The 115,343-nt window shown below is 69.5% G+C and carries 101 protein-coding genes, 2 tRNA genes, 1 pseudogene and 1 riboswitch (2 of these 105 only partly in view); of the genes and pseudogenes, 39 read left to right on the top strand and 65 right to left on the bottom strand.

Going from position 1 to position 115,343, the window contains the following annotated elements; all coding sequences use genetic code 11:
* From ffh to ftsY, 6 genes are all read right to left on the bottom strand, one after another.
* Nucleotides 1–829 carry the 5' portion of a signal recognition particle protein gene (gene ffh / locus FB390_RS15040; protein WP_141809506.1) on the bottom strand. The gene continues 740 nt to the left of window position 1, outside the view, so the window shows 829 of its 1,569 coding nt (coding positions 1–829); it begins with the start codon at nt 827–829; the stop codon falls past the left edge of the window.
* A 102-nt stretch (nt 830–931) separates the two neighbouring features.
* On the bottom strand, nt 932–1,219 hold the full coding sequence (locus tag FB390_RS15035; RefSeq protein WP_372508152.1) for a hypothetical protein: 288 nt from the start codon (nt 1,217–1,219) through the stop codon (nt 932–934).
* A gap of 159 nt (nt 1,220–1,378) precedes the next feature.
* On the bottom strand, nt 1,379–3,829 hold the full coding sequence (locus FB390_RS15030; RefSeq protein ID WP_246124031.1) for a [protein-PII] uridylyltransferase: 2,451 nt from the start codon (nt 3,827–3,829) through the stop codon (nt 1,379–1,381).
* 86 nt (nt 3,830–3,915) lie between these two features.
* Nucleotides 3,916–4,254, bottom strand: coding sequence for a P-II family nitrogen regulator (locus tag FB390_RS15025; protein WP_040868325.1), 339 nt, complete (start codon nt 4,252–4,254; stop codon nt 3,916–3,918).
* Nucleotides 4,255–4,258: 4 nt separating this feature from the next.
* Nucleotides 4,259–5,557, bottom strand: coding sequence for an ammonium transporter (locus tag FB390_RS15020; RefSeq protein ID WP_185757244.1), 1,299 nt, complete (start codon nt 5,555–5,557; stop codon nt 4,259–4,261).
* 439 nt (nt 5,558–5,996) lie between these two features.
* Nucleotides 5,997–7,595, bottom strand: coding sequence for a signal recognition particle-docking protein FtsY (gene ftsY, locus FB390_RS15015; RefSeq protein WP_141809504.1), 1,599 nt, complete (start codon nt 7,593–7,595; stop codon nt 5,997–5,999).
* A 316-nt stretch (nt 7,596–7,911) separates the two neighbouring features.
* Between ftsY and FB390_RS15010 the strand changes: the two genes are divergently transcribed.
* Nucleotides 7,912–8,301, top strand: a complete 390-nt coding sequence (locus tag FB390_RS15010; RefSeq protein WP_019048221.1) for a DUF2237 family protein — start codon at nt 7,912–7,914, stop codon at nt 8,299–8,301.
* Nucleotides 8,302–8,494: 193 nt separating this feature from the next.
* Here FB390_RS15010 and FB390_RS15005 read toward each other — a convergent pair whose 3' ends face one another.
* A complete protein-coding gene (locus FB390_RS15005) occupies nt 8,495–9,277 on the bottom strand; it encodes a TetR/AcrR family transcriptional regulator (RefSeq protein WP_246124030.1) in 783 nt (260 codons plus the stop codon).
* 109 nt (nt 9,278–9,386) lie between these two features.
* Here FB390_RS15005 and FB390_RS15000 point away from each other — a divergent pair, with 109 nt between their 5' ends.
* The 3 genes from FB390_RS15000 (at nt 9,387) to FB390_RS14990 (ending at nt 12,594) form a co-directional block, all read left to right on the top strand.
* Complete coding sequence (locus tag FB390_RS15000; RefSeq protein WP_141809502.1) at nt 9,387–10,304, top strand: NmrA/HSCARG family protein; 918 nt, start codon at nt 9,387–9,389, stop codon at nt 10,302–10,304.
* A gap of 305 nt (nt 10,305–10,609) precedes the next feature.
* On the top strand, nt 10,610–11,485 hold the full coding sequence (locus FB390_RS14995; RefSeq protein ID WP_185757036.1) for an MBL fold metallo-hydrolase: 876 nt from the start codon (nt 10,610–10,612) through the stop codon (nt 11,483–11,485).
* 128 nt (nt 11,486–11,613) lie between these two features.
* Nucleotides 11,614–12,594 carry an Acg family FMN-binding oxidoreductase gene (locus tag FB390_RS14990; protein ID WP_141809501.1) on the top strand — a complete coding sequence of 327 codons (981 nt, stop codon included), beginning with the start codon at nt 11,614–11,616 and terminating at the stop codon, nt 12,592–12,594.
* Between the two features lie 25 nt (nt 12,595–12,619).
* Here the strand turns inward: FB390_RS14990 and smc are convergent, their stop codons facing one another.
* Entirely contained in the window at nt 12,620–16,234 is a 3,615-nt protein-coding gene (smc, locus tag FB390_RS14985) for a chromosome segregation protein SMC (RefSeq protein ID WP_141809500.1), read from the bottom strand.
* A 464-nt stretch (nt 16,235–16,698) separates the two neighbouring features.
* On the opposite strand from smc, the gene FB390_RS14980 reads away from it, so the two are divergent.
* Complete coding sequence (locus FB390_RS14980) at nt 16,699–18,081, top strand: hypothetical protein (RefSeq protein WP_141809499.1); 1,383 nt, start codon at nt 16,699–16,701, stop codon at nt 18,079–18,081.
* A gap of 11 nt (nt 18,082–18,092) precedes the next feature.
* Here the strand turns inward: FB390_RS14980 and FB390_RS14975 are convergent, their stop codons facing one another.
* The 3 genes from FB390_RS14975 to FB390_RS14965 form a co-directional block, all read right to left on the bottom strand.
* Nucleotides 18,093–22,463 (bottom strand): nSTAND1 domain-containing NTPase, encoded by a 4,371-nt coding sequence (locus tag FB390_RS14975; RefSeq protein WP_141809498.1) that lies wholly within the window; start codon nt 22,461–22,463, stop codon nt 18,093–18,095.
* A gap of 119 nt (nt 22,464–22,582) precedes the next feature.
* A complete protein-coding gene (locus tag FB390_RS14970) occupies nt 22,583–23,530 on the bottom strand; it encodes a DUF4231 domain-containing protein (RefSeq protein WP_141809497.1) in 948 nt (315 codons plus the stop codon).
* Nucleotides 23,531–23,659: 129 nt separating this feature from the next.
* Entirely contained in the window at nt 23,660–24,085 is a 426-nt protein-coding gene (locus FB390_RS14965; RefSeq protein WP_141809496.1) for a DUF1707 SHOCT-like domain-containing protein, read from the bottom strand.
* A 171-nt stretch (nt 24,086–24,256) separates the two neighbouring features.
* Between FB390_RS14965 and FB390_RS14960 the strand changes: the two genes are divergently transcribed.
* Nucleotides 24,257–25,342, top strand: a complete 1,086-nt coding sequence (locus tag FB390_RS14960; RefSeq protein WP_141809495.1) for an S-(hydroxymethyl)mycothiol dehydrogenase — start codon at nt 24,257–24,259, stop codon at nt 25,340–25,342.
* Nucleotides 25,339–25,965 carry an MBL fold metallo-hydrolase gene (locus tag FB390_RS14955; RefSeq protein WP_141809494.1) on the top strand — a complete coding sequence of 209 codons (627 nt, stop codon included), beginning with the start codon at nt 25,339–25,341 and terminating at the stop codon, nt 25,963–25,965. The genes FB390_RS14960 and FB390_RS14955 overlap by 4 nt, the downstream gene beginning before the upstream one ends.
* Before the next feature lie 124 nt (nt 25,966–26,089).
* Here FB390_RS14955 and FB390_RS14950 read toward each other — a convergent pair whose 3' ends face one another.
* From FB390_RS14950 to FB390_RS33520, 8 genes and pseudogenes are all read right to left on the bottom strand, one after another.
* Nucleotides 26,090–26,539 (bottom strand): DUF350 domain-containing protein, encoded by a 450-nt coding sequence (locus FB390_RS14950; protein ID WP_067782094.1) that lies wholly within the window; start codon nt 26,537–26,539, stop codon nt 26,090–26,092.
* Between the two features lie 39 nt (nt 26,540–26,578).
* Nucleotides 26,579–27,745 (bottom strand): glutathionylspermidine synthase family protein, encoded by a 1,167-nt coding sequence (locus FB390_RS14945; RefSeq protein WP_141809493.1) that lies wholly within the window; start codon nt 27,743–27,745, stop codon nt 26,579–26,581.
* Complete coding sequence (locus tag FB390_RS14940; RefSeq protein ID WP_141809492.1) at nt 27,745–28,446, bottom strand: hypothetical protein; 702 nt, start codon at nt 28,444–28,446, stop codon at nt 27,745–27,747. Before FB390_RS14940 ends, FB390_RS14945 begins: the two co-directional genes overlap by 1 nt.
* A gap of 31 nt (nt 28,447–28,477) precedes the next feature.
* Entirely contained in the window at nt 28,478–28,786 is a 309-nt protein-coding gene (locus FB390_RS14935) for an acylphosphatase (protein WP_141809491.1), read from the bottom strand.
* 150 nt (nt 28,787–28,936) lie between these two features.
* Complete coding sequence (locus tag FB390_RS14930; RefSeq protein ID WP_141809490.1) at nt 28,937–29,404, bottom strand: OsmC family protein; 468 nt, start codon at nt 29,402–29,404, stop codon at nt 28,937–28,939.
* Nucleotides 29,405–29,555: 151 nt separating this feature from the next.
* Nucleotides 29,556–30,278 carry a response regulator gene (locus tag FB390_RS14925; RefSeq protein ID WP_281292308.1) on the bottom strand — a complete coding sequence of 241 codons (723 nt, stop codon included), beginning with the start codon at nt 30,276–30,278 and terminating at the stop codon, nt 29,556–29,558.
* 469 nt (nt 30,279–30,747) lie between these two features.
* Nucleotides 30,748–33,231 (bottom strand): annotated as a pseudogene (locus FB390_RS14920) (DUF4118 domain-containing protein); the annotation flags it as partial.
* A gap of 71 nt (nt 33,232–33,302) precedes the next feature.
* Nucleotides 33,303–33,455 carry a hypothetical protein gene (locus tag FB390_RS33520; RefSeq protein ID WP_185757035.1) on the bottom strand — a complete coding sequence of 51 codons (153 nt, stop codon included), beginning with the start codon at nt 33,453–33,455 and terminating at the stop codon, nt 33,303–33,305.
* A 358-nt stretch (nt 33,456–33,813) separates the two neighbouring features.
* On the opposite strand from FB390_RS33520, the gene FB390_RS34860 reads away from it, so the two are divergent.
* Genes FB390_RS34860 through FB390_RS14895 form a run of 4 tightly spaced genes read left to right on the top strand, consistent with a single transcriptional unit; the run spans nt 33,814 to nt 38,729 of the window.
* A complete protein-coding gene (locus tag FB390_RS34860) occupies nt 33,814–34,020 on the top strand; it encodes a potassium-transporting ATPase subunit F (RefSeq protein ID WP_425465866.1) in 207 nt (68 codons plus the stop codon).
* Nucleotides 34,021–35,691, top strand: a complete 1,671-nt coding sequence (gene kdpA / locus FB390_RS14905; RefSeq protein WP_141809489.1) for a potassium-transporting ATPase subunit KdpA — start codon at nt 34,021–34,023, stop codon at nt 35,689–35,691.
* 1 nt (nt 35,692) lies between these two features.
* The gene (gene kdpB / locus FB390_RS14900) at nt 35,693–37,843 is read left to right on the top strand and encodes a potassium-transporting ATPase subunit KdpB (RefSeq protein ID WP_141809488.1); all 2,151 of its coding nucleotides are present in this window, start codon (nt 35,693–35,695) and stop codon (nt 37,841–37,843) included.
* A gap of 1 nt (nt 37,844) precedes the next feature.
* Nucleotides 37,845–38,729 carry a potassium-transporting ATPase subunit C gene (locus tag FB390_RS14895; RefSeq protein ID WP_141809487.1) on the top strand — a complete coding sequence of 295 codons (885 nt, stop codon included), beginning with the start codon at nt 37,845–37,847 and terminating at the stop codon, nt 38,727–38,729.
* A 76-nt stretch (nt 38,730–38,805) separates the two neighbouring features.
* Here FB390_RS14895 and FB390_RS14890 read toward each other — a convergent pair whose 3' ends face one another.
* Nucleotides 38,806–39,327 carry a hypothetical protein gene (locus FB390_RS14890; protein WP_141809486.1) on the bottom strand — a complete coding sequence of 174 codons (522 nt, stop codon included), beginning with the start codon at nt 39,325–39,327 and terminating at the stop codon, nt 38,806–38,808.
* A gap of 246 nt (nt 39,328–39,573) precedes the next feature.
* On the opposite strand from FB390_RS14890, the gene FB390_RS14885 reads away from it, so the two are divergent.
* From FB390_RS14885 to FB390_RS14840, 10 genes are all read left to right on the top strand, one after another.
* Complete coding sequence (locus tag FB390_RS14885; protein WP_141809485.1) at nt 39,574–40,416, top strand: ABC transporter permease; 843 nt, start codon at nt 39,574–39,576, stop codon at nt 40,414–40,416.
* A gap of 2 nt (nt 40,417–40,418) precedes the next feature.
* Nucleotides 40,419–41,150: an ABC transporter ATP-binding protein gene (locus FB390_RS14880; RefSeq protein WP_141809484.1), complete on the top strand. Its 732-nt coding sequence runs from the start codon at nt 40,419–40,421 to the stop codon at nt 41,148–41,150.
* Complete coding sequence (locus FB390_RS14875) at nt 41,147–42,742, top strand: FAD-dependent oxidoreductase (protein WP_141809483.1); 1,596 nt, start codon at nt 41,147–41,149, stop codon at nt 42,740–42,742. The genes FB390_RS14880 and FB390_RS14875 overlap by 4 nt, the downstream gene beginning before the upstream one ends.
* The gene (locus tag FB390_RS14870; protein WP_141809482.1) at nt 42,739–43,080 is read left to right on the top strand and encodes a 4Fe-4S dicluster domain-containing protein; all 342 of its coding nucleotides are present in this window, start codon (nt 42,739–42,741) and stop codon (nt 43,078–43,080) included. Before FB390_RS14875 ends, FB390_RS14870 begins: the two co-directional genes overlap by 4 nt.
* A gap of 20 nt (nt 43,081–43,100) precedes the next feature.
* Nucleotides 43,101–44,102 carry an ABC transporter substrate-binding protein gene (locus FB390_RS14865; protein WP_141809481.1) on the top strand — a complete coding sequence of 334 codons (1,002 nt, stop codon included), beginning with the start codon at nt 43,101–43,103 and terminating at the stop codon, nt 44,100–44,102.
* A gap of 130 nt (nt 44,103–44,232) precedes the next feature.
* Nucleotides 44,233–44,673, top strand: coding sequence for a carboxymuconolactone decarboxylase family protein (locus FB390_RS14860; protein WP_246124029.1), 441 nt, complete (start codon nt 44,233–44,235; stop codon nt 44,671–44,673).
* A 60-nt stretch (nt 44,674–44,733) separates the two neighbouring features.
* Nucleotides 44,734–45,822: a winged helix DNA-binding domain-containing protein gene (locus FB390_RS14855; RefSeq protein WP_141809480.1), complete on the top strand. Its 1,089-nt coding sequence runs from the start codon at nt 44,734–44,736 to the stop codon at nt 45,820–45,822.
* A gap of 382 nt (nt 45,823–46,204) precedes the next feature.
* Entirely contained in the window at nt 46,205–47,299 is a 1,095-nt protein-coding gene (locus FB390_RS14850) for a glycosyltransferase family 4 protein (protein ID WP_141811780.1), read from the top strand.
* Nucleotides 47,296–49,431, top strand: a complete 2,136-nt coding sequence (locus tag FB390_RS14845; RefSeq protein WP_141809479.1) for an amylo-alpha-1,6-glucosidase — start codon at nt 47,296–47,298, stop codon at nt 49,429–49,431. The genes FB390_RS14850 and FB390_RS14845 overlap by 4 nt, the downstream gene beginning before the upstream one ends.
* Nucleotides 49,432–49,504: 73 nt before the next feature.
* Nucleotides 49,505–49,690 carry a hypothetical protein gene (locus FB390_RS14840; protein ID WP_141809478.1) on the top strand — a complete coding sequence of 62 codons (186 nt, stop codon included), beginning with the start codon at nt 49,505–49,507 and terminating at the stop codon, nt 49,688–49,690.
* A gap of 22 nt (nt 49,691–49,712) precedes the next feature.
* Here the strand turns inward: FB390_RS14840 and FB390_RS14835 are convergent, their stop codons facing one another.
* From FB390_RS14835 to FB390_RS14800, 8 genes are all read right to left on the bottom strand, one after another.
* Nucleotides 49,713–51,275, bottom strand: a complete 1,563-nt coding sequence (locus tag FB390_RS14835) for a substrate-binding domain-containing protein (protein ID WP_246124028.1) — start codon at nt 51,273–51,275, stop codon at nt 49,713–49,715.
* Between the two features lie 104 nt (nt 51,276–51,379).
* Nucleotides 51,380–52,438, bottom strand: a complete 1,059-nt coding sequence (locus FB390_RS14830) for a PHP domain-containing protein (RefSeq protein ID WP_246124027.1) — start codon at nt 52,436–52,438, stop codon at nt 51,380–51,382.
* 4 nt (nt 52,439–52,442) lie between these two features.
* Nucleotides 52,443–53,024 carry a dihydrofolate reductase family protein gene (locus FB390_RS14825; RefSeq protein WP_141809477.1) on the bottom strand — a complete coding sequence of 194 codons (582 nt, stop codon included), beginning with the start codon at nt 53,022–53,024 and terminating at the stop codon, nt 52,443–52,445.
* A 66-nt stretch (nt 53,025–53,090) separates the two neighbouring features.
* The gene (gene mutM, locus FB390_RS14820; protein ID WP_141809476.1) at nt 53,091–53,951 is read right to left on the bottom strand and encodes a bifunctional DNA-formamidopyrimidine glycosylase/DNA-(apurinic or apyrimidinic site) lyase; all 861 of its coding nucleotides are present in this window, start codon (nt 53,949–53,951) and stop codon (nt 53,091–53,093) included.
* A gap of 1 nt (nt 53,952) precedes the next feature.
* Nucleotides 53,953–54,675 carry a ribonuclease III gene (rnc, locus tag FB390_RS14815; protein WP_141809475.1) on the bottom strand — a complete coding sequence of 241 codons (723 nt, stop codon included), beginning with the start codon at nt 54,673–54,675 and terminating at the stop codon, nt 53,953–53,955.
* A 22-nt stretch (nt 54,676–54,697) separates the two neighbouring features.
* Nucleotides 54,698–54,880: a 50S ribosomal protein L32 gene (gene rpmF / locus FB390_RS14810; protein ID WP_014987105.1), complete on the bottom strand. Its 183-nt coding sequence runs from the start codon at nt 54,878–54,880 to the stop codon at nt 54,698–54,700.
* Between the two features lie 54 nt (nt 54,881–54,934).
* A complete protein-coding gene (locus tag FB390_RS14805) occupies nt 54,935–55,561 on the bottom strand; it encodes a YceD family protein (protein WP_141811777.1) in 627 nt (208 codons plus the stop codon).
* 151 nt (nt 55,562–55,712) lie between these two features.
* Nucleotides 55,713–56,459, bottom strand: coding sequence for a DivIVA domain-containing protein (locus FB390_RS14800; RefSeq protein WP_141811776.1), 747 nt, complete (start codon nt 56,457–56,459; stop codon nt 55,713–55,715).
* Between the two features lie 303 nt (nt 56,460–56,762).
* On the opposite strand from FB390_RS14800, the gene FB390_RS14795 reads away from it, so the two are divergent.
* Entirely contained in the window at nt 56,763–57,275 is a 513-nt protein-coding gene (locus tag FB390_RS14795) for a GtrA family protein (protein WP_141809474.1), read from the top strand.
* A gap of 70 nt (nt 57,276–57,345) precedes the next feature.
* Here FB390_RS14795 and coaD read toward each other — a convergent pair whose 3' ends face one another.
* Genes coaD through FB390_RS14780 form a run of 3 tightly spaced genes read right to left on the bottom strand, consistent with a single transcriptional unit; the run spans nt 57,346 to nt 61,810 of the window.
* Complete coding sequence (coaD, locus tag FB390_RS14790) at nt 57,346–57,831, bottom strand: pantetheine-phosphate adenylyltransferase (protein ID WP_141809473.1); 486 nt, start codon at nt 57,829–57,831, stop codon at nt 57,346–57,348.
* A 20-nt stretch (nt 57,832–57,851) separates the two neighbouring features.
* The gene (gene rsmD, locus FB390_RS14785) at nt 57,852–58,409 is read right to left on the bottom strand and encodes a 16S rRNA (guanine(966)-N(2))-methyltransferase RsmD (protein ID WP_141809472.1); all 558 of its coding nucleotides are present in this window, start codon (nt 58,407–58,409) and stop codon (nt 57,852–57,854) included.
* The gene (locus FB390_RS14780) at nt 58,406–61,810 is read right to left on the bottom strand and encodes a pyruvate carboxylase (protein ID WP_141809471.1); all 3,405 of its coding nucleotides are present in this window, start codon (nt 61,808–61,810) and stop codon (nt 58,406–58,408) included. The genes rsmD and FB390_RS14780 overlap by 4 nt, the downstream gene beginning before the upstream one ends.
* Before the next feature lie 248 nt (nt 61,811–62,058).
* A riboswitch (cobalamin riboswitch) is annotated at nt 62,059–62,266 on the top strand.
* Nucleotides 62,267–62,420: 154 nt separating this feature from the next.
* On the opposite strand from FB390_RS14780, the gene metE reads away from it, so the two are divergent.
* Nucleotides 62,421–64,688, top strand: a complete 2,268-nt coding sequence (metE, locus tag FB390_RS14775; protein WP_141809470.1) for a 5-methyltetrahydropteroyltriglutamate--homocysteine S-methyltransferase — start codon at nt 62,421–62,423, stop codon at nt 64,686–64,688.
* 367 nt (nt 64,689–65,055) lie between these two features.
* Here the strand turns inward: metE and FB390_RS14770 are convergent, their stop codons facing one another.
* Both FB390_RS14770 and FB390_RS14765 read right to left on the bottom strand, forming a co-directional pair.
* On the bottom strand, nt 65,056–65,433 hold the full coding sequence (locus FB390_RS14770; RefSeq protein ID WP_141809469.1) for a nuclear transport factor 2 family protein: 378 nt from the start codon (nt 65,431–65,433) through the stop codon (nt 65,056–65,058).
* Between the two features lie 73 nt (nt 65,434–65,506).
* Nucleotides 65,507–66,082, bottom strand: a complete 576-nt coding sequence (locus FB390_RS14765) for a hypothetical protein (protein WP_141809468.1) — start codon at nt 66,080–66,082, stop codon at nt 65,507–65,509.
* Nucleotides 66,083–66,448: 366 nt separating this feature from the next.
* On the opposite strand from FB390_RS14765, the gene FB390_RS14760 reads away from it, so the two are divergent.
* A complete protein-coding gene (locus FB390_RS14760; protein ID WP_141809467.1) occupies nt 66,449–67,150 on the top strand; it encodes a TetR/AcrR family transcriptional regulator in 702 nt (233 codons plus the stop codon).
* Here FB390_RS14760 and FB390_RS14755 read toward each other — a convergent pair.
* From FB390_RS14755 to prpD, 3 genes are read right to left on the bottom strand one after another with little or no spacing between them, the layout of a single operon-like run.
* The gene (locus FB390_RS14755) at nt 67,147–68,286 is read right to left on the bottom strand and encodes a bifunctional 2-methylcitrate synthase/citrate synthase (RefSeq protein ID WP_141809466.1); all 1,140 of its coding nucleotides are present in this window, start codon (nt 68,284–68,286) and stop codon (nt 67,147–67,149) included. The two genes, FB390_RS14760 and FB390_RS14755, sit on opposite strands and share 4 nt — an antisense overlap.
* A 3-nt stretch (nt 68,287–68,289) precedes the next feature.
* Nucleotides 68,290–69,213 (bottom strand): methylisocitrate lyase, encoded by a 924-nt coding sequence (gene prpB, locus FB390_RS14750; protein WP_141809465.1) that lies wholly within the window; start codon nt 69,211–69,213, stop codon nt 68,290–68,292.
* Nucleotides 69,213–70,736 carry a 2-methylcitrate dehydratase PrpD gene (gene prpD / locus FB390_RS14745; protein WP_141809464.1) on the bottom strand — a complete coding sequence of 508 codons (1,524 nt, stop codon included), beginning with the start codon at nt 70,734–70,736 and terminating at the stop codon, nt 69,213–69,215. The genes prpB and prpD overlap by 1 nt, the downstream gene beginning before the upstream one ends.
* Nucleotides 70,737–70,894: 158 nt before the next feature.
* Between prpD and FB390_RS14740 the strand changes: the two genes are divergently transcribed.
* A complete protein-coding gene (locus tag FB390_RS14740) occupies nt 70,895–72,316 on the top strand; it encodes a short-chain fatty acyl-CoA regulator family protein (protein ID WP_185757034.1) in 1,422 nt (473 codons plus the stop codon).
* Nucleotides 72,317–72,319: 3 nt separating this feature from the next.
* On the opposite strand, the gene sigJ is transcribed toward FB390_RS14740, so the two are convergent.
* Nucleotides 72,320–73,234, bottom strand: coding sequence for an RNA polymerase sigma factor SigJ (gene sigJ, locus FB390_RS14735; protein WP_141809463.1), 915 nt, complete (start codon nt 73,232–73,234; stop codon nt 72,320–72,322).
* 182 nt (nt 73,235–73,416) lie between these two features.
* Here sigJ and FB390_RS14730 point away from each other — a divergent pair, with 182 nt between their 5' ends.
* A complete protein-coding gene (locus FB390_RS14730; protein ID WP_141809462.1) occupies nt 73,417–74,886 on the top strand; it encodes an MFS transporter in 1,470 nt (489 codons plus the stop codon).
* A gap of 48 nt (nt 74,887–74,934) precedes the next feature.
* Here FB390_RS14730 and recG read toward each other — a convergent pair whose 3' ends face one another.
* Nucleotides 74,935–77,211 (bottom strand): ATP-dependent DNA helicase RecG, encoded by a 2,277-nt coding sequence (recG, locus tag FB390_RS14725; protein ID WP_141809461.1) that lies wholly within the window; start codon nt 77,209–77,211, stop codon nt 74,935–74,937.
* A gap of 25 nt (nt 77,212–77,236) precedes the next feature.
* On the bottom strand, nt 77,237–79,084 hold the full coding sequence (locus FB390_RS14720; RefSeq protein ID WP_141809460.1) for a DAK2 domain-containing protein: 1,848 nt from the start codon (nt 79,082–79,084) through the stop codon (nt 77,237–77,239).
* A 277-nt stretch (nt 79,085–79,361) separates the two neighbouring features.
* On the opposite strand from FB390_RS14720, the gene rpmB reads away from it, so the two are divergent.
* From rpmB to FB390_RS14705, 3 genes are all read left to right on the top strand, one after another.
* Nucleotides 79,362–79,553, top strand: coding sequence for a 50S ribosomal protein L28 (gene rpmB, locus FB390_RS14715; protein ID WP_011210730.1), 192 nt, complete (start codon nt 79,362–79,364; stop codon nt 79,551–79,553).
* 109 nt (nt 79,554–79,662) lie between these two features.
* A complete protein-coding gene (locus tag FB390_RS14710; RefSeq protein ID WP_246124026.1) occupies nt 79,663–80,187 on the top strand; it encodes a GNAT family N-acetyltransferase in 525 nt (174 codons plus the stop codon).
* Nucleotides 80,188–80,236: 49 nt separating this feature from the next.
* Complete coding sequence (locus FB390_RS14705; protein WP_141809459.1) at nt 80,237–81,025, top strand: enoyl-CoA hydratase/isomerase family protein; 789 nt, start codon at nt 80,237–80,239, stop codon at nt 81,023–81,025.
* Between the two features lies 1 nt (nt 81,026).
* Here FB390_RS14705 and FB390_RS14700 read toward each other — a convergent pair whose 3' ends face one another.
* The 4 genes from FB390_RS14700 to FB390_RS14685 all read right to left on the bottom strand — a co-directional run bounded on the left by FB390_RS14700 (nt 81,027) and on the right by FB390_RS14685 (nt 84,057).
* A complete protein-coding gene (locus FB390_RS14700) occupies nt 81,027–81,866 on the bottom strand; it encodes an alpha/beta fold hydrolase (RefSeq protein WP_425465865.1) in 840 nt (279 codons plus the stop codon).
* 169 nt (nt 81,867–82,035) lie between these two features.
* Nucleotides 82,036–82,305 (bottom strand): hypothetical protein, encoded by a 270-nt coding sequence (locus tag FB390_RS14695; protein WP_246124025.1) that lies wholly within the window; start codon nt 82,303–82,305, stop codon nt 82,036–82,038.
* A 61-nt stretch (nt 82,306–82,366) separates the two neighbouring features.
* Nucleotides 82,367–83,050 carry a uracil-DNA glycosylase gene (locus FB390_RS14690; protein WP_141809458.1) on the bottom strand — a complete coding sequence of 228 codons (684 nt, stop codon included), beginning with the start codon at nt 83,048–83,050 and terminating at the stop codon, nt 82,367–82,369.
* An 11-nt stretch (nt 83,051–83,061) separates the two neighbouring features.
* Nucleotides 83,062–84,057, bottom strand: coding sequence for a thiamine-phosphate kinase (locus tag FB390_RS14685; protein WP_281292419.1), 996 nt, complete (start codon nt 84,055–84,057; stop codon nt 83,062–83,064).
* 150 nt (nt 84,058–84,207) lie between these two features.
* Between FB390_RS14685 and FB390_RS14680 the strand changes: the two genes are divergently transcribed.
* Nucleotides 84,208–85,128 carry a DUF3515 domain-containing protein gene (locus FB390_RS14680; RefSeq protein WP_141809457.1) on the top strand — a complete coding sequence of 307 codons (921 nt, stop codon included), beginning with the start codon at nt 84,208–84,210 and terminating at the stop codon, nt 85,126–85,128.
* A gap of 190 nt (nt 85,129–85,318) precedes the next feature.
* On the opposite strand, the gene FB390_RS14675 is transcribed toward FB390_RS14680, so the two are convergent.
* A complete protein-coding gene (locus FB390_RS14675) occupies nt 85,319–86,410 on the bottom strand; it encodes a D-alanine--D-alanine ligase family protein (protein WP_141809456.1) in 1,092 nt (363 codons plus the stop codon).
* Between the two features lie 87 nt (nt 86,411–86,497).
* Nucleotides 86,498–87,508 (bottom strand): NAD(P)H-dependent glycerol-3-phosphate dehydrogenase, encoded by a 1,011-nt coding sequence (locus tag FB390_RS14670; protein ID WP_141809455.1) that lies wholly within the window; start codon nt 87,506–87,508, stop codon nt 86,498–86,500.
* A gap of 31 nt (nt 87,509–87,539) precedes the next feature.
* On the opposite strand from FB390_RS14670, the gene cofC reads away from it, so the two are divergent.
* From cofC to FB390_RS14655, 3 genes are all read left to right on the top strand, one after another.
* On the top strand, nt 87,540–88,223 hold the full coding sequence (gene cofC, locus FB390_RS14665; RefSeq protein WP_141809454.1) for a 2-phospho-L-lactate guanylyltransferase: 684 nt from the start codon (nt 87,540–87,542) through the stop codon (nt 88,221–88,223).
* A 71-nt stretch (nt 88,224–88,294) separates the two neighbouring features.
* Nucleotides 88,295–90,469 (top strand): RNA degradosome polyphosphate kinase, encoded by a 2,175-nt coding sequence (locus FB390_RS14660; protein ID WP_141809453.1) that lies wholly within the window; start codon nt 88,295–88,297, stop codon nt 90,467–90,469.
* A gap of 20 nt (nt 90,470–90,489) precedes the next feature.
* Nucleotides 90,490–91,434: an NUDIX hydrolase gene (locus tag FB390_RS14655; protein WP_141811771.1), complete on the top strand. Its 945-nt coding sequence runs from the start codon at nt 90,490–90,492 to the stop codon at nt 91,432–91,434.
* A gap of 120 nt (nt 91,435–91,554) precedes the next feature.
* On the opposite strand, the gene FB390_RS14650 is transcribed toward FB390_RS14655, so the two are convergent.
* From FB390_RS14650 to leuC, 3 genes are all read right to left on the bottom strand, one after another.
* Complete coding sequence (locus FB390_RS14650; protein ID WP_141809452.1) at nt 91,555–92,205, bottom strand: HU family DNA-binding protein; 651 nt, start codon at nt 92,203–92,205, stop codon at nt 91,555–91,557.
* Nucleotides 92,206–92,362: 157 nt separating this feature from the next.
* Nucleotides 92,363–92,971, bottom strand: coding sequence for a 3-isopropylmalate dehydratase small subunit (gene leuD, locus FB390_RS14645; RefSeq protein WP_141809451.1), 609 nt, complete (start codon nt 92,969–92,971; stop codon nt 92,363–92,365).
* A gap of 37 nt (nt 92,972–93,008) precedes the next feature.
* A complete protein-coding gene (gene leuC, locus FB390_RS14640; RefSeq protein WP_141809450.1) occupies nt 93,009–94,433 on the bottom strand; it encodes a 3-isopropylmalate dehydratase large subunit in 1,425 nt (474 codons plus the stop codon).
* 190 nt (nt 94,434–94,623) lie between these two features.
* On the opposite strand from leuC, the gene FB390_RS14635 reads away from it, so the two are divergent.
* The 4 genes from FB390_RS14635 to FB390_RS14620 all read left to right on the top strand — a co-directional run bounded on the left by FB390_RS14635 (nt 94,624) and on the right by FB390_RS14620 (nt 96,986).
* On the top strand, nt 94,624–95,325 hold the full coding sequence (locus tag FB390_RS14635) for an IclR family transcriptional regulator (RefSeq protein WP_067781941.1): 702 nt from the start codon (nt 94,624–94,626) through the stop codon (nt 95,323–95,325).
* 33 nt (nt 95,326–95,358) lie between these two features.
* The gene (locus FB390_RS14630) at nt 95,359–95,859 is read left to right on the top strand and encodes a pyridoxamine 5'-phosphate oxidase family protein (protein ID WP_141809449.1); all 501 of its coding nucleotides are present in this window, start codon (nt 95,359–95,361) and stop codon (nt 95,857–95,859) included.
* A gap of 191 nt (nt 95,860–96,050) precedes the next feature.
* Nucleotides 96,051–96,233 (top strand): DUF5302 domain-containing protein, encoded by a 183-nt coding sequence (locus FB390_RS14625; RefSeq protein ID WP_141809448.1) that lies wholly within the window; start codon nt 96,051–96,053, stop codon nt 96,231–96,233.
* 183 nt (nt 96,234–96,416) lie between these two features.
* On the top strand, nt 96,417–96,986 hold the full coding sequence (locus FB390_RS14620; protein WP_141809447.1) for a maleylpyruvate isomerase family mycothiol-dependent enzyme: 570 nt from the start codon (nt 96,417–96,419) through the stop codon (nt 96,984–96,986).
* Nucleotides 96,987–97,662: 676 nt separating this feature from the next.
* Here FB390_RS14620 and FB390_RS14615 read toward each other — a convergent pair.
* The 4 genes from FB390_RS14615 to FB390_RS14600 form a co-directional block, all read right to left on the bottom strand.
* A tRNA-Glu gene (locus FB390_RS14615) sits at nt 97,663–97,735 on the bottom strand.
* Nucleotides 97,736–97,884: 149 nt separating this feature from the next.
* Nucleotides 97,885–97,956 (bottom strand) — tRNA-Gln (locus FB390_RS14610).
* Nucleotides 97,957–98,209: 253 nt separating this feature from the next.
* Complete coding sequence (gene gltX / locus FB390_RS14605; RefSeq protein WP_141809446.1) at nt 98,210–99,685, bottom strand: glutamate--tRNA ligase; 1,476 nt, start codon at nt 99,683–99,685, stop codon at nt 98,210–98,212.
* 13 nt (nt 99,686–99,698) lie between these two features.
* Nucleotides 99,699–100,472 (bottom strand): fumarylacetoacetate hydrolase family protein, encoded by a 774-nt coding sequence (locus FB390_RS14600; protein WP_141809445.1) that lies wholly within the window; start codon nt 100,470–100,472, stop codon nt 99,699–99,701.
* A 185-nt stretch (nt 100,473–100,657) separates the two neighbouring features.
* Here FB390_RS14600 and FB390_RS14595 point away from each other — a divergent pair, with 185 nt between their 5' ends.
* Nucleotides 100,658–101,839, top strand: coding sequence for an MFS transporter (locus tag FB390_RS14595; RefSeq protein WP_141809444.1), 1,182 nt, complete (start codon nt 100,658–100,660; stop codon nt 101,837–101,839).
* 27 nt (nt 101,840–101,866) lie between these two features.
* On the opposite strand, the gene FB390_RS14590 is transcribed toward FB390_RS14595, so the two are convergent.
* From FB390_RS14590 to serA, 3 genes are all read right to left on the bottom strand, one after another.
* Nucleotides 101,867–102,460, bottom strand: coding sequence for a Uma2 family endonuclease (locus tag FB390_RS14590; RefSeq protein ID WP_141809443.1), 594 nt, complete (start codon nt 102,458–102,460; stop codon nt 101,867–101,869).
* Between the two features lie 97 nt (nt 102,461–102,557).
* Nucleotides 102,558–103,565: a 3-isopropylmalate dehydrogenase gene (locus FB390_RS14585; RefSeq protein ID WP_141809442.1), complete on the bottom strand. Its 1,008-nt coding sequence runs from the start codon at nt 103,563–103,565 to the stop codon at nt 102,558–102,560.
* 199 nt (nt 103,566–103,764) lie between these two features.
* Complete coding sequence (gene serA, locus FB390_RS14580) at nt 103,765–105,363, bottom strand: phosphoglycerate dehydrogenase (protein ID WP_141809441.1); 1,599 nt, start codon at nt 105,361–105,363, stop codon at nt 103,765–103,767.
* 1,022 nt (nt 105,364–106,385) lie between these two features.
* Here serA and FB390_RS14575 point away from each other — a divergent pair.
* Nucleotides 106,386–106,727 (top strand): hypothetical protein, encoded by a 342-nt coding sequence (locus FB390_RS14575; RefSeq protein ID WP_246124024.1) that lies wholly within the window; start codon nt 106,386–106,388, stop codon nt 106,725–106,727.
* Between the two features lie 77 nt (nt 106,728–106,804).
* On the opposite strand, the gene FB390_RS14570 is transcribed toward FB390_RS14575, so the two are convergent.
* The 10 genes from FB390_RS14570 to FB390_RS14525 form a co-directional block, all read right to left on the bottom strand.
* Nucleotides 106,805–107,011 carry a cold-shock protein gene (locus FB390_RS14570; protein WP_141809440.1) on the bottom strand — a complete coding sequence of 69 codons (207 nt, stop codon included), beginning with the start codon at nt 107,009–107,011 and terminating at the stop codon, nt 106,805–106,807.
* A gap of 155 nt (nt 107,012–107,166) precedes the next feature.
* Nucleotides 107,167–107,373, bottom strand: coding sequence for a cold-shock protein (locus FB390_RS14565; protein WP_011210759.1), 207 nt, complete (start codon nt 107,371–107,373; stop codon nt 107,167–107,169).
* A gap of 223 nt (nt 107,374–107,596) precedes the next feature.
* Nucleotides 107,597–109,441: a 3D-(3,5/4)-trihydroxycyclohexane-1,2-dione acylhydrolase (decyclizing) gene (gene iolD / locus FB390_RS14560; protein WP_141809439.1), complete on the bottom strand. Its 1,845-nt coding sequence runs from the start codon at nt 109,439–109,441 to the stop codon at nt 107,597–107,599.
* Entirely contained in the window at nt 109,432–110,319 is an 888-nt protein-coding gene (gene iolB / locus FB390_RS14555; RefSeq protein WP_141809438.1) for a 5-deoxy-glucuronate isomerase, read from the bottom strand. Before iolB ends, iolD begins: the two co-directional genes overlap by 10 nt.
* 13 nt (nt 110,320–110,332) lie before the next feature.
* The gene (locus FB390_RS14550; RefSeq protein WP_141809437.1) at nt 110,333–111,238 is read right to left on the bottom strand and encodes a Cgl0159 family (beta/alpha)8-fold protein; all 906 of its coding nucleotides are present in this window, start codon (nt 111,236–111,238) and stop codon (nt 110,333–110,335) included.
* Nucleotides 111,235–112,191 carry a 5-dehydro-2-deoxygluconokinase gene (gene iolC / locus FB390_RS14545; protein ID WP_141809436.1) on the bottom strand — a complete coding sequence of 319 codons (957 nt, stop codon included), beginning with the start codon at nt 112,189–112,191 and terminating at the stop codon, nt 111,235–111,237. Before iolC ends, FB390_RS14550 begins: the two co-directional genes overlap by 4 nt.
* Nucleotides 112,188–112,973, bottom strand: a complete 786-nt coding sequence (locus tag FB390_RS14540) for an ATP-binding cassette domain-containing protein (RefSeq protein ID WP_141809435.1) — start codon at nt 112,971–112,973, stop codon at nt 112,188–112,190. Before FB390_RS14540 ends, iolC begins: the two co-directional genes overlap by 4 nt.
* Nucleotides 112,970–114,016: an ABC transporter permease gene (locus FB390_RS14535; RefSeq protein ID WP_221639265.1), complete on the bottom strand. Its 1,047-nt coding sequence runs from the start codon at nt 114,014–114,016 to the stop codon at nt 112,970–112,972. Before FB390_RS14535 ends, FB390_RS14540 begins: the two co-directional genes overlap by 4 nt.
* An 11-nt stretch (nt 114,017–114,027) precedes the next feature.
* Nucleotides 114,028–115,032, bottom strand: coding sequence for a sugar ABC transporter substrate-binding protein (locus FB390_RS14530; RefSeq protein WP_246124023.1), 1,005 nt, complete (start codon nt 115,030–115,032; stop codon nt 114,028–114,030).
* A 12-nt stretch (nt 115,033–115,044) separates the two neighbouring features.
* Nucleotides 115,045–115,343 carry the end of a TIM barrel protein gene (locus tag FB390_RS14525; RefSeq protein WP_141809434.1) on the bottom strand. Its footprint extends 604 nt past the window's final position, so the window shows 299 of its 903 coding nt (coding positions 605–903); its start codon lies off the right edge, out of view; the stop codon is at nt 115,045–115,047.

The raw sequence follows: 115,343 nt of genomic DNA, 5'->3' as shown, positions 1-115,343 counted from the left end.
TGCGGACCGAGAGGGCCGCGCCACCGCGCGCGTCGCCGTCGAGCTTGGTGAGCACGACGCCGGTGAAGCCGACGCCGTCGCGGAAGGCCTCGGCCGTGTTGACGGCGTCCTGACCGATCATGGCGTCGAGCACGAACAGCGTCTCGTCCGGCTGCACCGCGTCGCGGATGCCGGCGGCCTGGCGCATCAGTTCCTCGTCGATGCCGAGGCGACCGGCGGTGTCGACGATGACCACGTCGTACTGCTTGGCGCGCGCTTCGGCGACACCGGCGCGCGCGACCTCGATGGGGTCGGCGGCGGAGATGCCGAGCGGGTTGTCGCCACCGCCGATCGAGGTGCCGGGATGCGGGGCGAACACCGGCGCGCCCGCGCGCTCGCCGACCACCTGGAGCTGGGTGACCGCGCCGGGGCGCTGGAGGTCACAGGCCACAAGCAGCGGCTGGTGGCCCTGACCCTTCAGCCACTTGGCGAGCTTGCCCGCCAGGGTGGTCTTACCGGAGCCCTGTAGACCGGCGAGCATGATCACCGTCGGCGGGGTCTTGGCAAGGTTCAGCCGCCTGGTCTCGCCGCCGAGGATGCCGATCAGTTCCTCGTTGACGATCTTGACGACCTGCTGGGCCGGATTCAGCGCCGCGGAGACCTCCGCGCCCTTGGCGCGCTCCTTGATCCTGGCGATGAAACCGCGCACCACGGGCAGCGCGACGTCGGCCTCGAGCAGGGCCAGGCGGATCTCGCGGCACGTGGCGTCGATGTCGGCCGGTGACAGACGCCCCTTACCACGCAGATCCTTGAGGGCACCGGTAAGCCGGTCGGACAGGGATTCGAACACCGATCGCGCTCCTGATCTCGAGTGACGTCAACTTCCTCCCAGCGTAATGGGATCGCCCGCGTGTTCGCGCAGGCGGTGCGTCCTTCGAGCGGAGCGCGAGAGTTATTCGAGCGCGCGGCGGCGTGGTTTGGAAGTCTTGCGGTAATCGTGGTTCTCCAGCCGGACCATGTACGCGGCCTCCCGGCCGGTCAGTCCTAGCTCGAGCGCCAGATCGTCGAGCATCGCCCAGTCCGCGCCCTCGGGCGCGTCGGGCGTGGTGGAAACCGTCGAGGCGATCGTCATCGCGGTCACTGCCTGCTGCGCGGTCAACGTACGGCCAGGCAACCAGGAAACGACCCACCGATCTCCGCCGACACACCGCGCCATATGCGTGGTTTCGTCGCTCGTCATCATCGAAGCCGAAACAACCTCAATTGCCACCGACCTGCTCCCCTCGTGCTCGCGATAGCCAGACGCTCTGATAGTAGGGGTCACCCGTCCCCGCGGAGAGAAGTTCCAGCAAATCGCGCGCAACGCCGGGGTTCGCACCGCGGCGCGGGTCGTCCGAGCTCAGGAAACGGACGAATCGGCGTCCTCGGTGTTCTTCGGCGCGGGGCGCGGCACCACGTCGAGCACCGCCTTCTCGATGGCGTCGCGGCGCTGCGGCCCGTCCTCGGCGCCGAGCTCCAGGCAGAACGAGTCGACCACGGCCGAACCCATGGTCACCACCTTCGCCCAGCGCACGTCCGCGCCGCAGCCCGCGAACGCGGCGGCCAACCGGCTGAGCAGCCCGACACGGTCCTCGGCGCGCAGTTCGAGGATCACCTGACCGGGCGTCGAGGTAGACGACCAGATCAGCCGCGGCTGGGCCTGGGCGTAAGGACTCGGGCCCGCACCGGTCGCTTCGCGTTCGCGCTTGGCGAGCAGCGCGGGCAGATCGAGATCCCCGGCGATCGCCCTGATCAGCTCCTGGCGCAGCAGTCCGGCGTCCGGCGGGTCGCCGAACTTCGGCGAGACGACGAAGGTGTTGACGGCCGAGGAGCCCTCGCCGCCGAGCGCCGCGGAGAGCACCCGCAGCGAATGCAGCGCGAGCACGCCCGCGGCGTCCGAGAGCAGGCCTGGCGCGTCCGGCGCGATCACCGTGACCACATAGGTGTACTTGCCCTCGCCCGGCTCGAGGTCGACGTGCACGCCGCCCGCCGCGGCCTTGGCCAGCAGGTCCGGCGCGATGGGTTCGGGCGTCGGCAGTTCGTAACCCGCCATCACCGTGCGGCAACGCCGCACCAGGTCGCCGATGAGCGAGGCCTTCCAGTCGCCCCAGACGCCGGGGCCGGTGGCCAGCGAATCGGCCTCGGCCAGCGTGTGCAGCAGTTCCAGCAGCTGCGTGTCGCCGTCGAGCGCGTCGACGACGAACCGCACCGTGTCGGCGTCCGCGATGTCGCGGCGGGTCGCGGTGTCCGGGAGCAGCAGGTGGTGGCGCACCACGGCGCTCAGCGTCCGCACATCGGAGGGCCACAGCCCGAGCCTGCGGCCGATGTGGGTGGCCAGCTCGGCGCCGACGAGGCTGTGGTCGCCCGCGCGGCCCTTGCCGATGTCGTGCAGCAGCGCGCCGAGCAGGAGCAGGTCCGGGCGAGCGACGCGGGTGCTGAGCGCGCTCGCGTAGGCCACCGTCTCCATCAGATGACGGTCGACGGTCCAGGTGTGCAGGGCGTCGCGCGGCGGCAGATCCCGCACCGCGCCCCACTCCGGGAGCAGCCTGCCCCACAACCCGGTGCGATCGAGCGCCTCGATCGCGTCGATGACGCCGCGGCCGGCGCCGAGCAGCACGAGCAGATCGTTGAGCGCGTCCTTGGGCCACGGCTCCCGGAGTTCGGGCGCGTCCTCGGACAGACGGTTCAGCGTGGTGGCCGACATCGGCAGCCCGGTCTGCGCCGACGCCGCCGCCACCCGCAGGATCAGCCCGGGATCGCGCTGCGGCCGCGCGTCCCTGGCCAGCACGACCTCGCCCGCGTGTTCGACCACCCCCTCATCGAGTGGTCGTCGCACGGGCATCCGGCGCAGCCGGGCCAGACCGCGGCGCGGCAGCGCGTTGGCGGCGGTGCGCAGTCCGACGTCGACGGAGTAGCTGACCGTCCGCGCCGAATCGCTGAGTGTGCGCGCCAGATCGAACCGATCGCCGATCCGCAGCGCCGCGCCGATCTCGTCGGCATCCTGCGCGCGCAGCTGATCGCGGGACCGTCCTGCGACCCGATGCAGCTCCGTGCGAACATCCAGCAAACGCCGCTGTGCCTGTTTCACGCCGCCGCCGGGCACCTCGGGACCGAGCCCCGGCATGGCGTCGGTCAGCTGGGCGACGGCCAGCGCGTCGAGCAGCTGGATATCGCGCAGCCCGCCGCGCCCGTTCTTCAGATCGGGCTCGGCGCGGTGCGCGATCTCGCCGCTGCGCTGCCAGCGGGCGTGGGCCTGGGCGATCAAGTCGTCGAACCGGTTTCGGATACCGGTGCGCCACTCGCGGCGCACGCCGCCGATCAGCAGGTTGCTCAATTCGACGTCGCCCACGATGTGCCGCGCCTCGAGCATGCCGAGTGCCGCGATCAGATCGTCGTTGGCGACCCGCAGCGCTTGGGGAACGGTCCGCACGCTGTGGTCGAGTTTGATGTGGGCGTCCCAGAGCGGGTACCAGAGCTGGTCGGCGACCTCGGCCACCCGGGCCGGGTCCACGTCGTCGTGCAAAAGCACCAGATCGAGATCCGAGTACGGCAGCATCTCCCTGCGCCCGAGCCCGCCGACCGCCACCACCGCGAGGCCGCTGTCGGCGGTGATGCCCAGTTCGGCGCCCTTGCTGGTGAGCCACAGATCGAAGAGGTCGACCAGCGCCGACCGGAGGGACTCGGCGTCCAACCGCGGGTTGCGCGGTACGCCGCCGTCGAGCAGCTGGTCGCGCGCCGCTACCAGATCGGCGGCCCCGTTGGAGATTCGCTCGCCGTTGCCGCGCTTGCCGTTTCCGCTACTGCTACCCACAACCCACCGCCCATTCACTGCGTGCGGCCCCGCCCCGACCGGGCTCTCCGGTGGGAGCGGGGCCGCCGCTCGTTCAGCTTCGCTCTTTACAGCGCGTCGGTACCGCGTTCGCCGGTCCGCACGCGGATGATCGACTCCACCGGGGTCACCCAGACCTTGCCGTCACCGATCTTGCCGGTGCGGGAGGCCTCGACGATCACCTCGACGACCTTGTCGACCGACGCGTCGTCCACGACGACCTCGACCCGCACCTTCGGCACGAAGTCGACCGAGTACTCGGCGCCGCGGTAGACCTCGGTGTGGCCCTTCTGCCGCCCGTAACCCTGCACCTCGCTGACGGTCATGCCCAGCACGCCCGCCTGTTCCAGCCCGGACTTCACGTCCTCGAGCGTGAACGGTTTGACGATTGCGGTGATCAGTTTCATGTCGTCATGCCTCCTTGACGAGCGAGCGTGCCGTGCCACCCACAGCAGCGAAATCGTATGCGGTTTCCGCGTGCTCGGACTCGTCCAGGCCCACCGACTCGCCCTCGTCCGTAGCGCGCAGACCGATCGTGAACTTCACGATGTAAGCGATCACCGCGGTCGCGACCAGGGAGAACGCAAGCACGGTGAACGCACCGACAGCCTGCAGCTTCAACTGCTCGATCCCACCACCGTAGAACAAGCCTTCGACAGCCGCCGGAGCTTCGGGCGCGGCGACAAGGCCGACCATCAGGGTGCCGACGAGACCGCCGACCAGGTGCACGCCGACCACGTCGAGCGAGTCGTCGAAGCCGAACTTGAACTTCAGGCCGACGGCGAGGGCGCACAGCGCACCCGCGACGATGCCGATGGCCAGCGCGCCGACGACGTTCACCGAGGAACAGGCCGGGGTGATCGCGACGAGACCGGCGACGATGCCCGAGGCGGCGCCCAGCGAGGTGGGGTGGCCGTCACGGATCTTCTCCACCAGGAGCCAGGCCAGCATGGCGGCGGCGGTGGCGATGGTGGTGGTCAGGAAGGTCGCGCCCGCGATGCCGTTGGAGCCGACGGCCGAACCGGCGTTGAAGCCGTACCAGCCGAACCACAGCAGACCGGCGCCGAGCATCACGAACGGCAGGTTGTGCGGACGGAACGGCGTCTGCGGCCAGCCCTTGCGCTTGCCGAGGATCAGGGCGAGCACCAGACCGGCGGCGCCGGCGTTGATGTGGACCGCGGTGCCACCGGCGAAGTCGATGGCCTTGAGGTTGTTGGCGATCCAGCCGCCCTCTTCACCGGTGTAGCCGTCGAAGGCGAAGACCCAGTGCGCGACCGGGAAGTACACCACGGTGACCCAGATACCGGCGAACAGCAGCCAGGAGCCGAACTTGAGGCGGTCGGCGACCGCGCCCGAGATGAGTGCGACGGTGATGATCGCGAACATCAGCTGGAACGCGACGAACACCGACAGCGGGATGGTTCCGTTCAACGGAATCGCGGCCGGGGCCGCCGGATCGGTGGAGGCAAGGTAGCTACCGCCGAAAACGCTCTTCAGACCGAAATACTGCCCCGGGTCGCCGATGAGGTTCGCCTTGTCCTCACCGAAGGTCATGGAGAAGCCGTACAGCGCCCACAGGATGGTTACCAGTCCCATGGCGCTGATGCTCATCATGATCATGTTCAGCACGTTCTTGCTACGGACCATGCCGCCGTAGAAGAACGCGAGTCCGGGTGTCATCAAAAGCACGAGTGCTGAACTCGCCAGCATCCATGCGGTGTCACCGGCGTCCGGCGCGCCGATTACGGGAAATGCCACCTTGAAGTCCTCCTCATCTCGGGCCCAGCCGCCTTCGGCAAATGGACCTGCACAGAAGGGTCGCCATTCGGTGTTTCATCCGTTGAGCTGTCGTGTTTCGCCTGAGTGAACGGATGGCGCGGTTGTGTTGCTTCCACGTTTCGTGATGTGCACCATGCGTTTGCGGGCCGCCGTGAGCTTTGTTTCGGCGCACCGCAATGACAGGTTACCGATGAGTAGTACCGCAAACTTTCCGTTCACCGAGCGGCGCGAAAGAAGTCTCGAGGGCGCGAGCGGAAGACTCGGGAGAAAGAACGCCGAGACGGCCGCGGAGCGAGATCTTCGCTATCGATGCGCAAACGCGGAACGGCCGAGCGGGGTGGTCCGCTCGGCCGTCGACCGATTCCTCGGCTCAGCCGAGCAGCGCGTCCACGAAGGCGCCGGGCTCGAACGGCGCCAGATCGTCCGCGCCCTCGCCGAGACCGACCAGTTTCACCGGGACACCCAGCTCGTGCTGCACCTGGAAGACGATGCCACCCTTGGCGGTGCCGTCCAGCTTGGTGAGCACCACGCCGCTGATGTCGACGACCTCGGCGAACACCCGCGCCTGCATCAGGCCGTTCTGCCCGACGGTGGCGTCGAGCACCAGCAGGACCTCGTCGACCTCGGCCTTCTTCTCCACGACGCGCTTGACCTTGCCCAGCTCGTCCATCAGGCCGGTCTTGGTGTGCAGGCGGCCCGCGGTGTCCACGAGCACCGCGTCGACGCCGCGCTCGATGCCCGCGCTGACCGCGTCGAACGCGACCGAGGCCGGGTCGGCGCCCTCCTTGCCGCGCACCGTCTCCGCACCGACCCGCTCGCCCCAGGTCTGCAGCTGGTCGGCGGCCGCGGCGCGGAAGGTGTCGGCCGCGCCGAGCAGCACGCGGCGGCCGTCGGCGACCAGGACCCTGGCCAGCTTGCCGGTGGTTGTCGTCTTTCCCGTGCCGTTGACGCCGACGACCAGCAGGATCGACGGATGGTCCGCGTGCGGCAGCGCGCGGATGGAACGGTCCAGTTCCGGCCGCAGCGCCTCGACGAGCACGTCGCGCAGGACGGCGCGGGCCTGGTCGGTGGTGCGCACGCTGCGCGCGGCCAGTTCCTCGCGCAAGCGGGCGACGACGGCGGTGGTGCTCGCGGTGCCGAGATCGGCGAGGACCAGCGTGTCCTCGATCTCCTCCCAGGAGTCCTCGTCCAGGTCGCCGCCGCCGAGCAGGCCGAGCAGGCTCTTGCCGACGGCGTTCTGCGAGCGAGACAGGCGACCGCGGAGACGGACCAGGCGGCCCGCGGTGGGTTCGATCTCCTCGAGCGCGGGGGCGGTCTCGGCGGCGGCCGCGGTGTCGGGCACCGCGGGTTCCACCGTCGTGTCGGGCTCGGTGAGTGCCGTGCCGGGCTGGTCGATCCGCGGCTCGGCCGTCGGGGCGACCGAGGGCTGCTCGACCGGGGCCTGTTCGGTCGGCTGCGTGTCGATCGGGGTTTGGGTGTCCCCAGGGGCCTCTGTGTCACCAGGGGCTTGTGTGTCGACGGGCGACCCGGTGTCGGCCGGGGCCTGGGTATCGGGAGCGATCTCCGTCGCCGCGGGAGCCTCTGTCGCCTCCGCCTGTTCGGGTTCGACCGGCGCGGTGGTCGGCCCCTCGGGCTGGGTGAGAACGTCGCCGTCCGGCAGCGGCACGTTGGTGATACCGCGCCGCGGCGCGTCGCGCGGGATGGCCGCGTCGTCGCCGACGTGCGGCTGCCCTTCGGTATCGGTTCGTTCCAGGGTCGGTTCCGGGCGTGTCGCGGTGGCCGCGCCGCCCTGGCTGAAGGTGAACCCGCCCGCCGCCGTGTAACCGCCCGACCGGTCGGTCAGCTCCTTGTCCGGCTTCGGCGCCGCGATCGAGACGCGGCGGCGCTTGTACAAGACGAATCCGGCGACGAACGCCACCAGGAGCAGGGCGGCGACCGCGGCTATCAGAATCCAGGCTTCGGAACTCACGCCGACCATCCTTGCAGAACTTCACATCGCCGCTGGACAGGGCCGCTCCGCCACAGGTGCGACCCGCCGACGCGCGGGCAGCGGTTCGCACACCTCGTCGACGTTTCGTGGCGGCCGCGCCTCCGGCGAAGCATCGAGATCGACCGCGCAGAGTGCGCCCGAATGCGAGCCTCGCGACCGGGCGTCCCGTCGTCCGCCGCGCGCGGCCGGAGGGAGGCAAAAGCGCACATAGCACGCCACGCGCGGGGCCGAGACACAGCCCCCGAGATTTCTTGTCCTGCGGAACTTCTCGCGAACTGACAATAGGATCGGCGACGTGACCGATCGAAACGTGCTTGGGGGGCCGCTGGAAGAGTGCGGCACCGATCCTCTGACCGGTTTCTACCGGGACGGCTGCTGCAGCACAGGGCCGGAGGATCTGGGCAGCCACACCGTGTGCACCGTCGTCACGGCCGAGTTCCTCGAACATCAGGCGTCCATCGGCAACGACCTGAGTACACCGCGCCCGGAGAACAACTTTCCCGGACTGCAACCGGGCGACCGGTGGTGCGTGGTCGCGGTGCGCTGGCTGCACGCCCACGAGGACGGCGTCGCCGCGCCCGTCGTGCTCGCGGCCACCCATGAGAACGCACTGGAAGTGATCTCCATGGACATCCTGCGCAAGTACGCCGTCGACGTCCCCGACGATGTGAGCGACCTGCTGTAGCCCGCTCGAATCATCCGCCAGTCCCGTTCCCGCCCTCGGCACCCGCGTCGGCCAGGGCTCACCCGGTCGCCCGCGTGGCCGACCAGTTCCCGAACCGGGCGGACCGGTGATCGGCGCGGTGCGCCCGGGGTCCCTATAAGAACAGCACTCGAAACCAACAGATCGACTTCGGCCGGAAGCGATGGCCGGCCCTTCAGCCGGTCGCGCGGACGGCGGCGCGGGAACGGTGCGCCTTCTGCCGACAGGCCGCCGAGCAATAGCGGCGCGGGCGTCCGGCCCCTGGCTCCGCCAGTGCCGTCCCGCACACCGGGCAGCACGGACCCTCCGTTTCGTTACGGACAGCAGTTTCGTCACGCAATTCCGGGGCGGGACGAAATTTCGTTACGTCCGCAGCGCTCGGCGTGGCGCGCAGCGCGTCGAGCAGGATGACGACCGCGGGCGCGAGCTCGGCACCGGCGGGCCGATTACGTTGGATGGCAACGCTTCCGGTGAAGACGTCGAGCACATCGGCCACCGTGATGTCGGCGCGGACGGCACCATGCCGCTGCGCCGCGAGCAGCAGCGCCTCGAGCGCGCGATGGAAACGCTCACCCGCACTGCGCATCAGCGTGCGCGGCCAGCCGTCGTCGGACTGCACGATCTCGCACAGCGCCTGGTTGCGCGGGGTGGACGACACCACCTCCGCGCACACCGCGAAGAACGCCGCGCCGGGATCTCGCGCACCGAGCCGATCGGCGGCGAGCCGGGCCAGTCGATCGACACGCTGTTGCATGACCGCTTCCAGCAGATCGGTTTTCGTCGGGAAGTGCCGGTAGACCGTGCCCGCGCCGACGCCCGCGCGGCGCGCGACCTCGGCGAGTGTCACCGCGACGCCGCGTTCGGCGAAGGCCCGCTGCGCGGCGGCCAGCACGAGCGCGCGGTTGCGTTGCGCGTCGGCGCGCGCCGCGAGGGTCGAGGGGCCGATCGAGACCGCCATTTCGTTACGTACCTTCCGTCGATCGCCTGGCGAAGCGGGTCGAACCACCCGTAACGTCCGGAAGCGGGTCGACTGACCCGATTCTATCGAGAACACAGAAAAGGCGAGCATGTCCTCTCAGCACGACCCGATTCTCGTCACCGGCGGCACCGGGAAGCAGGGCGGCGCCACCGCCCGGCGACTCCTCGCCGATGGCATTCCGGTGCGCGCCCTGGTGCGCGATCCCGACGCACCGGCCGCACGGACGCTGGCCGAGTCGGGCGCCGAACTGGTGATCGGCGATTTCGACGAGCCCGACACCCTGGTCGCGGCTGCCACCGGTGCGCGCGGCGTATTCGCCGTTCCCCCAGCGACTTACCAGGCCGAGGGGTGGGACGGCGACCTGGAAGGCCGGCGCGGTGTCGCACTGATCGATGCGGCGCGCACCGCCGGAGTCGACCACGTCGTCTTCACCGGCGTCGCCACCATGGGCGACGCCACCAAGTGGGGTGTGCACGGCAAAACGCGCATCGAGGAAGCCGTCGCCGCGAGCGGTCTGCGCTACACCGTGCTGCGCCCGGTGCGGTTCATGGAGAACTACCTGCTCCAAGGTTCTCCGGTGGACGGCATCGCCGACGGCGTGCACCGCCACCTGTTCCCCGCCGACCGACCGTTGCAGATGATCGCGGTCGCCGATATCGCGGTCTTCGCCGCGCTCGCTTTCGCCGACCCGGACCGCTTCCACGGCCAGTTCCTCGAATTGGCCGGCGACGCAATCACTCCCGTCGATGCCGCGGCGGCGATCGCCCAGGCCATCGGCCGTCCGGTGCGCTATCAAGAGGTGAGCGAGGCCGAAGCGGACGCGATCGGGCCGGAGATCGGCAATGTCTGGCGGGTGACCAGGGAGACCGGCGGCTGGCACGCCGACATTCCCGCGCTGCGTGAACTGCACCCCGGGCTGCAGACCCTCGGGACCTGGCTCGGGTCCGGCGGAGCCGATCGGATCCTTTCGCTGATCGACGCCCGGAAGGCGGGCGCGGCAAGCTGATTCGACGGCATCATCCATCGACCGAACGCCGCCTCACCGGACCCCGGCGGAGGCGGCGCTTCGCGTACCACCTGCGGATCCTCGGGCGCGCCAGCGGTCTCGGCCTGAGCCACAACGGGTTCCGCGTGGACCATGGTGATCCAGCCCACGTCCGGGCCGTGCCGTTGCGCTGACCCGAGATTCGCGCAACCGATGCGAGACATGTTCTACGGCATATCGTTTCGATCGACCGTTCGCGGCGACACGACTCCGGAACATCGCTAGAGTCATAGCACCTCCACACCGCCAGTGAAAGCCGAGACGCGATGACCACCACCGTCGCCGAGCGTTTGATCAACCCCGCCCCGATTCGCACCGTGCACGTCGGTCCGCTCCGGGTCACCTACCTGCCCGATGGTCTGACCACCATGAACGCGCGCGCTTGGCTGCCCACCGCGCCCGACGGATTCTGGAGCAGGCACAGCGAGTACCTCGACGCGGACGCCTTCGTCGGCAGCGTCGGCGGACTGCTGATCGAGTACCGGGAGCGGGCGATGCTGATAGACGCCGGTTTCGGCCCCCTCACGTTCCGGACGGGAGTCGGCATCCTGCGCGGCGGCGGGTTACTGGACAGCCTCGCCCAGGTCGGCCGCGATCCCGCCGAGATCGAGACGGTCGCCCTCACCCACCTGCACGCCGACCATTTCGGCTGGCTATGGCAGGCGGCGCCGGGTGCGAGCAGGACGCCCTTCGCGCACGCGCAAGTGCTGGTCTCGGAAGCCGAGTGGCACCATCGCGCGCTGGCCGCCGCCGCGGGCACCACCGCCGAGATGCTGGACGTGTTCGCCCATCAGGTCCGCACCGTCGCTGACGGCGACGAGATCTTTCCGGGCGTGCGGGTGCGGGCGCTGCCCGGCCACACGGTCGGCCACACCGGGTTCGTCATCGGCTTCGTCGGACAGCGACTCATCGCGTTCGGCGACGCGCTGCACTCGTCGCTGCAGATCGCCCACCCGGAACTGTCGGCCGTGGTCGATCACGACCCGATGGGTTCGGCGGACGTGCGGCACGGCCTGGTCGCGGAGCTCACCGCGCCAGGCACATTGGGCTACGGCTGCCATTTCGCCGATGTCCAATTCGGCAGCGCCATCCCGGCCACCGCCGGGCTCATGTGGCAACCGCATCGGTTCGCCGCGCCATAGCGATGTGACATATCTCCTGAAGAAATTTTCTTCTGGGTTTCGGCTGTTTCAGACTGCGAGGATTGATTCAGGCCGGAAATAATCGCGGCGCACGGTCGCCGCCGACCCCGGAAGGATGACCCGAATTCATGACCGATCGGCAACCCACCGCAGAGGTCTTCGAAAACGCCGTGGCGATGGCGGTGCGCGCACCGTCGGTGCACAACACCCAACCGTGGCGGTGGCGATTGGGCGAACGGTCCGTCGACCTGTTCGCCGATTCCGAGAGGCGGCTTCCGTCGACCGACCCGACCGGCCGGGCGCTGCTGCTCAGCTGTGGCGCGGCGCTGCACCACCTGCGGGTAGCGCTCGCTGTGCACGGCTGGTCCGCCGAAGTGGACTACCTGCCGAACCCGGTCGACCACGATCACCTGGCCCGCGTCACGGTGAGCGCCGACAGCCCGTCCCGCGACGACATCGACCTCGGCGCCGCCATCCTGCACCGTCAATCCGATCGCAGGCGCTACTGCGACCGCCGGGTTCCCTACGGCAGGCTGCGCCAGGTCGCCGGGCGCGCGGTGCCGTTCGGCGCCGTGGCGCGGGTGGTCCCGCCACCGATGCGCACGCCGCTCGGCCGCGTGACGCGCGCCGCGGCGGGCAGGCACGCCCAGGATCACGCCTACCTCGCGGAACTCGCCGAGTGGAGCGGCAGGCACGGCACCGCGGACGGCGTTCCCGCCGCCAACACCCCGCGCCCGCGCCTCGACGACGACGTCCCGCAGCGCACCTTTCTCGAGCCCGAACTGGCCGACACCCAGTTCGAGAACGACGGCTCCGAATGGCTGGTGGTCGGCACCGCCGCGGACGACCACCGCTCCGCACTGCGCGCGGGCGAGGCAGCAAGCGCGTTGCTGCTCACCGCCACCAGCCTCGGCATGGCCAGCTGCCTGCAGACCGAGCCGCTCGGCATGGCCGAATTGCGCTCCGCCATCCGCGCCGACGTGCTGCAGGACTGCGCCCACCCGCAGGCGATGGTCCGCGTCGGCTTCATGCCGGCCAGCGTCGCCCCGCTCCCGTTCACCCCGCGCCGCCCGGTCGACGAGGTGATCGAAGCCGGGATCTCGGCTTGATTCGAACCGCGCGGCCGGAGCGGAGTTACGCCGATGCGGGCGCGAGGTTCTCCCCGCGGAGTCGCTGCGAGATGACCTGGGTGATGCCGTCGCCGCGCATACTCACGCCGTAGAGCGCGTCGGCGATCTCCATGGTCGGCTTCTGGTGCGTGATCACGATCAGCTGGCTCTTCTCCCGCAGCTGCTCGAACAGCCCGATCAGCCTGCGCAGGTTGGTGTCGTCCAGCGCGGCCTCGACCTCGTCCATGACATAGAACGGCGAGGGGCGGGCGCGGAAGATGGCCACCAGCAGCGCGACCGCGGTCAGCGACTTCTCGCCGCCGGACAGCAGCGAAAGGCGCTTGACCTTCTTGCCCGGCGGGCGGGCCTCCACCTCGATGCCGGTGGTGAGCATGTCGGACGGGTCGGTGAGCAGCAGCCTGCCCTCGCCGCCGGGGAAGAGCTTGGCGAACACCTGGACGAACTCGCGCTCGACGTCGGCGTACGCCTCGGTGAAGACCTGCAGGATGCGCGCGTCCACCTCGGCGACCACGTCGAGCAGGTCCTTGCGCGCGTTCTTGACGTCCTCGAGCTGCGTGGACAGGAAGTTGTAGCGCTCCTCGAGCGCCGCGAACTCCTCCAGCGCCAGCGGGTTGACCTTGCCGAGCGTGGCCAGGTCCTTCTCGGCGCGTTTGGCGCGGCGCTCCTGACTGGCCCGGTCGTAGGGCATCGGCTGCGGTGCGCTGACCTGTTCGCCGCGCTCCTTCGCCTGCTCGTACTCCGCCATTTCCAGCGGTGAAGGCGGCAGCGGCACGTCGGGGCCGTACTCCGCGATCAGGTCGTTCAGCGCGATGCCGAACTGTTCGGCGATGGTCGCCTCCAGCTGCTCGATCCGCAGCGCGGCCTGCGCCTTGGCCACCTCGTCGCGGTGCACCGCGTCGGTGAGCTGGGCCAGCTGCGTGCTCAGCGCGCGCACCCGCTCCTTGACCTGCTCGACCTGCGCCGCGCATTCGGTGCGGCGGCGAACGAGGTCGTCGCGGCGGGCGCCGGCCTCGGCCACCACCTTCTCCAGCTCCGCGGCCACCCGCGCGCCCGACTCCGCGACGGCGGCGGCCACCGCGGCGGCCTGGCGGCGCGCGGCCTGGGCGCGTTCGGCGCGGGCCCGCGCCTCGCGTTCGGCGCGGGCCGCGCGGCGCAGCGAATCCGCCTTGCCGCGAACCGATTCCGCGCGTTCCTCGGCGGTGCGCACGGCGAGCCTGGCCTCGACCTCCATGGAGCGGGCCTCGGCCAAGGCGGCCGCCGCCTCCTCGCGGTCGCGGCCCGCGGTCTCGGTGCCCGCGGCGCCGATGCCGTCGGCGTCGAGCTCCGATTGTTCGAGTTCGGCGTGCCGCAGCCGGTCCTCGAGTTCGGCGAGCGAGGCGAGCGCCTCCTCCCGCGCGGATTCCGCGTCGGTGCGCTGGGCGGCGAGCCGGTCGCTGTCGGCCTGGGCGGCGCGGGCGGCTTGACCGAGCCTGCCGAGTCGGTCGTAGATGGCCATCAACGCCTGATCGGATTCGTGCAGCGCGAGCAGCGCGTGATCCACGGACTCCCTGCGATCGGCCTGTTCGGCCAGCGCGCCGGAGAGCGCCGCCTCCAACTCCTCCGCGTGCCGCTGCGCGGCGATCAGTTCGGTCTTGGCGGCGTCGATGTCGGCCTGGATCTCCAGCTGACTCGGGGCGCGATCGGATCCGCCGAGCAGCCAGCCGGTGCCGGTGAGATCGCCGTCGCGGGTGACCACCCGCAGCTCGGGGCGGGCCGCGACGAGCTCGGTCGCGGCCGCGAGATCGTCGACCACCGCGATGCCCGCGGTCAGCGCGCCGATGGCCGCACGCACGGACTCCGGGCATTCGACCACGTCGACCAGCCAGCGGGCCGAACCGGGCAGCGGGCCGCCGGTCGCGCGAGCCGCGTCGGCCGCGCCGAAGACCAGGGCGGCCCGGCCGCCGTCGGCCTCCTTGAGCGCACGCACCGCCGCTTGCGCGGAATCCTCGGTCGCCGCGGCCACCGCGTCGGCGAGCGGGCCGAGCGCCGCGGCGACGGCCGCCTCGAATCCGGTGTGCACTCGCAGCAATTCCGACAGCGAGCCGAGCAGTCCGTCGGCGCGGTTCTCCAGCAGCCAGGCGGCGCCGTCGCGGCGGGCGAGACCCATGCCGAGCGCCTCGATGCGCGCGGACAGCGAGGCCACCCGCTTGCTCGCGTCCCGATCCTGTTCGCGCAGTTCGGTGACGCGCTGATCGGCAAGTTCCAGCGCCTGCACGGCGTGCTCGTGCTGGGCGTCCAGCCCCTCCTCGCCCGCGTCGAGTTCACCGAGTTCGTCCTGCACGCTGTCGAATTCGGCCTGCGCGGCCTCGCCGCGGTGCCTGGCCTCGGCGATCGCCACCGAGAGGCGGGCGATCTCCGCGTCCACCGACTGGGCCCTCGTGCGCAACGTGTCGACCTTGCCGGAGAGCCGGGCCAGCCCCTCGCGCCGATCCGCGATGGCGCGGACCGCGGCCAGGTGCGCCTGCTCGGCGGCCTTCGCCGCGTACTCGCGCTCGGCCAGCTGCTCCCTGGCGGCCTCCAAGGTCTCCACCGCGATCTCGACGGCCTCGCGCAGCTCGGCCTCCTCGGCTTCGACGCGGTCGGCCTCCGCCTCGAGCTGGTCGGGGTCGCGTCCGGTACCGACGGGCGACTCGGTATGGAGATGACGGGCACGGTCGCCCGCGATCCGGATGGTCGCGTTGACCCGCTCGGCCAGGGCCGAGAGCTGGAACCAGATCTGCGCCGCGGCCTCCGCGCTCGGCGTGAGCTTGGACAGCTGGAATTCCTGCTGGGCCAGCGCGGCGTTCGCGGCGTCCAGCTCGCTCTGCACGGTGATCTGCTGTTCGCGAGCGTAGGCCTCTTTGCTCTGCTGGCTCTCCAGTTCGCCGCGGCGCGTCACCAGGTCGTCGGCCGCGAGTCGCAGGCGCGCGTCGCGCAGGTCGGCCTGCACCGTCTGCGCGCGCCGCGCCACCTCGGCCTGCCTGCCGAGCGGTTTGAGCTGGCGGCGCAGTTCGGTGGTGAGGTCGGTCAGGCGCGCGAGGTTGGCCTGCATCGCCTCCAGCTTGCGGACCGCCTTCTCCTTGCGCTTGCGGTGTTTCAGCACGCCCGCGGCCTCTTCGACGAAGGCGCGGCGGTCCTCTGGCCGCGATTCCAGGATCGCGGAGAGCTGGCCCTGCCCGACGATGACGTGCATCTCCCTGCCGATGCCGGAGTCGCTCAGCAGTTCCTGCACGTCCATCAACCGGCAGGAGCTGCCGTTGATCTCGTACTCGCCCGCGCCGTCGCGGAACATGCGCCGGGTGATCGACACCTCGGCGTAGTCGATGGGCAGCGCACCGTCGGAGTTGTCGATGGTCAGCGTGACTTCGGCGCGGCCGAGCGGGGCGCGTCCCGCCGTGCCCGCGAAGATGACGTCCTGCATCTTGCCGCCGCGCAACGCCTTGGCACCCTGCTCGCCCATCACCCAGGTGAGCGCGTCGACGACGTTGGACTTGCCGGAACCGTTCGGGCCGACCACACAGGTGATACCGGGTTCGAAGCGCAGCGTCGTCGCGGACGCGAAGGACTTGAAGCCCTTCAACGTCAGACTCTTCAGGTGCAAATTCGACGACCTTTCCGTGCGCGGTGGTCGGACACATCCCCGCGGGGCGACCAGCCATGGTATCCGCCTGCCGCGGCATCGCTCGTCGGCGGGCGGCGCACCACGTCGCGGGGTGGGTTCGGCGCGACCGGTGGGCTCCAGATTAACGAGTCGGCCCGTGAGGTCGCGCGATTCGATGTGCTCGGGATTTGCCACAGGCGCGTCGACAACCCATCGCTGCTGGTCGCCGAGACGTGTTCGGCGGGCATATCGGCCGCACCGCACCGCCTTCGGCCGAGTACGGGGCCGCTTCGGTGATCGGGCGCCGCGCGCTAGCTGCCGTCCGCGAGTAATCGACCGGCATCCACCAGCCGCTCGAACCGTCGGGCCGCCGAGCGCCTATGGTCTCCCGCCGGAGGCCTACTGGCCTTACGATCCTGTCTGATTCGGCAGCGGCGATGTCTTTTTTCGGGAGCAATCAGCGGATGCGCGCACCTACGGTCGACACCGGCACGGCCCTCCGGCTTGCCCGGATCGCCGCGCTCGTCGTGGGCTGTCTGCTGTTCCTGCACGCGTGCGAACGGACGAGGCGGGTCGTCCCGACCGACGTCTGGATCGAGCTGGCGCTCGCCGCCACACTCGGCGTCGCCGCCATGGTCGTCGCCTGGTTCGAGATCGCCCGCGCCGAAGAACTCGACGAAACCGAAGCGCCCGAGCATGCGGGCGACACGGGTCCGGCGGACGCGCCCCGCGAGTGCCGCATCGAGTCCGACGGGCGCACGGTGCGCGCCCGCATCGCCAAGTCGGGCAATCTGGTCTTGCACGGACACGACTACGACGGTCCGCACCCCGGCCACGAATGGTCCTGGACCTTCCGTCCCGCCGTCTTCCCCGCCATCCGCGCCGCGCTCGGCGGCGACAGCGAGAGCGATCTGATCGAACTCCTGGAAGACGTCGTTCTCGACTCGCGTCCGGAGATCCGGGACGACCCCGGCGCCTGGCTGCGCGCGCACGGCATCGCCGCCGCCTACCGCGAGAAGGGCGACCACCCGAGCCGCGTCACCGCCAAACTGCCGATCTTCCGCGGCATGCGCCGCCTACCCGAGACCGAACGCGCCAGGGCCCTGCCGGATGGCGGCGGCGAGGACGAGCTACCGGAGCGGTCCGGGCGGTCGCGTGAGCCGGTGGCCGCCAAAACGAGCGTCACCGGGTCGCGCGGGCGATCACCTCGGGCGGTGGCGGAGACTCGACAAGGGGCGCAGACCCCCGACTCCCGTCAGGCCGCAGCTGTTTCGGACTCCCGTCGTGCCGCAGCGGTTCCCGTATCCCGCCGCGCCACGACCGTTTCCGAATCGCGCCGCACCACAACCGTTTCCGAATCCCGCCGCGCGACAACCGTTTCCGAATCCCGCCGCGCCACAACCGTTTCCGATACGCGCCGCACCGCCAAGGCTGCCGAAACTCAGCGCGCCGCAGTAGTTTCCGAACCCGCGGACGACCGCCCCGCCCTTCCCCGCCGCGAGCGCACCACCGCCACCTCCGAACGCGCGACAACCAGGCGCACCCGGCAGTCCCACGAACCGCCGCGACCGGCCGAAGAACTCGTGCCCGACCGACCATCGCGCGACCGCCACCCGACACCCACACGTGCTCCGGCGGCAGCCGCTTCGCCGTACGCCCCGGACCGCCCCATACCGCGCATGCCCGCCGCGGCCGCCGCCTACGAAGCCTCATCCGACCGAGCCGCCCCACCACAACGCAGGCCCACCCCGGCCTACGACGCCCCAGCCACCAGGCACGCCACTGAACCGCCCGAGCGCGACTACCCGGCCCCAGCCGACCGCCGCCGCGCGCACCGATATTTGTGAAACCAGTTGTGCTACTGGTCGTCCGGGAGTTCCGGTAGGTCGTCACAGGTCTTTCGGTACGGAATATCCGGCGACACCCATTCGTCCCATTGGTCCCTGCTCATATCGAAGGTCAGTTTGGCGCACAGTTCTTGGGCCCAAGAGTCCGGCCCTGGCCACTCCCAGATGCCGCTGCTCTGGTCGTAGCCGAGGAAGACCGTGCGGACGCGGCGATTGTCGGAGGTGATGTACGCGTTCATGATCCAGCCGTCGGGTCCGGTGAGCGCATCGCCGATCGGTTCGCCGGTCACAGCGTCCCAGAAGCGGAGAGTGCTGTCGCTGCCGCCGGAGATGATGTAGCGGCTGTCGCTGCTGACGCTGACGGTGCGCACCATCAGCGAGCCGTGTCCGGTCATCGGTCCGCCGATCGGCTTGCCGGTGCGCAGATCCCAGCGGTGCAGCACCAGATTCTCGGCGGTGACATAGAAGTCCCCGTTCGGGCTGACGGCCAGCGCGTCGATGAAGTCCGCTTTGTGTGGCTCGCGGACCGCCGCACCCGTCCGCGCATCCCACAGATGCACGGAATCCGGACTGTAGGACAACACGGCGGCGCCGTCGGGACTGAACGAGACCGAGGAAACCTCCAGGCTGTGGCCCGTGAGTGCGCCGCCGATCGGCGCTGCGGAATCCGTGTTCCAGATCCGGACGCTCTTGTCCCCGCCTCCTGCCGCGATGCGATCTCCCTCGGGACTGATCGCGACGGTATTGACAACGCCGATCCCGGTGAGCGGCTCGCTGATCGGCTGTCCGGTGACCGTGTCCCAGACCCGGATCGATTCGCCGGTGGCCGCGACGAGCAGTCGATTGTCCTCGCTGAATTCGAGGAGGGTTGCGGGACTGTCGAAACCCGACAGCGTCGGACCCGATGGTTGACCGTCGGCAGTCCAGATCCTGATCGTCTTGTCCGGTCCGGCCAGCGCGATCTGCCGCCCGTCGGGGCTGAACGAAGCGACGACCGAACCGCCGGGGTACCTGGCTATCGGGCCGATGTACCGGCGGGCGTCGAGGTCGAGGATCCAGATGGTGCCATCGGCTTTGTCTCCCTTGACCAATCGTCGTCCCTCGTCCTCGAATGCCAGAATCGGCCCGTATCCGGGGCCTGGCGCGTTCGATTGCCACTGGTGGCCGACGGAGCGGCGCGGGTCGGCGTTCCACACGCGCAGGGTCCCGTCGTGGCTCGTCGAGGCGATGCGAGCGCTGTCCGGGCTGAACGCGACGCCCGTGATTTGGGCGGAGTGCCCGGTGAGCGGAGCGCCGGATTCCTTGCCGGTGCCGGCATCCCACAGTCGCAGTGTCGCGTCCGTGGCTGCCGAGACGATGCGGCGGCTGTCCGGGCTGAAGGCCACGCTGGTGATCATGCCCTCGTGCCCCTGTAACGGTCCGCCGATGGGCTCCAAAGTCTCTGCGTTCCACAGCAGCAGGCCGGAACTGAAGTCGTCGGTGACGCCCGCCGCCGGGGGCAACCCGGTGCTTCCGGAGACGATTCGCCGTCCGTCCCGGCTCCAAGCGACCGCTTGCACGGATTGGGCATGACGCTCGAGTTTTGCGATCGACTGCCCGGAATCCACGTTCCAGACCTGGAGGGACGCGTCCTTGCCCGCGGACACGAGACGGCGGCCATCCGGACTGAAGGCGAGGCCGTTGACCGGGCCGGTGTGACCCGTCAGTGGTTCGCCGTGACCGCTACGGGATTCGGTATCCCACAGCCGAATTGTCCCGCCGTCGTCAGCGGAAGCGAGGAGACGACCGTCTGGACCGAAGGCGATGGCGTAGATCGTGCTGGTGTGTCCGAGGAAGTCACCGAGGAGACGACCCGAGTCGGCGTCCCAGAGCTGGACGGTGTAGTCCGCGCCGACCGCGGCGATGCGCCGCCCGTCGGGACTGAACGCGACGCGCAGCGCGCCACGGAAGGATTCGAACGATCGGTCGACCTGCTCACCGGTGTCCGCGTCCCACAGGCGCAGCTCCATCCCGCCGGTCAGGATATGCCGGTTGTCCGGGCTGAATGCGACGGCGAAATCCGGACGCGTCGTGCGGTAGTGGTGCCCGACCTCCTCGGCCGTCTCGTAGGGCCGAACCGAGAAAGGAAGACCGGTCTTGACGACCTTCTGCAACCCTGCCGTGTCCGTCAGTGTACGCAGCAGCACATCTGGTCCGTCGGTCGCCGAAAGACGGTGTGCTGCCAGCGTTTCCTGGATCGCGCGAACGTCGTCGGCGGGACGAGCGCCGGACAGCGCCGACTGCGCGTTGGTGGCGAGCCGCGCCGCGGTCGCTTCCCGGAAACGCGCTTGGGCTTCCTTCTCCTCCGACCGCGCACGCACCAGCCCGTACACCGCGACCACCGCGATCACCACCGTCACCGCAAGCACCGCACGCAGAATCCGCGACCGTTTACGCAGCACCGCGGCGTGCGCCATGGCGGTCTCGAGTTCCGCGGCTTGCCTGCGGCGTTCCCGCTCGGCGCGATCGTCCGCGCGCTGTCGCGACGCCCGGACGAATTCGGTTGTGCCGGCGAGTCGTTGCCGGTACCGCGGATCGGCGACGAGATGCTCGGCGTCGGTGAGGCGGGTGCCCTCGATCAGCCACGCCTCGTCGCGATCGTTGTCCTGCCAGGCCGCCGCGGCGCGGTCGAGCACATCGGCGGATCGCAGGTTGGCGCGTTCCTCGGTGAGCCACCCGGCGAGTGCGCCCCATTCGCGGAACAGGCTTTCCAGCGCGACTTCCACGACGGTTTCGCCGTCACGCTCGTCTTTGACCAGCAGACGACGGGCGACCAAATCGTCGATCAGCGCGCGACTGTCCTCGGGCAGGTCCGACCAGCGCGCCACCCGCCGCAGCGGTTGATCGGTATCGGGGTTGACGGTCGCCAGCCACGGAACGAACGCGTGCCGAAGGCTTTCCAGCTGCCGGGCGCGTTCGGCGGGATCACCGCTGAGCACCGCGGCGATCTCCGACTCCACGACGTGGCGCATGCCGCCCATCGACTCGTAGTCCCGCACGGTCAGCGCACCGCGGCTGCCGTAGTCGGTGAACAGTCGCGACATCGTCAGCGACAGCAGCGGTAGCGGGTCGGCGCTCGACGCACATTCGTTCACCAGTCGCTCGACGAGCTCGGGCTGTACCCGCAGCGGAGTTCCGCCTTCGGAGGCGCGGGCCGCTGGTCCGCGGATAACGTCGGCGAACTGCGCGGGGCCGAGGGGACGCAGTTCGTCGAACACCACACGCGACACGCTGTCCAACGTCGGCGACGTCTGCAACGGTTCGTAGCGGTCGGCGCGGATGGCCATGACCACGAGGAGGTCCACGGCCGAATCCTCGGTGAGCCGGGCGATGATTCGCAGCAGATGCTCGGCTTCGCGTCCGGCGTCCGGGTTGAACAACTCCTCGCCCTGGTCGATCGGCAAGACGATCGTCGGTGGTGCCGCGTCGTCGAGCAACCGCTGTTTCGCCGCCTCGCGTGTCTGCACGAGCAGATCCCGCACGTCGTCGATGTTCGACAGACACGCGGACTTGATCGCCCCCAGCGGTGGGCCGCCGAGCCGCAGCCGGGCCCGGCTCGCGTGCAACGATCGGGCCAAGCCGAGTGGTCCGGTGACCGCCGCCCGTTCCGGGCGGACGGTGTCGAGGACGACGAAGTGCCGGTCGTCGCGGACGAGCCGCGGCACGAGCCCGGCACGCAGGAACGACGACTTGCCGCAGCCGGAGGGTCCGAGGATCACGAACAGCCGCTCGAGGCCGATGGACCGCATGCCCCGCATCGCGTCGAGGGCGCGCACGATCTGGCCGTCACGGCCGAAGTACACGGCAGCGTCGACCGCGTCGAAGGGCTCCCACCCTCGATAGGGTGCTCGGTTCGGCTCGCCCGGCGGCGGCCACGGGAAGTGTTCGGCTCCGATTCCGGCGGCGCGCAAGGCGTCCCACAGTCGGCGCAGGCCTTCGGTCAGCAGCTCGACCGGCGGCCCCTCGTCGATCACGATGGCGGTGTGGGGTCCCGCGCCGAACAGGTCCACCTGCTGCCATTCGGCGGCGGCCTCACGGCTGGTCAGCTTCTCCAACCGCAGGCAGTAGATCGGTTTGTGCAGATTCTCGGCCGTGCGGAACTCCGTCTTGCACTCCGCGGAGCGCTCCCAGTTCGTGGAGAGCAGACAGATCACGGCTTCGCACCGTTCGGCCGCCCGGACCAGGGCGTCCTTCCATCGGATACCCGGCCGGATGCCGGCGGTCCGGTCCAGGTCGAGGAAGATCTCCTCCGCCAACGCGGGATCCTGTTCGACCAGCCACTGTTTCAGCGCGATCGCCGCGCGATCGTCTCGGCTGGAATGACTCAGGAATATGCGGGCCATGTGACACCCCCGGGTGCGGGGAACGGGCTGTCCACACAACCTTCACACTCGACGGGCACCGAGTATCGAGTAGCGCACTACCTGACATGATCTCGGTTCGGTACGCGAAGCCGCGATGTTCAGCGTCCGTCTGGTTGGGGTTCCGCCCATTTCGCCACCCAGGTCTCGTTCTGCTGGGCGATCACCGTTTCGCAGTCGTCGACGAAAGCCGTCCAGCGTGGTTCGTCGGTGGGTGAGCCCTCGGCTCGCCACTCGCGCAGCAGCTGGCCGAGCCGCCGGGCGGTCGCGGAGTAGCTCATCACCAGGAACTCGTAGCGGCGGCCCGCCAGGTAACCGGCGACGCCCGCGCCCAGCGTCGTCAGCACGGCGACCCACGGACTCAGGTTGGCGGCCCAGGTGGTTCGGCCGGAGCCGGACGAGGCGCCGACGAGGACGGCGCCGAGGGCGGCGACCAGGGTCGCCGCCACGCCGAGCAACAGGGCCACCCCGCGCAACCGCCGCGCTCGTGCGGCGTATTCGCGCGCCCTGCGGTCGTAGTAGCCGGTGATCTGACCCTGCACCCGATCCCGCACGTACTCGTCGGGGGTCAGCGCGGGTGGCGGCGGCGAGGCGGCGAAGCCAGCGGCGTCGGCGCCGTTCGATGTCAGAAACGGCAGCAGATCGTCGGCGGACTCCTCGATTTCGCCTACGGCCCGGTGCAGCCGGAGCAGCGCGTCGTCGTCGCGAAAGGGGCGTGCCCCGGCCCGGAACCGGTAGATCACCTGCTTGATGTTCTCCGCGACGGCGCGGGCTCGGGTCCAGCGACGGAGCTCGGCGGGTGTCAGGAAATGCGCGGCGAGGAACGTCCCCAGTGCGAGGCAGACCGCGCCGAGGGCGGCGACCACGAGCTGCGGCAGGCCCGAGGTGCGCAAGACGGTCGCGGTCGCCGCCGTGGCGATCGCACCCACGCCGCTGAGGCAGAGGACGGCGACCCGGACGCGATCGGCGCGCCGCTTGGCGGCATCCGCGGCCCGGGCCCAGCGCATTCGCCGCGCCCACAGCGCCGCGACGGCCTCGTCGTCGCTCATGACGCCCTACTCGGCTGCACGCCTCGTATTGTCACCTGCCGCGATGGCGCCATCCGGGAAATCGGCCGCGGGTGTGGCGCCGGGGCCCGCGGCGATGGGATCGGGCGGCAGCCTGGCACGGCCGGACGCCTAACCCGCCCGCTTGCAGGCGCGGCCGGATTCCCAGCCGGTGAGCATGCGGAAGGCCAGCACCGCGCCCCACGGCCCGATGACCCAGACCGGCCAGGGGTAGGTGAACTCGCCGACGCCGATCGAGATGGCCGCCCAGATGACGAGCACCAGGATGCTGACACCGAGCCAGCTGCCGCCCTCGATGCGCTGCCACACCGGAATCCGCGGCCGCGACTTCGGCTGCGCGGCGGACTCTTTCGTCGGCTTCGGCAGGTCGGCGAGCACCAGTTGCAGGTCGTCACGGGTGACGGTGCCGTAGACGCGCGCGACCCGCTGATCGTATTCGGCCAGGTCGAGGCGTCCATCGGCCATGTGCCTACCGAGCAGCGCGACGACTTGGTCGCGTTCGGCATCGGACGCGCGGGTACCGGGCGAGATGTCCATACCAGTTCCTATCGACGATTCCACCCTCCACAGTGGAATATTGCCAATAGCGTGCACCCTCCAATGTGGAATGTCAACCCCGGACTTCACCGGACACCTCCCCGCACGGCGCCCGGCACGGCAAGATGGAGCGCGTGCCGACGGCGGCATGCGAGCTTCGAGGAGGATTTCGTGTCCGAAACCGTGCGCGGCGTCATCGCCCGAACCATCGGCGCTCCGGTCGAACTGGTCGACGTGGTCATCCCCGATCCCGGTCCGCACGACGTGGTGGTGCGCGTCCAGTCCTGCGGCGTCTGCCACACGGATCTGCACTACCGCGAGGGCGGCATCAACGACGAGTTCCCGTTCCTGCTCGGCCACGAGGCGGCGGGTGTGGTGGAAACCGTCGGCGCGGCGGTCACGCACGTGGCCCCCGGCGATTTCGTGGTGCTCAACTGGCGCGCTGTCTGCGGCGAATGCCGGGCGTGCAAACGCGGACGTCCTTGGTACTGCTTCGCCAGCCACAACGCGAGCAAGAAGATGACGCTCACCGACGGCACCGAACTGAGCCCCGCGCTGGGCATCGGCGCCTTCGCCGACAAGACGCTGGTGCACGAAGGGCAGTGCACCAAGGTCGATCCCGAGGCCGACCCCGCCGTCGCGGGCCTGCTCGGCTGCGGCGTGATGGCGGGCATCGGCGCCGCCATGAACACCGGCAACGTCTCGCGCGGCGACACCGTCGCGGTGATCGGCTGCGGCGGTGTCGGCGACGCCGCGATCGCGGGCGCCCGGCTGGCCGGTGCCCGAACCATCGTCGCGATCGACCGCGACCCGCGAAAGCTGACCTGGGCCAAGGAGTTCGGGGCCACCCACACGGTCGACGCGAGCTCCGAGGACGTGGTGAGCCGCATCCAGGAGCTCACCGACGGTTTCGGCGCCGACGTGGTGATCGACGCCGTCGGGCGCCCGGAGACCTGGAAGCAGGCCTTCTACAGCCGCGATCTCGCGGGCACCGTCGTGCTGGTCGGCGTCCCCACCCCCGACATGACGATCGAGATGCCGCTGATCGACCTGTTCTCCCGTGGCGGAGCGCTGAAGTCCTCCTGGTACGGCGACTGCCTGCCCGAGCGCGACTTCCCGATGCTCGTCGACCTGTACCGGCAGGGCAGGCTGCCGCTGGACCGCTTCGTCACCGAGCGGATCGCGCTCGACGAGGTGGAGCGCGCCTTCACCGCCATGCACGCGGGTGAGGTGCTGCGCTCGGTGGTGGTCTGGTGAGCGCGCGTATCGACCGGGTGGTCACCTCGGGCACCTTCTCGCTGGACGGCGGCACGTGGGCTGTCGACAACAACGTCTGGCTCATCGGCAACTACCGCGAGGTGCTCGTGGTGGACGCGGCGCACGACCCCGACGCCATCGTGGCCGGGGTCGGCGGGCGGCGCGTCGTCGCGGTGCTGTGCACGCACGGCCACAACGACCACATCAATGTCGCACCGGAACTGGCCGAGCGCCTGTACGCGCCCGTCCTGTTGCATCCCGCCGACGAACCGCTGTGGCGGATGACGCACCCGGACGCCCGCTACCGCTCGCTCGCCGACACGGCGCGAATCTCGGTGGCGGGCATCGACATCGAAATCCTGCACACGCCGGGCCACTCGCCCGGCTCGGTCTGCCTCTACCTGCCGGAGCTGAACGCGCTGTGCACCGGCGACACGCTCTTCGCCGGAGGGCCCGGCGCGACCGGACGCTCCTACTCCGACTTCGGCACCATCATCGATTCCATCCGGGATCGGTTGCTCACGCTGCCCGACGAGACGACGGTGCACACCGGCCACGGCGAGGACACCACGATCGGCGCCGAGAAGCCGTCGCTGGCCGACTGGATCGCCCGCGGGCACTAGTCGCACAGCAGGACGCGTCCGCCAGTAGCCCGCGCACGGCCGGAGCGGACGCGGAGGTACACCTACGCCCGACCGAAGGTCACCTTCGTCGCTACGGGCACGGTGACGGTCACCTTCGGTCCCGTCAGAGAATGGCGACCGCCACCACCAAGCCGAGCGCGAAGTGCGCGGCGGCCACCACGAGCACCTCGGTGGTGAACTTCTCCGCGTGCAGCGCGGCCCCGATGTCGATGCCGAGCACGCGCTCCACGACCCGCACCGAGATCACCTGGGCGATGATGCCGACCAGGCCGAACACCAGCGCGGCGATCAGACCCTCGGCGAGCTTGCCGCCCGCCGCGAAGATCGCGAGCACCACGATGAACGCCATGCTCAGCATGCCCGCCGCCGTCACGATGATCGCGTTGGGCTTGCCCTCGACCACCAAACCGCGCAGCTTGCCCGGAGTGGTCAGGTCGATGGCGTAGAAGCCGACGAGCATCAGCGCGAGGCCGACGAGCGCGTAGAGGACGATCGCCCCTACGCCTTCGCCGAGCGCGCTCCAGTACCCCGATTCGAGGGCGACTGCGGTCATCGTGGTCCTTCCGGAAGTGGTCCCTGCTGGGTGAGTGGTCTATTCGGTCGGTATGCGGTGCGGAACGAACGCCGCGCCGTCGTCGGTGATCAGTCCGGCGGTCTCCCGGATGCCGAGGCCCGCGGCGGCGTCGCCGACGATCCAGGCGCCGAGCACGGGCCGCATGTCGTCGAATTCAGGGAGCGGGTCGAGCAATTGGTACACGAACCCCTCGGCGCCGTAGACGCCGCCGGTGGCGGTCTCCAGTCCGGCGCCGACGATCGTCATGTTGGCGCCCTCGCGGCCGAGCTTCGGTTTGCGGATGTATTCGGTGAGCTCGTTGGGCTGGTCGAGATAGGCGGGCAACAGATTCGGGTGCCCGGGATACATCTCCCACAGAATCGCCAGGATCGCCTTGTTGCTGAGCAGCGTCTTCCACAGCGGCTCGACCCACATGGTCTGCGGCAGGCTCTGCACCACGCGCTTGCCGAAATCGTCGTCGAGCACCCACTCCCACGGGTAGAGCTTGAAGACGGACTCGATCGGCGCCTCGGCCAGATCGACGAAACGCTCCAGCTCCGTGTCGAATCCGACCTCCTCGATGGGCAGCGCGATGGTGTCGAAGCCCGCTTCGGCGGCCGTCTCCTGCATGTAGGCCGTCGTGACGTTGTCCTCGCCGGTGGCGTCCGCGGAGGACCAGGTGAAATGCAGCTGCGGCGAGGGCAATTGGTCGCGCAACACGCCCCAGCGCTCGACCAGCTTCTCGTGCAACGAGTTCCACTGGTCGTCGTCGGGATACTGCGCGGTGAGCCAGTGCCACTGCACGATCGCCGCCTCCAGCAGCGAGGTCGGCGTATCGGCGTTGTACTCCAGCAGTTTCGCCGGGCGGCGCGCGTCGTAGCGCAGGTCGAAGCGGCCGTACACGTGCGGGTCACCGCGGCGCCACGATTCGGCGATCGGCTCCCAACTCCATTCCGGCAGACCGAAATCCCGGAACCGCTCGGTGAGCACGACGTGCTCGACGGCGTTCAGGCACATCGAGTGCAGCAGTTCGACATCGGCCTCCAGCGCGAGGATCTCCGGCATGTCGAACTCGTAGTGCACCGACTCGTCCCAGTACGGGCGCGGCTGACCGCTGGCGTCACGGCCCGGCGCGCCGTAGACCAATCCTTGCCCCTCGATGATCCGCTTCCAGTCCTGGCGCGGCGTGCCGCGGACTCGACGCATCAGGAACCACCGCCGGTGCTCTTGCTGCCGAGTCCGCCGCGCTGGATAGTGGTGCCGGACTTGGTGGTGATCTGGGCCCCCTTGGGTTTCAGCGTGGAGCCGCCGACGGGCGCCTTGCCGATGGTGTTGTTGCCGCCGTAGTAGTAGCGGTACTGCGGGCCGCCGCCGTAGATGATGATCGGGCCCGCGTGGCCGTGCGAGCCGCCGCCGCTGTCGTCGACGAAGCCCGCCGTGCCGGGCGTGCAGTACTTGTCCTCGACGACGAGCTCCTGGCCGTTCTCGTTCTTCACGCAGTAGGCGGTGACCTCGTCGGGCGCGGTGAGCGCCCGGTACGCCAGATAGCCGCCGCCGACGAGTCCCGCGACGCCGACGACCGCGACGCCGCCGATCAGCACGCGCTTGCGGGTCCGCTTCTTGGCCTCGGCCGCCGCCTCCGCCGCGCGCTGCGCCTCGGCGGCGCGTTTGCGGGCTTTGTCCCTGGCGCGCGCCTCGGCGACGGTCGGCGGACGGGGCTGGGTGACGCCCGGTTCCTGGCGCTGGATGCTGCCCGGTCGCGGGCCGGACGGGGGCGGTCCCTGCTCGCTCGGGCCCGGTAGATCCGGCGGCTCCGGCACGTTCAGCTCAGGGGTGGTCCACTCCGGTTGCTCGGCGGGCTCCTCGGGACGCCGTTGGTCCCCGTCGCCCGGGTTCTGCGTGCTCACCGATCCCTCCCCATGGCTGTCGGATCCACCACTAGCGCTCCTCGAATCCGGTCAAATCACCCCGCGGAGGCTCCCAGCTTTCCACAACCAAAGTCACGCGGCCAGGCGTATCGCCCGATCGGAGCAGTTCCAGCAAACGCTCGCACGCCGCGCGAGTGCCCTCCGCGATCACGTGCACGCGTCCGTCGCGGGCGTTGCGCGCGGAACCGACCAGGCCGAGTTCCAGCGCGCGCGAGCGCGTCCACCAGCGGAAACCGACGCCCTGCACCGTGCCGTGCACCCAGGCGCCGAGCCGGACCCGGTCGGTGGATTCGGCCGCGCCGTGCGGAGTCTCAGTCATCCGCTCAGGATGCCGTACCGGCCGTCGCGCGTGGCGCAGGGGGCCGGACATGCCGAGCGCCCGGCCGCAAGTCGGTGCGGCCGGGCGCTCGGGAACGCGTCAGGGCCTCCTCCGCGCCTTCGCGGCTTCGGACTTCGCCCGACAGCGCTGTTACGAGTCGATATCGAAGGAGAGCGTGACCTTGGTTCCCGCCTTCAGCGTGCGGCCGACGGTGCAGACCTTGTCGATGGCCCGCTGCACGGTGACGAGCAGCCGCTCGCGCTCCGCCTCGTCCAGTTCGCTCAGATCCAGCTCGAACACCTCGTCCAGCTGCGGGTAGACCTCGTTCTCCCGGTCGGCGTCGCCCGCGACGCGGATGGTCGCGTCGAAGTTGTCGCCCAGCTTGCGCGAGAGCGGGAAGTCCGCGCTCAGGCCGGAGCAGGCGGCCAGCGCGATCTTCAGCAGCTCGCCGGGCGTGAACACACCGGGCACACCCTGCGATCCGATCAGCACCTCGGCGCCGCGGGAGCTGCGTCCGGTGTAGGCGCGAGTGCCGGTGCGCTCGACCCAGAGGGTGGTCGGCTCCACGGTGGTCGACGCCGTGGTGCCGGTCGCAGGGGCAACGGTTGGTTCAGCCATGGGTTCGATCCTGCCATCTTCGTCGGGAACGGCTCACGCCTGCCAACAGCGTGCGGGCGGACGCCATTCCTGGGTGCGACCCCGGCCACATCGGCCGTCCGGCACCGTGCGTCCTCGGCTCGCGACCGGCCGAGCGCGGACGCGGCTGCGCTCAGACCTGGAAGCGATACCCCATGCCCGCCTCGGTCAGCAGGTGCTTCGGCCGCGAGGGATCGTCCTCCAGTTTGCGGCGCAGCTGCGCGAGATAGACCCGCAGGTAATGGGTTTCGGTCGCGTAGGACGGCCCCCACACCTCGCGCAACAGTTCCTTGCGGCCGACGAGTTTGCCCTTGTTGCGGACCAGCATCTCGAGCATCCCCCACTCCGTCGGCGTGAGATGGACGGCCGCGCCGTTCTTGGTGACCTGCTTGGCGGTCAGGTCGACGGTGAACGAATCGGTCACCACCACCGGATCGGACGTCTCGCCGTCGGTCGCGCCGCGGCGCACGGCCGCGCGCAGCCGGGCAAGCAGTTCGTCCATCCCGAACGGCTTGGTCACGTAGTCGTCGGCGCCCGCGTCGAGCGCCTCCACCTTGTCGGTGGAATCGGTGCGCGCCGAGAGCACGATGACCGGCGCGCCGGTCCAGCCGCGCAGTCCCCCGAGCACCTCGATGCCGTCCATATCGGGCAGGCCGAGGTCGAGGATGACCACGTCGGGGTGCTTGTCCGCGGCGGCGCGCAGTGCGGCCGCGCCGGTGCCCGCGGTGATCACCTCGTAGCCGCGCACCGACAGGTTGATCCGCAGCGCGCGCACGATCTGCGGCTCGTCGTCGACAACGAGCACCTTGATCGGCGGCGGCTTCGGCGCTTCGGCCTCCGGCCTGACCTCGCTCACCACGAATCCCCTTGCGGCACGACCCGTTTCACCACGCTCCACCACCTTCGCCATCCGGGCGCGCCCCCGGCCCCGCCGCGCCGCAGCCATCCCTGCCATCCTCCCCCGCACCGACGCGCTCACCCGAAGCCGCGCCGGACGACCCGCGACCGTCCCCGGACTCGGACGCCCGCCACTCGCTCGCCGCGATCTCGCCACCCGCCCCGGATGCCGGTGCGGACGCGAATCCGTTCGGCTCCGGCACCTCGGCCTGGCGCGCCGCCCCGTCCCCATCGAGTGCCGACCCGGGCGCTGGCGCAGAACCGTTCCGCTCCCACACCTCGATCTCGCTCGCAGCCCCGGCTTCATCGCCATCGGCCGCCGAAGCAGAACCGTCCCGCTCCGGCGCGTACGCCGCGCCCGCCTTCTCACCGTCGAGGCCGACCGCCGACGCCTCGGGCCGCAAGTCCGCTTCCGAGACTGGCGCAACCGAATCCGCGGCGGGCAGATCGACGAGCATCGTCAGCCCGCCGCCCGGCGTCGGTTCGGCGTGTACGACGCCGCCCATCGCCTCCACGAAACCGCGCACCACCGAGAGGCCGAGACCGACGCCGGTGGTGTTGTCGCGATCGCCCAGTCGCTGGAAGGGTTCGAAGAGCTGTTCCTCCGCGCCGGGCGGCACCCCCGGTCCGCGGTCGACCACCGCGATCGCGACGTGGTCACCGTCGCGTTCGGCGGTCACCCGCACCGGGGTGTCGGGCGGTGAGTGGCGGATCGCGTTGTCGATCAAGTTGGCGAGCACCCGCTCCAGCAGACCCGCGTCGGCCAGCGCCGACACCTCGCCGACGGACACCTCCACCCGGTCCATCGCCGCGCGCCGCAGACCGCGCGCACCCATCCCGACGCTCACCAGGGCGCGATGCACCACCTCGTCCATGTACACCCGCCGCAGCCGCGGGCTCACCACGCCGACGGCCAGTCGAGAGGAGTCGAGCAGGTTCCCCACCAGCGCGGTCAACTGATCCACCGATTCCTCGATGGTCTCCAGCAATTCGGTGGTGTCCTCCGGCGAGAACTCGATGTCGTCGCTGCGCAGACTGGACACCGCGGCCTTGGCGCCCGCCAGCGGCGTCCGCAGATCGTGGCTCACCGCCGAGAGCAGTGCGCGGCGCAGTCGGTCGGCCTCGAGCAGCGCCGCCGCGGCGCTCGCCTCCTCGGCGAGCCTCGCCTGGCGCACCAGTCCCGCCGCCTGGTTGGTCACCGCGTTGAGCACGGGCAGATCGGCCGCGTCGAGCGTATGCCCCGCCAGCAACAGCAGGCTGGCGCCGTCCCCCGCCTCGATGACGGTGTCGGCGGCGCCCGTTCGCTGAGGCGGTTCCGCGCCGACCTCAGCGACGACGGCGCCGCCGCTCACCATGCTCACCGCCCGCAGCCCGAACGTCTCGCGCACCTGCTCGAGCAGATTGGGCAGGTCGGCGCCGTGCAGCACCGCGCCCGCGAACATGGTCAGCAGCTCGGCTTCGCGAGACGCCTTGCGCGCCTGCCTCGTTCGCTTGGCGGCGACATCGACCAACGCCGCGACCGCGACCGCGACGAACAGCATCACCACCACGGTGACGAAGTTGTCCGGTTCGGCGATGGTCAGGCTGTAGCGCGGATCGGTGAAGAACCAGTTCAGCAGCAACCCCGACAGCAGCGCCGAGAACGAGGCGGGCAGCACGCCGCCGAGCAGCGCGACCGCCACGACCCCGATGAAGAACACCGCGCTGAGCCCGCCCAGCTGGAGGTAGGTGTCGAGCACGGCGCTCAGCGCGCACACCAGCATCGGGACCAGGATGGCCGCGGGCCAGGCGAGAGCGGGCTGACGTGGCACCAACCCCCGCCAGCGCACGCCGCGATGGGCCTGCTCGTGGGTGACCATGTGCACGTCGATCTTTCCGGAGCGCTGCACGACGGCCGAGCCGATGCCCTCGTCGAAGATGCGCGCCCAGCGGGAACGCCGCGAGGTGCCGAGCACCAGCTGGGTCGCGTTCACCTCGCGGGCGAATTCCAGCAGCGTGCCCGGCACATCGTCGCCGGTGACGGTGTGCAGCGAGGCGTCCAGGCTGGCGGCGAGCTCACGCAGCCGGGCCAGCCGTTCGGTCGACACGCCCGCCAGCCCGTCCCCGCGCACCACGTGCACGACGACGAGATCGGCGCTGGATTTCGTCGCGATCCGGCTCGCCCGGCGCACGATCGTCTCCGATTCCGGGCCGCCGGTCACCGCGACCACCACGCGTTCGCGCGCCTCCCACAGCTCCGTGATGTGATGGTCGGCACGGTATTTCGCCAGCGCGGCGTCGACCTGGTCGGCCAGCCACAGCAGCGCGAGCTCGCGGAGCGCGGTGAGATTGCCGGGCCGGAAGTAGTTGCGCAGCGCGGCGTCGACCTTGTCGGCCGCGTAGACGTTGCCGTGGGAAAGTCTGCGCCGCAACGCCTCCGGTGTGATGTCCACCAGTTCGACCTGTTCGGCGCCACGCACGACGGCGTCCGGGACCGTCTCGCGCTGCTGGATGCCGGTGATCCGCTCGACCACGTCGTTGAGGCTCTCCAGGTGCTGAACGTTGACAGTCGAGATGACATCGATGCCCGCGTCGAGCAACTCCTCGATGTCCTGCCAGCGCTTCTGGTTGGCGCTGCCCGGCGTGTTGGTGTGCGCGAGTTCGTCCACGAGCACGACCGCGGGCGCGCGGCGCAGCACCGCGTCCACGTCGAGTTCCGGGAATCGCGCGCCGCGATACTCGATGATCTTCGGCGGTATCCGCTCGATGCCCGCGAGCAACTTCTCGGTCTTGGCCCTGCCGTGCGTCTCCACCACCGCGGCCACCACGTCGCGTCCGCGCTCCAGCCGCCGGTGGGCCTCGCCCAACATGGCATAGGTCTTGCCGACACCGGGCGCCGCACCGAGGTAGATCCGCAGTCGACCGCGCTTCACGTGTCCATCATCGCGCGTCCCAGCATCCACGCCGCGAATCCCTCGGATCAGGCGGCGCGCTGCACCGCCCCTCACGCATCGACGCTCGGTGCGGAGCCTCCCGACCGAGCGCTCCGTGCCGCGACGGGCACCGGCCGCGCGTCCGTTCCACGCAGCGCGAACACGCGAATGACCAGCGCGCAGCACACGAACCCGAGCAGCACCGCGATGGTGACCGGAGACATGTCGATCCTTTCCACAGGGCGAGCGAGGCGCCGACGGCACGGATACCTCGTCCGATCGGCCCCACCAGGAATACCGCCGCCGCGCAAGACCGAGGCGAATTTTTACGGTCTATTGACGGTCCCGCCCCGTCCCTTGACGCCATCCTTCTGCGACACCCAACGCCGCCCCCGTCGCCGCGCACCCGCCCGCCCGACGTGGCACGCCACCAGTCCGTCTCGTGTCGAAGGCCGACATCAGGACATCCCGGCCGCAGTCGCGGCCCTCACTCACCGTCAACGAACCGTCAATGCCGCGGCGCGAGGCGCTAAGAACTCGTCAGGGAACGGGCTTCGGCCCCGATCGGGCGTTTGACTCGCTGTGCGCTCCACATCCGGGAGCCGCAAGGAGGTCGAAAGTCATGTCTGTCGTGGTGTTCACCGCGCTCACGATCGCGGTGTTCGCACTGCTGGGTCTGATTCAACGAGGGGTGGAGAAGCTGTGACCGCGAACCTGATCGGTCTCGCGCTCGCCGTTCTCGTCGCCGTCTACATGGTGGCGGCCCTGCTCTTCCCCGAGAGGTTCTAGGTGAACACGACAACCGCGGGGATCGTCTTCATGGCGTCCCTGGTCCTGGCGCTGGTCCTCGTGCACGTCCCACTCGGCGACTACATGTACCGCGTCTACAGCAGCGCGAAGCACTCCCGCGCGGAGCGGCTGATCTACCGCGCCATAGGCGCGAAGCCGGAAGTCGAGCAGACCTGGGGCGTCTACGCCCGCAGCGTCCTCGCGTTCTCGGCGGTCGGCATCCTGTTCCTGTTCTTCTTCCAGCTGCTCCAGGACAAGCTGCCGCTGCACCTGAACGATCCCGCCACCGAGATGACCCCGGCGCTGGCCTGGAACACCGCGGTCAGCTTCGTGACGAACACCAACTGGCAGAACTACTCCGGCGAATCCACCCAGGGCCACCTCGTGCAGACGGCCGGGCTCGCCGTGCAGAACTTCGTCTCGGCCGCGGTGGGTATGGCGGTCGCGATCGCGCTTGTGCGCGGCTTCGCCCGCAGGCACACCGGCGATCTCGGCAACTTCTGGGTCGACCTGGTGCGCGGAACGCTGCGCATCCTGCTGCCCATCGCGTTCGTCTTCGCGATCGTGCTCGTGGCGGGCGGTGTCGTCCAGAACTTCCAGCTCCACGACCAGGTCGCCCAGACCGTCGCGGGCGCACAGCAGACGATCACCGGCGGCCCGATCGCGAGCCAGGAGGTGATCAAGGAACTCGGCACCAACGGCGGCGGCTTCTACAACGCCAACTCCGCGCACCCGTTCGAGAACCCGACGACCTGGACGAACTGGATCGAGATCTTCCTGATCCTGGTCATCGCCTGCTCGCTGCCGCGCACCTTCGGCCGCATGGTCGGCAGCGCCAAGCAGGGCTACGCGATCGTGGCTGTCATGGGAGCCATCGCCCTGACCAGCATCGCGCTGACCAATCTGTTCCAGTTGCAGCACCACGGAACAGTGCCGACGGCCATCGGCGCGGCCACCGAGGGCGTGGAAACCCGCTTCGGCGTGGCGAATTCGGCCACCTTCGCGGCGGCCACCACGCTCACCTCCACCGGGGCCGTGGACTCCTTCCACGACTCCTACACCAGCCTCGGCGGCCTGATGACCATGTTCGACATGCAGCTCGGCGAGGTCGCGCCAGGCGGCGTCGGCTCCGGCCTGTACGGCATGCTGATCCTGGCGGTGATCACCGTCTTCGTCGCGGGCCTCATGGTCGGACGCACCCCGGAGTATCTGGGCAAGAAGATCACGCCGCGCGAGATCAAGCTGGCCGCTTCGTATTTCCTCATCAGCCCGCTGCTGGTGCTGACCTTCACCGCGATCGCCATGGCGCTGCCCGGTCAGCGCGCGAGCATGCTCAACGGAGGGCCGCACGGCCTGTCGGAGGTGCTGTACGCCTTCACCTCCGCCGCCAACAACAACGGCTCCGCGTTCGCGGGTCTGACCGGCAACACCGAGTGGTACAACACCGCACTCGGCCTGGCCATGGTGCTCGGCCGGTTCCTGCCGATCGTCTTCGTGCTCGCGCTCGCCGGATCACTCGCCAAGCAGGGCACCACGCCCGCGTCGATCGGCACGCTGCCGACCCATCGCCCGCAGTTCGTCGGGCTGGTGGTCGGCGTGACCGTGATCCTGGTCGCGCTCACCTTCCTGCCCGCGCTCGCGCTCGGGCCGCTCGCCGAGGGAATCCACTGATATGACAAGTACCACAACGGAATTCGCCAGGCCGGAGGCGGCGCCGGAGCCGAAAGACCGCAAGGTCGCGCGCGGCGTGCTCGACCCCGCCCTGCTGCTCACCTCGCTGCCCGGCGCGCTGCGCAAGCTGGATCCGCGCACACTGTGGCGCAATCCGGTGATGCTGATCGTGGAGGTCGGCGCCGTCTGGTCGACGGTGCTCGCGATCGCCGACCCGAGCGTGTTCGCCTGGTCCATCGTGGCGTGGCTGTGGCTCACCGTGCTGTTCGCCAACCTGGCCGAGGCGGTCGCCGAGGGCCGCGGCAAGGCGCAGGCCGACACGCTCCGCAAGGCCAAGACCGACACGGTGGCGCGCCGCCTTGTCGAGTGGTCGCCCGGCGCGCGGGTGGTCGAAGAGCGGGTCGCCGCACCCGAATTGCGCCGCGGGGACTATGTGGTGGTCGAGGCGGGGCAGGTGATCCCCGGCGACGGTGACGTGGTCGAAGGCATCGCCTCCGTGGACGAATCGGCCATCACGGGCGAATCCGCGCCGGTCATCCGCGAGTCCGGCGGCGACCGTTCCGCCGTCACCGGCGGCACCACCGTCCTTTCGGACCGGATCGTCGTGCGCGTCACCCAGGAGCCGGGCCAGAGCTTCATCGACAAGATGATCGCCCTGGTAGAGGGCGCGAGCAGGCAGAAGACGCCGAACGAGATCGCGCTGAACATCCTGCTCGCCGCGCTGACGATCATCTTCGTGTTCGCGGTCGTCACCTTGCAGCCGCTGGCCATCTTCTCGAAGGCGAACAACCCCGGCGTGCCGGACACGGCGGCGCTGGACGCCGACGGCATCACCGGGATCGTCATGGTCGCGCTGCTGGTCTGCCTGATCCCGACCACCATCGGCGCGCTGCTGTCGGCGATCGGCATCGCGGGCATGGACCGGCTGGTGCAGCGCAATGTGCTCGCCATGTCGGGCCGTGCGGTCGAGGCCGCGGGCGATGTGAACACGCTGCTGCTCGACAAGACGGGAACGATCACGCTCGGCAACCGGCAGGCCTCGGAATTCCTTCCGGCGCCCGGCATTCCGGACGACGAACTGGCCGACGCCGCGCAGCTGTCCAGCCTGGCGGACGAAACGCCGGAAGGCCGTTCGATCGTGGTGTACGCCAAGCAGGCCTACGGCAAGCGCGAGCGCACGCCCGGCGAGCTTACCGGCGCGACCTGGGTGGAATTCACCGCGCAGACCCGCATGTCGGGCGTCGACCTCGCCGGCGGGCATCGGCTGCGCAAGGGCGCGGCGAGCGCGGTCACCGAATGGGTACGCGCCCACGGCGGTTCGGTGCCCGACGATATCGGCGTCCTGGTGGACGGTATCTCCGCCTCCGGCGGCACTCCCCTGGTCGTCGGCGAGATCGACGGTGGCGTCGCCCGCCTGCTCGGGGTGATTCACCTGAAAGACGTTGTAAAGCAGGGAATGCGGGAGCGTTTCGACGAGATGCGCAGGATGGGCATCCGTACCGTCATGATCACCGGCGACAATCCGTTGACCGCCAAGGCGATCGCCGACGAGGCGGGCGTCGACGACTTCCTCGCCGAGGCCACCCCCGAGGACAAGCTCGCCCTGATCAAGAAGGAACAGGACGGCGGACGCCTGGTCGCCATGACCGGCGACGGCACCAACGACGCCCCCGCGCTGGCCCAGGCCGACGTCGGCGTAGCGATGAACACCGGCACCTCGGCGGCCAAAGAAGCGGGCAACATGGTCGATCTCGACTCCGACCCGACCAAGCTCATCGAGATCGTGGAGATCGGCAAGCAGCTGCTCATCACGCGCGGCGCGCTGACCACGTTCTCCATCGCCAACGACATCGCGAAGTACTTCGCGATCATCCCGGCCCTGTTCGTCGGACTATATCCCAGCCTGGACCTGATCGACATCATGCGCTTGGCCAGTCCGCAGTCGGCGATTCTGTCCGCGGTGATCTTCAACGCGATCGTCATCGTGGCGCTGATCCCGCTGGCGCTGCGCGGCGTGCGCTATCGCCCGGCGCACGCGTCGAAACTGTTGAGCCGCAACCTGACCGTGTACGGCCTGGGCGGCATCGTCGCGCCGTTCCTCGGCATCAAGCTCATCGATCTCGTCGTCCACCTCCTCCCCGGGATGTCCTGACATGCGTATGTCCACTTGGATCCGGCAACACCTGGCCGCGTTGCGTGCCCTGCTCGTGCTGACCGCGATCACCGGAATCGTCTATCCGCTTGCGGTTTTCGCGATCGGCCAACTGCCGGGCCTGCACGAGAAAGCCGACGGATCGCTGATCGAGTCGGACGGAAAGGTGGTGGGCAGCAGCCTGATCGGCCAGTCGTTCACCGACGCCGACGGCAACGCACTCACCCAGTACTTCCAGAGCCGCCCGTCCGCCGCCGGTGACGGTTACGACCCGCTGTCCACGGGGGCGAGCAACCTGGGACCCGAGGACATCGTCGATCAGAACGTCTTCGATCCCGAGGGACGAGCGAGCCTGCTGAGCACCGTGTGCGCGCGAAGCAAGAAGATCGGCGACCGCGAGGGGGTCGACGGATCCCGCCCGTACTGCACGAAAGACGGTGTGGGCGCAGTCCTCTCGGTGATCGGACCGCGCGACGCCGACGGCGAGATCTCGCGGCCGGTCCAGGTGATCAGCGTGAACCAGGCGTGCCCCGCCACACCGTTCCTCGACGCCTATCGCGGCGTGCGGGTCGAGTGCGCCGAGCCGGGTGTCGACTACTCGGTCGGCCGTCTCGTGCCGATCCGGGGCGACGCGCCCGCCGAGCCGGTGGTGCCCGCCGACGCGGTCACCGCGAGCGGCAGCGGCCTCGATCCGCACATCTCCCCCGCCTACGCGGAACTCCAGGTGCCGCGAATCGCCAGGGAGCGCGACGTTCCCGAGGCGGAGGTGCGCGCGCTCGTCACGGCGCACACCGAGGGCAGGACCCTCGGGTTCCTCGGTGAGCCGCGGGTCAACGTGGTCGAGTTGAATCTCGACCTGGACCGCACCCATCCGTTCCGCGGCTGAGCCTCGGGCTCACCGCGTCACTCGAAGACAGCCCCGCGCCGGACGGCCGGGGCTGTTCTCGTCGAGATACCCGTTCTCACGCCGTGGTCTGGGCGGTCAGGTCGTCCAGCAGGATCATGACCTCACCCTCCCGCTTGACGACGTCGGTGAGCCGGATCTTCAACGCCAGGAGATCGGCGTCGGCGATCGCGTCGGCCGGTTCGTGTCCGAGGCGCTGCCAGTCCGGGCCCGCGGTGACGCTGCCGAGCACCAACTCTCGCTCACCGTGCTCGCCGCCGAGGCGCGCGGACACCCGGATCGACGCGTGCGGCGAGCGCACCCACAGGTTCACCACCGCCAACCGACCGGCGATCGAGAACGACTGCCCCGGCTTCGCCACGAGCTCGACCTCGAGATCGGTCTCCGCCGACTTGACCAGCAGCACGAGCGCCCGCTGATCCTCGCCCGCGACGCCGTCGGCGTAGACGCCGGGCGTCTTGCTCGGCGCGCCCTCGGCGAACGTGGTGAGGTGCGTCCGGCCCGCCCCGTCCCCCGCGAGCTCCCACTTGTCCTTGTTCTCGAAGTCATCGAGCAGCACCTCGACCGATGCGTCCGACATCCCCGCTGTCCCTTCCCTGCGTCGCATCCCACCGGACACCCTCCGGCTCGCCATGAACCCTACAAGTCACCGGGCGGACCCGCCGCTCGGACTCGGGCTCACCGGACGCGGGCGCAGCCGAATTCCAGCGTCTCGCGGAAACCGGCCACGAGCACCCGTCAGGATCGCGCTGATCCGAACCATTTCGCCACGAGACGGGCGGCCTTAGGTTTTCGCCAGTATCACTCGTGTTAGGACCGTTGCCAGATGACGCTGCAATTGGATCCGGTCACTTCCTCGCCCCCCGCCGTCGTCGCGAAACAGGTGCCCGAACGCTCGGGCGCCCTCGTACGCCGGTTCTCGGGTGTGGCGCGCAAGTCGTCCGGCCTCGTTCTCCTCCTGATCCTGTGGCAGCTCGGCGCCCGCGACTGGCTCGGCGTCACGACACCGGCGCCCACCGAGGTGCTGGCCGCGGGCTGGGAGCTGATCCGCTCCGGCGAGCTGTGGGAGCACCTCGCGGCCTCGGCGCGCCGGGTGGCGCTCGGTCTCTCGCTCGGCATCACGATCGGCTTGGTGCTCGGCGCGGCGGCCGGATTGCTCCGGGTTGCCGAGGATCTCATCAACGCTCCCGTGCAAGCGCTGCGCATGCTGCCCGCGCTCGCGCTGCTCCCGGTGTTCATCATCTGGTTCGGCATCGGCGACTCGTTCAAGATCGCCCTGATCACCGTGGCGCCGATCTTCCCGATCTATCTCAATGTCTTCGCGGGCATCCGCTCGGTGGACCGCAGGCTGGTGGAAGCCGCCGAATCGCTCGGCCTCGGCCGGTTCGAGCTGACCTGGCGGATCATCCTGCCCGGCGCCCTGCCGCAGATCTTCGTCGGGCTGCGCCAAGCGCTCGGCATCGGCTGGCTCGCGCTGGTGGTAGCCGAAATGCAGACCACCCCCGTTGGTCTCGGCTTCCTGATGAACGACGCCAAGGAGTTCCTGCGCACCGATCAGATCTTCCTTGTGCTGGTGATCTACGCGGTGCTCGGCCTGCTCAGCGATCTGCTCGTGCGCGCCCTCGAACGCCGATTCCTGTCCTGGCGCACCGGATTCGAGGGTGAGTAGCGATGACGACCACGATCCATTCCGGGGTCCGCGTCCGTGACGCGGGTCGCTCCTTCGACGGCAGAGCGGTGCTGCGCGGCGTCGATCTCGACATCGCCCCCGGCGAATTCGTCGCGCTGCTCGGCGCAAGCGGCTCCGGCAAGAGCACGCTGCTGCGCGCCATCGGCGGGCTGGACAGCGGCTTCACCGGCACGCTCGAGGCGCCGCGCTCCAAGGCAATCGTCTTCCAGGAACACCGGCTGATCCCGTGGATCACCGTGTGGCGCAACGTGATACTCGGCGTCGACGGGAAGGGCGTTCGCGAGCGCGCACTGACGGCGCTGGAGGAGGTCGGCCTCGCGGCGAAAGCCGAGGTGTGGCCGGCGACGCTGTCCGGCGGCGAAGCCCAGCGCGTCGCGCTGGCCCGCGCGCTGGTGCGCAACCCGGATCTGCTGCTGCTCGACGAACCGTTCGGCGCGCTGGACGCGTTGACCAGACTCAAGGCGCAAGCGCTGGTAGCGCGGCTGTGGCAGCAGCACCGGCCCGCGGTCCTGCTGGTCACCCACGACGTGGAAGAGGCGCTGCTGCTCGCCGACCGCGCCCTCGTCCTGCGCGACGGCCGCATCGCCGAATCATTCGACATCGCCATCCCGCGCCCGCGCTCGGTGATCGATCCCGAATTCTCCGCCCTCCGCCGCCGGCTGCTGCTCGCACTCGGCGTGAATCCCGACGCACCGACAGGAGCCGACCAATGAACGAACCATGGCAGACCAGCACCGATGTCCTGGTGATCGGCGGCGGCCCCGCCGCAGCGTGGGCGGCCATCCACGCGACCGAGGCGGGCGCCGAGGTGACCCTGGTGGACAAGGGCTACTGCGGGACCAGCGGCGCGACGGCACCGTCCGGCACCGGCGTCTGGTACGTCGCACCCGAGGCGACCGCCCGCGCCAACGCCAAGGCCAGCCGCGAGGCGCTCGGTGGGCACCTGGCCGACCACTACTGGATGGACCGGGTGCTGGATCAGACCTACGCCAACATGAATCGGCTGGCGGTCGAGGGCCGCTACCCGTTCCCCGTCGATCCGACTACGGGCGAGCAGCTCCGCACCGGCGTCCAAGGTCCGGAGTACATGCGCCGAATGCGGGCCTGGCTCAAGCGGATCGGCGTCCGCATCCTCGATCACTCCCCCGCGCTGGAGCTGCTGGTCGACGACGAGGGCACGGTGCGCGGCGCGGCAGGCTACCAGCGCCAGGCAGAACGGGACTATCGGATCACCGCGGGCGCGGTGGTACTCGCCACCGGCGGCTGCGCGTTCCTTTCCAAGGCGCTCGGCACCAACGTGGACACCGGGGACGGCGCGCTGATGGCCGCCGAGGTGGGCGCGCGCTTCTCCGGCATGGAGTTCTCCAACGCCTACGCCATCGTGCCCAAGGGCTCCACCATCACCAAGACCGCCTACTACGGCTACGCCACCTTCTTCCACGAGGACGGCCGGGTGCTGGAGGGCGCGGGCTCGACCAAGGGCCGCTCGGTGATCGCGCGAACCCTCCTGACCGAGAAGGTGTTCGCGCAACTCGACCGTGCCGACGCGGCCGTGCAGGAGCAGATGCGTCTCGGCCAGCCCAACTTCTTCCTCCAGTTCGACCGGCGCGGCATCGATCCGTTCACCGACCGCTTCGAGGTCGATCTGCTCGCCGAGGGCACCGTGCGCGGCACCGGCGGCATCGACGTGGTCGACGACGACTGCGCGACGACCGTGCCGGGCCTGTACGCGGCGGGCGACGCCGCGACCAGGGAGCGCATCTGCGGGGGCTTCACCGGCGGCGGCAGCCACAATTCGGCATGGGCCATGTCCTCGGGCAGCTGGGCGGGCGCGGGCGCGGCCCGGTTCGCGCTGCGCGAGGGGCGCGGCGCGGAGGGGCGGCTGCGCGGCGCGGGCCGGGTCGGTCTGCGTCCCAGCGGATCCGATCCGGTGGCGGCGTCCGAGGTGGTCGAGGCGGCACAGGCGGAGCTGATCCCGTTCGAGAAGAACTACCTGCGCCACGGCGATCGGATACGTCCGGCGCTGGCCGAACTCGACGCGATCTGGCGGCGCGCGAGCGATGGGCTCGGCGGGCACACCGGCGACGACCGCGTTCGAGCCAGGCAGGCCGCGGCGATCACCGCGGTCGGCCGGTTGATGTACGCCTCGACGTTGGCGCGCACCGAGACCCGCGGTATGAGCAAGCGCGCCGACCACCCCGAACAGGATCCGGGGCAGCACCATCATGTCCTGTCCGGCGGACTGGACGCGGTGTGGACCGGCACCACACCCGCCCGCAACACCACCCTGGCGGTGGCGTCGTGATCGAGCTGCTGCGCGCCGAGGACTGCATCGGCTGCGACAAATGCGTTGACGCCTGCCCCACCAACGTGTTCGACCGCACGGCCTCCGGAATACCGGTCATCGCACGGCAATCCGACTGCCAGACCTGCTTCATGTGCGAGGCGTACTGCCCGGCCGACGCGCTCTACGTCGACCCGGAATCCACGCCGCTGTCCGCGGACGCCGCGATCCCGGAGCACCACATCGGGCGCTACCGCGAAAAGCTGGGCTGGGGGCGCGGCCGGACCCCCGGCAGCCTCGTCGCGGTCGGCCCGAAACTGCCGCACGGCACACCGCCGCCACGGCTGATCGAATCATGAAGAAAGCGAACCGTTTCCCCATGCGTACCCTGCGGCCACTCGTCGCCGCCCTGCTTTCCGCCGCCACCGTCGTGCTGACCGGCTGCGGCTCCGGCACCGACGATTCGGCGACCCGCGCCGAGATCCAGACGCTGCGCATCGGCGTCATCGGTACCGGCAACGTGCTCACCGGCACGCTCGGCTTCGCGCATCAGCGCGGCGCCCTGCTACCCGCGCTGCAACCGCTCGGCGTGCGGAACATCGAGGTCTTCAGCTTCCCGAACGGGCCGGACCTGAACCAGGCGCTGGTCGGCGGGAAGCTGGACGTGGCGAGCTACGGCGACACTCCGGCCCTGATAGCCCGCGGCAGCGGTCTGCAGACGCGGCTGCTCGCCATCAACGCCGTCGGCCTGAATGCCGGTGTGGTGGTGAAGGACCCGTCGATCACCTCGCTCAAGGATTTGGCGGGCAAGAAGATCGGGGTCCCGTCCGGCTCGTACATCGACCGGTATCTACAGGGGGCGCTGCGCGAGGCGGGGGTGCAAGCCGATCTGATCCACCTGCTCTCGGCCGATTCGGAGGCGCCGCTGAACAACGGCGACATCGCGGCCACGGCGCTGCCCGACGTGAACCCGTCGTCGTTCCTGCAATCCTTCCTGGCCAAGGGCTTCCGGCTGATCGACTCGGTGCGAGCGAACCATCCCGGCCTCGGCGGCACCTCATCGGCCGTGAGCAGCCAAGCTTTCCTCGACACCCATCCGGAGTTCGGGCCTGCCTGGCAAGCGATCCTCACCGAGGCCAACGCCTACGCGCGGACGCACTGGGACGACTACGTGAACTACGAAGTGGGACAGTCCAAAGCGCCGGAGGCCGTGGTACGGGCGACCGCGACGCCCTCGTACATTCCGGAGTCGTTGTTCCCCGAGGCGGGCGTCCAGCTACTCACCGGCACGAAGCAGTTCCTCGTCGACCAGGGCAAGATCCGCAAGGACTTCGATCTCGCGGAGTGGTTCTACCGCGCCGATCAACCGAAGCAGAGCTGAGCCGCATCGACACCGATGGCCCGGGCGCGACGTCCCGGGCCATCGTCGTGTCCGAGCCCGCGTTGTCACATTCCTCGGCGTTGTCTCGTCTCTCCTGGGTAAGGCGAAATCTCGACGAAAGGACGACCGCATGTCACGGATGAAGCTGCCGGAACTCGCGCCCGAGGTCTATCAGGCGTGGATCGCCGCCGAGGGCGCGATCCGGCGCGGGCCGCTGGACCCGGTGATCCTGGAACTGGTGAAGATCCGCGCCTCGCAGATCAACGGGTGCCTGTACTGCATCGACATGCACACCACCGACGCGCGCCTGGCGGGTGAGACCGAGAAGCGAATCTTCCAGCTCGACGCCTGGCGTGAGTCGGCTCTCTACAGCGAGGCCGAGCGTGCCGCGCTGGCCTACGCCGAAGCCGTGACCCGCCTCGGCGAGCACGGCGTGAGCGACGAGATCTGGGCCGAGGTGGAAAAGCACTTCGACGAGGGCGCGCGAGCGGGCCTGGTCGCGATCACCGCGATGATCAATCTCTGGAACCGGATCGCCGTGCCGCTGCGCATGCGGCCCGAGCCGGTCTGACGGGCGGGCCGACCGGGACGGACCGGTCGGATTGTCGGTGCCCTCGGCCAGGATGGGGTCATGACGGAACTATCGCTACGCGAGCTGAACCGGACCCTGCTGCTGCGCCAGAAGCTGGTCGAGCGGGTGGATCTGACGCCGTTCGAGCTCGTCAGGCACCTCGTAGCGGTGCAGGGCCAGGAACCCAACTGGCCCTACATCGGCCTGTGGACGCGCCTGGCCGAGTTCCGGCACGACGACCTCGCCACACTGCTGCGCGATCGAGAACTGGTGCGCTCCATCATGATTCGCCGCACCGTGCATCTGGCCGACAGCGCCGACTTCCGCTGGCTGCGCCCGACCGTGCAGCCGGTGGTCGACGCGGCGCTGAAAGCCGCGTACTACCGCGAGGAGATCGACGGCATCGATCTGGCCGAGCTCGCCGCGGCGGGCCGCGAACTCCTGGCCGGAAAGCGATTGAGCCGTAGTGAATTCGGCGAACTGCTCGCCGATCGGTTCCCGGACCGGCACGTCCGCAGGCTCGCCGAGACCGTCGAATTGCTCGTCCCGCTCGCGCACGGCCCGGACACCGGGGCGTGGGGCCGGTGGCGCAACCGCTACGTCACCGTGGGTCTCGCCGAGGAGTGGATCGGCGCGCCGATGGCCGAGCCCGACCCCGCCGCGCTCATCCGGCGTTATCTCGCCGCCTTCGGTCCGGCGACCGTCGCGGACATGCAGGCGTGGGCGGGCATCACCCGGCTCGCCGAGGTGGTCGACGAGATGCGCTCGGAGTTGGTTGTCTACACCGACGACCGGCACCGCGTGCTGTTCGACCTCCCGGAGGCGCCGCTGGCCGATCCGGATCTCGACGTCCCGGTGCGCTTCCTGCCCGCCTTCGACAACGCGCTGCTCGGCCACAAGGACCGCCGCAGGGTGATCAGCGAGGAGGATCGCCAGCGCACCGCGAAGGAAGCCTCGGCGGGCGTGCCGATGTACCTCGTCGACGGATTCGTGCACGGCCGCTGGGCGCTGGAGGACGACACCGTGCGCATCACGCCCTGGCATCCGCTCTCCGCGGCGGACGAGGCCGCCCTCCGAGCGGAAGCTGTAAGTTTGCTGAAATTCGCCACGCCCGACGGGCATGGAAAAATTTTTGTGGAGAGCGCATAAAGCTCCGAAAAAAACGCTGCCGATAAGCACAAATTCGAGACGGAACTATCGGTAGGATAACGGATCGAAGAAGATTTCCAGCAACTGCTTGGTTTGAGCCTCGCCAAACGAGGTACAACCCCTTCGGCCTCCCCTGACACGTTCCACTGTGACAGGCCAACCAAGCCCCATGGACGGCGGTGAAGTTTTCGCTCCACCTCCGCCGGCGGCGGCCACCACGTTAGGCACCCGGCGCATCGGTGTGCTGGGTGGATGCGAGTGCAATGGTTGTGTCCCTGGAAGGAGGGTCATGAGCGCAGTGTTCTCGGCGCCGGTTTCGGCGCAGCGTGTGGCTTCGGATCTTCTCTCGATCGATCACCCTGGTACCCGATTCCGCATTGCCATGGTTGTTCCGCCCTATTTCGACGTGCCGCCGAAGGCTTACGGCGGCGTCGAGGCGGTAGTCGCCGATCTGGTCGATTCGTTGGTAGCGCGTGGCCATGATGTGACGTTGTTCGGAGCGGGCGAGCCGGGTACCAAGGCTCGCTTCGTTCCGCTCTGGGATCGGGCATTGCCCGAACGGCTCGGCGATCCGTTCCCCGAAGTCGTGCACGCGCTGAAGGCGCGAAGGGCGATCGAACGCCTGCAGGCGACACACGGCGTCGATCTCGTGCACGACCACACCTTCGCCGGTCCGCTCAACGCACCGGCGTACTACGGCCTCGGCCTGCCCACCGTGGTGACCGTCCACGGACCCGTGCAGGACGACTGCTACCGGTACTACAAGGCGATGGGCGACGAGGTGTCGCTCGTCGCGATCAGCGACCGCCAGCGCGCGCTCGCCCCGGACCTGCACTGGGCCGGGCGGGTGCACAACGCGCTGCAGGTGGCGGATTGGCCGTTCCAGACCGAGAAAGAGGACTACGCGCTGTTCCTCGGCCGGTTCAACGAGTGCAAGGCGCCGCACCTGGCGCTGGAAGCCGCGCACGCCGCCGGAATTCCGCTCATCCTGGCAGGCAAGTGCAGCGAACCACCTGAGCTGGCGTACTTCGAAGAGAAGGTGCGCCCGCTGCTCACCGACCGCGATCACGTCTTCGGGATGGCCGACGCGCAGGCCAAGCGCAAGCTGCTCGCCGGTGCGCGCTGCCTGCTGTTCCCGATCCGCTGGGAGGAACCCTTCGGCATGGTGATGATCGAATCGATGGTCTGCGGCACACCGGTGGTCGCGCTGCGCGGCGGCGCGGTCGAAGAGGTGGTCGTCGACGGCGTCACCGGACGCATCTGCGACGATCCCGCCGAACTGACCGCGGCGATCGCCGAGGTGCAGGCGATGGATCCGGCGGCGTGCCGGGCCCACGTCGAGGCCAACTTCGGCGCCGACGGCGCCGGCCGCGGGTACGAGCAGGTCTACCGCAAGCTCCTGCGGCCGAAGAACCGGGTCGGCACCCGTGTTCCCGAGACCACCGTGCCCGTCGCGGTCGCGGGCAGGCTCGCGTGACGGGAGCCTCCGCCGCGAGCGGCCCGACGCCGCTCAACTCGGGTGAACCCGCGGGCTTCGGCGGAGCCGGGTCGGTGACCCTGGTGGAAGGTGGCACCTTCTGCCTGTCGAACCGGCTCGGCGACGTCGAGCCCGGCCGCCCGCACGGGCTGTTCTTCCGGGACGCGCGCGTCCTCTCGCGGTGGGAACTGCTCGTCGACGGCAGACCGGCGGAGCCGCTGTCGGTCCTCAGCCCGGAGGCGTTCATCGCGCGATTCGTCATGCGCAGGCCGCCGCACGCCGGGCTGGCCGACAGCACCCTGCTCGTCGTGCGCGAGCGCATCGTCGCCGACGGCATGCACGAGCTGCTCACCTTGGAGAACATGGGCCGCGAACCCACCGCGGTCACCTTGGAGCTGCACGTCGACGCCGATTTCGTCGACCTGTTCGCGGTCAAGGAGGGCCGCGCGGGACATATGCGCGCCGATGTGACCGTCGCCGAGGGCGAACTGCTGCTGCACGATCGATCCGACCGGATGCGGGGTATCACGATCTCGGCCACCGTGGAACCCTCGGTGCTGCCCGGCACGCTGGTGTGGCGGGTCGTCGTTCCGGTCGGCGGCAAGTGGCAGACCGAGGTCATCGCGCAGCCGACGCTGGGCAACCAGCAGGTGCAGATGCCGCTCATGCCTGGCGAGCACATGGGCTTCAGCGCACCGTGCCGCAAGATCGCGGCGTGGCGCGACACCGCGACCGACATCTCCTCGGCGGATCCGGTACTCACCCAGGTGCTGCGCCGTACCGAAAGCGATCTGGGCGCGCTGCAGATCCACGACGACACCGGCGAGAGCAGACCGTTCGTCGCGGCGGGCGCGCCGTGGTTCATGACGCTGTTCGGTCGCGACAGCCTGCTCACGGCGTGGATGGCGTTGCCGCTCGCCGTCGACCTGGCTCTCGGCACACTGCAACAGCTGGCCGAACTCCAAGGGCAGGAACTGAATCCGCTCAACGAAGAGGAGCCGGGCCGGATCATGCACGAGATGCGGCGCGGTCCATCGGGCGGGCAGGTGCTCGGCGGCAACATCTACTACGGAACCGCCGACGCCACACCGCTGTTCGTGATGCTGCTCGCCGAATGCCATCGGTGGGGCGCGGATCCGGCGGCGATCGAGGACCTCCTGCCCGCCGCCGACGCGGCCCTGGAATGGATCACCGAGTACGGCGACCGCGACGGCGACGGTTTCGTCGAGTACCGTCGCGCCACCGATCGCGGTCTGATCAACCAGGGCTGGAAGGACAGCTACGACGGAATCAACGACGCGGGAGGACATCTCGCCGAGGCTCCGATCGCGCTGTGCGAGGTGCAGGGCTATGTGCACGCCGCCCTGCTCGCCAGGGCCGAGCTGGCCGAAGCCTTCGACGAGATGCGCCTGGCCGGGCGCCTGCGCGAGCGGGCGGCCGAATTGCGCGGCAAGTTCACCGAACAGTTCTGGATGCCCGATCGCGGCTGGTACGCGGTCGCGCTGGACGGCACCAAACGGCACGTCGACGCGCTGACCAGCAATGCGGCGCACTGTCTCTGGGCGGGTATCGCCAGCGACGAACACGCCGAGGAACTGGTGCGTCAACTGGCCAAGGAGGAGATGGACACCGGATTCGGGCTGCGCACCCTGGCCTCCAACATGGGCGCCTACAACCCGATGAGTTACCACTGCGGTTCGGTCTGGCCGCACGACACCGCGATCGCCGTCGCCGGTCTGCTGCGCTACGAGCACGTGCCGGGCGCGACGAAGCTGGCCACCCGGCTGGCCACCGGATTGCTGGACGCCGCAGCGGCTTTCGACGGGCGCCTGCCCGAGCTGTTCTGCGGATTCCCGCGCTCTCGGTTCGCGGTACCGGTGCCCTACCCCACGTCCTGCTCGCCGCAGGCGTGGGCGAGCGCCGCGCCGCTGCTGTTGGTGCGTGCCTTCCTCGGCCTGAATCCCGATGTGCCGCAACGCACGCTGACGGTGCGGCCGCGGCTGCCCCAGTCCTGGGGCCGGGTGACGCTCACCGCGCTGCGCCTCGGCGACGTCAGCGTCGATCTGGAAGCGGAGGGCCATCAGATTCACGCGGCACGACTGCCGGACGATTGGCAGCTGATCACGCTCTGAAACGCTCACGACAACCGCCCGCGCACGGGAAACGGGCATCCCGCAACGCAGTGTCGCGGGCTGGAGGTGCACGATGCAGACATCGCTGGACAAGCGGGATCTATGGAGCACTCAGCACAGAGACTGCGGTATCGAACCGACCGACCTGGACATGGAACTCGCGCAGTTCCTCCGCAGCGTCCACGCGGGGCACGGGCCGGACTGTCGCCAGTATCTGGCGGCCGCCGCCTACTGTTTCGGCCACACCGAAACGGACTGACCCGCAACGCACGACGACCGCTTCAGGAAGCCGGTGCGCAGCGGCCTGGTTCGAGTAGATCACTGGCACACGGCTCGTTGCCGTGCGCGCGAAGCACTTCCGCGCCCACGTCCGCCGTCAGGTAGTGCAGGAAGCTCGCCGCGAGCGAGTCGCCCGGCAGATCGCCGTTACTGTACGCGTATTCGACGCCCCAGAAGGGATAGGAGCGATCGATCGCGGCCTGTCGCCCCGGCGCGACGCCGCCGAGCGTGAGCACACGCATCTCGGCCCTGCGCGCCTCGGACAGCTCCGAATAGCCGATCGCACCGGGGATCTCCTCGACCGCCTTGTGCATGTCCTTGGTGACCGGCACGTCGCAGTAGGTACCAGCGGTGTCCTTGATGGCGGTGCAGCTGCGGTGCGGGCGGGCTGGTTGCGCGCCGCCGAGCAGCGCGTTCTCGAAGATCACCCGGGTGCCCGATCCCGGCGCCCGATCGATCAGGACCACCGGCACATCCGGACCGCCCACCTCCCGCCAGTTGGTGATTCGCCCCTGATAGAGATCCCTGACCTGGGCGACGGTGAGATCGGTGATGCCGAGATCCTCGTGCACGACCACGGCGAACAGCGAAAGCGCGAGCGGACGAGCTTGCAGCGCGGAGTAACCCGGGCCCTTCGCGCCGTCGCTGATCGTGAGGAGGCCGGAATCCGGTCCGGCTTCGGCCAGCCGGTCGAGACCCCGTTCGGTGCCCTCGAAGTCGAAGGCGAATTCGGCTGCCGTGCAGCGCTTCTCGTACTGTGCCGCGGCGTCGCGGATCACCGGATCGAACGCCGAGGAGCCGACGAGCGTGAGGTTGCCCGCGGCACAGTCGAGCGGCGGCGGCGGTGGCTGGAGCGCGTCGACGACGAACTGCCCGATGATCACCAACACCAGGAACACGGTCAGCAGCAGCATCACGCGGGAGGTGCCGGTGCGGCTGCGCGTCTCGACGACGCTCCCGCCGCGAATGTCGCCGCGCAGCAGCGGGTCCGGAGCCTGATCGCTGGCGTTGCCGTCCCGGTCGCCGTTGCCCTCGCCACGCTGCAAGATGGCCAGGATCTTGTAGTGCGCGTTCCGGGTGAGCGGCACCTTCGGCAGATCGATGACGCCCGTGCGCCCGTCGGGCTCCACATTGATGGCGATACCCGAGGAGGGGCCGAGTCTTGGGGCGAGGTCCCGATCGCTCAGCTCCGTCACGGCCATGCCGATCACCCGGCGCTGCGGGAAGTGCAGATGCAGGCCGACCTGCTGGGAGGGCGACAGATAGTCCGACTCGGAGATCGCGGTGTTGCCGCTGTTCTCGATGCGGACCAGCACCACCGAAAGATCGCGAAGCTGTTCCCGCCGTTCGGCTTCGGTACCGGCGGGGTCGGGATGCAGCCGCTCCAGCACACCGGGATACACCGACCCGATCTCGCCGGTGACGGGCGTGTCCATCTGCACGCGGTAGCCGAGCCGCCTGCGGCCGACGAAGACGAACTCCCACAGGAACGCCGCGAGCGGCACCACGATACCGATGAACGCGAGGACGGTATCGAGCGGAAAATCGTCCAACGCTTGCCCCACCCCCGAGAGTCCTTTCGCCGCTCATTCTGCGGTGCCGCACCGCGTTTCGTTCGGGTACCCGCCGGATGTTCGCCGAGCGTTCACCGGCCGACCATCCGGCTCGCTCAGGACGCCGCCGTCCACGCCAGCAACTCGTCCACCGGCCAGGTGTTGATCACCCGGTCCGGATCGACGCCGTTGGCGACGGCGCGCTCACAACCGTAACCCTGCCAGTCCAATTGGCCCGGCGCGTGCGCGTCGGTGTCGACGGAAAAGTGGCAGCCGATCTCGACAGCCAGCCGCAGCAGGCGGGACGGCGGGTCCAAACGCTCGGGGCGGCAATTGATCTCGACCGCGGTGCCATACTGCTTGCACGCCTCGAAGACGAGTTCGGCGTCGAAGGTGGACTCCGGGCGAGTACCCCGCCCGCCGGTGACCAGTCTGCCGGTGCAGTGGCCGAGCACGTCCACGTTCGGGTTCGCGACCGCGTAGACCATGCGCTTGGTCATCGTCTCGCTGTCGGCGCGCAGGTGCGAATGCACGCTGGCGACCACGATGTCCAGCTCGGCGAGCAGGTCGGCCTCCTGATCGAGGGTGCCGTCGTCGAGGATGTCGACCTCGATGCCGGTCAGGATGCGGAACGGCGCGAAGCGCTCGTTCAGCTCGGCGACCAGGTCCAGCTGGCGCCGCAGCCGTTCGGCGGACAGGCCGTTGGCGACGGTCAGGCGCGGCGAATGATCGGTGAGCGCGCAGTATTCGTGCCCGAGCGCCGCGGCGACGCTCATCATCTCCGCGATCGGGCTGCCGCCGTCGGACCAGTCGGAATGGGTGTGCAGGTCACCGCGCAGCCGGGTGCGCAGGGGCTTGCCGGGCACGCCGATGGGCTGGGCGGCGCGGCGCAGATCGGTCAGGTAATCGGGCACCTGACCCGCGCAGGCCTGCGTGATGACGGCGGCGGTCTTCGGTCCGATGCCCGGCAGATCCTGCCAGATCCCCGCCGCCTGGTACATGGCGAGCTCATCGGCCGACAGCCCCGCCACCACATCGGCGGCACCGCGGTAGGCCTTGACCCGGTAGCTCTTGGCGCGTTCGCGCTCGAGCCAGAAGCCGATCTCGCGCAGCGCTTCCACCGGACCGGGCGCGTCGGCCCTGTCCGGTTCGGCGATGCGATCGGCGCCCGTCACGCGGCTAGTGGATCCGGCTGTACTTCACGAAGGCCACCCCGTCTTCGAACACCCGGCTGGTGATCACCCGGAAGCGGGCCGCCTCCGGCAGCCGTGGCCCGGAGCCGAACAGCGAGCGGCCGCGGCCGAGCACGATCGGGTACAGCTTGAGGAAGATCTGATCGATCTCCGGAAGCAGTACCTGGGCCAGCTCGCCGCCGCCGCACAGCCAGATGCCTAGTCCCCTGTCGCGCTTGAGTTCTCGGACCCGCCCCAGCGGATCGTCCGAGATCAGCTCGACGGCCGGGTCCGGACTCTCCGGCAGCGTCGTCGAGACGACGAACTGCCGCAGGTGCGCGTACGGGCTCGAGGTGCCGGTGCGCACGCCGAAATCGTGCGTCTTGCGGCCCATCAGCACCGTGTCGAAGTTGGCATTGCGCTTGTCGATGCCGCGCGACTCCCGCACCTTGGTCGGCAGGGTCTCGGGATACTGCGCGGTGATCGCCGGGCCGTGGTCGCCGCCGACCGGGAAGAAGTCGACCGACCCGTCCTCGGTGGCGATGAAGCCGTCGATCGTCGACGCGACGTAGTAGGTGAGCTTGCGCATATGTCCTTCCTCCAGGCGACCGGGCGGGAGTCCCGGACCGCATGAGGAAACGGTAGCTCGCTCGGCTCAGCGGCGGCGCGGCTTCGGCTGGCAGCGCGGACAGTAAAAGGAGGAACGGTTCATGAAACGCTCGCGGACGATGGGCGCGCCGCAGCGCAGGCACGGCTCGTCCGCCCTGCCGTAGACGGCGAGCGCGCGGTCGAAGTAGCCGGACTCGCCGTTGACGTTCACGTAGAGCGCGTCGAACGAGGTGCCGCCCGCGACGAGCGCCTCGCCCATGACGGCGGCGGTCGCGTCGAGCAGCGCACGGACCGCGGGGCGGGTCAGGCCGGAGGCCAGGCGATTGCCGTGGATGCGCGCGCGCCAGAGGGACTCGTCGGCGTAGATGTTGCCGATGCCGGAGATCACCGACTGGTCCAGCAGCACCCGCTTGATCTCGGACTGCTTGGCGCGAATCGCGGCCACCGCCGCCTCGCGATCGAAGCGCGGGTCGAGCGGGTCACGGGCGATGTGCGCGACCGGCTCGGGAACGAGTGAGCCGTCCACCTCGACCAGCGGCGCGAGCGCCCAGCCGCCGAAGGTGCGCTGGTCGACGAAACGCAGCTGGGTGCCGTCGTGCAGGGTCGCCTGGATGTGCGCGTGCTTCTCCAGCGGCGCCTCGGCGGGTTGCACCAGCATCTGACCGCTCATGCCCAGATGCACGACCAGCGCGTCGTCGCCGTCGTCGAAGGTGAGCCAAAGGTATTTGCCACGACGTTCGGCCGACGCCACCCGCTGCCCGGCCATCCGGGCGGCGAGATCGGCCGCGCCCTCGAGGTGGCGGCGCACCGATCGCGGGTGCGTGACGGTCACCGATTCGATGGTGCGGCCGACGACGTGCTCGGCGAGTCCGAGCCGGACCGTCTCGACCTCGGGGAGTTCGGGCACGTCAGGCTTCGGCGGTCAGCGCCTGGTAGGCGGCGCCCGCGGCCTTCTGCTCCGCTTCCTTCTTGGACCGGCCGACGCCCTGCCCGTAGGCACGGCCACCGATCACCGTGGTCGCGGTGAACTCCTTGTCGTGGTCGGGCCCCGTCGAGGTGATCTCGTAGCTGGGCACGCCGAGTCCGCGTTCCGCGGTGAGTTCCTGCAGGCTGGTCTTCCAGTCGAGACCGGCGCCCATTCGGGGACCGCGCTCGAGCAGTTCGGCGAACAGCCGCAGCACCACGCCGCGCGCCACGTCGATGCCGTGTTGCAGGTGCACCGCGCCGAGCAGCGACTCCATGCCGTCGGCGAGGATGCTCGGCTTGTCACGGCCGCCGGTGAGCTCTTCGCCCTTGCCGAGCAGCAGATGCACGCCGAGCCCGCCCTCGCCGAGCCCGCGCGCCACCTCGGCGAGCGCGTGCATGTTCACCACGCTCGCCCGCAGCTTCGCCAGTTCGCCCTCGGACTTGTCCGGGTGCTCGTGGTACAGCCGCTCGGTGATGCTGAGGCCGAGGACGGAGTCGCCGAGGAATTCCAGGCGCTCGTTGGTCGGCAGGCCGCCGTTCTCGTAGGCGTACGACCGGTGCGTCAGCGCGAGGCGTAGCAGATCCGGTCGCACGTCGACGCCGAGGGCTTCGAGCAGGCTGGCATGTTCACCGGACGAGCCGGCTTCGTCCTTGCTGACGGTCACGTCGATACGACAGGTCGAACTGTCAGACGGCGGCGGTGACCTGGCGGCCCTTGTAGGTGCCGCAGGACGGGCACGCGATGTGCGGCAGGGTCTTCTCGCCGCAGGCGCGGTTCGGGCAGGTGATCAGGGTCGGCGCGGTGGCCTTCCACTGGCTGCGCCGCGACCTGGTGTTGGAACGGGACATCCGGCGCTTGGGAACGGCCACGACTAACTCTCCTCTGTCCTAATTGCTCTGCCGGTTCGGCTGACGGTCTTGCGTTTATCGGTCTGGGTCGGCGTCCGCGTCGGGACTGCCGTCGCCGGGCGATTCGGTGGCGAACTTCGCCAGCCCGGCCCAGCGAGGGTCAAGTATCTCATGCCCATGATCGGAACCCGCAATCGCCATCCGCACGCCGCATTCCGGGCACAGCCCGGCGCAGTCCGGCGTGCACAGCGGCTGCAGCGGCAGCTCGAGGCCGATGGCGTCGACGATCACCGGTTCCAGGTCGATGAGGTCGTCGTCCATCCGGTAGACCTCGTCGTCCTCGGTGGTCTGCTCGGTGGTGCTGTCGGGATAGGCGAACAGCTCCGTGAGATGAAGCCGGACCTCGCCGGTGAACGGTTCGAGGCAGCGCGAGCACTCCCCCGCCGTCGGCGCGGTCACCATTCCGGTGACCAGCACACCCTCGGACACCGCCTGCAGTTGCAGGTCGAGCTCGACCTCCGCCCCCTCCGGGATGTAGATCAGGTCCAACCCGATCCGCTCGGCGGTGGTGACCGTGCGCTGCTGCTCCCGCATGGTGCCGGGGCGGCGCCCCAGACTGCGGGTGTCCAGCACGAAACCCGCGTCCACCTTGCGGTGCGAAGCCGCACGGTGACGCGACGCGGAACCGGAACCGGCGGGCATCACGAACTCACTCACGATCGAAGGGAAATGGGCAACCACTCAACAATACGCGAGGTGTCCCTCGAACCTCAAAACGCCGACAGCGCTGGGCAGTAGGTTCCGCGCGGGTCGTCCGCAGCGGCTTCGGCGCGGCGACGGGCCGCGGCAGGGGTCAGCGGCGGAATTCCCCCGCGTAGTCGGGCGCGCCGGCGCCGCTGCGCAGCTGGTGCCGTCCGCGGCCGACGACGCGCAAGGTGCTGTTGAGCGTCTCCTCGAACTGCGCGAGCGTGGAGTCCACGTAGTGGTCGCACTCGTCGCGCATCCGGTCGACCTCCTCGTGCGCGCTGTCGATGAGTCGCGCGGATTCGGCGTGCGCGGCCCGCACCACCTCGGTCTGGGTCACCAGGCGCTCCTGCTCGGCGAGGCCCTCGGCCACCGAGCGCTCGTAGGACGCCTTGCCCGCCTCGATCATGCGCTCCGACTCGGTGCGGGCCCGGCCGGTCACCGCCTCGTACTCGGCATTGCCGTCGGCCACGATGCGATCGGCCTCGGCCTGCGCGGTGGTGACCAGGTGATCGGCGTGCGCGCTCGCCTCGGCGACCATGCGGTCGGCGTGCGCTTTGGCGTCGGCGAGGATGCGATCGGCTTCCTCGCGGGCCGACCCGATGGTCTGCTCGGCCTGTTCGTTGGCGGTGGTCACGGTGAACTCGGCGGCCGAGCGGGCGTCCGAGACGATCTTGTCGCGGTGGTCGAGCACGTCCTGGGCGTCGTCGAGTTCGCCGGGCAGCGCGTCGCGCACGTCGTCGAGCAGTTCGAGCACGTCACCGCGCGGCACGATGCAGCTGCGGGTCGGCGGGATACCGCGCGCCTCTTCGACGATGGCCACCAGCTCGTCGAGTGCCTCGAATACGCGATACATGCTCACTACCCCGCTCTCCTGCTGACTCCGGCGAAACTCTCCGCCGACGCCCAGTGTGCCTCTCATCACGGCGGATGCCGAGTCCTCTTCCGGTGTGTCGTCGCAGTGTCTCGCACACCACAAAATCAAGTGGAGGAAGACCCTCCACTTCGTGCTACATTTTTCACGAGAGGATCCCAACAAGATCTTCTTAAGCAGACCGCAGGCTCGAAGCCGGACTGTGGGAGCACAGGAGGCCAACGGAAGGAAGCGGCACCCGCCGCGGTTGTCCCTACCGAAGGCTCAGGTTGGATCGGAAGAACAATGACGGTTCTGGAAGTACCGCACTCGGCAGGAGTGCCGATCGGCATCTACTCGCCGTGGGCCTTCCCGTACCCCACGGTGCGCACGGTGTCGGCCGCCCGGTTCGGGCAGCTGCTGCAGTACCTGCGCGGCGATCGCGCCTTCGCCCAGCTCGTGCGTTTCGCGCTCGTCGGCGGTTCCAGCAATGTCGCCTACGTCCTGCTCTTCTTCGCCATGCACGGCATCGGCCCGATCGTGGCCAACATCGCCGGATCGGTCGTGAGCACGATCATCGCCAACGAGCTGCACCGCCAGCTCACCTTCCACGCCGCGGGCCGGGTCGGCTGGTTCACCGCGCAGTGGGAGGGCGGCGGACTCGCCCTCGTCGGCTTGGGCATCACGACCGCGGCGCTGGCCGGACTGGAGATCTGGGCCCCCGGCCTCGGCGACATCGCCCAGGCTGCGGCCGTCCTCGCCATCACCGCCGCGGTCGGCGGCATGCGCTTCCTCGCCCTGCGCGGTCTGGTGTTCTGACCCGGACCCCGAACGAGATCCGCCCCGGTTCCGAGACGATTCGGAACCGGGGCGGTTTCTTGTCGTGGGCTCAGCCGCGCCGTTCGGCGAGGCGATCGAGCAGCCGCTTGTGCACCGACGGCGGGAGCATGTCGCTGACATCGCCGCCGTAGGTCGCCACCTCCTTGACCAGCGAGCTGGACAGGAAGCTGAAGGTCGGGTTGGTGGCGATGAAGAAGGTGTCGACTCCGGAGAGCTTTTTGTTCATCTGGGCCATCTGCAGTTCGTAGCCGAAGTCGGTGGCGTCGCGCAGGCCCTTGACGATGGCGGTGATGCCCTGCTCCTTGGCGAAGTCCACCAGCAGTCCCTGCCAGGAGGTGACCCGCAGGTTCGGCAGGTGCGCGGTCGCCTCACGCAGCATCTCCATCCGCTCCTCGACGGTGAACATGCCCTGCTTCTTCGGGTTCACCATGACGGTCACCACGACCTCGTCGAATTGCGCCGCCGCGCGGGCGAATACGTCGAGATGCCCGTTGGTGACCGGATCGAACGATCCGGGACACAGTGCTCCAGCCATGAGGCGACGCTACCACCCGGTCACGGCCGGTAGTCGGCCAGTTCCAGGCGGGTTTCGCCGTAGCGACGCGGCTTGGCCGGGACGAAGGCTGCGGGCCAAGCGATTTCGGGGGATCGGCTGGACCGTTCGACGACGATCAGCGCGTCGGGGTGCAGCCAGCCACCGTCGGCCAGCGCGGTCAGGTCGGCGGTCACCGCCGCGGTGTCCACGTCGTAGGGCGGGTCGGAGAGCACCAGATCGAACCGGCCGGCGCCGCCCTGGGCGAGCACCGCGGCGACCGGCCCGACGCGCAGTTCCGCGCCGGGCAGGCCGAGGTCGGCGATGTTGCCGCGCACCACGGCCGCGGCCTTGCGATCCGACTCGACCAGCAGCGCGTAGGACGCGCCGCGGGACAGCGCCTCCAAGCCGAGCGCGCCGGATCCCGCGTACAGGTCGAGTACCCGCGCGCCGTCCAGATCCATCCTGGCGTCGAGCGCGCTGAACAGCGCCTCGCGCACCCGGTCTGAGGTCGGCCTGGTGCCCGCGGGCGGCACCCGGAGGCGCCGCCCGCCCGCCGCACCTGCGACGATCCGGGTCATTCCGCGGTGGACTCGCGCACGGCGAGTTCGACCAGCAGGTCACCGCCCTCGACCTGCTGCACCTTGCCGATCGCGACGCGGGCGACGGTGCCCGCCCGCGGCGCGGTGATGGCGGCCTCCATCTTCATGGCCTCGATGGTGCCGATGGTGTCGCCGGTCTCGACGGTGTCGCCCTCGCCGACCGCCAGGGTGACCACACCCGCGAACGGCGCGGCGAGATGGCCGGGGTTGGTCTTGTCCGCCTTCTCCGCGACCGGGATCTCGGAGGCGATGGACCGGTCCCGCACCGCGACCGGCCGCAGCTGGCCGTTGAGGATGCACATCACCGTGCGCATGCCGCGTTCGTCGGGCTCGGAGATGGCCTCGAGACCGATCAGCAGGGTGACGCCCTTCTCCAGCTGCACGCGGTGTTCCTCGCCGCGGCGCAGACCGTAGAAGAACTGGTTGGCGCTCAGACCCGAAGTGTCGCCGTACTTTTCGCGGTGGGTGAGGAACTCCGCCGTCGGGCCGGGGAACAGCAGCCGGTTCAGTGTCGCGCGGCGCTCCAGCGAATCCCCTTCCAGCCCCGCCTGATCCGCCGCCGAGAGCGGGGTCTCCGGCTTGGCCGCACCGCGTCCGGCCAGCGCCTTGCTGCGGAACGGTTCGGGCCAGCCGCCCGCCGGGGTGCCGAGTTCGCCGCGCAGGAAGCCGATCACCGAGTCGGGGATGTCGTAGCGGCCGGGATCGGCGGCGAAATCCTCGATGTCGACGCCGGTGCCGACCAGCGCGAGCGCGAGGTCACCGACGACCTTCGACGACGGCGTCACCTTCACCAGGCGGCCGAGCAGCCGGTCGGCGGCCGCGTACTTCGCCTCGACCTCTTCGAAGCGATCGCCGAGGCCGAGCGCGATGGCCTGCTGGCGCAGGTTCGACAGCTGACCGCCGGGGATCTCGTGCGTGTAGACGCGTCCGGTCGGAGCGGGCAGCCCGGATTCGAAGGGCGCGTATACCTTTCGCAGCGCCTCCCAGTACGGCTCCAGGTCGCACACGTTCTGCAGGTCCAGTCCGGTGTCGTGCTCGCTGTTGGCCGCCGCCGCGACGATCGCCGAGAGCGCGGGCTGACTGGTGGTGCCCGCCATCGCGGCGCTCGCGCCGTCCACCGCGTCCGCGCCCGCCTGCCAGGCCGCCAGGTAGGTGGCCAGCTGACCGCCGGGGGTGTCGTGGGTGTGCACGTGCACCGGCAGATCGAAGTTGCTGCGCAGCGCGGTGACCAGGGTCGCGGCCGCCGGGGCGCGCAGCAGACCCGCCATGTCCTTGATGGCGAGCACGTGCGCGCCCGCGTCCACGATCTGCTCGGCCAGCTTGAGGTAGTAGTCGAGGGTGTAGAGGTTCTCGTTCGGGTTCGACAGGTCGCCGGTGTAGCTCATCGCGACTTCGGCGATGGCGGTACCGGTTTCGCGCACCGCGTCGATGGCCGGACGCATCTGGTCGACGTTGTTGAGCGCGTCGAAGATGCGGAAGATGTCGATGCCGGTGGCCGTCGCCTCGGAGACGAAGGACCTGGTCACCTGCTCCGGGTACGGGGTGTAGCCGACGGTGTTGCGTCCGCGCAGCAGCATCTGCAAGCAGATGTTCGGGATCGCCTCGCGCAGCGCGGCAAGCCGCTCCCACGGGTCCTCGTAGAGGAAGCGCAGCGCCACGTCGTAGGTCGCGCCGCCCCAGCACTCGACGGAGAGCAGCTCGGGGGTCATCCGCGCGACGTGCCCGGCGACCTGCAACAGACCGTTGGACCGCACACGGGTGGCCAGCAGCGACTGGTGCGCGTCACGGAAGGTGGTGTCGGTGACCCCGACCGCCTTCTGCTCGCGCAGCGCCTGCGCGAAACCCTCCGGGCCCAGGCGCAGCAGTCGCTGGCGCGAACCGTCCGGCGGCGGCACGCTCAGATCGATGGCGGGCAGCTTGTCGTGCGGGTACACCGTGGTCGGGCGCTCGCCGTGCGGTTTGTTGACGGTGACGTCGGCCAGGTACTCGAGGATCTTGGTGCCGCGGTCGGCGGACTGGCGCAGCGTCAGCAGCTGCGGGCGCTCGTCGATGAACGAGGTGGTGACCCGGCCCGCCTTGAAGTCGGGATCGTCGAGCACCGCCTGCAGGAACGGGATGTTGGTGGTGACGCCGCGGATGCGGAACTCGGCGAGCGCGCGCCGCGCGCGGGCCGCCGCCGCTGGCAGGTCCCGGCCGCGGCAGGTCAGCTTCACCAGCATGGAGTCGAAGTAGGCGCCGATCTCCGCGCCGAGGTTGGCGCCGCCGTCGAGGCGGATGCCCGCGCCGCCGGGGGTGCGGTAGGCCGTGATGCGACCGGTGTCGGGACGGAATCCGTTGGCCGGGTCCTCGGTGGTGATGCGGCACTGCAGCGCAGCGCCGCGGATGGTGACGGAGTCCTGGCTCAGGCCGAGGTCGGCGAGGGTCTCGCCCGCCGCGATGCGCAGCTGCGACTGCACGAGGTCGACGTCGGTGATCTCCTCGGTCACCGTGTGCTCGACCTGGATGCGCGGGTTCATCTCGATGAAGACGTGGTTGCCGCGCTCGTCGAGCAGGAACTCCACGGTGCCGGCGCAGCTGTAGCCGATCTGGCGGGCGAAGGCCACCGCGTCGGCGCAGATGCGTTCGCGCAGAGCCGGATCCAGATTCGGCGCGGGCGCAAGCTCGATCACCTTCTGGTGGCGGCGCTGCACCGAACAGTCGCGCTCGAACAGGTGCATGACGTTGCCGTGCTGGTCGGCCAGGATCTGCACCTCGATATGGCGCGGGTTCACCACCGCCTGCTCGAGGAACACGGTCGGGTCGCCGAACGCGGACTCGGCCTCGCGCGAGGCGGCTTCGATCGATTCGCGCAGCTGCTCCGGCGCGGCGACCCGGCGCATGCCGCGACCGCCACCGCCCGCGACCGCCTTGACGAAGATCGGGTATTCGAGTTCGTTTGCGGCGGCGAGCAATTCGTCCACGTCCGCCGAGGGCGCGCTGGACTTCAGCACCGGGAGACCCGCCGCCTTCGCGGCCTCGATGGCGCGCGCCTTGTTGCCCGCCAGCTCCAGCACCTCGGCCGAGGGGCCGATGAAGGTGATGCCCTCACGCGCGCAGGCGGCCGCCAGGTCCGGGTTCTCGGAGAGGAATCCGTAGCCCGGGTAGATGGCGTCGGCACCCGCGGTCTTGGCCGCGTCGATGATCGCCTCGATGGAGAGATAGGCGCGAACCGGGTGGCCCTGCTCCCCGATCTGATAGGACTCCGCCGCCTTCAAACGGTGAACCGAGTTGCGGTCCTCGTAGGGAAAGACGGCGACGGTCCCGATGCCGAGTTCGTAGGCGGCGCGGAACGCGCGGATGGCGATCTCGCCACGATTGGCAACCAAGACTTTCGAGAACATTGAACCAAGGTACCTGCCCCCGAATACAGCGACGACAGGGAAGTCCCCTTCGCAGCAATCTTCACAACGAGACCTAGCAGGCTTGCGAAGTTGCGTTCATCCCGGCGTCACATCTCACGATCCGCCGGGCCGGTCTGTGCGGGCCCGGCCGAGGGCGGGCGGGGAATATCCCGTCGTCCGTTTATGCTGGACAACGCAGCTGGTTCTCCAGTGCGCCCGACGAGATGGAGCCCCGACGTCGAGCGCCGGAGTCGAAGTCCGCTCCCGGTTTGCCGGGCGGCGGGCGAGAGGGAACCCGGTGAGAATCCGGGACTGTCCCGCAGCGGTATGCAGGAACGAACACCGTCATCACGCACTGGGTGAAGACCTGGGAAGCGACGGCCAGTAGGTCGGCGGGAGGAATCTCCCCAGCCGGTGCCCGCGAGTCCGAAGACCTGCCAGCCGTGCCGGATACGCCGTATCCGGCGGCCACCGCCTCGTGGATTGGGCGCGCGGACCATCAGTGCCGACTTCCAGGGCTCCGTGTCTCTTCGGTTGCCCGACGACGTCCGCTGGTCGCCGCGTGCTCGCACGGCGATGGCTCACGTCCTGAAAAGCACTGGAGCACACCGTGACTGTTTCCGAACGCACACCATTCACCGCGACGGTTCTCGGGCTACCGCGCGTGGGGCCGCGGCGCGAGCTGAAGCGCGCCACCGAGTCGTATTGGGCCGGACGCATCGACGCCGAGCAGCTGCACGCGATTGCCCGCGACCTGCGGCGAACCCAGCTGACCGAGCTGCGAGCGGCCGGGCTGGACTCGATCCCGGTCGGCACCTTCTCCTACTACGACCAGGTGCTCGACACCGCCGTGCTGCTCGGCGCGCTGCCCGAGCGGGTGGCCGGGATCGCCGATCCGCTCGACCGGTACTTCGCTGCCGCGCGCGGCACCGACACGGTGGAACCGCTGGAGATGACCAAGTGGTTCGACACCAACTACCACTACCTCGTCCCCGAGATCGGTCCGGAGACGACGTTCGCGCTGCACCCGGACAAGCTGCTCGCCGAATTGAGCGAGGCGATCGAGCTCGGCGTGCCCGCACGGCCGGTGGTGATCGGGCCGGTCACCTTCCTGAAGCTGGCCAAGGCCACCGGGGGCGCGGCGCTGGACCGGCTCGGCGAGCTGGTCCCGCTCTACCGCGAACTGCTGCGGCAGCTGGCCGCCGCGGGCGCGGCCTGGGTGCAGATCGATGAGCCGGTGCTGGTCACCGATCTCACCGAGGACGAGATCGAGCTGGTGCGCAGCGCCTACGCCGAGCTGGCCGAGGCGAGCGAGCAGCCCGCGATCCTGGTCGCCACCTACTTCGGCACGCCGGGTGACGCGCTGCCCGCGCTCGCGAGCACCGCCGTCGAGGGCATCGCGCTGGACTTCGCCGCGGCGCCGGACCTGTCCGCGGTGGTCTCGCTGCCGTCGCTGGCGGACAAGCTGCTGGTCGCGGGTGTGGTCGACGGACGGAACGTGTGGCGCACGGACCTGGACCGCGCGCTGACCACCCTCGGGACGCTGCTCGGCAGCGCGTCGTCGGTGGCGGTGTCGAGCTCCTGCTCGCTGTTGCACGTGCCGTACTCGCTGGCTTCCGAGACCGGACTCGATGAGCGGCTGCGTTCCTGGTTGGCCTTCGGCGCCGAGAAGGTGACCGAAGTGCGGCTGCTCGCAACGGCTTTGGCGCAGGGCACCGACGCCATCGCCGAGGAGCTGGCCGCCGCGCGTGCGGCCGCGGAGTCCCGCACCACCGACCCGCGACTGTCCGACGAGCGGGTTCGGGCGCGGCTCGGCTCGCTCGGTCCGGACGCCACCCGGCGCGCGCCCGCCGACGAGCGCCGCGCGCTGCAGGCGCAACGGCTCGAGCTGCCCGCGCTGCCGACCACCACGATCGGCTCCTACCCGCAGACCTCGGCGATCCGGCTGGCCAGGGCGGCGCTGCGCAAGGGTGAGATCGACCAGGCCGAGTACGTGCGCAGGATGCGCGCCGAGATCGCCGACGTCGTCGCTTTGCAGGAGAAGCTGGGCCTGGACGTGCTCGTGCACGGCGAGCCGGAGCGCAACGACATGGTGCAGTACTTCGCCGAGCAGCTCGACGGTTTCGCGGCCACCGAGAACGGCTGGGTGCAGTCCTACGGCACCCGCTGCGTGCGGCCGCCGATCCTGTTCGGCGACGTCACCCGCCGCGCGCCGATGACCGTCGAGTGGATCACCTACGCCCAGTCCCTGACCGACAAGCCGGTCAAGGGCATGCTGACCGGCCCGGTCACCATCCTCGCCTGGTCGTTCGTGCGCGACGACCAGCCGCTCGCCGACTCGGCGCGCCAAGTCGCGCTGGCGATCCGGGACGAGACCGTGGATCTGCAAGCTGCGGGCATCCGCATCATCCAGGTCGACGAACCCGCGCTGCGCGAACTGCTCCCGCTGCGCGCCGCCGACCAGCCCGCCTACCTGGACTGGTCGGTGGGCGCGTTCCGCCTGGCGACCTCCGGCGTCTCCGACGCCACCCAGATCCACACCCACCTGTGCTACTCGGAGTTCGGTGAGGTCATCGACGCGATCGCGGGCCTGGACGCCGACGTGACCTCCATCGAGGCGGCCCGCTCCCGCATGGAGGTGCTCGACGACCTCAACGCCGCGGGCTTCTCCCTCGGCGTCGGTCCGGGCGTCTACGACATCCACTCCCCGCGCGTGCCCAGCGTCGAGGAGATCACCACCGCCCTCCGCGCCGCCCTGAAAGCCGTTCCCGCCGAACGGCTCTGGGTCAACCCGGACTGCGGACTGAAGACCCGCGGCCCGGTCGAAGTGGAAGCCTCGTTGCGCAACATGGTCGCGGCCGCCAAAGCGGTGCGCTGAAACTACGGCCGGGCCGCGCTCCCCGCGCGGCCCGGCCGCTGCGCTCTGTTCCCGCGTCAGAGGACGTACCCTCGCCCGCCCTCCGGCGCCTCAGCCAGATGCCATCTCACTCCCCCTCCGGCGGACGCCCCTGCTGCTGCCGCCGCCTCCGCGACGTGTAGCTCTCGCAAGCCTCCCCCGCCTGCCGCACCGGACGCATCCGAGGCTTCGGACTCACTCCCTGCCGCCACGACGGCACACACCTCGACCGTTCCATGCGCTACCCCTCCTCACACGTCGACAAAAATTTCTCCCCTGCTGTCTTTGTTCGACGCGCGCCGAGCCCATCCGGTTCCCGATCCAGGGCGGTGTGTGGTGACGGCTCGGCTCAACCCGGCAGACCGAAGGCGCGGTTGATGGCGGCCATGTCGAAGTAGTCGCGCCAGGCGGTGATGGCGCCGTCGTGCACTTCGAAGACGCCCATGACAGGGAGTGGGGTGTCGCGGCCGTTGCCGCGCAAGGTGTCGGTGCGTTCGTTCATGACGATGTTGCCGGCGGTCACCTGGTGGTGAATGTCGAAATCGATGGCGTCGAAAGTGGTGAGGAAGCCGGCGATGAAATCGCGGATGGCGGTGCGGCCGACGATCGGTTCCATCGGAATGTTGTGGTAGACCGCGTCTTCGCCGAAATACGAGCTGATCCGGTCGGGATCCGGATCGGACCAGCTCCGACACATCGCACGGACGAGTTCGTCAGGTCCTGTCATCGGCGCGCTCGCTTTCCAGGGGACATCGGCTCGCACCGATTCAACCAAACAATTGCTTGGTCGAACAAGGGCTCTAGTCTCCCTCGGTTCCTTCGGCGAGAGCGCCGTCATTTTCGAGAGCGGCGTCATTTTGTCGGGTATGTCGGATACCTCGCCATCCCAGGGGGAGTTGGACGCGGCCGGCTCGGATATCGGTGATGAGTTGGGCGTAGCCGTCGCGGACCTCGCCGAGATGGACCCATGCGGAGTGCCGGAGCTCCGCGCAGTCGGCGTGCAGCACCGTCCACCACGCCTCGGCGTAGGACTTCGCGACATGACTGATCACCTCGCCGAAGGTGTGCGTGTGGCGGCGGGCGCACCGGCTGTGGCGGACGTAGAAGGCCGCCCAAGAGTTGATCTTGTCGACGACCTTCGCGATTTCCGCGTGGAGGGCCGCCTCGGTGAGGTCGGATGGACGCCGTGGGTTCAAAGCCGTCGAGATCAGGGCGGCGTGCAGATCGCCAAGTTCCCTCGCCCACGAGATCAGCGGCAACGGATCGGCGAGACGACCACCGATCGCGGCCAAGAGCTGATCCGGCGACAGCAGAGATCCCGCATCGGTCGCCGGATCCTCCGGTGTCGCCGCGACCTCCGCATCCATGACGCTCACGCGTCCTTCACCGCGGACCGACGGTTCGGACAGATCAGATGGTCCGGCCATGCCGGGGACTTCGCCAGCGTTGCCTGCTGGGGCTCGCGGGCCGGGTGGCGATGGACGGTGACCATCTCGCAGCGAGGGCTCATCGCGCGGTGTGACCACAGGTTACGACTGGTGACGACGACGCGGTCGTCTCCTTGGCTGGTTATGCGCATGGTTTGTTGCTCGAGGTAGATCAATGATTGATGCGGCGAGTACATCCGCTGTGACTCGGCGCATAATGCTAATGCTGACTGCGCACTCAGTCAACGCCGGGGTCGAGCAGTCACCTGGGCGCTAGAGTGTGCGGGAAAATTTGGACCAGGAGGGGTGGTATCGGTGGGTAGGCGTGCGGCCGAGCCGGGCAGGTCAGGTGCGATTCTCGATATCTTCACGCGCCATGTTGCCGAGAAGGGCTACGACGGGACCAGCTTCAGTGGGGTCGCGAGTGAATTGGGCGTCTCGCAGGGCTTGATCGTGCACCACTACGGCACCAAGGCGCGGCTGCTGGAAGCCCTGCATATTTCCTATATGCGGCAGCGTATCGAGGAAGCCGAACGCATCGTGGCCGAGTTTCCGACGCCTACCGAACGGATGGCCGCGCTGCTGTACGCGTCCATGCTCTATCAAGTGCACGATCGAAATCGGACTGTCGCTTTCCAGCGCGAGGTCGCGCGGTTCGCCCAGCAGGAGGAGACTTCCGAGGGGCGTCAGCTGCGACGGCATTACCTGGGAATCATGCGCGACGTGCTCGAGTCGGGCGTCGTTTCGGGTGAGTTCCGGCCTGTCGACGAGAGTATCCGGACCCTGCTCATCTTCGGCTCGGCGCAGTGGGCGTGGACGTGGTTCGAACCGGAAGGGCGTCGCTCTGCCGAGCAAGTCGGTGCTGAACTGGTAGACCACACTCTCGGCTCACTGCTGATAGACCGGACGCCGTTGCCACGGCTCAGCGATCCCGAGGGCCCGCTTGTCGCCGCGGTGATCAAGATCATCACCGCTGGCGAAGGGGCGCCGAAAGAACTACCGGACACCCGCGCCTAGCGGCGTCCCACCCCGCCCGCGACGAGCAGGTCGCGCTGGGCCACGCCCGTGTACTCCGACAGCGGCCGGATGAGCGCGTTGCCCGCCGACTGCTCGGCGATGTGCGCGGTCCAGCCGGTGATGCGGCTGAGCACGAAGAGAGGCGTGAACATCTCGATGTCGAAGCCCATCAGGTAGTAGGCGGGGCCGGCCGGGAAATCGAGGTTCGGGCGGATGCCGGTGACTTCGGCCATGGCACGCTCCAGCGCGTCGTACATCCGCAGCCAGCGCGCACCGCCGGTCACCGCGGCCACGTCGTCCAGCGCCGCCTTCATGGTGGGCACCCGGGAGTCGCCGTTCTTGTAGACGCGGTGCCCGAAGCCCATCACCTTCTGCTCGGCGGCGAGCTTGCCGCGCAACCAGCCCGCAGCGCGCTCCGGCTCGCCGATCTCCAGCATCGCGTGCATCACGGCTTCGTTGGCGCCGCCGTGCAGCGGGCCCTTGAGCGCGCCGATGGCGGCGGTGACCGCGCTGTAGAGATCGGAGCGGGTGGAGGTGACGACGCGGGCGGCGAAGGTGGAGGCGTTGAAACCGTGTTCGGCGTACAAGATCAGCGACGTCTCGAAGGCGCGGACGATCCGCTGGTCCGGCACCTCGCCGAAGCACATGCGCAGGAAGTTCTCCGCGAAACCCAGGTGCGAGTCCGGCGCGATGGGATCGAGTCCGCGGCGGCGGCGCATGTCGGCGGCGACCACCGTCGGCAGCACGGCGGTCAGCCGTAATGCCCTGGCCAGCAAGTCTTTCGGCGCGGCGATGCCGTCCGGATCGATGCCCGCGTCCTCCGCGCCGAGGTAGCTCACCACCGTGCGGACCACGTCCATCGGGTGGCAACTCTCGGGCATCTTCTCGATCAGCGACAGGATCGACCGGTCGATCCGCCGCTGCGCGCGCTCCCGCCGGCACAGCAACTGGAGCTGGGCGACGTCGGGAAGTTCGCCGTACCAGAGCAGGTACGCGACCTCCTCGAAACTACAGTGCGCCGCCAGATCCTGGACCGCGTAACCGCGGTAGGTCAGCGAATTTGTCTCGGGCACGACCTTGGAGACGGCGGTGGTGTCGACCACCACTCCGGCCAGGCCCTTTCTGATCTCGGTCATGGTTCACTCGCTCAGCGTGAAGGTGAATATTCCGGAGTCGAAGTCGTCGTAGCGCTGGTATTCGAGCAGCTCGTAGAGGCGGGCGCGGTGCTGCATGCGGTCGAGCAGGCCGGATTGCGTTCCGGCCGAGGCGATCTCGGCCAGCCCCTGTTCGACCGCGTGCATCGCCAGCCGCAGCGTGGTCACCGGGTAGATCACCGCGTTGTAGCCGAGTTCCTCCAGCGCCTGTGCCGAGAGCAGTTCGGACTTGCCGAACTCCGTCATGTTGGCCAGCAGCGGAACATCCACTGCCGCACGGAACTCGGCGAACTCGGTCGCGTCGGCCAGCGCCTCGGTGAAGATCAGGTCCGCGCCCGCGTCGGCGTAGGCCTTGGCGCGGTCGATGGCCGCGGCCAAACCCTCGGTGCCACGCGCGTCGGTCCTGGCGCAGATCACGAAGCCGGGATCGCGGCGTGCCGAAATGGCGGCGCGCAGCCTGCGCACCATGTCGTCCACTGGCACAACGGCTTTGCCGTCCAGGTGACCGCAGCGCTTGGGGTTCACCTGGTCCTCGATATGGCAGCCCGCGAGGCCCGCGTCCTCGAGCACGGTCACCGTGCGCGCGGCGTTCATCGGCTCGCCGAAACCGGTGTCGGCGTCGATGAGCACGGGCAGGTCGGTCACCCTGGCGATCTGCCGACCCCGCTCGACCACCTCGGTAAGCGTGGTCAAACCGATGTCGGGCAGCGCCATTTCGGCCGAAACCACCGCGCCGGAGACATACACGCCCTCGAAGCCGAGCCGCTGGATCAACGTGGCCACCAGCGGATTGAACGCGCCGGGCAGGCGCTGGATGCGACCGGAGTTCAGTCCCGCGCGGAAGGCCGCCCGCTTGTCGGCGGCGGTGGTGGTGGCGGCCATCAGGCCGGAACGGAGTTGGTCGGGCATCAGAAGATCCCCTCACGAACCTCCGGTGCCCGGCCGAGGACCTCGGGCGCCACGGTGAACGTCAGCTGATCGAGTTCGCCCGCACCGAGTTTCGCGGTGCGTTGCGCCGCATCGAGAAAACGGTCCTGCTCCGCAGGATCTACTACCCCGTCGGTCAGCGTCCGAAACTTCTCGATGTACTGGTCGCGGGCGAACGGGCGCGCGCCGAGGGGGTGGGCGTCGGCCACGGCCAGCTCGTCGACGATGGTCTCGCCGCTCTGCAACGTCACCACCGCACGCGCGCCGAACGCCTTCTCGTTCGGGTCGGTGGAGTGGTAGCGGCGGGTCCATTCCGGATCCTCGACCGTGGAGATCTTGTGCCACAGCTCGACGGTGTCCGGCCGCCGCGCGCGCTCCGGCGTGTAGGAGCGCTCGTGGTGCCAGCCGCCGTCCTGCAGCGCCACCGCGAAGATATAAGGAACGGAGTGGTCCAGGGTCTCCCGGCTGGCGTGCGGATCGAACTTCTGCGGGTCGCCGGAACCGGTGCCGATCACCACGTGGGTGTGGTGGCTGGTGTGCAGCACGATGGACGCGACCCGGTCGAGATCACCGATGCGCGAGCGCATCCGGCGGGCCAGGTCGATGGGTGCCTGGCTCTGATATTCGGCCGAGTGCTCCTTGGTGTAGCTGTCCAGGATCGCCCGCTTGGCCTCGCCGGGCGCGGGCAGCGGCACGCGGTACTCGACGTCCGGGCCGCCGAGCAGCCACGCGATGACGCCGTCGGCGCCCTCCCAGATCGGCGCGGGCGCGCCTTCGCCGCGCATCGCCCGGTCCACCGCCTCCACCGCCATCTTGCCCGCGAACGCCGGGGCGTAGGCCTTCCAACTGGAGATCTCACCTTTGCGCGACTGCCTGGTCGCGGTGGTGGTGTGCAGCGCCTGGCCGATGGCCTGGTAGATGGTCTCGGTGTCCAAGCCGAGCAGCGTGCCGATGCCCGCGGCGGCCGAGGGGCCCAGATGCGCGACGTGATCGATCTTGTGCTCGTGCAGGCAGATTCCGCGCACCAGGTCGATCTGGATCTCGTAGCCGGTGGCCAGGCCGCGGATCAGCTCGGCGCCGGTGCGCCGGGTGTGCTGGGCGACGGCGAGGATCGGCGGGATGTTGTCGCCGGGATGCGAGTACTCCGCGGCGAGGAAAGTGTCGTGGAAGTCCAGTTCCCGCACCGCGACCCCGTTGGCCCACGCCGCCCACTCCGGCGAAACCCGGGTCTGCGTCGACAACCCGAACACCGTGGCACCCGACCGCCCTTCACGCGGCCGATACGGCTGTGCCGTCGCCTGGATACGCGCGCTGGTCACCGGACGGCGCAGCACCGAGGCCGCGGCGACGGCCGCGTTGTCGATGATCCGGTTCACGATCATCTCGGCCACCTCGTCGGTCACCTCGACCGGATCCGCGGCGATCTCCGCGATTTTCGCGGCGAGATGTTCGCTGCGCGGAAACGCCTCGTCGGCGGCGCGAGCGCGTACTATATGGGTCTTCATGCATCCTCCGGGTTCCAGACGGCTACCGGCCCAAGGGCCTCTCTTCGCACGCTACGCAGCGAACGCGAATGCAAAAACCCCTTGCATATGCCGATTTCTGTGCGCGAGAAGTAGCGATTCTGCGATGTTTGCGAAGACGAAGCCGTTAGGATTCGCCCGTGCGCAAGATGTATGCGGGCGCCCGGCTGCGGCGACTGCGCGAGGAACGGCGGATGACGCAGGCGGCACTGGCGAAATCCCTCGATCTCTCGCCCAGTTATCTCAATCAGCTGGAACGCGACCAGCGACCGCTCACCATTCCGGTGCTGTTGAAGCTCAACTCCACCTTCGACCTGGATGTGCAGTTCTTCGCCGCCGACTCCGACGCTCGCCTGGTCTCCGACCTGCACGAGGTGCTCGTCGACGCGGCGGGCGGCGACAGCGCCCCGCTGACCGAGGTCGAGGAGCTGGCCACCCGCCAGCCGGAGGTGGCCCGCATCCTGGTCGCCATGCACCGGCGGTTACGCGCCGCCACCGATCAACTCGATCTGCTCTCCTCCCGGGTGGCCGCGCCCACCGGCGGGCCGGGCGTACCGATGCCCTACGAGGACGTCCGCGACTTCTTCTACGACCACCACAACCACATCCCGCGCCTGGACCACCTCGCCGAACAACTCTTCGAGGAGTGCGGTCTCACCATCGGCTCGCTGGACCGGCAGCTCGCCAGGATCGCCGAGGAACGGGCGGGGGTGACCGTTCTGGTGCGCGGCGACGGCGCCGACCCGTCGATCCCCAAGCGCCACTACGACCCCGAGAGCCGGACCCTGACCCTGGCCCGCAGGCTGCGCCCCGGGCAGCGCGCCTTCCAGATCGCGACCACGCTCGGCTTCCTGCTCTTCGGCGCCGAGCTCGACGCGGTACTCAACGAAACCCCTTCGCTCACCGGCGAATCCCGCGCGCTCGCCCGGATAGGCCTGGCCAACTACTTCGCGGGCGCGCTGATCCTGCCCTACGGCCGGTTCCTGCGCTCGGCCGAGGAACTGCGCTACGACATCGACCTGCTGAGTCTGCGCTTCGAGGTCGGCTTCGAGACCATCTGCCACCGCCTGAGCACGCTGCAACGGCAGGGCCAGCGCGGCGTTCCGTTCTTCCTCGTCCGCACCGACCGCGCGGGCAACATCTCGAAACGCCAGTCCGCCACGGCTTTTCACTTCTCCCGCGTCGGCGGCAGTTGCCCGCTGTGGGTGGTACACGAGGCGTTCGCCCACCCGGGCCGCATCCTCACCCAGATCTCCGCCATGCCGGACGGCAGGCGCTACCTGTGGATCGCCCGGACGGCGTTCATCGCGCCGCACGGATTCGGCACGGCGACGAAGAACTTCGCGATCGGTCTCGGCTGCGACATCGAATACGCCGACCGCCTGGTGTATTCGACCGGACTCCACCTGGACGACCCGGGCGCGGCCGTGCCGATCGGCGCGGGATGCAAGGTGTGCGAGCGGCCCGCCTGCCCGCAGCGGGCGTTCCCGCAGATCGGCAGCCCGCTGGCGGTGTCGGAGAACACCAGCACCGATCTGCCGTATCCGCGGATGCTGCGCTGACCCTCACCCGCGCAGGTGGGTCAGCTTCTCCGGATTGCGAATCGCGTAGACCGTGCGCACCTTTCCGGTGTCGGCGTCGACGTCCAAGAGCAGGACGGCGGCCGGCGCACCGCCGGAACAGACGACCGCGGACGGCTCGCCGTTGGTCCACCCGTACCGGATCGTCATGTCGGGAACGGAAGACAGCACCATACGGCTGGTGAGGAGGCGCGCGACCTTGTCCGGTCCGTGCACGGGCCGCAGCGCCGCACGGAGCAGGCCGCCGCCGTCGGACAGGAACGTGACATCCGGCGCGAGCAGTTCCAGCAGACCCGTCACGTCCCCGCTGAGCTGAGCGGCGAGGAAGCGCTCGGTCACCGCCCGCTGGGTCCGCGCGTCGGCCTGGTAGCGCGGGCGCTTGGCCCGCACGTGGTCCCTGGCCCGGTGCGCGAGCTGGCGGATCGCCGGGGTCGCCCTGCCGAGCATCGCGCCGATCTCGGCGTGCGGATAGCCGAACACCTCGTGCAGCACGAACACCGCGCGCTCCAGCGGAGTGAGCGTCTCCAGAACGACGAGCATCGCCAGCGACACCGACTCACCCCGCAACGCGATCTCGGCGGCGTCCGCGCTGTCCCTGACCTCCGGGGTGTCGGCGACCAGCGGCTCGGGCAGCCAGGGGCCGACGTAGGTCTCGCGCCGACGGGCCAGCGTCTCCCGGCGCGAGAGCGCGTTGTTCACCGCGATGCGCACCAGGTACGCGCGCGGGCTGGTGATCTCGTCGAGCTCGGAGCGGTGGCGCGATACCCAGGCCAGCCAGGTGTCCTGCAGGACGTCCTCGGTGTCGGTGACGGTGCCCAGCATGCTGTACACGATCGAGAAGAGCAGTTCGCGATGCTCGGCGAAGACTTCCGTCGCCTGTTCTTCCATGGTCTCGATCATCGTTCCTCCTGTGCCGGAAAGCTCGCGCGGCTGTCCTGTCCCGAGAGTGTTTCGAGGCGCGGAACGTGACATCGCGGCCGCGGACTGTGATCTGACTCTCGCGACGTCACCTCCCCTCGGCGCCGCCGCTCTTGGTTGGCGACAGGACGAAAACCGTCCGGACTCGCAGAGAAGGACCCCCAGTGCGATCACCGACCGAAACACCTTCGTATCTGGCGACCCGCCGCGGCAAGCTCACGCTCGCGCTGCTGTGCACGGTCGCGTTCCTCGACTTCGTCGACGGCTCGATCGTCAACGTCGCGCTGCCGACCATTCAGCGCGAGCTCGGCATGGACGTGTCGACGCTGCAATGGGTCACCAGCGGCTACCTGCTGACCTACGGCGGGCTGATGCTGCTCGGCGGCCGCCTCGCCGATCTGCTCGGCCGTCGCCGCGTGCTCGTGGCGGGCACGCTGCTCATCGCCGTCGCCTCCGCGGTCGGCGGACTCGCCGACGACAGCGGGCTGCTGATCGGCGCGCGGCTGGCCCAGGGCGTCGGCGCGGCGCTGATGCTGCCCGCCGCGCTGTCCATCCTCACCACGACCTTCCGCGAGGGCTCCGACCGCACGACGGCGCTGAGCGTGTGGGGCGGGGCGGCGGGCCTGGCGTCGGCGGCGGGCGTCTTCCTCGGTGGCGTGCTCGCCGAAGGCCCCGGCTGGCGCTGGGTGTTCTACGTCAACACCCCGGTCTGCCTGCTGGTGCTCGCGGCCATCCCGGCGCTCGTCCCCAACGATCGGCGCAACGAGATCCGTGGCGGCTTCGACCTTTTCGGCACCGCGCTGGGCACCGGCGGCCTGATGCTGCTGGTGTACGGCCTGGTGAAGGCGCCGGACCACGGCTGGGGCGACGCGACGACGCTGGCGCTGCTCGGCGGCGCGGCGGCGCTGCTCATCGCCTTCGTGGTCAACGAGCACCGCTCGGCCGATCCGCTGGTGCCCCTGTCGATCTTCCGCATCCGCGGTCTGGCCGCGGCGAACCTGACCCACCTGACCGTCGCGGCGGGCATGCTCGCCATGTTCTTCTTCGTGACGCTGTACATGCAGTCGGTGCTCGGCTACGGCGAATTCACCGCGGGCGTGGCGTATCTGCCGGTCAGCCTGACCATCGGTGTGGCGGCGGGCCTCTCGGCGAAGCTGTTCGCCAGGGTGGGCACCCGGCCGGTCATCGTGGGCGGCGCGGCGATCACCGGGCTCGGCATCGTGTGGCTGTCGTTCATTCCGACCGACGGGTCCTATCTGGCGCACCTGCTGCCCGGCATGCTGGTCATGTCGATCGGCGCGGGCGCGGTGTTCGTCGCGAACACCACCGCCGCCAACGCGGGTGTGCCCGCCGAGCAAGCCGGACTCGCCGCCGCCCTGCTCAACACGGCCCAGCAGATCGGCGGCGCGCTCGGCATCGCCGTACTGACCGCGATCGCCACCTCCCGCACCACCTCGCGATTGGCGGCGGGCGAGCCGCAACTGGACGCGATGACCGACGGATTCCAGCGCGCGCTGCTGGTCGGCGGCCTGATCGCGATCGCCGCGGCGATCATCGGGCTGTGGACCGCGGACTCGCGCGGCGAGAACGACACCGACGGGGCCGAGGACCAGCCGAAAGTATTTGCGGCATAACACCATCGAAGCGAGGAACGGACCAGCGCGGTCCGTCCCTCGTTCGCGTCAAGACTTGGCCAGATACTCCAGCCGCTCACCGTCGACGGCGGCGTGCATCATGCCCGCCAAGCCCGGGTGCTCGCGGAGACCGGGATCGGCCTCGACCAGTTGCCTGGCCAAATCCTGTGCCGCGGTGATGACTTCGAGATCGTCGAGCAGGGAGAGCAGCTTGAGCGAACTTGCCGTGCCGGATTGGGCCGCGCCGAGCACGTCGCCCTCGCGGCGCTGGCGCAGATCGAGCACGGCGAGTTCGAAACCGTCGGTCGTGGCGGCCACCGCCTCCAGCCGGGTCATTGCCGAACCGCCGGGCGCGGCGTCGGTGACGAGCAGGCACAGGCCCGGGTGCTTGCCGCGACCGATCCGCCCGCGCAGCTGGTGCAGCTGGCTGACGCCGAACCGGTCGGCGTCCACGATCACCATCACCGTCGCGTTCGGCACGTCGACGCCGACCTCGACGACCGTCGTGCACACCAGCACATCGATCTCCGCGTCGTTGAAGGCGCGCATGACCTGGTCCTTCTCGTCCGAGGGCAGCCTGCCGTGCAGCAGGCCGACCCGGATGCCCGCCATCGGACCGGCGCGCAGCATGTCGAAGACGTCGACGACGGCCTGGGTCGTCGGTCCCTCCTTCTCCTCGGCCGCCTTCCCGCGACCGCGGCCCTTGCCGGAGCCGCCGTTCTCCTCGTCGTCGCCGATGCGCGAGCACACCACGTACGCTTGGCGGCCCTCTTTCACCTCTTCGAGAATGCGTTCCCAGGCCCGGTCGACCCAGTTCGGATGCAGTTTGCGCGGAACGACTTTCGAGGTGATGGGCGAGCGGCCGCGGGGCAGCTCGGTGAGGGTGGAGGTCTCCAGATCGCCGAGGGTGGTCATGGCGATGGTGCGCGGAATCGGGGTCGCGGTCATCACGAGCAGGTGCGGGCTGGACCCGGCTTTCGCCTTGGCGCGCAACGCGTCCCGCTGTTCGACGCCGAAGCGGTGCTGTTCGTCGACCACCACCATGCCGAGATCGAAGAACTCGACGTTGTCCTGGATCAGCGCGTGCGTGCCGATCACGATGCCCGCCTCGCCCGTGACGGCCTCGAGCAGCGCGGACTTCTTCGCCGCGGCCGACATCGAGCCGGTCACCAGCACCACCCGGGTGGACTGCTCCGCCGCGCCGAGCTCACCCGCGGCGCCCAGCTCACCCAGCATCCCGCGCAGCGACCGATAGTGCTGGGCGGCAAGGACTTCCGTCGGCGCGAGCAGCGCGCACTGCTGACCGGCGTCGACCACCTGGAGCATGGCGTGCAGCGCGACGATCGTCTTGCCCGAGCCGACCTCGCCTTGCAGCAGCCGGTGCATCGGCTGAGTGCGGCCGAGGTCGGCGGAGATCTCCGAGATCACCTGCCGCTGACCGGCGGTGAGCTCGAAGGGCAGTTGCCGGTCGAAGGCCGCGGCGATGCCGTCGGTGCGCGGCGGGCAGGGCCGCGCGACCCGGCCGGCGACCTCGTGGCGCCGCTCGGCGAGCACGAGTTGCAGCGCCAGCGCCTCGTCGAAGCGCAGCCGGTCCTTGGCGCGGTCGATATCGGCTTTGCGCTCCGGCAGATGGATCAGCCGCAGCGCGTCGGAGACCGGCATGAGGGCGCGGTCCTCGCGGATGTCCTCCGGCAGCGGATCGTCGATCGGGTCGAGCTGTTCGAGCACTTGGCGCACGCAAGCGAGCAGGTCCCAGCTCTGCACCTTCGCGGTGGCCGGGTACACCGGGATGAACTCGCGCTCCATGAACGAGACATCCACTCCCCCGGCGCCTTTCGCGCTCTGCGCCAGACCGCGCAGATCGCCGCCGCCGCGCACCTTGGTGAAGGTGCCGACCGAATCGTCCTCGGTCTCGGGCAGGATCAGGTAGCCGGGATGGCTGAGGTTCCAGCTGCCGGGGCGCCAGTAGCTCACCGTGCCCGACATCATCGCCCGAAGTCCTTCTTTGACAACGTATTTCACCTTGTCGCCGTTGAAGAACGTGACGTCGACCGGGCGTCCCGACCCGGTGTCGAGCAAGACCTTGAGCAGCGACCCGCGCCGGTTTCGCATCGGCTTGAGCTCGGTCTTGGTGATCCGGCCGATGACGGTGATGTGCGAACCGTCCTCGGGCGCTTCCTCGGTGAGCGGCTGGCCCTGGGTGGCGTAGCGCAACGGGTAGTGCCGCAACAGGTCCTCGACGGTGTGCATGTCGAAGGCGTCGGACAGCGAATCCGCGGCCTTCGCACCCAGGATGTGGTCCAGCCGATCGCTCAGTGTCGCCATGTCTCCACCCTCGTGCTACGTTCGCTCATTCCACCCCGATCTGCGCCAGATCCCCTTGCTGGCCACCGGAATACACCGCGACCTCGACGCCGGGGAAGCCTCGTGCGATGTGCGCGCTCAACTCCTCGGCCAGCCCGGCGGGCGCGTCCACGCCCATCAGCAGGGTGACCAATTCGCCGCCGAGGCCGAGCATCCGGTCCAGCAGTGTCAGCGCCGCGCCGCGCACGTCGCTGTCGATCACCACCACGTCGTGGCCGACCAGGCCGAGCCCGTCGCCCGGCTCGCAGGTGCCGACCATGGTCAGCGCGCGCTCGGTGGCCGCGCGCAGCGAACCCCACCGGGTGGCCGCGGCCGCCTCCGACATCGCGAACGCGTCGTCCACGGCGATCCGGCCGCGATCGTGCACCGCCAGCGCCGCCAGGCCCTGCACCATGGAACCGCTCGGCAGCAGCAGTACGTCGCGGTGCGCGTCGCGCGCGGCGACACCGACGGCGACCAGTTCGTGCGCGGGCAGCGCGCCGTTGGGTAGGACCAGCACCTCGCGGTGCGGCATCCGCCGGATCGCGGTGAGCAGCGCGGCCGAGGTCACCGGGTGCGCGTCGAGCACCACCGCGCCAGCGGCCTCGAACAGCGCCGCGGCGCCGGATCCAGCGGCGACGGCGAGCACACCGCGATCGGCCGGGCCCCGATCGGCGTGACTGTCGCCGCTCCGGGACCGATCAGCGCGGGGCCGATCGATGTGGCTCTCGCCGGTCCAGGACCGATCGGCGCGCGTCCGACCGGCGTGGTTCTCATCGGACCGGAACCGATCGGCGCACGCCCGATCGGCGTGGTTCTCATCGGATCCATCGGCGCTGGCTCGATCGGCGTGGTTCTCATCGGACCGCGGCGCTTCGAGGTGATCGCGGCCGATGGGTGCCGTGATGGCGAAGCTTTCGATGCGGATATCGCGCACGACCCCCGCCGCGAGTCCGGCTTCCACGGCCGCGCCCGCGTCGGCGCAGTGCACGTGCGCGGACCAATTTCCACTGCCGTCGCCCACCACGACCACGGAATCACCGAGTTCGGCGAGGCGCTCGCGCAGGCGGGTAACGCGCGCCAGGTCGGTGTCGGTGAGCAGGTACATGACCTCGAAGTGCGCGCCGTCGACCTCCGTGGCATCGTCCGAACCGCCTGCCGCCGTGGCGAATTCACCCGGCAAGTAGTCGGGTCTGGTCGGCGTGTCGCCGAGGGTGACGGCGACCAGCGCGTCCAGCAGCACCACCAACCCGCGCGCCCCCGCGTCCACCACACCGGCCGCCCGTAGCACGCCGAGCTGGGATGGGGTGTCGCCGAGCGCCTTGGCCGCGCCGTCGGCGGCCGCGACGGCGACCTCGGCGAGCGTGTCCTCGGGGCAGTTCACCGCGCAGTCGGCGGCGCACTCCAGCACGGTGAGCAGGGTGCCTTCGACCGGGTCGCTCAACGATTCGCGGACAAGCGCGGCGGCGCGGCGCAGGGCGGAACGCAGCGTCGCGGCGGTGAGCGGCCCGTCCGTCGTCGCTTCCGCGATGCCGCGCAGCACCTGCGAGAGGAGAATGCCGCTGTTCCCCCGCGCGCCCACGGTGGCGCCGCGCGCCAAGGCGGCGGCGACCCGGTTCGCGCTCGTTTCGTCCGGCGCCGCGTCGGCGGCTCGGACCGCCGCGCGCATGGTGGCGAGCAGGTTGGTCCCGGTGTCGGCGTCGGCGATGGGGAAGACATTGAGCGCGTTGATCTCCGCGCGTCGCTCTTCGAGACCGTCCAGACAGAGGCGGCTCCAGTCCCGCAGCGCCGCGCCGTCGATCTCCTCCCGCTGCCCCGGCACCGTCACCTCGCTCCCTTCGCACCGCCCGCACATCACCGCCGTCCGCCAGGTTAGCTGGCGATACCGACAGCGGCCGCGTGACACCGAATCGGTATGCTGTCGGGGTGTTCGACGGCCGGGACGGCCCGTCCGACCGGGTCCCGGTTTGGCGGATCGGTGCGGCATTGGCTACCCTTGCTGGGTTGCTCGTGCGGCCTGAAGCTGGCCTGCGCTGGTCGACGTCAGTCGGCAGGGCACATCACGACATTGTTTCCGGACATGCCGCATCGTTGTGCGGCGGTCCCCACATGACATGAAGGAGTTCGCGACTATGGCTGCCGTCTGCGACGTCTGCGCCAAGGGCCCCGGCTTCGGGAAGTCGGTCTCGCACTCGCACCGGCGCACCAACCGTCGCTGGAACCCGAACATCCAGACCGTGCGCGCGCAGGTTGCCCCGGGCAACACCCGCCGCATGAACGTGTGCACCTCCTGCCTGAAGGCGGGCAAGGTCGTTCGCGGCTGATTCGGCCGCCGGTCGATCAGCACCAAGACATACGCCCCGGCGCCCGACAAGGGTGTGCCGGGGCGTCGTCGTCGGTAGGCGTTCCGAGATTACGATCCGGAGGCAGCGCATGGCCGAGCTGAGCACGCGAGCGTGGCGGATCACGCCACTCGCCGCCGAACATGTCCGCGGCCTGGCCGAATGCCATATCGCCTGCTGGCGTGAGGCCTACCGCGGCCTGGTTCCCGATCACGTCCTCGACGCCTTCGACGTGGACCGGCGGGCCGAAGCTTTCGAGCGTGTCCGCATCGCGCATCCCGACCGCACGCACGTGGCCGTCGTCGGGAGTCTCGTCGTCGGTTTCGCACATGCGGGCCCGCCACGCGACCGGGTGCCCGTCGCGCCGCTCGAACTCGACGCCCTGTACGTGCGCGCCGACTGGTACGGCACAGGCCTGGCTCGCGAACTGCTCGACACCGCCGTCGCGCCCGAGCTGTCGTGCTCGCTGTGGGTGTTCGAGGACAACCCGCGCGCCCAGGCCTTCTACCGCAAGCACGGTTTCGCGCCGGAGGGCGCGCGCAAGGTCGAGGACTTCACCATCGCCATGCAGCTGCGGATGGTGCGACCGGCGCGCGCGACCGAAACCACCCGGTAGCGGGAACGAGCGTCGAGGCCGGACCCGAGCAAACGATAGGGTTCCCCTCATGACCTCCACCGCGCAGACCGAGTACGTCACGACCACCGACGGCGTCCTCCAGATCACGATCGCCACCGCCGCCAACGGCACCTCGATGGATTTCGCCGGAATCACCGCGGGCACCGCGGCGCTGACCGACCTCGGCCCGGAGATCGGCGCGGTCGTACTCATCGGATCGGGCGCGAACTTCTGCGCGGGCGGCAATGTGCGCGGCTTCGCCGCCGCCGAGGACCGCGCCGCCCACATCCACGGCTTGGCGACGGATCTGCACGCGTTCGTGCGCGCGCTCGACAAGACCCGCGTTCCAGTACTCGCCGCGGTACAGGGCTGGGCGGCGGGCGCGGGCATGAGCCTGGTCTGCGCCGCCGACATCGCCCTCGGCGGTCCGTCCACCAAGCTCCGCCCCGCCTATCCGGGCATCGGCCTGAGCCCCGACGGCGGCATGTCGTGGACGCTGCCGCGCATCGTCGGCGCAGGGCGCGCCGCCGAGATCCTGCTCACCGACGCCGTCCTGGACGCGGACGAGGCCGTGCGGCTCGGCATCCTCAGCCGCCTGGTGGCCGACGCCGACGTGCGGGCCGAGACGATCGCGCTCGCACAGGAACTGGCGCGCGGGCCGCGCTCCACCTACGCCAGCATCAAATCGCTGCTGGCACATTCGAATTCAGCATCGCTGAGCGAACAGCTGGACTTGGAGCGCGATTTCATCGCCGCGGCGGCGAACAGCCGTACCGGCAGGGAAGGCGTGGACGCGTTCGTCGCGAAGCGCAAGCCCGACTACCGCAACCCGGCCTGACCTACTTCAGGTTCTCCACCACGAACTTCGCGACCGCGTCGGTGAACGAGTCGTTGTCGTCACCGGCCGCGGTGTGGGCCGCACCGCCGATCTCGACGATCTCGGCGTGCGGCACCAGCGCCTGGAACGCCGCCGCGCCCTCGGCGCTGACGACGTCGGACTGCATGCCGCGCACCAGCAGCACCGGAATGCGCAAGGCGCTCGCCGCGGCTTCCATCTGCTCGATCATCGCGCTCGGATCCTCGACGCGGTCGCGCAGCATGTCCGGGTCCCAGTGCCAGTACCAGCGGCCGTCACGCTGGCGCAGATTGCGCCGCAGGCCGTCGGTGTTCGCCGGCCGCGGCCGGTGCGGCAGGTACTCGGCGACCGCGTCGGCGACTTGGTCGAGAGTGTCGAAACCGTCGCGGTGCTTGCTGAGGAAGTCGATGACCCTGGCGACACCCTCGGGCTCGGGCCGGGTGACGATGTCGACGAGGACCAGAGCGCGGATCGACGCACCGCCCGGCGTCGCCGTGGTCAGCAGGCCGGTGATGCCGCCCATGCTCGCGCCGACCACGACCGCGCCACCGCCCGGCGCGCTCGCGGCGTCCAGCTGTTCCAGCACGAGCGTCAGGTCCGCGACCATCGTCTCGCGCGTGTAATCGCGGTCCGGCGACCACTGGCTGTCACCGTGGCCGCGCGCGTCCAGGGTGACCACTCGCATCCCGGCCGCGGCCAGCTTCGCGCCGGTCTGCTTCCACGAGTGCCTGGTCTGTCCGCCGCCGTGCAGAAAGACGACGAGCGGGCCGTCGACCGGGCCGAACTGGTCGGCAGCGAGCTCGAGCCCACCCGAACCGCGCAACCGCAGCCGGGTGGGCGTACCTCCGCCTCCGCTGCGGCCATGCGCGGAGCTATCGACAGACTGCGTCTGGCTGCGCGGAGTAGGCTCGACAAGATTGTTCGCATTACTCACGATCTGAGCATCGCACAGGACGCGTACGTCTCGTCGTGAGCCTCGGTGAACGAGACGCTCAGCAGTCCAGGCGCATGGCGCTGAAGGTGCGCTGGAACAGGCACGCGACCTTCGCGTTCACCGAGGCGGAGATGGTGGAGGAGCCGGTCGAGGTGAACTCCTCGGCCACCGGTGCGGTCTCGCTGGTCGCCGTGGCGGGCTCCAGCGGAAGCGGCGCGGCGGTCGCCGCCGACGTCGCGCCCGCGATGGCGGCGGCCATGGCCAGCGTGGCGGTGGTGCCGCGCAGGGCGCCGCGAACGGTGTTGTGCTGCATTGCAGTGCTCCTCATCTGGTGTTCGTACAGTGGTGCGGGTGGTGCTCGTTCCCGGCGGGCCGGGCGTACAGGGTGATCAGGGCAGGCGCCAGTCGACGGGTTCGGCGCCCAGTTCGTCGAGCAGCTCGTTGACCCGCGAGAACGGACGCGAGCCGAAGAAGCCGCGGGACGCGGACAGCGGCGAGGGGTGCGCGGACTCGATGTAGGGCACCTCGGCCTCGCTCAGCAGCGGCTTCAGCGTCGAGGCGTCGCGTCCCCAGAGGATCGCCACCAGCGGCTCGTCCCGCGCGACCAGCGCGCGAATGGCCTGCTCGGTGACCGCCTCCCAGCCCTTGCCGCGGTGCGAGGCGGGCTTGCCGGGCGAGACGGTGAGCACGCGATTGAGCAGCAGCACACCCTGGTCCGACCACGGGCTCAGATCACCGCAGGAGGGCGTCGGGTGGCCGAGGTCCTTGTGCAGCTCGGCGAAGATGTTGGCGAGACTGCGCGGCACCGGCGAAACGTCCGGCGCCACAGAGAAACTCAGGCCCATGGGGTGACCGGGCGTCGGGTACGGATCCTGGCCGACGATCAGCACGCGGACCTTGTCGAACGGTCGCTGGAAGGCGCGTAGCACGTTCTCGCCCGCGGGCAGGTAGCCGCGGCCTTCGGCGTTCTCGACCCGCAGGAACTCGCCCATTTCCCTGATCCGGTCCGCGACCGGTTCCAAGGCCTGTGCCCAGCCCGGATCCATGATTTCCGACAGTGGTTTCGCGCCCATGACCGCACAACCTATCGTGGGCCGGGGCCGGGCGCAGAGTCCGCCCCACGGAACGATTCCCAACCGTTGCCGCCCTCGTGCCGCGCGCCGCCCACGGTGACCCCCGAGCCGGCCGTCACCCGGCCGATCGCGCGCCAGCCTTCCGGCAGCTCAGCGCCCCTCGGCCAGGTTCCCGCGAAGGCGTGATCCTCGCCTCCGGCCAGAATCCATTGCGCCGCATCGGCATCCAGTCGGCGGGCCAGCGCGTCCAGTGCGGGGTCGCACAGCGCGGCCGCGTCGAGATCGATCCCGACGCCGGAGGCCTCGGCGATGTGGCCGAGATCGGCGAGCAGTCCGTCGGAGACATCGGTGAGCGAGTGCCCAGCCCGCCAGGACGATCCGAGCACCACCTCGTACGGCGGTTGCGGGACCCGATGCGCGGCAAGGGCTTCCGCGAACTCCTCGGCGTCGGCGCCCGCGATGAGCGCGGCGAGCCCCGCGGCGGACCAACCCAGCCGACCGGCCACCGCCACCGTATCGTCCACGCGCGCACCGGCTCTGGTGATCGGCGCGTGCCCGCGCAGGTCGCCGAACGCGGTGACCGAGATGACCAGTTCTGGGCTGCGCACCAGGTCACCGCCCGCGATCGAGCCGCCCGCGCGCGCCGCCTCCGCCCACATGCCGTCGGCCAGATCGTCGACGACGTCGACGGGCGTCTCCGCTGGGCAGCCGAGTGCCACGACGAAGGCCGTCGGCGCCGCGCCCATGGCGACCACGTCGGCGGCGTTCTGCGCGATCGCCTTGCGGCCGATCTCGCGGGGACTCGACCAGTCGCGCCGGAAGTGCCGCCCCTCGACCAGCATGTCGGTGGTCACCACGAAGCGGCCGTCGGGCGCGGCGACCAGCGCCGCGTCGTCGCCGGGGCCGAGCAGCACGGCGGGCGCCTGCACCCTGCGGGCGTTGATGCGCTCGATCAGCGCGAACTCGCCCAGCTCACGCACCGTCCGCGGCGCCGCGCTCTCGCTGATGACCGGTCCCTTCCCGAGGTAGTGCCAGCTGGAATCGGCTCGACGGTACCCTGTGCTGGGCAATCGAGACCACCGAGCCGGTCCGCGGCGCAGCCCGCGCGACCCGCGCCGACCGGCTCCAGCGAGGGCGAAGAGGAAGGACCGGTACGCATGGCGGCGGACTCGTCGGACAGCGACTCGGCGAAAGGGCAGGAACCGACCGGGGGTCAGAAGCCGACCGACCTCTGCAAAGGCGGAGCCGGGGAGACCACGCCGGGCCCCGCCGAGAAGATCAGCGCCACCGAGCAGCCCGCCGCGACCGCCGAGATCCCAACTGCCAAGGAATCTCGCGCCGCCGACGATGCGGAGGCCACCAGCCAGTCTCCCGCCGACGACAAGTCCGAGACCACCGGGCAGTCTCGCGCCACCGACCAGCCAGAGACGCCCGATACCGACGGACCCCGCAGGGCCAGCGGTGAGTCCGACGCCAAGACCGACGAAGAGCCCGGCGCGGCCGAAAAAGCCCGCGACGCTGCGAAATCCGAGAGCGACGAATCCCGCCCGTACCCCCCGGCATTGATCGCGACCGCGGTCGCCCTGCCGGTCGTCCTCGTGGTCGCGGTCCTCGTCGCCGCCGTACTCGCCCGCCGTCTCCCCACGGAACGCGAGCCGCTGGTACTCGGCCCCGTGCCCGCACCCGCCGCTACCGGCGAGGCCTGCACCAAGCTGCTTCCCGCGTTGCCCGCCGATCTCGGCGAGTTCACCAAGTCGACCCTGGTCGAACCCGCTCCGCCCGCCACCCGCGCCTGGCAGCGCCCGGACGGCGGGGACGCCATCGTGCTGCGCTGCGGCCTGGACCGGCCGCTCGAATTCCACCGCGCGTCACCGCTCCAGATCGTCAACGACGTGCAGTGGTTCGAGGCGCGCGACGACGCCGCCAAGGCGAGCACCTGGTTCGCCGTCGACCGCGAGACCTACATCGCGCTGACGGTGCCGGACGGTTCCGGACCGACCCCGCTGCAAGAGGTCTCCGACACCATCACCGCGAACCTGCCCGCCAAGCCGCTCGACCCGGGCCCGCTGCCGAACTGACCGCCACCGGCTGACGACTGAAGGCGACCGTCAGCCACCCAGCCCGACCGAAGGCAACCTTCGGTCGATTCCCGCCTACGGACATGTACCGAACGAAGGTGACATTCGGTCCGTCTGACGCGCTGAAGGTCACCTTCGGTCGACAGAGATCCGCGGGCCGACTGGTGCCGTCGGAAGCCGACGAGGGCGCTCAGCGCAGGCCGGTCCCGCGAGCCAGCGCGGTCTCGATCAACGTCGAGACCAGCGCGCCGTACTCGACCCCGGTCGCCTCCCACATGCGGGGGTACATGGAGATCGAGGTGAATCCCGGCATCGTGTTGATCTCGTTGATCACCGGCCCCTGGTCGGTGACGAAGAAGTCCACCCGCGCGAGGCCCTGGCAGTCGAGCGCGCGGAAGGCGCGAACCGCCAGTTCCCTGATCTGCTCGGCCACCTCGTCGTCCAGCTTGGCCGGAACGTCGAACTCGCAGACGTCGTCGAGGTACTTGGTGTCGAAGTCGTAGAACTCGGGCGCGTCGTCGTCGGGCATCCGGATCTCGGCGATCACGCTGGCCTCGATCCGGCCGTCCGGGAATTCCAGCACGCCGCATTCCACCTCGCGCCCGACGATGCCCGACTCCACGATCACCTTCGGATCGTGCTCGCGCGCCGTCGCGATGGCGGCGTCCAGCTCGCTCCAGTCGTCCACCTTCGTGATGCCGAGCGAGGAACCGGCGCGCGCGGGCTTGACGAACACCGGAAGCCCGAGCCGCTCCCGCTCGGCCGCGGACAGCGTGGCGACCCCGGGACGCAGCACCACCTGCGTGCCGATCGGCAGGCCGTCGGCCGCGAGCAGCTTCTTCGTGAACTCCTTGTCCATGCCCGCCGCGCTGGCCAGCACGCCGGGGCCCACGTAGGGGATGCCCGCGAGCTCGAGCATGCCCTGCAGGGTGCCGTCCTCGCCGAACGGGCCGTGCAGGATCGGGAAGACGACGTCGACCGAGCCGAGCGCGGCGGCGGGATCGTCGAGGGCGACCAGCGACCCCGCGCGCTGCGGGTCCGCGGTCAGCGTCAGGGCGGTGCCGGAGGCGTCCACGGCGGGCAGCTCGTCGTCCTTGCGGCGCAGCGCGGTCACCTCGGCCCCGCCGAGCACCCAGGCGCCCTCGGTGGTGATGCCGATCGGGACGGCCTCGTACTTCTCCGGATCGAGATTGCGCAGCACGCTACCGGCCGACAGACACGAGACGGCGTGCTCATTGCTGCGCCCGCCGAACACCACAGCCACCCTGATCCGGTTCGTCATGCACCGAACCGTACCCGCACCGAGCACCGCCGCGAGCGCGGACCGGGCCGCTGCGCGGTGGTCATAGCGACCGCTACCCTGCGGCGATCACTCCGGCTTGACCCGACGCCCGAGCAGATTGCCGACGGCTTCGCGCACCGAGAGGCCCTCGTGGCACACCTGGTGCACCGCGTTGGTGAGCGGCATTTCCACATCGTGCGCGGCGGCGAGGGCGCGGATCGATGTGCACGATTTCACACCCTCGGCGACCTGTCCATGGGTGGCCTCCTGCGCCGCCTCCATCGATCCGCCCGCGCCGAGCACGTGTCCGAAGGACCGGTTGCGCGACAGCGGCGAGGTGCAGGTGGCAACCAGGTCGCCGACACCGGCCAGGCCCGCGAGCGTCACCGGCTCGGCGCCGAGCGCGACCCCGAGCCGGATGATCTCGGCGAGGCCGCGGGTGATCAGGCTGGCGATGGAGTTGTCGCCGAGACCCATGCCGGAGGCGATGCCGCACGCCAGCGCGATGACGTTCTTGCAGGCGCCGCCGATCTCGCAGCCGACCACGTCGGTGTTGGTGTACGGCCGGAAATAGCCGGTGTAGCTGGCCTGCTGGACGGCCTCGGCGCGCGCGGCGTCGGAGCAGGCGATCACGGTGGCGGCGGGCTGCCCAGCGGCGATCTCCTTGGCCAGGTTCGGTCCGGACAGCACCGCGATGCGGCTGGACTCCGTGCCGGTCACCTCCGCGATGACCTGGCTCATGCGCAGCAGCGTGCCGGTCTCGATGCCCTTGGCCAGGCTCAGCAGCGTCGCGTCGTGCTCGGTGATGGCCGTGTGCAGCGCGGGTTTCCAGCTCTCGAGATTCGCGCGCAAAGATTGGGACGGCACGGCCAGCACGACGAGCTCCGCGCCTTCGAGCGCCCGTTCGGGATCGTTGGTGGCGGCCACGGCGGGCAGCTGCACGTCGGGCAGATAGAAGGGGTTGCGGTGCTCGGTGGCGAGCGCCTCGGCCACCTCGGCGCGCCGCGCCCAGATGGTGACCTCGGTTCCGGCGTCCGCCAACACCTTCGCGAACGCCGTCCCCCACGATCCCGCACCAAGTACTGCCGCCCTCGTCATCTGCCCAATATGCCATGGAAGGATTGGTGCCATGCGCCCGCACGCCGTGCACGCCGTGATCGCGGTGAAGAGCCTCGATCTGGCCAAGAGCCGACTTGCCGAGCGGCTGCGCCCGGAGCACCGGGCGCGGCTGGTGCTCGCCATGCTCGCCGACACCGTGTCGGCCGCCGCCGCCGTCCCGCAGGTGCGTTCGGTCACCGTCGTCACCCCGGATCCGGCGGTCGCCGAGCTGGCGGACGGGCTCGGCGCGCACGTCCATCCGGAACCGCGTATCACCGACTCCGACGGGCTGAACACGGCGCTGTCGGACGCCGCGGCCGCGTTGCGCCGCCGCCACGGGGCGGTCGAACTGCTGGCGCTGCAAGCCGATCTGCCCGCGCTGCGCACGGAAGAACTCGCCGACATGCTGACGGTCGCGCCCGTCGGGCGCCGCGCGGTGGTCGTCGATCACGCGGGGACCGGCACGGCCGCGCTCGTCGTCCGCGACGGCGCCGCACCGCTGGATCCGCGGTTCGGCGCCGACTCCGCGCGACGGCATATCGCGGCGGGCGCAGCCGATCTCACCGGCCACTGGCCCGGGCTGCGCCTCGATGTCGACACCGCCGCGGATCTCGACCTGGCCGTCGAACTCGGCGCGGGCGACGCCACCCGCGCTGTCCTGCGCGACATCGGCTGGTCCTGCCGTGTTCACGAACCCGTTCGCCACGTGTGCTAGCCGGTCGCCGAAACGGCGTGATCCGCCCGGCAATCCCGATGTCGACCTGCACACCGCGCGGTTCGTAGGGGATGATCGGTGACGTGAGCGATACGGAAACCGTCAAGCAACAGCAGCTGCTTCCCACGCCTCCGCCCGCCGCGACTCCGCTGCGGGCCGAGCAGGCGGCGCAGCGGTTGCCACGCGATCGCTACTTGAACAGGGAGCTGAGCTGGCTCGACTTCAACGCCAGGGTGCTGGCGCTCGCCGAGGACGCCTCGCTGCCGTTGCTCGAACGCGCGAAATTCTTGGCGATCTTCGCCTCCAACCTCGACGAGTTCTACATGGTCCGGGTCGCCGGGCTGAAGCGCCGCGCCGAGACCGGGTTGTCGGTGCGCTCGGCCGACGGTCGCTCGCCGAGCGAGCAATTGGAACTGATCGCCGCCCGCGCCCAGGAGATCGCGGACCGGCACGCGCGGGCCTTCCTGGATTCGGTGCTGCCCGCGCTCACCGCCGAGGGCATCGCCATCATCGAGTGGCGCGACCTGAACGACGATGAGCGCCAGCGTCTCTCGGCCTACTTCCAGGATCAGGTCTTCCCGGTGCTGACCCCGCTCGCGGTGGATCCGGCGCACCCGTTCCCCTACATCAGCGGGCTGAGCCTCAACCTCGCCGTGACGGTGAAGGACTCCGCCACCGGAGGCGAGCACTTCGCCAGGGTCAAGGTCCCCGACAACGTGGACCGCTTCGTTCGGGTCCGGCGCAATTCGCCGGGCAACCCGGTGGCCGCCTTCCTGCCGATGGAAGAGCTCATCGCCGCGCACCTGGATCTGCTCTTCCCCGGCATGGACGTGGTGGAGCACCACTCCTTCCGCATCACCCGCAACGCCGATTTCGAGGTCGACGAGGACCGCGACGAGGACCTGTTGCAGGCGCTCGAGCGCGAGCTGGCTCGCCGCCGCTTCGGATCACCGGTGCGGCTGGAGGTCTCCGACGACATGACCGAGCACATGCTCGATCTGCTGTTGCGCGAACTCGACGTCGATCCCGGCGACGTGATCCAGGTGCCCGGCCTGCTGGACCTGTCCTGCCTGTGGCAGGTGTACGGCGTGGACCGGCCGAACCTGAAGGACGCGCCGTACGTTCCGGCCACCCCGCCGGCGTTCGGCGAACGCGAGACCCCGCGCAACGTCTTCCAGGCGCTGCGCGAGGGCGATGTGCTGGTGCACCACCCGTACGACTCGTTCTCGACCAGCGTGCAGCGCTTCATCGAGCAGGCCGCGGCCGACCCGCAGGTGCTCGCGATCAAGCAGACCCTCTACCGCACCTCCGGCGACTCCCCCATCGTCAACGCGCTCATCGACGCGGCCGAGGCGGGCAAGCAGGTGGTCGCGCTGGTGGAGATCAAGGCTCGCTTCGACGAGCAGGCCAACATCAAATGGGCACGGGCGCTGGAGCAGGCGGGCGTGCACGTGGTGTACGGCCTCATCGGTCTGAAGACGCACTGCAAGACGTGTCTGGTGGTGCGGCGCGAGGGTTCCACCATCCGCCGCTACTGTCACATCGGCACCGGCAACTACAACCCGAAGACGGCCCGGCTATACGAGGACGTCGGATTACTAACGGCAGCACCGGAAATCGGCGCCGACCTCACAGATCTGTTCAACTCGCTGACCGGCTACTCCCGAAAAGCCAACTACCGCAACCTGCTTGTCGCTCCGCAGGGCGTGCGCGCGGGCATCATCGATCGCATCCAGCGCGAGACCGAGCTGGCACTGGAGGGCGCCGAGGCGCGAATCCGGTTGAAGGCCAACGCGATCGTGGACGAGCAGGTGATCGACGCGCTGTACCGCGCCTCGCAAGCGGGCGTGCCGGTGCAGATCGTGGTGCGCGGCATCTGCGGGCTGCGCCCCGGTGTGCCCGGCATGAGCGACAACATCGAGGTGCGCTCCATCCTCGGCCGCTTCCTCGAGCATTCGCGGATCATGCACTTCCAGGCCCAGGACGAGTACTGGATCGGCAGCGCCGACATGATGCACCGCAACCTGGACCGCCGGGTCGAGGTGATGGCCCAGGTGAAGGATCCGAAGCTGTGCGAGCAGTTGGGCGGTGTCTTCGACTCTGCCCTGTATCCCACCACCCGCTGCTGGGTACTCCAGGCGGATGGCAGCTGGCATGCCGCACCGGCACGCACCGGCGAGGACGGTGAGCAAGTCCGCGACCACCAGGAATTTCTCATGCGACTGCGGAGACCAGAACAGCAGTGAAAGAGACGACGGGATACGAGATGGACGGGGGGCCGTTCTGGGATCCCCGGGTGACGGCCAATATTCACGCCGCTGGCGCCGTGCTCTGGCGCCGCGCCCCGGGCAAGCCCGGCGGCGTGGAGATCGCGGTCGTGCACCGGCCCAAGTACCAGGACTGGTCCCTGCCCAAGGGCAAGATCGATCCGGGTGAGACTCCGGTGCTGGCCGCCGTCCGCGAGGTGCGCGAGGAGACCGGCCTCGATTCCCGCCTCGGCCGATACCTCGGGCATGTCACTTACCCCATTCCCGGGCACCGCAAACTCAAACGCGTCGATTATTGGGCGGCGGAAGTGTCGGGTGGCGAATTCACCGCCAATACCGAAGTGGATCTGCTGACCTGGTATCCGCTGGATCGGGTGATGGACGAGCTGTCCTATCCGATGGATCGGCAGGTCGTGCGCGCCTTCAGCCGAATGCCCGCCGCCACCGACACCCTGTTGCTGGTGCGGCACGCGAAAGCGGGCCACCGCGAACGCTTCGACGGCCCCGACGACGAACGGCCGCTGGAGCGGGCCGGGCGCGAACAAGCGCAGGCGCTGGTGCCGCATCTGCTGGCCTTCGGCGCGAGCGAGATCTATTCGGCCGATCCGGTGCGCTGCGTGCAGACGGTGCAGCCGCTGGCCGAGAAACTCGGCGCGGAGATCCATCTGGAGCCGCTGTTCTCCGAAACCGGTTACGCGGCAGCGCGGGACGCGGCCCGCGAACGCGCCGTCGAGCTGGAGCCGCACGGCGCGGTGCGGGTTCTGTGCAGCCAGGGCAAGGTGATTCCCGATCTGCTGACCTGGTGGGCGGACCGGTCCGGGCTCACCGTTCCACCGGCGCGCAATCGCAAGGGCAGCGTCTGGGTGCTGTCCTTCGCCGACGGCCGGATGGTGGCCGCGGACCACCTCGACCGGTCGCTGTCGACAGGCTTGGTGAAGCCGTAGGGCGGGGTTTCCGGGCCCCTGAAAACCGGACGCGGACAGACCGAAACGGCCCCGGGGATCGTTCCCGGGGCCGTTTCCGGTCCGTATGGGTGGGCAGTCGGCCGGGCCGCCGACCAAGCCTCAGCGCGTGCGGCGGGCCGGAGCCTTCTTGGCCGCGGTCTTCTTGGCCGGAGCCTTCTTCGCCGCCGTGGTCTTCTTGGCGGCGGTGGCCTTGGTGGCCGTCTTCTTGGCCGCGGTCTTCTTGGCCGCGGTGGCCTTGGTGGCCGTCTTCTTGGCGGGCGCCTTCTTGGCGGTGGTGGCCGTCTTCCGGGCGGTGGTCTTCGCCGGAGCCTTGGCCGCGGCCTTCTTGGCCGTCGTCTTGGCGGGCGCCTTGGTGGCGGTCGCCTTCTTGGCGGCGGCCTTCTTCGCCGCCGTCTTCTTGGCGGCCGCCTTCTTCGCCGCCACAGGGGCATTCACGCCACGCTTGACCGCAGGACCGGTCGCCGCGAGCTTCTGCTTGCCCGCGATGACCGCCTTGAATTGGGCGCCGGGACGGAACGCGGGCACCGAAGTCGGCTTCACCTTGACGGTTTCGCCGGTGCGCGGGTTCCGAGCCACACGGGCGGCACGCTTACGCTGTTCGAACACACCGAATCCGGTGATCGTGACGCTCTGGCCTTTGTGCACCGCGCGCACGATGGTGTCCACAACATGCTCGACTGCCGCGGTAGCCGTGCGCCTGTCCGTACCCAACTTTTCGGTCAGAACGTCGATCAGTTCCGCCTTGTTCATTGAATCCTCCGCAGACTAATGGCCCGTCGTCGGACCGACTAGGTACCACGGTAAACCCACTTTGAGCAAGAGTCTATGTGCCACGCCAAAATTCATGGTGGTTTAGCACACGTCTAGCTACCGCTCGCCATGACGTCCAGCTATCGCCCCTGATTGATTACGCCTGCGAAATATGGGCGGGCAGGGTGGTGGGCTTCCAACTCGGCCTTGCCTTTTCGAACTCGGCGATGACGTCGCTACGCCGGAGCGTCAGACCGATGTCGTCCAAACCCTCGAGCAGGCGCCACCGGGTGTAGTCATCAATATCGAACGGCAACACGACGGTTCCTGCCGTCACGGTTCGCGCCTGGAGATCCACTACCAATTCGAGACCGGGCTGTTCCTCGATCATCTTCCAGAGCAATTCGACATCGTTCTGTGACATCTGGGCCGCCAACAGGCCGCCCTTACCCGCATTGCCACGGAAGATGTCGGCGAATCGGGGCGAGATGACCACCCGAAAGCCGTAGTCCGACAGCGCCCATACGGCATGCTCGCGTGAGGAACCGGTACCGAAATCCGGACCCGCAACCAGCACACTACCCCGCTTGAAGGGCTCGGTGTTCAAAATGAAGTCAGGGTCGGTTCGCCAGGCCGCGAACAGGCCGTCCTCGAATCCGGTTCGAGTGACCCGCTTCAGATAGACCGCCGGGATGATCTGGTCGGTGTCGACGTTGGAGCGGCGCAGCGGCACGCCGATCCCCTTGTGCACGGTGAAGGCTTCCATCAGATTCTCCTGGATACGTAGGGGGTGCCGGGCGTCGTCAGTTCAGATCCGCGGGCGAGGACAGAGTTCCGCGGACCGCCGTCGCGGCGGCCACCAGCGGGGAAACCAGGTGGGTGCGCCCGCCTTTGCCCTGCCTGCCTTCGAAGTTGCGGTTCGAGGTGGAGGCGCAGCGCTGGCCCGGCGAAAGCTGATCCGGGTTCATTCCCAGGCACATCGAACAACCGGCCTGCCGCCATTCGGCGCCGGCCGCGGTGAAAATCTCACCCAATCCTTCTTTTTCCGCCTGCGCGCGAACCCGCATCGAGCCCGGTACGACCAGCATTCGCACGCCGTCCGCGACGCGCCGTCCCTTCAAAATCCCGGCCACAGCGCGCAAATCCTCGATGCGTCCGTTGGTGCACGATCCGACGAATACGGTGTCGATCGGGATCTGCCGAAGCGGAGTTCCCGGCTCCAAATCCATGTACCGCAGCGCTTTCTCCGCGGCCTCCCGCGCCGTCTCGTCGGCAATCTCGGCGGGGTCGGGCACGGTCTCGCCCAGCGGCAGGCCCTGCCCCGGGTTGGTGCCCCAGGTGACGAACGGCGTCAGCTTGCTCGCGTCGATGTGCACCTCGGCGTCGAAAACGGCGCCCTCGTCCGTCTTCAGCGCGTCCCATGCGGCCACCGCGGCATCCCAGTCGGCGCCCTGGGGCGCGTGCGGGCGGCCCTTCAGGAACTCGTAGGTGACCTCGTCCGGCGCGATCATGCCCGCGCGGGCGCCCGCCTCGATGGACATGTTGCACATCGTCATCCGCGCCTCCATGGACATGGCGCGCACGGCCTCGCCGCGGTACTCCAGGACGTAGCCCTGGCCGCCGCCGGTGCCGATCTGGGCGATGACGGCGAGGATCACGTCCTTGCTGGTGACCCCGTGCGGCAGTTCACCGTCGATATTGATGGCCATCGTCTTGAACGGGCGCAGCGACAAAGTCTGTGTCGCCAGCACGTGTTCGACCTCGCTGGTGCCGATGCCCATCGCCAGCGCGCCGAACGCGCCGTGCGTGGAGGTGTGGCTGTCGCCGCACACCACGGTCGTGCCGGGCTGGGTCAGGCCGAGCTGCGGACCGACCACGTGCACGATGCCCTGATCGAGATCGCCCATCGGGTGCAGCCGGACACCGAATTCCGCGCAGTTGCGCCGCAGCGTCTCGACCTGGGTGCGGGAAATGGGGTCGGCGATCGGCTTATCGATATCGATGGTGGGGACGTTGTGGTCCTCGGTCGCGATGGTCAGGTCGGGGCGACGCACCTTCCTGCCCGCGGCCCGCAGTCCGTCGAAGGCCTGCGGACTCGTCACTTCGTGCACCAGGTGCAGATCGATGTAGATCAGATCGGGCTCGCGCGAGGCGCCTTCACCCTCGCCGCGGGCTACGACGTGCTGATCCCACACCTTTTCGGCCAGGGTGCGTGGGCGGTCGGCCATTCTCGATCACCTTTCGGACGAGCAGCGGGTCCGCGCGATTCGGGCTGAGCGCGCGGCGCCTGCTGCACAGAGTTGTGGATTGGGTCGACGGACATCTCGACCGTGCCGCCCCGCCCTGGCCGCTCGCCTCGGCGGCGACTTTCTCGGCGGAGTTTGACTATCTCAATATCCGAGACGCTAATATCGTTCTATGAGACAGCATAGCGGTATCGGCGTCCTCGACAAAGCAGTGGCAGTCCTCTACGCCGTCGCGGAGCATCCCTGCGGTCTCAACGAGTTGTGCACCCGCACCGGCCTGCCGAGGGCCACCGCGCACCGGCTGGCCGTCGGCCTCGAGGTGCACCGTCTGCTCGCCCGCGACAACAACGGAACGTGGCGGCCGGGTCCGGCCCTCGCCGAGCTCGCCGCGGGCGCGACCGATCCCCTTCAGGAGGCCGCGGCGGCCATTCTGCCCCGGCTGCGCGAGATCACCGGCGAGAGCGTCCAACTGTATTGCCGCGACGGCGGCGCCAGGGTCTGTATCGCCGCCATGGAACCGCCTGTCGGCCTGCGCGACACCGTCCCGATCGGCGCCCGCCTACCGCTGACCGCGGGCTCGGCCGCCAAGGTGCTGCTCGCATGGGCGGATCCGGAGTTGCAGCGCACCATCCTCGCCGACGCGGTGTTCGGCGAACGCGCGCTCGCCGAAGTGCGCAAGCGGGGGTGGGCGCAGAGCGCGGCCGAGCGGGCGGCGGGCGTGGCCAGCGTCTCCGCGCCGGTGCGCGACACGGCGGGCAACGTGATCGCCGCGGTCTCGGTCTCCGGCCCGATCGACCGGATGGGCCGCAGGCCCGGCGCGCGCTGGGCGGCCGATCTGGTCGCCGCCGCGGACGCACTGCACAAGCGTCTGTAACACGTTTCAGATTTCGTTCTCTAGAGTTGGCCCATGGGAGTCAACCAACGGGCGCAGATCGTCATGTCGGACGCCGAGATCGCCGAGTTCCTGGAGCGCAGCCGCATCGCGACGCTGGCCACCCTCGGTCCGCAGGGCAGACCGCACCTGACCGCCATGTGGTACGCGCTGATCGACGGCGAGATCTGGTTCGAGACCAAGGCCAAATCGCAGAAGGCGGTGAACCTGCGCCGCGATCCGCGCGTCACCTGCATGGTCGAGGCCGGGCAGACCTACGACCAGCTGCGCGGCGTGTCCATCGAGGGGCGCGCCGAGATCATCGACGATCCGGAGAAGCTCTTCGCGGTCGGCGTGAGCGTCTGGGAGCGCTACACCGGCCCGTACAGCGAAGAGGTCCGGCCGCTGGTGGAGAACATGCTCAACAAGCGGGTCGCGGTGCGCGTGGTGCCCGAGCGGATACGCAGCTGGGATCACCGCAAGCTCGGCCTGCCCGCGCTGCCGCTCGGCGGCACGACCGCCAACGCTTTGGACTAGGAGGCGTACCTCCGCATTCGCTCCGGCGGGCTTCGTGCGGCTGTGTCGGCAAGATCGCGCGCGGCGCAGCGGAAATCGAGCTGACATCGGCGCTGTCGCGCGTTAGCGTCGAGTCGTTCGACACGATTCGGCCGGGCAGCGCCGCCCAGCGGGTAGCGCTGCGCAGCGGCCGCGACGACGAGGAGCAGGCGATGACGGAATCGGGTAGTTCCAACGGCAGTGCCGAAGAAGTGAAGCGCAAGTTCCGCGAGGCGCTGGAGCGGAAGAACGCCCAGCACGCCAAGTCGACGGACCACCTGGACGGCCACTCGAAGGCGACCGCCGCGCACGGCAATGCCAGCCACAAGCGGGAGTTCCGCCGCAAGAGCGGATAACCAGCCATCCGGATCGGGGCGCCAGGGGATCGCGAGCAGCTCGCAGTGATTCCCGTCGGCGGCGCCCCGTTCTCATCTCTCGATTCCCGCTCCCCCGAATCCCTTCGAACACCCCGCGCCGATGAGTTGCGGCGTCCGGCTCCGTCGATACCGGTAACCGACCTTCGACCGGAAGATTCGACGATGAACCGTGACCTGCTCCCGGCTTGGCTGCGCGCCGAGCGCCTCGATCTCGCCGACTATCTCGAGCACCTGACCGAGGACGAGTGGAGGCGGCGTTCCCTGTGCACGGGCTGGACAGTGCACGACGTCCTCGCCCACATCACCTCCCCCGACACCCTGCGCGACACCTTCGTCGGCCTGATCCGCGCCAGGGGCAACTGGGACCGAATGACCGCCACCCTGGCGACAACCCGCGCCGCCCGCTTCACCCCCGCCGAATTGATCGCCCAGCTTCGCGAATCGGCCGACTCCACACGACACGCCCCCGGCGCGAGCCCGCTCGACCCACTGGTGGACATCATCGTGCACGGCCAAGACATCGCCCGCCCCCTGAACCGCCCCAGGCACACCCCCACCGACCGCGTGACGGCCGCCCTGGACCACGTCCTCCCCAGCCGCTTCTACGGCGCCCGCAAACGTTTACAGGGAACCCGCCTGGCCGCCACAGATACCACCTGGACCTACGGCGAAGGCCCCAAGGAAATCCAGGCCCCCGCGATCGACCTCTTGCTCCTCGCCACAGGCCGCTGAACTCTCGACCCGTAGCCCTTCTCCGCCAGCCCGCGAAGACACCGCAGGCCGGCCGCCACCACCGAGGAACACAAGCCCTTGCATGGCTCGGCTTCGCCAACATGATCCGGCACACTGCGCGGGCCCCATGGCATTCCGAAAGCCGGAGGTAGAAGGCATCACCAGCAGCCCCTCCCCGCACTCGGAAGGCCGCTACATGCAGCGGCGACTCGACGAGCTCCACGACCGGCGACGATCGAGCAGCAACGGCACTGCGGCCAGCGCAGTTGGGTGGCGACCTCGATCGGAGTCGCGCCCCGACATCGGCCGACCAAGGACGAGCAGTATCCCTCCAGCGGCGTACCCAGCACGGTCAGATGGTGATCGCATCATGGACGCCGCAACACGACCGGCGAACACCGACGCGGACGGCCACAAACATCCGATCCGCCCAAGCGAAGACGCCGCGCAGACAGAGGCTCAAAGCGACGACCTCCCAAAACGGGACCACCCACGCAGAAGACGCTACGCAACCAAAGACTCGAGGGTGACAACCCGCACCAAACGCAACCACGCACCAAGGGGGGGTCCGGGGGGCACCGCCCCTCCGGGCGGGGCGTGGGGGCTGCGCCCCCACAAAACACTTGCGAAGCAAGAAAGGCCCATGCTCTCCATGAGCATGGGCCTCCCACTTGCGTAGCCCCGACGGGATTCGAACCCGCGCTACCGCCTTGAGAGGGCGGCGTCCTAGGCCGCTAGACGACGGGGCCAGGACTGATCACTCACTTTCGTGATGATCTCCGGTTGATCTTTCGATCGTTGGAAGCTCGGTTAGTTTAGCTGACCGAAGCTCGGCGACCAAATCGCCGGATGCTGAACCACTTTCGGTCGCGAACCGAGAGACGAACAACATTCTCCGCTGGGGTACCAGGACTCGAACCTAGAATGGCTGAACCAGAATCAGCTGTGTTGCCAATTACACCATACCCCAGTGACCAGTCTTTCGACCCCGCCGTCTGGCTGACTTCGGGGCCGCGTTCCGGCCGAGAAAGAGATTACCAAACCACTACCGGTAAACTACAAATCGCCTGGTCAAAGGCAGGTTTTCGGCCGAAATCACGGTCCGGGGCGCCGGCCCGCGCACGTCGAGCGAACCGGTCCCCGGCGACCCGCGAGGCCCCGGCCGCACCGCCGGACGGGATCCGTCCACGGCACGCACGGGGTCAGCGAGCGTGAGGTAGATCTCAGTCGGCGGCGGGTGTCCACTCCCGCGCCGCGGCCAGCCGAGCCATCGTCGTCTCGCGGCCGAGCAGTTCCAGCGACTCGTACAGCGGCGGGCTGATGTGCGATCCCGTCACCGCGACCCGCACCGGCGCGAAAGCCTTGCGCGGTTTGAGCCCCAAATCATCGATCAGCGCGGTTTTCAGCGCCTCTTCGATAGCCGGGGTCGTCCAGGACGCCAAAGGCTCCAGCGCGGCGATCGCGGCATCGAGTACCGGCACCGCGTCCGCGCCCAGATTCTTGGCGCCCGCCGCGGGGTCGATGGCGAACTCTTCGGCGGGTGCGAAGAGGAATCGCAAGAGATCCCACGCGTCGGACAGAACCACGATTCTGGTCTGCACCAATTCCGCCGCCGCGGCGAACATCTTCTCGTCCACCTCGGCGCCGATGTGGTTGTGTTCGGTGAGGAACTCGCGCAGCCTGCTCGCGAAATCACCGGGCTCCAGCAATCGGATGTGCTCGGCGTTCAGCGCGTCGGCCTTCTTCTGATCGAAACGCGCCGGATTCGAATTCACTTTCGATATGTCGAAGGCCGCCACCATCTCGGCCATCGAGAACACATCGTGATCGTCGGCGAGGCCCCAACCGAGTAACGCCAGGTAATTCAGCAAACCCTCGGGGATGAATCCGCGGTCGCGGTGGGCGAACAGATTCGACTCCGGATCACGCTTGGACAACTTCTTGTTGCCCTGCCCCATGACGAACGGCAGGTGGCCGAACTCCGGGGTGAACTCCGCCACCCCGATCCGGCGCAGCGCGGCGTACAGCGCCAGCTGGCGGGGCGTCGAGGAGAGCAGATCCTCGCCGCGCAGCACGTGGGTGATCTTCATCAGCGCGTCGTCGACCGGGTTGACCAGCGTGTAGAGCGGATCGCCGTTGCCGCGGGTGAGCGCGAAGTCGGGCACGGAGCCCGCCTTGAAGGTGGTCTCGCCGCGCACCAGGTCGTGCCAGGTGAGGTCCTCGTCGGGCATGCGCAGCCGGATCACCGGGGCCCGGCCCTCGGCGCGGTACGCGGCGACGGCCTCGGCGCTGAGGTCGCGGTCGAAGTTGTCGTAGCCGAGCTTGGGGTCGCGGCCCGCGGCCAGATGGCGCGCCTCGACTTCGTCTGGCGTGGAATAGGATTCGTAGGCCTCGCCGGCCTCGAGCAGCTTGCGCACCACGTCGAAATGCAGTTCGCGGCGCTCCGACTGGCGGTAGGGGCCGTAGGGGCCGCCGACCTCGGGACCCTCGTCCCAGGTCAGACCGAGCCAGCGCAGCGCGTCGAGGATGGCGCGGTAGGACTCCTCGGAATCGCGCGCCGCGTCGGTGTCCTCGATGCGGAAGACGAAGGTGCCGCCGGTGTGGCGGGCGTACGCCCAGTTGAACAGCGCCGTCCGGATCAGGCCGACGTGCGGTGTGCCGGTGGGTGACGGGCAGAATCGGACCCGTACTTCAGTCATGGCTCTCTTTCGATCAGCGTTTGGCGGCAACGGGATTGGTGAGGGTTCCGAGGCCCTCGACGGTGACGGACACCTGCTGCCCGTTCTGGACGGGGCCGACGCCCTCCGGCGTTCCGGTCAGGATGACGTCGCCCGGAAGCAGCGTCATGATCGTGCTCACCCATTCGACCAGCTTCGGAATGTCGTGCAGCAGTAGCGAAGTGCGGCTGCGCTGGCGGACCTCGCCGTCGAGTTCGGTGACGATCTCCAGATCCGAAGGGTCCAGCGAGGTTTCGATCCACGGGCCGAGCGGACAGAAGGTGTCGTAACCTTTGGCGCGCGTCCACTGGCCGTCCTGGCGCTGCTGATCGCGGGCGGTGACGTCGTTGGCGACGGTGTAGCCGAGGATCACGTCCTTGGCACGGGCGGCGGGCACGTCCTTGCACGGGCGGCCGATGACGACGGCGAGCTCGCCCTCGTAGTCGACCTGAGAGGAGCTGGGCGGCAAGATGATCGGGGCGTTGGGCCCGACGATCGCGGTGCTCGGCTTCATGAAGATCACCGGTTCCTCCGGCGCGGGGCCGCCCATCTCCGCGGCGTGCGCGGCGTAGTTCTTGCCGACACACACCACCTTGCTGGCCAGGATCGGCGCGAGCAGGCGCACGTCGGCCAGCGGCCAGCTCCGTCCGGTGAACGTCGGCGTACCGAACGGGTGTTCCGCGATCTCTTTGGCGATGCTGTCGCTGTCCTCCCCCTCGATGCTGACGAACGCGACCCCATCGGGACTGGCAACTCGACCTAGACGCATGCCTCGGAGTCTATCGACCGGCATCGACCTGCCCGAACGCACCCGACCGAGCGGTCCGATCGGCGCGGCGGCGGGCCTCGGGAAGCCGTCCGGCGAGAAATCGGATCGCCCGCGGGTGTAGCGTGAGCGCTGGTGCTCACTCAGTGAGACCTGAGTTCCATATTATGAGATTCGAGGTGTGGCCCATGGCGACCGTGACAGAAGTACGCGCGGGACGACGGTGGTCCATGCTCGGCCTCGGCGTCTTCGCGCAGGCGTCCAGCGCGGTGTTCGTGCACGGCACCCCGTTCCTGCTGCCTGCGCTCACCGCACGCGGAATGTCTTTGCCCGCCGCGGGTCTCCTTGTGGCGATGCCGACCGTCGGGTTGGTCTGCACGCTGATCGCGTGGGGTTACGTGGTGGACCGCATCGGTGAGCGGAAAGTGTTGGTCGGCGGGCCGCTGGTGATGTTCGTCGCGGGCGCGGCGGCGGCGGTCACCACCGACGACCTCGCGCTCGGTGCGCTGCTGTTCCTCGGCGGAGCGGGTGCGGCGAGCACCAACGGAGCCAGCGGACGCGTCATCGTCGGCTGGTTCCCGCCGGAGCGGCGCGGGCTGGCCATGGGCATCCGGCAGACCGCGCAGCCCCTGGGTGTCGGCGTCGGCGCGCTCGCCGTGCCCGCGGTCGCTGCGGCGCACGGCATTTCGACCGCGATCCTGGTACCGGCGATCATGGCGGGCGTCGCCGCGGCGGGGTGCTACCTGGGCATCGTCGATCCGCCGCGTCCGGAGGGCAAGGGCGTCGACCGTGCCAATCCGTATCGCGGCGACGCCACGCTGTGGCGCATCCACGCCGTCTCCGTGCTGCTGTGTGTGCCGCAGGGCGTGGTGTGGACCTTCGCGCTGCTGTGGCTGCACCGCGACATCGGCTGGTCGCTGCCCGCCGCGGGCGTGCTGGTGACCGCGACCCAGATCCTCGGCGCGTTCGGCCGAATCGGCGCGGGCGCGTGGTCCGACCGAGTCGGCAGCCGGCTCGGTCCGCTGCGGACGGTGGCCGTCGCGGCCGTATTGTCCATGGCCGCACTGGGTCTGACCGCGTGGACGCAGTGGTGGTGGACCGCCATCCCGCTGCTGATCGCCGCCTCGGTTATCACGGTGTCCGACAACGGTCTAGCATTCACGGCCGTCGCCGAGATCGCGGGCCCGTACTGGAGCGGACGCGGACTCGGCATCCAGAACACCGGCCAGAACCTCGCGATCGCCGCGATACCACCGGTTTTCGGCGCGCTGATCACCGTCGGTGGCTTCCCCGCCGCCTACTTGGCCGCCGCGGCCCTGGCCACCGCCGCCATCCCCTTGGTTCCCACCGACAGCCGAAACCCGCGCTGATCGAATCCCGCCGCGGGCGAACGCTACTCACACCTCCAGCAACGCCGCCGGATCCACCTCGACGCGAAAGTTGTTGTCTGGGCCGATGTTCGCGCTCAGTGTCGAACCGGGACCGACGGGTGGGTCGGCGCGGTAGGTGTCGCCGTCGAGGACGAGCGGGTGAATGCGCACCTGCGGGTGGTGTTCGACGATCCAGTACTGCGGAATGCCGACGGCCGCGTACTCCCGGACCTTGCGCACGCGGTCGGTGCGCTCGCTGCCGGTCCCCGGCGCGACGACCTCCACGGCCAGCCGCACTTCGGAGCCGGGCAGCAGCCGCGGCGGGTCGGCGACGAGGGCGGAACGCACCACTTCGCGTGGCACCACGACGATGTCGGGTTTGCGGATACCGCCCGGCGTGCTCACTTCCCAGCCGCCGCCGAGGCAGACGTGCACCTCGGCGTCGGCGGCGACATCGAGGAAACGCGCCAGCCGCTGCGCCACATGGTTGTGCCGCGCGCCGCGATCGACCTCGACGAGCCAGCCGTCCTCCAGCTCGAAACTCTTGCCGTCCGAAGGCAGCGCGTGCAGGTCCCGAACCGTGTAGGGACCCGGCTTACGGCTTGTCCGTCGCTTGGTCACCTGAAACTCCCTGTTCCGCACTCGACCCGAGGGTAACCGCTTCGAGCGCGATGAATCCCCGCGCCACAGGCGGACGCGGGGATTCGCGGACGATCGATCAGACCGAAGCGGCGATCCGGTCGCCGACCTCGACGGTGGACGACGCGCCGGACCGCGAGGCCAGGTCCTTGGCGACGGCGGCCTCGATGCGGGCGGCGGCCTCGGCGTTGCCGAGGTGGTCGAGCAGCAACGAGACCGACAGGATCGCGGCGGTCGGGTCGGCCTTCGACTGGCCCGCGATGTCCGGGGCGCTGCCGTGCACCGGCTCGAACATGCTCGGGTTGGCGCCGGAGGCGTCGATATTGCCGCTGGCCGCCAGGCCGATGCCGCCGCTGACCGCGGCCGCGAGGTCGGTGATGATGTCGCCGAACAGGTTGTCGGTGACGATCACGTCGAAGCGGCCGGGATCGTTGACCATGTGGATGGTCGCCGCGTCGATGTGCTGGTAGGCGGTGGTGACCTCGGGGAACTCGGCGGCGACCTCGTCTACGGTGCGCTGCCACAGCGATCCGGCGAAGGTCAGCACGTTGTTCTTGTGCACGAGGGTGAGGTGCTTGCGGCGGGCCTGCGCCTTGGCGAAGGCGTAGCGGACGACGCGCTCGATGCCGAAGCGGGTGTTGGTGCTCACCTCGGTGGCGACCTCGTGCGGGGTCTCGACGCGGATCGCGCCGCCGGTGCCGGTGTACGGACCCTCGGTGCCTTCGCGCACCACGACGAAGTCGATATCGGGGTTGCCGGCCAGCGGGCTGGTGACGCCGGGGAACAGCTTCGACGGACGCAGGTTCACATGGTGGTCCAGTGCGAACCGGGTGCGCAGCAGCAGACCGCGCTCGAGCACACCGCTGGGCACCGACGGATCGCCGATCGCGCCGAGCAGAATGGCGTCGTGCTGCTTCAGCTCGGGCAGCACCGACTCCGGCAGGATCTCGCCCGTCGCGTGGTAGCGCTTCGCGCCGAGGTCGTACTCGGTCTTCTCGACGCCGGGCACGACGACGTCCAGCACCTTGAGCGCCTCGGCGATGACCTCGGGCCCGATACCGTCACCGGGGATGACAGCAAGCTTCATGACAACTCCGTTCATTTTCGACCGGACCGGCCGGACGCTCGGCGAGCAACGCCACGGTACTAGGCGACTCGCCGCGTCCGGCCACCCGGGCGGGACGCTCGCGACCTCCCGGCATACGCCGGGAACATGCGGCGCGCCGCCACCCTGCGGTGACGGCGCGCGGCACGGTTCTTCTTCGGCGCTCGGCGCGCCGAGCGGATCAGAACAGGTCGACCAGCGCGATCTTGCCGGCGCCGACCGACTCGGCGATGGCGGCCTGCACGTCGGCGGGCACTTCCTTGTTCACGCGGAGGACGACGGTCGCGCCTTCCTTGTCCACGTCCTGGCTCAGCTGCGCGGCCAGGATGTCGATGTCGGCCTCGCCGAGCTTGGTGCCGATCTTGCCCAGCGCGCCCGGCCGGTCCTCGTAGTTCAGGATCGCCAGGTTCAGGCCCTCGGCGCGCATGTCGTAGTTGCGGCCGTTGATGTTGACGATCTTCTGCACCTGCTGCGGCTCGGTCAGGGTGCCCGCGACGTTCAGGGTGCGGCCGTCGCCGAACACGGCGCGCAGGTCGACGACGCTGCGGTGGCTCGGGCTCTCCGACGCGGTGGTGACCTGCGCGGTGATGCCGCGCTCCTTGGCCAGCGCGGGCGCGTTGACGAAGGTGACCTGGTCCTCGACCAGCGCCGAGAAGATGCCGCGCAGCGCCGAGAGCTCCAGCACCGCGACGTCCTCGGAGGCGAGCTCGCCGCGCACCTGGACCTCGATGCTGACGGGCAGCTCGTCGGACAGCGCGCCGACCAGGGCGCCCTGCTTGCGCACGATCTCCAGCCACGGGGCGACCTCTTCGCCGACCGCGCCGCCGGTGACGTTCACCGCGCCCGGCACGAATTCGCCCGCCAGGGCGAGCAGCACCGACTTCGCGACATCGGTGCCGGCGCGGTCCTGCGCCTCGGAGGTCGACGCGCCCAGGTGCGGGGTGACGACGACCTGCGGCAGCTCGAACAGCGGGCTGTCGGTGCACGGCTCGGTCTCGAACACGTCCAGGCCGGCGGCGCGCACGTGGCCGGACTTGATGGCCTCGGCCAGCGCGGCCTCGTCGATCAGGCCGCCGCGCGCGGCGTTGACGATGATGACGCCCGGCTTGGTGAGGGCGAGCTTCTCCTTGCTCAGCAGGCCCTTGGTCTCCGGGGTCTTGGGCAGGTGCACCGAGATCAGGTCGGCGCGCTGCAGCAGCTCGTCCAGGGTGACCAGCTCGATGCCGAGCTGGGCGGCGCGCGCCGGGGAGACGTAGGGGTCGTAGGCGATCAGCTTGGTCTCGAACGCGGCGAGGCGCGCGGCGAACAGCTGGCCGATGCGGCCGAGGCCGACGACGCCGACGGTCTTGCCGAAGATCTCGACGCCGTTGAACTTGCTGCGCTGCCAGGTGCGCTCACGCAGGGTCGCGTCGGCGGCCGGAACCTGGCGGGCGGCGGCGAGCAGCAGGGTGACCGCGTGCTCGGCGGCGGTGTGGATGTTGGAGGTCGGCGCGTTGACGACCATGACGCCGCGCTCTGTGGCGGCGGGCACGTCGACGTTGTCGAGGCCGACGCCGGCGCGGGCGACGATCTTCAGGTTCTTGCCTGCCTCGAGCACCTCGGCGTCGACGGTGGTGGCGGAACGCACGAGCAGCGCGTCGGCCTCCGGAACCGCGGCGAGCAGGGCCGGGCGGTCGGGGCCGTCGACCCAGCGAACCTCGACACCGTCACCGAGCGCGTCGACGGTCGACTGGGCGAGCTTGTCGGCGATCAGAACAACAGGACGGCCTGCTTGGCTCACTGTGGGGTACTCCTGGGAAATGGGGGTCGGCAGTTACCGCCGACAAGCTTAGTGGTCGGCATTTCGCCCGGCTGTACCACCCGGTAGGCGGCTGCCGTCAGTGTGCGGGCGGCGCGCGGGGAGGTCACGTCGCACAGCCCGAATGCCGATCTGCCGCAAGGACGCCGGGGCACGTCGCCCGTCCGAGGAGGTCGCGCCTCCTTCGGAACAGGCGGAAGGCCCCGCACCGAGGGGGTGCGGGGCCTTCCATCGGCCGTACCGAGCAGGCGGCACGGACCCGATCGAATCACTCGATCGCGGAGTCGAATCAGCGGCCGCCGAAGGATCCCGTCCACAGGGTGTTCAGCACACCGTGCAGGGCGGCACCGAGAGTGTCGAACAGGCCGTTGATGGCAGCACTACCGGTGTCGATGATAACGGGGATCATATGAATTCCTCTTCCTCGAATTTATCCAGTCGAACTGGCTGACACACGGCACATCGGCGGCGGCGCGAATGCGGTTACGAAATTCCGGAGAATTGTGACGCACACTACTTTGAAATCTTCGATGCGGCGCCGATCACTACACATCCTACGAATCCGCCCCCAAAAATGTGCCTCTACCTGCATGTTTGCGACAGCAAAGCGCTGGTCAGCCGTCCAGTTCGTACGCGCGCGCAGCATCCGCTCATTTATGAGAGAACTCTGAGGAATCGCCGGAGAAACTCTGAGAATGGCGGCTTCCGAGCGCTTGTGGAATTGGCCCCAGAATGCCTGGGCAGCGTGTGAACCGAAGGCGTCCCAGTGCCGGGCAATTTTCGGGTCGAGGAAACTCGAGTTATCGGTCGGCAATTCGCCGAATATTCCGCGGTGGCAGCCGAGAACGCGGTTTCCGCGCTGGACGCCACCGCCGGCCACGCGCCACAGCAACCTGCGCACGGCGCGGCCAGGGAGGTCAGCCGAGCCGGGGCGACACCCCGCCCGCCGTCCCCCGTGCGCCGCCGCGGCGAGAGCTCGCAACGCGGTGCTCATCGAGTGGCTGATGTCGCCGATCGTCTATCGCTGCAACGCGGGGTTCCGCGCCGAGTTGCGGGCGCTGGCCGAGCAGGGCTGCGTCCCGCGATGGCGCGGCGGTGGCTGCGGGAGCATCCCGAGGCGGCGGTCGCGCCTGCATCTGCCGACGCCGCTCGCGCAGTGCGAGCTGCCCGCCGACTTGGTCGCGGCCGTGGCCGAGCTGACCGAACTGAAGTCGCGGACAAGGGAAATGGGCAGCGGAGCCGTGCCCGCGCCGATCGCGCCAGGTTCATCGCGGGCGAGTTCGACGGCGCGGCAGCACCTTTCCCACGACCCGGCGATCGAGACCTGGGACGCGCGCGGGAGCTGACCGCGGAGTTCTTTCGCGCACAGGCACTGTCGAACCGGTAGCGGCGGCCGGGAGGCAGCGCAGGCGCGGGGAGACGCCTACTCGATGACGCGCACGCCGATCGCCTCCGGTCCCGACTTGCTTTGGCGCAGCTCGAACTCCACCCGCTGCCCGGCCGTCAAGGATCGGAACCCGGAACCCTGGAGATCCAGGTAATCCACGAATACGTCCTTGCCGCCACCGTCTTGGGCGATGAAACCGAAACCTTTTTCGGTGTCGAACCACATCACTGTGCCCTGAGCCATACGCCGCACCTTCTCCGAACGCGCAGAACCGGGGAAGGGTACAACGCCCGGCGCCGCTCGGTCCATCGTGCGACGGTTCCGGCGAGTCTCACCGGCCCTGAAACGACGAGAGGCCCCGCACCGTAATGGTGCGGAGCCTCGAAGTGCGTGTCGAATCAGGCGACGACGCGGACGTCCTGGGCCTGCGGACCCTTCTGTCCCTGGCCGATCTCGAACTCCACGCGCTGCCCCTCATCGAGGGACCGGAAACCCGAGCCGCTCACAGCCGAGTAGTGCACGAAGACGTCGGGACCGCCGCCGTCCTGGGCAATGAAGCCGAAGCCCTTCTCGCTGTTGAACCACTTAACAATGCCTTGAGCCATTTCATACTTTCTGTTGACGAGCCAGGGACTTGCATAGACACCCCGGTCTCGTAGATCCACAATGCCATCATCCGACGAATTTCTCCACATTCGGCCCCGTCCACTGTGAGCTATTCAACGCCCACGGGGGTCTGTGTCTCTCACCTCGCATCCCTGCACGGGTATCGATTACCCAGCGAACAGGTCTGTACACCGACGTACACGGAGCGACCTCGCGGGTAGATCATCGCCCGCGTGCGTAGCGCAGCTGCGCGGGCTTCTTCGCATCGTAGTCGCCGCGGCCGGAAAGGTATTGCGGCACACCGACTTCCCACCACGCACCGGCCTCGGTCCAAGCGGCGGCCCGAGTCCGCACCACGACGACCGCCGGACGCGACGACTCGACCACGGCCACCCGCGCTTGTTGGTAGGCGATTCGAAACTGGTCGGTATCGGTTGCAGCGAATACCGAGCAACCCAGCGCTGAGGCGTGCGCCGCGAAATCGACTCGCGGCGGGTCGGCGAGGGTCGTGCGGCAGTCCGCGTACTGATTGTTGAACGCCGCGCCGCCCTGCCCCTCCTGCAAGCGCGCGATCACCGCGTAGCCGTCGTTGTCGCACACCACGGCGACGAACGGATGCCCGGCGAAGGCCGCCGAGAACAGTTCCGAATTCAGCATCAGGTAGGAGCCGTCGCCGAGCAAGGTGGTGACCAGACCGCCCTCGTGCGCCATGGCCGCGCCCCAGGCGCCCGCGAGTTCGTAACCCATGCAGGAGAATCCGTACTCCACGTCCATGCTCGGCCGCCCTCCGGCGGCGCGCCAGCCGCCGATCAGCTCGCCGGGCAGCCCACCGGAGGCCGTCATGACGTAGTCCTCGGGCGTCGAGAGCTCGTTGACGATGCCGACGACCTGGGCGTAGCTGGGGGTGCCCGGGGTCGGGGCGCGCAGCTTGTCGATCCGGGCGTCCCAGGTCTCCCGCAGCGGCGCGGCGCGGCGAGTCCAGTCCGCCGGGGCGGTCCATCCGGACAGGTGCTCGTTCAGTTCGGCGAGTGTGGCCGCCGCGTCGCCGACGACCGGCAACGCGCCGTGCTTGACCGCGTCGAAGCGGGCCGCGTTGACGGTGACCACGCGGACGTCGGGCGCGAAGACCGTCCACGAGGCCGTCGTGAAGTCCTGCAACCGGGTGCCGACCGCGAGCACCAGGTCCGCGTCCGCGGCGAGCGTGTTCGCCGACGCCGAGCCGGTGATGCCGAGCGGTCCCGCGTACAGCGGATGGTCGTGGGGCGCCAGGGTGCGGCCCGCGGTGGTCTCGGTGATCGGAATGCCGTGCCGCTCCGCGAATTCCATCGCGATCGGGCCCGCGCCCGAATAGCGCACGCCGCCGCCGAGCACGAGCAGCGGTCGCCGCGCGGCGCGTACGGCCGCGGCGGCCTCGGTCAGCGCGCGCACATCGGGGCGCGGACGCGGCACGCGGTGCAGCACGGGAGTGAACAGCGCGTCCGGGAAGTCGAAGGTCTCGGCCTGCACGTCCTGGGGCAGCGCCAGGGTGACAGGTCCGGCGTCGGCGGCATCGGTCAGCACGCGCGCCACCTGCGGCAGCGTCGCGATGAGCTGTTCGGGTTTGGTGATCCGGTCGAAGTAGCGGCTCACGGCGCGGAACGCGTCGTTGACCGTCGCGGTCGCGTCACCGAAGTGTTCGACCTGTTGCAGCACCGGATCGGGGGCGCGTCCGGTGAAGGTGTCGCCGGGAAGGAGCAGCAGCGGCAGCCGGTTCGCGTGCGCGACGCCCGCGGCGGTCACCATGTTCAGCGCGCCGGGTCCGATGGAGGACGTGGCGACGCCGACCTGGCGACGGTGCGTGGCCTTGGCGTAGCCGACCGCCGCCAGCGCCATCCCCTGTTCGGTATGTCCGCGCCAGACGGGCAGCTCGTCGCGGCGTTCGTGCAGCGCCGTGCCGAGACCGAGCACGTTGCCGTGCCCGAAGATCGCGAAGACGGCCGGGAACAGCGGCACGTCCGCGCCGTCCAGCGTCTCCGAGCGCTGCGCGATCAGCCAGGACACCAGAGCCTGCGCGGTGGTCAGTTCCATGACGACCGTCCTTCCGGGCCGGTGACCGGGCAGCGCGGGTCGGGCTGCTCCCCCGTCCAGCCGTCCCGGACCCAGGCGTGCGCCGGATCGTCGCAGAAGGCCATCGACCGCTCGGGCGCCGGACCGGCCAGCACGTTGAGGTAGTACATCGGGTAGCCGGGCGCGGCGACGCACGGACCGTGATAACCGCGCGGCACCAGGAACACGTCGCCGTCGCGCACCGCGACGTTCTCGTCGACCTCGGCGGTGTAGGTGCGGTGCATGCCGAAACCCTCGCGGGACGGGGTGACGCCGTCGCGACCCGCGATGCGGAAGTAGTAGATCTCCTCGTTGACCACCTCGCACGCGCTCGCCTCGTCGTGCTTGTGCGGCGGGTACGACGACCAGTTGCCGTCCGGCGTGATCAGCTCGCAGGCGTTGAGCTTGTCCGCGTGCGCCCAGACGCCGGGCACGCCGAAGTTGTTGACCTGCCGTGTCGCCCGGCCCGCGCCTCGCACCTCGACCGGAACCTCTTCGGCCGGACCATATTTCGGCGAGAGCCGCCGCCCGCATTTGGCCATCGGCATGGCGAGCACCGCTCCCCCGGCGCTGGACAACGCCACGTCGGCGTCGCGCGGTACGTACGCGAAGTCGGTCACTCGGGTGAAAACCGACTCCCGGCCGCGCAATTCGAGAACGAGCGCGTCGGCCCGGACGACGCAGGAGCCGGACAGCGGCAGCACGAACGCCTCGTACTCGCCGGTGGACAGGGTTCTGGTCTCGCCCGGCGCGAGCTCGATCACGCGCAGGCCGGTATAGCGCCATCCGGCGTCCTCGGCGGTGAGCCGGACCGGATCTCGGTCGTCGGCCAGTGTCCCGGCCGGACGATGCAGTGTCATCGGGACTCCTTCGTCATCGGGACTGCTTCAGCATCCGAGCCGCCGCGTCGACAGCGGCGGCGACATCGCCGTCCGGCGGGTAGAGCAAGGTGCGCCCGACCACCAGGCCGCGCACCACGTCGTGGTGCAGCGCACCGCCCCAGGCGGCCAGGTCCGCGGCCGGGTCACCGGAAGGCACGCCGCCGAGCACGACCACCGGCAGCGTCGTGGCGTCCAGCACCGAACTGTCCTCGGGTGCGGGGATTTTCAGCCAGGTGTAGGCGGAGGTGACGCCGAGGCCCGAGGCGACGGTGATGGCCCGCGCGAGCGAGGGCGCGTCCTTGCTCATCACCAGCGCGCCGGACGCGTCGCGGTGGTACGGCAGCGGTTCCACCATCGCCATCAGCCCGTGCGCGGCGAGCTCGGACACCGCCTGCGCGCAGGCGTGCAGGGTGGGCACTGTGCCGGGATCCGAATCGACGAGGCGGAGAAGCATTTTGCCGCCGTCGAGGCGATAGCGGACAAGGGCGTCGGCGTCGTAGCCGGTGAACCGGTCGTCGATCTCCCACTCGGCGCCAGCCAGGCCGCCGCGGTTCATCGAGCCGATCACCACCTTGTCGTCCAGCGCGTCGAGCAACAACAGCTCCTCGACCACGTCCGGCGATCCGAGCACGCCGTCCACCGCCGGATCGGCCAGCGCGATCAGCAACCGTTCCAGCAGGGTGCGCCGGTCGGCCATCGCCGTGCGGTCCGAACCGACGCCGAGCGCGCCGCGCGCGGGATGGTCGGCGGCCACCAGGAACAGGGTCTCGCGCTCCGAGAGCAGGGCGGACCGTCGAATCCGCTTGGCGTAGGCCCGTTCGACGGCGGCCGGGTCCGTCGCGCGAACTCGCAGCAGCTCGGCCCAGCGGTCGTCGGTCAGGTGCGGAGCGGGGTTCATCGGCACAGCAGCTCCTCGATCTCCGCGGCCGTCGGCATGGCGTCCGCGCAGGCCAGCCGGGACGCGACCAGCGCGCCCGCCGCGTTGGCGTAGACGCCGATGCGGTGCGGGTCCCAGTCGGAGAGCAGCCCGTGGATCAGCGCGCCGCCGAAGCCGTCGCCCGCACCGAGCCCGCACACCACCGCCACCTCGCACGGCGGTACGGTCCAGCGCTCGCCTGCGGTGGCCACGAGCACGCCCTCGGCGCCGCGCTTGATCACCGCGAGCCGGATGCCGCGCGCCAGCAGCCGATCGGCCGCCGCGTCGGGATCGGTCGTGCCGACCGCGATGCCGACCTCGGTGCGGTTACCCACGACGACGTTCACGTGGTCGAGCATCCAGCCGATCTCGGCGCGCGCGGTCGCCTCGTCCGGCCAGAACATCGGCCGATAGTCCAGATCGAGGACCGTGTGCCCGCGTCTGGCGCGGCGCTCCAGAATCGCGCGCTGGGTGCCGCGCGCGGGTTGGGCGCTGACGCCGGTGCCGGTGACCCACAGCAGCGGCACGGCGTCGACCAGATCCCACGGCACGTCCTCGGGTGTCAGGGCGAGGTCCGGCGCGATCGGGGCGCGGTAGAAGAGCAGCGGCGGATCGGCGGGCGGGTTCAGCTCGCAGAAGACCACCGGCGTCAGCAGATTCGGCGCGGTGCCGACATAGTCCGCGGCGACACCGAACTCGGTCAGCGCCGCGCGCACGTACGCGCCGAAGCCGTCCGTGCCGACTTTGGTGAGCACCGCCGAGCGACGGCCGAGGCGCGCGGCGGCCACCGCGACGTTGGTCGCCGTGCCGCCCAACGATTTCGCGAAGGACCGCACCTCCGCGAGGGGGACGCCGCTCTGCTCCGGATACAGGTCGACGCCGACGCGGCCGATGGTCAGCGCCTCGATCGTGCCCGCCCCCGCGGACCCGGTCACGAGCCGATCACCCGCGCCAATTCGTGTTGCAGCGCGTCGAGTTCGGCTCCGCCCGCCATCTGCCTGGTCAGCTCGGCCAGGTCGATCTCGGACTTCTCGTAGGAGCCGAGCACCGCGCCGCGCTCGAGCAGCAGGAAGCGGTCACCGACGGGGTAGGCGTGGTGCGGATTGTGTGTGATGAGGACGACGCCGAGCCCGCGTTCGCGCGCCTGCACCACGTATTTCAGCACCACCCCGGCCTGTTTCACGCCCAATGCGGCGGTCGGCTCGTCGAGGATCAGCACCTTGGCACCGCGATGCACCGCCCTGGCGATCGCGACACACTGCCGCTGTCCGCCGGACAGGGTGCCGACCGGCTGTTCCATGTCCTCGATCTCGATACCCATGTCGGCCAGTGCCTTTCGCGCGATCTCGCGCCCGGCTCTCCGATCGAGCAGCCGGAAAGGCCCGTATCCGGTCGTGGGCTCGAAACCGAGCACGAAGTTGCGCCAGACGCTCATCAACGGCACCACGGCGAGGTCCTGGTACACCGTCGCGATGCCGCGATCCAATGCCGCACGCGGCGAATCGAATCGGACCCGCTCGCCCTCGACGCGCAATTCGCCTCGGTCGTGCCGGTGCACACCGGCGAGGATCTTGATGAGCGTGGATTTGCCCGCGCCGTTGTCGCCGAGCACACAGGTGACCTCGCCCGCCCGCACCACCGTCGACACGTCGCGCAGCGCGACGACGCCACCGTAACTCTTGCCGATCTCGATCGTCTCGATCAGGGGAGCGATCATCGGCGCACCCTTTCCGCTCGCTTCTGGAATCGGTTGTTCACCAGCACCGCGGCCAGCAGCAGCACGCCGAGGAACAGCATGAACCAGTCGCTGTCCCAGCGCGCGAAAACGATGCCCTGGCGCGCCATGCCGAAGATGAGCGCGCCGATGGCGGCGCCGATCGCCGAGCCGAAGCCGCCGGTGAGCAGGCAGCCGCCGACCACGGCCGCGATGATGTAGTGCAGTTCGAGCCCGACGCCCTGGTTGGCCTGCACGCTCGCGAAACGCAGGATGTTGCAGGAGCCGACCACCCAACCCGCGAACGCGGTCCCCATGAACAGCAGGATCTTCGTCCGGTCCGCCGGGACACCCACCGCCCGCGCGCTGGGCAGCGAGCCGCCGACCGCGAAGATCCAATTGCCGAACTTGGTGCGCACCAGGATGATCGAGGCGATCGCGGTGAGCACGATCCACCACACCACCGAAGCCTGGATGCGCGCGTCGCCGATGTTCAACGTGGACGCGAACACCCAGCCCGCCGACTGGTAGCCGTCCGCGGCCCGCACGCCCGACACCTGCACCGTGTCGGTGACCAAGCGGGTGACGCCGAGGTTGAGCCCTTGCAGCGCAAGGAATGTGCCGAGGGTGACGATGAAACTCGGTAGCCCCGTGCGCATCACGACCCAGCCGTTGAACGCGCCCACGGTCAGCGCGAACACCAGCGAGGCCAGCAGCGCGAACCAGACGTTCCACCCCGCGTGCACCGCGAGCAGTGCGGTGACGAGCGCGGTCGACGCGGTCATCACGCCCGCCGACAGGTCGAATTCGCCGCCGATCATCAGCAGCGCCACCGCGACCGCCATGATGCCGAGCGTGGACGCGTCGTCCAGCCAGGTCGCGATCCCGAGCGGGCTGAGGAAGCGGTCGGTGATCAGCGAGAAGAAGACGAACACCAGCAGCGCGCCGAGGGCGGCTCCGATCTCCGGTCGCACCGCCAGGCGCTGGAGCAGGCTCGGTCCTTCGGTGCTGGGCGTGACCTCGGTGCGTTCGGTCGTCGTGGTCATGTTCGCGCTCCTCACCGGGTGCCCTGGGCGACGAGCGTGGCGACGGCCTCGACGTTGTCGGCGTCCACGAAGCCGGGGCCCGTCTGCACCGGCGCACCGCCGCCGACCGTGTTCAGATTCGCGCGATACAGCTCGAGCAACACGATCGGCAGATAGCCCTGTTCGTACTGCTGCTGATCGACCGCGAACAGCAGCGCGCCCGCCCGGATGGCCTCCACCACGTCGGTGTTCAGGTCGAAGGTAGCCACCGTGGCGGCGGATCTCGATTCGCGCACCGCGTCCACAGCGCGGGCGGCGACCTGGGAGTTCAGCGTCAGCACGGCATCGATCGAGCGGTCGGCCTCCAGCGCGCCTTTGATCCGGGATTGAGCGTCGGTGGGGTTGTTGATGTCCACCTGGAGCGTCGCGCCGTTGCCGAAGGCGCGGGTCGCGCCGTCGCAGCGCTGGGTGGCGCCGATATTGCCCGCCTCGTGGATGACGCACAGCAGTTTCTTGCGTCCGGCGTCGGCCAGCCGCCTGCCCGCCGCCTGGCCCGCGAGGCCCTCGCTCTGCCCGACGTGCGCGAACGCGCCGTATTTCGCGCTCTCGCCCTCCCCCGAGTTGATGGTGACCACCGGGATTCCGGCAGCGACCGCGCGCTCCACCGAGGGCCGCAGCGCCTCCGGGTTGGCCATCGAGACCACCAGACCGTCCACGCCCTGTGCCACCGCGTTGTCGATCAGCTTCGCCTGCTGGCCCGGATCTCCCGAGGAGTTGTACTGCACGGCGACGCCGAGTTCCTTGCCCGCGGCTTCGGCGCCGTTCTTGACGACGTTCCAGAAGGCGTCGCCCGCGCTGCCGTGGGTGACCACGGCGACGGACTCGAATTCGCCTGCGGCGACGGGTGATTGGGTGGTGCCGACGACGTCCGCGCCGGGTCCGCTACAGGCGGCCAGCGCCGCGACGGCCGCCAGCGACATGGCCGCGCGCAACGAGAATCTTTGGATAGCAGCGACTTCGGCGCTTCGTCTGAACATCTGACGCGCCTCCTACCGTCGCGCCGACGCCGATGCGACGCCGAGATCGGCGAGGTAGCGAAGACTGTGTTGCGCGTCGCGGCTGGCCGAGGTCTCGGTATCGGTCGGTCGCAGGGCGGTGTCCTGCTCGATGACGTACCAGCCGCGGTAGCCCGCCTCGCGGACCGCGCGCACGAGTGCCGCGATATCGATGTCCCCCCGGCCGAGTGGTGCGTAGAGACCCCGTCGCACCGCCTCGCTGTATTCGATTGCGCCGCTGCGCACTTCGGCGGCGAGTTCGGCGCGCACGTCTTTGAGGTGGACGTGTCCGA

The sequence above is a fragment of the Nocardia bhagyanarayanae genome (assembly GCF_006716565.1).
GTDB classification, from domain to species: Bacteria; Actinomycetota; Actinomycetes; order Mycobacteriales; family Mycobacteriaceae; genus Nocardia; species Nocardia bhagyanarayanae.
This window is presented reverse-complemented; position numbering and strand designations above follow the sequence as displayed.

Bases quoted from the DNA above. Each gene is read 5' to 3' on its own strand.
- FB390_RS15035 (WP_372508152.1), bottom strand. From the start codon at position 1,219: ATGACGAGCGACGAAACCACGCATATGGCGCGGTGTGTCGGCGGAGAT.
- FB390_RS15025 (WP_040868325.1), bottom strand. From the start codon at position 4,254: ATGAAACTGATCACCGCAATCGTCAAACCGTTCACGCTCGAGGACGTG.
- FB390_RS15020 (WP_185757244.1), bottom strand. From the start codon at position 5,557: ATGCTGGCGAGTTCAGCACTCGTGCTTTTGATGACACCCGGACTCGCG.
- FB390_RS15005 (WP_246124030.1), bottom strand. From the start codon at position 9,277: ATGGCGGTCTCGATCGGCCCCTCGACCCTCGCGGCGCGCGCCGACGCG.
- FB390_RS15000 (WP_141809502.1), top strand. From the start codon at position 9,387: ATGTCCTCTCAGCACGACCCGATTCTCGTCACCGGCGGCACCGGGAAG.
- FB390_RS14995 (WP_185757036.1), top strand. From the start codon at position 10,610: ATGACCACCACCGTCGCCGAGCGTTTGATCAACCCCGCCCCGATTCGC.
- FB390_RS14990 (WP_141809501.1), top strand. From the start codon at position 11,614: ATGACCGATCGGCAACCCACCGCAGAGGTCTTCGAAAACGCCGTGGCG.
- FB390_RS14980 (WP_141809499.1), top strand. From the start codon at position 16,699: ATGCGCGCACCTACGGTCGACACCGGCACGGCCCTCCGGCTTGCCCGG.
- FB390_RS14975 (WP_141809498.1), bottom strand. From the start codon at position 22,463: ATGGCCCGCATATTCCTGAGTCATTCCAGCCGAGACGATCGCGCGGCG.
- FB390_RS14970 (WP_141809497.1), bottom strand. From the start codon at position 23,530: ATGAGCGACGACGAGGCCGTCGCGGCGCTGTGGGCGCGGCGAATGCGC.
- FB390_RS14965 (WP_141809496.1), bottom strand. From the start codon at position 24,085: ATGGACATCTCGCCCGGTACCCGCGCGTCCGATGCCGAACGCGACCAA.
- FB390_RS14950 (WP_067782094.1), bottom strand. From the start codon at position 26,539: ATGACCGCAGTCGCCCTCGAATCGGGGTACTGGAGCGCGCTCGGCGAA.
- FB390_RS14945 (WP_141809493.1), bottom strand. From the start codon at position 27,745: ATGCGTCGAGTCCGCGGCACGCCGCGCCAGGACTGGAAGCGGATCATC.
- FB390_RS14935 (WP_141809491.1), bottom strand. From the start codon at position 28,786: ATGACTGAGACTCCGCACGGCGCGGCCGAATCCACCGACCGGGTCCGG.
- FB390_RS14930 (WP_141809490.1), bottom strand. From the start codon at position 29,404: ATGGCTGAACCAACCGTTGCCCCTGCGACCGGCACCACGGCGTCGACC.
- FB390_RS33520 (WP_185757035.1), bottom strand. From the start codon at position 33,455: ATGTCTCCGGTCACCATCGCGGTGCTGCTCGGGTTCGTGTGCTGCGCG.
- kdpB (WP_141809488.1), top strand. From the start codon at position 35,693: ATGACAAGTACCACAACGGAATTCGCCAGGCCGGAGGCGGCGCCGGAG.
- FB390_RS14895 (WP_141809487.1), top strand. From the start codon at position 37,845: ATGCGTATGTCCACTTGGATCCGGCAACACCTGGCCGCGTTGCGTGCC.
- FB390_RS14890 (WP_141809486.1), bottom strand. From the start codon at position 39,327: ATGTCGGACGCATCGGTCGAGGTGCTGCTCGATGACTTCGAGAACAAG.
- FB390_RS14885 (WP_141809485.1), top strand. From the start codon at position 39,574: ATGACGCTGCAATTGGATCCGGTCACTTCCTCGCCCCCCGCCGTCGTC.
- FB390_RS14880 (WP_141809484.1), top strand. From the start codon at position 40,419: ATGACGACCACGATCCATTCCGGGGTCCGCGTCCGTGACGCGGGTCGC.
- FB390_RS14875 (WP_141809483.1), top strand. From the start codon at position 41,147: ATGAACGAACCATGGCAGACCAGCACCGATGTCCTGGTGATCGGCGGC.
- FB390_RS14865 (WP_141809481.1), top strand. From the start codon at position 43,101: ATGCGTACCCTGCGGCCACTCGTCGCCGCCCTGCTTTCCGCCGCCACC.
- FB390_RS14860 (WP_246124029.1), top strand. From the start codon at position 44,233: ATGTCACGGATGAAGCTGCCGGAACTCGCGCCCGAGGTCTATCAGGCG.
- FB390_RS14855 (WP_141809480.1), top strand. From the start codon at position 44,734: ATGACGGAACTATCGCTACGCGAGCTGAACCGGACCCTGCTGCTGCGC.
- FB390_RS14850 (WP_141811780.1), top strand. From the start codon at position 46,205: ATGGTTGTTCCGCCCTATTTCGACGTGCCGCCGAAGGCTTACGGCGGC.
- FB390_RS14840 (WP_141809478.1), top strand. From the start codon at position 49,505: ATGCAGACATCGCTGGACAAGCGGGATCTATGGAGCACTCAGCACAGA.
- FB390_RS14825 (WP_141809477.1), bottom strand. From the start codon at position 53,024: ATGCGCAAGCTCACCTACTACGTCGCGTCGACGATCGACGGCTTCATC.
- FB390_RS14805 (WP_141811777.1), bottom strand. From the start codon at position 55,561: ATGCCCGCCGGTTCCGGTTCCGCGTCGCGTCACCGTGCGGCTTCGCAC.
- FB390_RS14800 (WP_141811776.1), bottom strand. From the start codon at position 56,459: ATGTATCGCGTATTCGAGGCACTCGACGAGCTGGTGGCCATCGTCGAA.
- FB390_RS14795 (WP_141809474.1), top strand. From the start codon at position 56,763: ATGACGGTTCTGGAAGTACCGCACTCGGCAGGAGTGCCGATCGGCATC.
- coaD (WP_141809473.1), bottom strand. From the start codon at position 57,831: ATGGCTGGAGCACTGTGTCCCGGATCGTTCGATCCGGTCACCAACGGG.
- rsmD (WP_141809472.1), bottom strand. From the start codon at position 58,409: ATGACCCGGATCGTCGCAGGTGCGGCGGGCGGGCGGCGCCTCCGGGTG.
- FB390_RS14780 (WP_141809471.1), bottom strand. From the start codon at position 61,810: ATGTTCTCGAAAGTCTTGGTTGCCAATCGTGGCGAGATCGCCATCCGC.
- FB390_RS14770 (WP_141809469.1), bottom strand. From the start codon at position 65,433: ATGACAGGACCTGACGAACTCGTCCGTGCGATGTGTCGGAGCTGGTCC.
- FB390_RS14755 (WP_141809466.1), bottom strand. From the start codon at position 68,286: ATGACCGAGATCAGAAAGGGCCTGGCCGGAGTGGTGGTCGACACCACC.
- prpB (WP_141809465.1), bottom strand. From the start codon at position 69,213: ATGCCCGACCAACTCCGTTCCGGCCTGATGGCCGCCACCACCACCGCC.
- prpD (WP_141809464.1), bottom strand. From the start codon at position 70,736: ATGAAGACCCATATAGTACGCGCTCGCGCCGCCGACGAGGCGTTTCCG.
- sigJ (WP_141809463.1), bottom strand. From the start codon at position 73,234: ATGATCGAGACCATGGAAGAACAGGCGACGGAAGTCTTCGCCGAGCAT.
- recG (WP_141809461.1), bottom strand. From the start codon at position 77,211: ATGGCGACACTGAGCGATCGGCTGGACCACATCCTGGGTGCGAAGGCC.
- FB390_RS14720 (WP_141809460.1), bottom strand. From the start codon at position 79,084: ATGTGCGGGCGGTGCGAAGGGAGCGAGGTGACGGTGCCGGGGCAGCGG.
- rpmB (WP_011210730.1), top strand. From the start codon at position 79,362: ATGGCTGCCGTCTGCGACGTCTGCGCCAAGGGCCCCGGCTTCGGGAAG.
- FB390_RS14710 (WP_246124026.1), top strand. From the start codon at position 79,663: ATGGCCGAGCTGAGCACGCGAGCGTGGCGGATCACGCCACTCGCCGCC.
- FB390_RS14705 (WP_141809459.1), top strand. From the start codon at position 80,237: ATGACCTCCACCGCGCAGACCGAGTACGTCACGACCACCGACGGCGTC.
- FB390_RS14695 (WP_246124025.1), bottom strand. From the start codon at position 82,305: ATGAGGAGCACTGCAATGCAGCACAACACCGTTCGCGGCGCCCTGCGC.
- FB390_RS14690 (WP_141809458.1), bottom strand. From the start codon at position 83,050: ATGGGCGCGAAACCACTGTCGGAAATCATGGATCCGGGCTGGGCACAG.
- FB390_RS14680 (WP_141809457.1), top strand. From the start codon at position 84,208: ATGGCGGCGGACTCGTCGGACAGCGACTCGGCGAAAGGGCAGGAACCG.
- FB390_RS14675 (WP_141809456.1), bottom strand. From the start codon at position 86,410: ATGACGAACCGGATCAGGGTGGCTGTGGTGTTCGGCGGGCGCAGCAAT.
- FB390_RS14670 (WP_141809455.1), bottom strand. From the start codon at position 87,508: ATGACGAGGGCGGCAGTACTTGGTGCGGGATCGTGGGGGACGGCGTTC.
- cofC (WP_141809454.1), top strand. From the start codon at position 87,540: ATGCGCCCGCACGCCGTGCACGCCGTGATCGCGGTGAAGAGCCTCGAT.
- FB390_RS14660 (WP_141809453.1), top strand. From the start codon at position 88,295: ATGATCGGTGACGTGAGCGATACGGAAACCGTCAAGCAACAGCAGCTG.
- FB390_RS14655 (WP_141811771.1), top strand. From the start codon at position 90,490: ATGGACGGGGGGCCGTTCTGGGATCCCCGGGTGACGGCCAATATTCAC.
- FB390_RS14650 (WP_141809452.1), bottom strand. From the start codon at position 92,205: ATGAACAAGGCGGAACTGATCGACGTTCTGACCGAAAAGTTGGGTACG.
- leuD (WP_141809451.1), bottom strand. From the start codon at position 92,971: ATGGAAGCCTTCACCGTGCACAAGGGGATCGGCGTGCCGCTGCGCCGC.
- leuC (WP_141809450.1), bottom strand. From the start codon at position 94,433: ATGGCCGACCGCCCACGCACCCTGGCCGAAAAGGTGTGGGATCAGCAC.
- FB390_RS14635 (WP_067781941.1), top strand. From the start codon at position 94,624: ATGAGACAGCATAGCGGTATCGGCGTCCTCGACAAAGCAGTGGCAGTC.
- FB390_RS14630 (WP_141809449.1), top strand. From the start codon at position 95,359: ATGGGAGTCAACCAACGGGCGCAGATCGTCATGTCGGACGCCGAGATC.
- FB390_RS14625 (WP_141809448.1), top strand. From the start codon at position 96,051: ATGACGGAATCGGGTAGTTCCAACGGCAGTGCCGAAGAAGTGAAGCGC.
- FB390_RS14620 (WP_141809447.1), top strand. From the start codon at position 96,417: ATGAACCGTGACCTGCTCCCGGCTTGGCTGCGCGCCGAGCGCCTCGAT.
- gltX (WP_141809446.1), bottom strand. From the start codon at position 99,685: ATGACTGAAGTACGGGTCCGATTCTGCCCGTCACCCACCGGCACACCG.
- FB390_RS14600 (WP_141809445.1), bottom strand. From the start codon at position 100,472: ATGCGTCTAGGTCGAGTTGCCAGTCCCGATGGGGTCGCGTTCGTCAGC.
- FB390_RS14595 (WP_141809444.1), top strand. From the start codon at position 100,658: ATGGCGACCGTGACAGAAGTACGCGCGGGACGACGGTGGTCCATGCTC.
- FB390_RS14585 (WP_141809442.1), bottom strand. From the start codon at position 103,565: ATGAAGCTTGCTGTCATCCCCGGTGACGGTATCGGGCCCGAGGTCATC.
- FB390_RS14575 (WP_246124024.1), top strand. From the start codon at position 106,386: ATGTCGCCGATCGTCTATCGCTGCAACGCGGGGTTCCGCGCCGAGTTG.
- FB390_RS14570 (WP_141809440.1), bottom strand. From the start codon at position 107,011: ATGGCTCAGGGCACAGTGATGTGGTTCGACACCGAAAAAGGTTTCGGT.
- FB390_RS14565 (WP_011210759.1), bottom strand. From the start codon at position 107,373: ATGGCTCAAGGCATTGTTAAGTGGTTCAACAGCGAGAAGGGCTTCGGC.
- iolD (WP_141809439.1), bottom strand. From the start codon at position 109,441: ATGGAACTGACCACCGCGCAGGCTCTGGTGTCCTGGCTGATCGCGCAG.
- iolB (WP_141809438.1), bottom strand. From the start codon at position 110,319: ATGACACTGCATCGTCCGGCCGGGACACTGGCCGACGACCGAGATCCG.
- FB390_RS14550 (WP_141809437.1), bottom strand. From the start codon at position 111,238: ATGAACCCCGCTCCGCACCTGACCGACGACCGCTGGGCCGAGCTGCTG.
- FB390_RS14540 (WP_141809435.1), bottom strand. From the start codon at position 112,973: ATGATCGCTCCCCTGATCGAGACGATCGAGATCGGCAAGAGTTACGGT.
- FB390_RS14535 (WP_221639265.1), bottom strand. From the start codon at position 114,016: ATGACCACGACGACCGAACGCACCGAGGTCACGCCCAGCACCGAAGGA.
- FB390_RS14530 (WP_246124023.1), bottom strand. From the start codon at position 115,032: ATGTTCAGACGAAGCGCCGAAGTCGCTGCTATCCAAAGATTCTCGTTG.